Source organism: Novosphingobium sp. NFX11 (genome assembly GCF_057376415.1).
Genome location: NZ_CP080384.1, coordinates 1,929,640 through 2,044,982 on the forward strand (window position 1 = coordinate 1,929,640; position 115,343 = coordinate 2,044,982).

86 protein-coding genes and 19 pseudogenes (2 of these 105 only partly in view) are annotated in these 115,343 nt (G+C 66.8%); 45 read left to right on the forward strand and 60 right to left on the reverse strand.

Features of this window, described 5'->3' with window-relative positions; all coding sequences use genetic code 11:
* From KZO24_RS09860 to KZO24_RS09875, 4 genes and pseudogenes are all read right to left on the reverse strand, one after another.
* Nucleotides 1–401, reverse strand: a pseudogene (locus KZO24_RS09860) (thiamine pyrophosphate-dependent dehydrogenase E1 component subunit alpha) (it extends 590 nt beyond the left edge of the window).
* Between the two features lie 151 nt (nt 402–552).
* Nucleotides 553–1,761 carry an acyl-CoA dehydrogenase family protein gene (locus KZO24_RS09865; RefSeq protein WP_271181761.1) on the reverse strand — a complete coding sequence of 403 codons (1,209 nt, stop codon included), beginning with the start codon at nt 1,759–1,761 and terminating at the stop codon, nt 553–555.
* Nucleotides 1,761–2,924, reverse strand: a complete 1,164-nt coding sequence (locus KZO24_RS09870; protein ID WP_271181762.1) for a thiolase family protein — start codon at nt 2,922–2,924, stop codon at nt 1,761–1,763. The genes KZO24_RS09865 and KZO24_RS09870 overlap by 1 nt, the downstream gene beginning before the upstream one ends.
* On the reverse strand, nt 2,921–3,316 hold the full coding sequence (locus tag KZO24_RS09875; protein WP_271181763.1) for a Zn-ribbon domain-containing OB-fold protein: 396 nt from the start codon (nt 3,314–3,316) through the stop codon (nt 2,921–2,923). Before KZO24_RS09875 ends, KZO24_RS09870 begins: the two co-directional genes overlap by 4 nt.
* 172 nt (nt 3,317–3,488) lie before the next feature.
* On the opposite strand from KZO24_RS09875, the pseudogene KZO24_RS09880 reads away from it, so the two are divergent.
* Nucleotides 3,489–5,122, forward strand: a pseudogene (locus KZO24_RS09880) (GMC family oxidoreductase).
* Between the two features lie 307 nt (nt 5,123–5,429).
* Here the strand turns inward: KZO24_RS09880 and KZO24_RS09885 are convergent.
* A complete protein-coding gene (locus tag KZO24_RS09885; protein ID WP_486486116.1) occupies nt 5,430–6,203 on the reverse strand; it encodes a helix-turn-helix transcriptional regulator in 774 nt (257 codons plus the stop codon).
* 167 nt (nt 6,204–6,370) lie between these two features.
* On the opposite strand from KZO24_RS09885, the gene KZO24_RS09890 reads away from it, so the two are divergent.
* Nucleotides 6,371–6,715, forward strand: coding sequence for a hypothetical protein (locus tag KZO24_RS09890; RefSeq protein WP_486486117.1), 345 nt, complete (start codon nt 6,371–6,373; stop codon nt 6,713–6,715).
* A complete protein-coding gene (locus tag KZO24_RS09895) occupies nt 6,646–7,491 on the forward strand; it encodes an acyl-CoA dehydrogenase family protein (protein ID WP_379525395.1) in 846 nt (281 codons plus the stop codon). Before KZO24_RS09890 ends, KZO24_RS09895 begins: the two co-directional genes overlap by 70 nt.
* 67 nt (nt 7,492–7,558) lie before the next feature.
* Here the strand turns inward: KZO24_RS09895 and KZO24_RS09900 are convergent, their stop codons facing one another.
* Nucleotides 7,559–8,467: a GGDEF domain-containing protein gene (locus KZO24_RS09900; RefSeq protein WP_271181766.1), complete on the reverse strand. Its 909-nt coding sequence runs from the start codon at nt 8,465–8,467 to the stop codon at nt 7,559–7,561.
* A 319-nt stretch (nt 8,468–8,786) separates the two neighbouring features.
* A complete protein-coding gene (locus KZO24_RS09905) occupies nt 8,787–9,464 on the reverse strand; it encodes a helix-turn-helix domain-containing protein (RefSeq protein WP_271181767.1) in 678 nt (225 codons plus the stop codon).
* A 208-nt stretch (nt 9,465–9,672) separates the two neighbouring features.
* Between KZO24_RS09905 and cobA the strand changes: the two genes are divergently transcribed.
* From cobA to KZO24_RS09930, 5 genes are read left to right on the forward strand one after another with little or no spacing between them, the layout of a single operon-like run.
* On the forward strand, nt 9,673–10,461 hold the full coding sequence (gene cobA / locus KZO24_RS09910) for a uroporphyrinogen-III C-methyltransferase (protein WP_271181768.1): 789 nt from the start codon (nt 9,673–9,675) through the stop codon (nt 10,459–10,461).
* On the forward strand, nt 10,458–10,754 hold the full coding sequence (locus KZO24_RS09915) for a DUF2849 domain-containing protein (RefSeq protein WP_069707433.1): 297 nt from the start codon (nt 10,458–10,460) through the stop codon (nt 10,752–10,754). The genes cobA and KZO24_RS09915 overlap by 4 nt, the downstream gene beginning before the upstream one ends.
* A complete protein-coding gene (locus tag KZO24_RS09920; RefSeq protein ID WP_271181769.1) occupies nt 10,754–12,388 on the forward strand; it encodes a nitrite/sulfite reductase in 1,635 nt (544 codons plus the stop codon). Before KZO24_RS09915 ends, KZO24_RS09920 begins: the two co-directional genes overlap by 1 nt.
* Nucleotides 12,381–12,815: a DUF934 domain-containing protein gene (locus KZO24_RS09925; RefSeq protein ID WP_008829551.1), complete on the forward strand. Its 435-nt coding sequence runs from the start codon at nt 12,381–12,383 to the stop codon at nt 12,813–12,815. The genes KZO24_RS09920 and KZO24_RS09925 overlap by 8 nt, the downstream gene beginning before the upstream one ends.
* A gap of 28 nt (nt 12,816–12,843) precedes the next feature.
* Nucleotides 12,844–13,662, forward strand: coding sequence for a phosphoadenylyl-sulfate reductase (locus KZO24_RS09930; RefSeq protein WP_271181770.1), 819 nt, complete (start codon nt 12,844–12,846; stop codon nt 13,660–13,662).
* Between the two features lie 170 nt (nt 13,663–13,832).
* Here KZO24_RS09930 and KZO24_RS09935 read toward each other — a convergent pair whose 3' ends face one another.
* Entirely contained in the window at nt 13,833–14,174 is a 342-nt protein-coding gene (locus KZO24_RS09935) for a hypothetical protein (RefSeq protein WP_271181771.1), read from the reverse strand.
* Between the two features lie 177 nt (nt 14,175–14,351).
* On the opposite strand from KZO24_RS09935, the gene KZO24_RS09940 reads away from it, so the two are divergent.
* On the forward strand, nt 14,352–15,554 hold the full coding sequence (locus tag KZO24_RS09940; protein WP_271181772.1) for an MFS transporter: 1,203 nt from the start codon (nt 14,352–14,354) through the stop codon (nt 15,552–15,554).
* A gap of 3 nt (nt 15,555–15,557) precedes the next feature.
* On the opposite strand, the gene KZO24_RS09945 is transcribed toward KZO24_RS09940, so the two are convergent.
* Complete coding sequence (locus tag KZO24_RS09945) at nt 15,558–16,094, reverse strand: dihydrofolate reductase family protein (protein WP_271181773.1); 537 nt, start codon at nt 16,092–16,094, stop codon at nt 15,558–15,560.
* Nucleotides 16,095–16,272: 178 nt separating this feature from the next.
* Nucleotides 16,273–19,884 carry a trifunctional transcriptional regulator/proline dehydrogenase/L-glutamate gamma-semialdehyde dehydrogenase gene (gene putA, locus KZO24_RS09950; protein WP_486486118.1) on the reverse strand — a complete coding sequence of 1,204 codons (3,612 nt, stop codon included), beginning with the start codon at nt 19,882–19,884 and terminating at the stop codon, nt 16,273–16,275.
* A gap of 99 nt (nt 19,885–19,983) precedes the next feature.
* On the opposite strand from putA, the pseudogene KZO24_RS09955 reads away from it, so the two are divergent.
* Together KZO24_RS09955 and KZO24_RS09960 are read left to right on the forward strand one after the other, a co-directional pair.
* Nucleotides 19,984–20,453, forward strand: a pseudogene (locus KZO24_RS09955) (Lrp/AsnC family transcriptional regulator).
* Nucleotides 20,454–20,643: 190 nt separating this feature from the next.
* Complete coding sequence (locus KZO24_RS09960) at nt 20,644–21,537, forward strand: SDR family NAD(P)-dependent oxidoreductase (RefSeq protein WP_271181775.1); 894 nt, start codon at nt 20,644–20,646, stop codon at nt 21,535–21,537.
* 123 nt (nt 21,538–21,660) lie between these two features.
* Here the strand turns inward: KZO24_RS09960 and KZO24_RS09965 are convergent, their stop codons facing one another.
* The 5 genes from KZO24_RS09965 to KZO24_RS09985 all read right to left on the reverse strand — a co-directional run bounded on the left by KZO24_RS09965 (nt 21,661) and on the right by KZO24_RS09985 (nt 26,404).
* Complete coding sequence (locus tag KZO24_RS09965) at nt 21,661–24,372, reverse strand: xanthine dehydrogenase family protein molybdopterin-binding subunit (protein WP_271181776.1); 2,712 nt, start codon at nt 24,370–24,372, stop codon at nt 21,661–21,663.
* Complete coding sequence (locus tag KZO24_RS09970) at nt 24,369–24,845, reverse strand: (2Fe-2S)-binding protein (RefSeq protein ID WP_271181777.1); 477 nt, start codon at nt 24,843–24,845, stop codon at nt 24,369–24,371. Before KZO24_RS09970 ends, KZO24_RS09965 begins: the two co-directional genes overlap by 4 nt.
* Complete coding sequence (locus tag KZO24_RS09975) at nt 24,842–25,624, reverse strand: FAD binding domain-containing protein (RefSeq protein WP_486486119.1); 783 nt, start codon at nt 25,622–25,624, stop codon at nt 24,842–24,844. Before KZO24_RS09975 ends, KZO24_RS09970 begins: the two co-directional genes overlap by 4 nt.
* Nucleotides 25,625–25,706: 82 nt before the next feature.
* Complete coding sequence (locus KZO24_RS09980; RefSeq protein WP_486486120.1) at nt 25,707–26,111, reverse strand: hypothetical protein; 405 nt, start codon at nt 26,109–26,111, stop codon at nt 25,707–25,709.
* On the reverse strand, nt 26,090–26,404 hold the full coding sequence (locus tag KZO24_RS09985; RefSeq protein ID WP_486486121.1) for an SRPBCC family protein: 315 nt from the start codon (nt 26,402–26,404) through the stop codon (nt 26,090–26,092). The genes KZO24_RS09980 and KZO24_RS09985 overlap by 22 nt, the downstream gene beginning before the upstream one ends.
* A 231-nt stretch (nt 26,405–26,635) precedes the next feature.
* On the opposite strand from KZO24_RS09985, the gene KZO24_RS09990 reads away from it, so the two are divergent.
* The 3 genes from KZO24_RS09990 to KZO24_RS10000 all read left to right on the forward strand — a co-directional run bounded on the left by KZO24_RS09990 (nt 26,636) and on the right by KZO24_RS10000 (nt 29,071).
* Nucleotides 26,636–27,535: an SMP-30/gluconolactonase/LRE family protein gene (locus tag KZO24_RS09990; protein WP_271181780.1), complete on the forward strand. Its 900-nt coding sequence runs from the start codon at nt 26,636–26,638 to the stop codon at nt 27,533–27,535.
* 175 nt (nt 27,536–27,710) lie between these two features.
* Nucleotides 27,711–28,520 carry an SDR family NAD(P)-dependent oxidoreductase gene (locus tag KZO24_RS09995; RefSeq protein ID WP_271181781.1) on the forward strand — a complete coding sequence of 270 codons (810 nt, stop codon included), beginning with the start codon at nt 27,711–27,713 and terminating at the stop codon, nt 28,518–28,520.
* Nucleotides 28,517–29,071: a nuclear transport factor 2 family protein gene (locus KZO24_RS10000; RefSeq protein ID WP_271181782.1), complete on the forward strand. Its 555-nt coding sequence runs from the start codon at nt 28,517–28,519 to the stop codon at nt 29,069–29,071. Before KZO24_RS09995 ends, KZO24_RS10000 begins: the two co-directional genes overlap by 4 nt.
* A 36-nt stretch (nt 29,072–29,107) precedes the next feature.
* On the opposite strand, the gene KZO24_RS10005 is transcribed toward KZO24_RS10000, so the two are convergent.
* Genes KZO24_RS10005 through fdhD form a run of 4 tightly spaced genes read right to left on the reverse strand, consistent with a single transcriptional unit; the run spans nt 29,108 to nt 32,370 of the window.
* Complete coding sequence (locus KZO24_RS10005; protein WP_486486122.1) at nt 29,108–29,524, reverse strand: EthD domain-containing protein; 417 nt, start codon at nt 29,522–29,524, stop codon at nt 29,108–29,110.
* A 10-nt stretch (nt 29,525–29,534) separates the two neighbouring features.
* Nucleotides 29,535–30,245, reverse strand: coding sequence for a hypothetical protein (locus tag KZO24_RS10010; protein ID WP_271181784.1), 711 nt, complete (start codon nt 30,243–30,245; stop codon nt 29,535–29,537).
* Nucleotides 30,246–30,251: 6 nt separating this feature from the next.
* Nucleotides 30,252–31,460: a toxic anion resistance protein gene (locus KZO24_RS10015; RefSeq protein ID WP_271181785.1), complete on the reverse strand. Its 1,209-nt coding sequence runs from the start codon at nt 31,458–31,460 to the stop codon at nt 30,252–30,254.
* Between the two features lie 37 nt (nt 31,461–31,497).
* Nucleotides 31,498–32,370: a formate dehydrogenase accessory sulfurtransferase FdhD gene (gene fdhD, locus KZO24_RS10020; protein ID WP_271181786.1), complete on the reverse strand. Its 873-nt coding sequence runs from the start codon at nt 32,368–32,370 to the stop codon at nt 31,498–31,500.
* A gap of 448 nt (nt 32,371–32,818) precedes the next feature.
* On the opposite strand from fdhD, the gene accD reads away from it, so the two are divergent.
* The 9 genes and pseudogenes from accD (at nt 32,819) to KZO24_RS10065 (ending at nt 43,536) form a co-directional block, all read left to right on the forward strand.
* Nucleotides 32,819–33,667 (forward strand): acetyl-CoA carboxylase, carboxyltransferase subunit beta, encoded by an 849-nt coding sequence (gene accD / locus KZO24_RS10025; protein ID WP_271181787.1) that lies wholly within the window; start codon nt 32,819–32,821, stop codon nt 33,665–33,667.
* Nucleotides 33,664–34,125: an acetyl-CoA carboxylase biotin carboxyl carrier protein gene (accB, locus tag KZO24_RS10030; protein WP_008832223.1), complete on the forward strand. Its 462-nt coding sequence runs from the start codon at nt 33,664–33,666 to the stop codon at nt 34,123–34,125. Before accD ends, accB begins: the two co-directional genes overlap by 4 nt.
* Before the next feature lie 13 nt (nt 34,126–34,138).
* Nucleotides 34,139–35,490, forward strand: a pseudogene (gene accC / locus KZO24_RS10035) (acetyl-CoA carboxylase biotin carboxylase subunit).
* A gap of 148 nt (nt 35,491–35,638) precedes the next feature.
* A complete protein-coding gene (locus KZO24_RS10040; protein WP_211149935.1) occupies nt 35,639–36,586 on the forward strand; it encodes an acetyl-CoA carboxylase carboxyltransferase subunit alpha in 948 nt (315 codons plus the stop codon).
* 624 nt (nt 36,587–37,210) lie between these two features.
* Nucleotides 37,211–39,562, forward strand: a pseudogene (locus KZO24_RS10045) (DUF1592 domain-containing protein); the annotation flags it as partial.
* A gap of 164 nt (nt 39,563–39,726) precedes the next feature.
* Nucleotides 39,727–40,898: pseudogene (locus KZO24_RS10050) on the forward strand (DUF1552 domain-containing protein).
* A 40-nt stretch (nt 40,899–40,938) separates the two neighbouring features.
* On the forward strand, nt 40,939–42,333 hold the full coding sequence (locus KZO24_RS10055) for an ankyrin repeat domain-containing protein (protein WP_486486123.1): 1,395 nt from the start codon (nt 40,939–40,941) through the stop codon (nt 42,331–42,333).
* 31 nt (nt 42,334–42,364) lie between these two features.
* Nucleotides 42,365–42,841 carry a c-type cytochrome gene (locus KZO24_RS10060; RefSeq protein ID WP_271181792.1) on the forward strand — a complete coding sequence of 159 codons (477 nt, stop codon included), beginning with the start codon at nt 42,365–42,367 and terminating at the stop codon, nt 42,839–42,841.
* Nucleotides 42,842–42,849: 8 nt separating this feature from the next.
* On the forward strand, nt 42,850–43,536 hold the full coding sequence (locus tag KZO24_RS10065) for a cytochrome b/b6 domain-containing protein (protein ID WP_271181793.1): 687 nt from the start codon (nt 42,850–42,852) through the stop codon (nt 43,534–43,536).
* Between the two features lie 146 nt (nt 43,537–43,682).
* Here the strand turns inward: KZO24_RS10065 and KZO24_RS10070 are convergent, their stop codons facing one another.
* The 4 genes and pseudogenes from KZO24_RS10070 to KZO24_RS10085 form a co-directional block, all read right to left on the reverse strand.
* Nucleotides 43,683–44,801, reverse strand: coding sequence for a purine nucleoside permease (locus tag KZO24_RS10070; protein WP_486486124.1), 1,119 nt, complete (start codon nt 44,799–44,801; stop codon nt 43,683–43,685).
* Nucleotides 44,802–44,868: 67 nt separating this feature from the next.
* Nucleotides 44,869–47,352, reverse strand: a complete 2,484-nt coding sequence (locus KZO24_RS10075; protein ID WP_271181795.1) for a TonB-dependent siderophore receptor — start codon at nt 47,350–47,352, stop codon at nt 44,869–44,871.
* 146 nt (nt 47,353–47,498) lie between these two features.
* A complete protein-coding gene (locus KZO24_RS10080) occupies nt 47,499–49,034 on the reverse strand; it encodes an adenosine deaminase family protein (RefSeq protein ID WP_271181796.1) in 1,536 nt (511 codons plus the stop codon).
* Nucleotides 49,035–49,110: 76 nt separating this feature from the next.
* Nucleotides 49,111–50,034, reverse strand: a pseudogene (locus tag KZO24_RS10085) (purine nucleoside permease); the annotation flags it as partial.
* Here KZO24_RS10085 and KZO24_RS10090 point away from each other — a divergent pair.
* The 4 genes from KZO24_RS10090 (at nt 49,922) to KZO24_RS10105 (ending at nt 52,568) form a co-directional block, all read left to right on the forward strand.
* Entirely contained in the window at nt 49,922–50,170 is a 249-nt protein-coding gene (locus KZO24_RS10090) for a hypothetical protein (RefSeq protein WP_486486125.1), read from the forward strand. The pseudogene KZO24_RS10085 and the gene KZO24_RS10090 overlap by 113 nt on opposite strands.
* A gap of 259 nt (nt 50,171–50,429) precedes the next feature.
* Nucleotides 50,430–51,371, forward strand: a complete 942-nt coding sequence (locus KZO24_RS10095; RefSeq protein ID WP_008832235.1) for a LysR family transcriptional regulator — start codon at nt 50,430–50,432, stop codon at nt 51,369–51,371.
* 82 nt (nt 51,372–51,453) lie between these two features.
* A complete protein-coding gene (locus KZO24_RS10100) occupies nt 51,454–51,987 on the forward strand; it encodes a phosphoribosyltransferase (RefSeq protein WP_036522491.1) in 534 nt (177 codons plus the stop codon).
* 2 nt (nt 51,988–51,989) lie between these two features.
* Nucleotides 51,990–52,568, forward strand: a complete 579-nt coding sequence (locus tag KZO24_RS10105; RefSeq protein ID WP_008832237.1) for an LOG family protein — start codon at nt 51,990–51,992, stop codon at nt 52,566–52,568.
* Between the two features lie 99 nt (nt 52,569–52,667).
* Here KZO24_RS10105 and KZO24_RS10110 read toward each other — a convergent pair whose 3' ends face one another.
* From KZO24_RS10110 to fumC, 20 genes and pseudogenes are all read right to left on the reverse strand, one after another.
* Nucleotides 52,668–53,147 (reverse strand): DUF4269 domain-containing protein, encoded by a 480-nt coding sequence (locus tag KZO24_RS10110; RefSeq protein WP_271181798.1) that lies wholly within the window; start codon nt 53,145–53,147, stop codon nt 52,668–52,670.
* Nucleotides 53,144–54,153 (reverse strand): annotated as a pseudogene (locus KZO24_RS10115) (adenosine deaminase). The gene KZO24_RS10110 and the pseudogene KZO24_RS10115 overlap by 4 nt, the downstream one beginning before the upstream one ends.
* The gene (gene guaD, locus KZO24_RS10120) at nt 54,150–55,418 is read right to left on the reverse strand and encodes a guanine deaminase (protein ID WP_271181800.1); all 1,269 of its coding nucleotides are present in this window, start codon (nt 55,416–55,418) and stop codon (nt 54,150–54,152) included. Before guaD ends, KZO24_RS10115 begins: the two are co-directional and overlap by 4 nt.
* Before the next feature lie 157 nt (nt 55,419–55,575).
* Nucleotides 55,576–56,499: a xanthine dehydrogenase accessory protein XdhC gene (gene xdhC / locus KZO24_RS10125; protein WP_271181801.1), complete on the reverse strand. Its 924-nt coding sequence runs from the start codon at nt 56,497–56,499 to the stop codon at nt 55,576–55,578.
* Nucleotides 56,496–58,802, reverse strand: a complete 2,307-nt coding sequence (xdhB, locus tag KZO24_RS10130) for a xanthine dehydrogenase molybdopterin binding subunit (RefSeq protein ID WP_271181802.1) — start codon at nt 58,800–58,802, stop codon at nt 56,496–56,498. The genes xdhC and xdhB overlap by 4 nt, the downstream gene beginning before the upstream one ends.
* Nucleotides 58,795–59,148 (reverse strand): hypothetical protein, encoded by a 354-nt coding sequence (locus KZO24_RS10135; protein ID WP_486486126.1) that lies wholly within the window; start codon nt 59,146–59,148, stop codon nt 58,795–58,797. The genes xdhB and KZO24_RS10135 overlap by 8 nt, the downstream gene beginning before the upstream one ends.
* Nucleotides 59,149–59,242: 94 nt before the next feature.
* Nucleotides 59,243–59,440, reverse strand: a pseudogene (locus KZO24_RS10140) (FAD binding domain-containing protein); the annotation flags it as partial.
* Nucleotides 59,436–60,311, reverse strand: a pseudogene (locus KZO24_RS10145) (2Fe-2S iron-sulfur cluster-binding protein); the annotation flags it as partial. The pseudogenes KZO24_RS10140 and KZO24_RS10145, both read right to left, overlap by 5 nt.
* Nucleotides 60,214–60,546 (reverse strand): hydroxyisourate hydrolase, encoded by a 333-nt coding sequence (gene uraH, locus KZO24_RS10150; RefSeq protein WP_008832244.1) that lies wholly within the window; start codon nt 60,544–60,546, stop codon nt 60,214–60,216. The pseudogene KZO24_RS10145 and the gene uraH, both read right to left, overlap by 98 nt.
* A pseudogene (locus KZO24_RS10155) lies at nt 60,543–61,972 on the reverse strand (FAD-dependent oxidoreductase). Before KZO24_RS10155 ends, uraH begins: the two are co-directional and overlap by 4 nt.
* Entirely contained in the window at nt 61,969–62,409 is a 441-nt protein-coding gene (uraD, locus tag KZO24_RS10160) for a 2-oxo-4-hydroxy-4-carboxy-5-ureidoimidazoline decarboxylase (RefSeq protein ID WP_271181805.1), read from the reverse strand. Before uraD ends, KZO24_RS10155 begins: the two are co-directional and overlap by 4 nt.
* Nucleotides 62,406–62,786 (reverse strand): oxalurate catabolism protein HpxZ, encoded by a 381-nt coding sequence (hpxZ, locus tag KZO24_RS10165; RefSeq protein WP_271181806.1) that lies wholly within the window; start codon nt 62,784–62,786, stop codon nt 62,406–62,408. Before hpxZ ends, uraD begins: the two co-directional genes overlap by 4 nt.
* Nucleotides 62,776–63,663, reverse strand: coding sequence for an allantoinase PuuE (puuE, locus tag KZO24_RS10170; RefSeq protein WP_271181807.1), 888 nt, complete (start codon nt 63,661–63,663; stop codon nt 62,776–62,778). The genes hpxZ and puuE overlap by 11 nt, the downstream gene beginning before the upstream one ends.
* 145 nt (nt 63,664–63,808) lie before the next feature.
* Complete coding sequence (locus KZO24_RS10175; protein ID WP_271182142.1) at nt 63,809–65,002, reverse strand: pyridoxal-phosphate-dependent aminotransferase family protein; 1,194 nt, start codon at nt 65,000–65,002, stop codon at nt 63,809–63,811.
* A gap of 44 nt (nt 65,003–65,046) precedes the next feature.
* A complete protein-coding gene (locus tag KZO24_RS10180; protein ID WP_271181808.1) occupies nt 65,047–66,288 on the reverse strand; it encodes an allantoate amidohydrolase in 1,242 nt (413 codons plus the stop codon).
* Complete coding sequence (locus KZO24_RS10185; protein WP_271181809.1) at nt 66,282–67,859, reverse strand: gamma-glutamyltransferase family protein; 1,578 nt, start codon at nt 67,857–67,859, stop codon at nt 66,282–66,284. Before KZO24_RS10185 ends, KZO24_RS10180 begins: the two co-directional genes overlap by 7 nt.
* Before the next feature lie 8 nt (nt 67,860–67,867).
* Nucleotides 67,868–68,809, reverse strand: a complete 942-nt coding sequence (locus tag KZO24_RS10190) for a 5'-methylthioadenosine/S-adenosylhomocysteine nucleosidase (RefSeq protein WP_271181810.1) — start codon at nt 68,807–68,809, stop codon at nt 67,868–67,870.
* Nucleotides 68,809–70,176 (reverse strand): NCS2 family permease, encoded by a 1,368-nt coding sequence (locus KZO24_RS10195; RefSeq protein ID WP_271181811.1) that lies wholly within the window; start codon nt 70,174–70,176, stop codon nt 68,809–68,811. The genes KZO24_RS10190 and KZO24_RS10195 overlap by 1 nt, the downstream gene beginning before the upstream one ends.
* A gap of 43 nt (nt 70,177–70,219) precedes the next feature.
* Nucleotides 70,220–71,530: pseudogene (locus KZO24_RS10200) on the reverse strand (AtzE family amidohydrolase); the annotation flags it as partial.
* Nucleotides 71,531–71,970: 440 nt separating this feature from the next.
* Nucleotides 71,971–73,352, reverse strand: a pseudogene (gene fumC, locus KZO24_RS10205) (class II fumarate hydratase).
* A gap of 193 nt (nt 73,353–73,545) precedes the next feature.
* On the opposite strand from fumC, the gene KZO24_RS10210 reads away from it, so the two are divergent.
* A complete protein-coding gene (locus KZO24_RS10210; RefSeq protein WP_271181815.1) occupies nt 73,546–74,532 on the forward strand; it encodes an aldo/keto reductase in 987 nt (328 codons plus the stop codon).
* A 4-nt stretch (nt 74,533–74,536) separates the two neighbouring features.
* Here KZO24_RS10210 and KZO24_RS10215 read toward each other — a convergent pair whose 3' ends face one another.
* From KZO24_RS10215 to KZO24_RS10240, 6 genes and pseudogenes are all read right to left on the reverse strand, one after another.
* Nucleotides 74,537–75,442, reverse strand: a complete 906-nt coding sequence (locus tag KZO24_RS10215) for a LysR family transcriptional regulator (protein WP_271181816.1) — start codon at nt 75,440–75,442, stop codon at nt 74,537–74,539.
* Nucleotides 75,443–75,614: 172 nt separating this feature from the next.
* Nucleotides 75,615–77,808, reverse strand: a pseudogene (paoC, locus tag KZO24_RS10220) (aldehyde oxidoreductase molybdenum-binding subunit PaoC).
* Nucleotides 77,805–78,755, reverse strand: a complete 951-nt coding sequence (locus KZO24_RS10225; protein ID WP_271181818.1) for an FAD binding domain-containing protein — start codon at nt 78,753–78,755, stop codon at nt 77,805–77,807. The pseudogene paoC and the gene KZO24_RS10225 overlap by 4 nt, the downstream one beginning before the upstream one ends.
* Nucleotides 78,752–79,390 carry an aldehyde dehydrogenase iron-sulfur subunit PaoA gene (gene paoA, locus KZO24_RS10230; RefSeq protein ID WP_008832260.1) on the reverse strand — a complete coding sequence of 213 codons (639 nt, stop codon included), beginning with the start codon at nt 79,388–79,390 and terminating at the stop codon, nt 78,752–78,754. The genes KZO24_RS10225 and paoA overlap by 4 nt, the downstream gene beginning before the upstream one ends.
* A 321-nt stretch (nt 79,391–79,711) precedes the next feature.
* On the reverse strand, nt 79,712–81,034 hold the full coding sequence (locus KZO24_RS10235; RefSeq protein ID WP_271181819.1) for an MFS transporter: 1,323 nt from the start codon (nt 81,032–81,034) through the stop codon (nt 79,712–79,714).
* A gap of 32 nt (nt 81,035–81,066) precedes the next feature.
* Nucleotides 81,067–81,528: an Lrp/AsnC family transcriptional regulator gene (locus KZO24_RS10240; RefSeq protein ID WP_008832262.1), complete on the reverse strand. Its 462-nt coding sequence runs from the start codon at nt 81,526–81,528 to the stop codon at nt 81,067–81,069.
* A gap of 135 nt (nt 81,529–81,663) precedes the next feature.
* Between KZO24_RS10240 and KZO24_RS10245 the strand changes: the two genes are divergently transcribed.
* Nucleotides 81,664–82,713: a Leu/Phe/Val dehydrogenase gene (locus KZO24_RS10245; protein WP_271181820.1), complete on the forward strand. Its 1,050-nt coding sequence runs from the start codon at nt 81,664–81,666 to the stop codon at nt 82,711–82,713.
* Between the two features lie 190 nt (nt 82,714–82,903).
* Here the strand turns inward: KZO24_RS10245 and KZO24_RS10250 are convergent.
* The 3 genes and pseudogenes from KZO24_RS10250 to KZO24_RS10260 all read right to left on the reverse strand — a co-directional run bounded on the left by KZO24_RS10250 (nt 82,904) and on the right by KZO24_RS10260 (nt 88,341).
* Nucleotides 82,904–84,693 (reverse strand): annotated as a pseudogene (locus tag KZO24_RS10250) (acyl-CoA dehydrogenase C-terminal domain-containing protein).
* Nucleotides 84,694–84,883: 190 nt separating this feature from the next.
* On the reverse strand, nt 84,884–87,208 hold the full coding sequence (locus KZO24_RS10255; protein ID WP_271181822.1) for a 3-hydroxyacyl-CoA dehydrogenase/enoyl-CoA hydratase family protein: 2,325 nt from the start codon (nt 87,206–87,208) through the stop codon (nt 84,884–84,886).
* Nucleotides 87,205–88,341, reverse strand: a complete 1,137-nt coding sequence (locus KZO24_RS10260) for a thiolase family protein (RefSeq protein WP_271181823.1) — start codon at nt 88,339–88,341, stop codon at nt 87,205–87,207. The genes KZO24_RS10255 and KZO24_RS10260 overlap by 4 nt, the downstream gene beginning before the upstream one ends.
* 220 nt (nt 88,342–88,561) lie before the next feature.
* On the opposite strand from KZO24_RS10260, the gene KZO24_RS10265 reads away from it, so the two are divergent.
* The 5 genes and pseudogenes from KZO24_RS10265 to KZO24_RS10285 all read left to right on the forward strand — a co-directional run bounded on the left by KZO24_RS10265 (nt 88,562) and on the right by KZO24_RS10285 (nt 93,352).
* A complete protein-coding gene (locus KZO24_RS10265; RefSeq protein WP_271181824.1) occupies nt 88,562–89,002 on the forward strand; it encodes a DUF2147 domain-containing protein in 441 nt (146 codons plus the stop codon).
* Nucleotides 89,003–89,056: 54 nt separating this feature from the next.
* Complete coding sequence (locus KZO24_RS10270; protein ID WP_271181825.1) at nt 89,057–90,355, forward strand: OmpP1/FadL family transporter; 1,299 nt, start codon at nt 89,057–89,059, stop codon at nt 90,353–90,355.
* Nucleotides 90,355–92,071: pseudogene (locus tag KZO24_RS10275) on the forward strand (long-chain-fatty-acid--CoA ligase). The gene KZO24_RS10270 and the pseudogene KZO24_RS10275 overlap by 1 nt, the downstream one beginning before the upstream one ends.
* 71 nt (nt 92,072–92,142) lie before the next feature.
* Complete coding sequence (locus tag KZO24_RS10280; RefSeq protein WP_231958247.1) at nt 92,143–92,487, forward strand: MerR family transcriptional regulator; 345 nt, start codon at nt 92,143–92,145, stop codon at nt 92,485–92,487.
* Nucleotides 92,480–93,352, forward strand: a complete 873-nt coding sequence (locus KZO24_RS10285) for an acyl-CoA thioesterase (protein WP_271181827.1) — start codon at nt 92,480–92,482, stop codon at nt 93,350–93,352. Before KZO24_RS10280 ends, KZO24_RS10285 begins: the two co-directional genes overlap by 8 nt.
* Here KZO24_RS10285 and KZO24_RS10290 read toward each other — a convergent pair.
* Nucleotides 93,334–93,666, reverse strand: coding sequence for a TetR-type transcription factor C-terminal domain-containing protein (locus tag KZO24_RS10290; RefSeq protein WP_486486127.1), 333 nt, complete (start codon nt 93,664–93,666; stop codon nt 93,334–93,336). The genes KZO24_RS10285 and KZO24_RS10290 overlap by 19 nt on opposite strands.
* Nucleotides 93,591–93,908, reverse strand: a complete 318-nt coding sequence (locus KZO24_RS10295) for a helix-turn-helix domain-containing protein (protein WP_486486128.1) — start codon at nt 93,906–93,908, stop codon at nt 93,591–93,593. The genes KZO24_RS10290 and KZO24_RS10295 overlap by 76 nt, the downstream gene beginning before the upstream one ends.
* Nucleotides 93,909–94,079: 171 nt before the next feature.
* Between KZO24_RS10295 and KZO24_RS10300 the strand changes: the two are divergent.
* Nucleotides 94,080–95,801: pseudogene (locus KZO24_RS10300) on the forward strand (acyl-CoA dehydrogenase family protein).
* Nucleotides 95,802–95,976: 175 nt separating this feature from the next.
* A complete protein-coding gene (locus tag KZO24_RS10305) occupies nt 95,977–97,038 on the forward strand; it encodes an acyltransferase family protein (protein WP_271182144.1) in 1,062 nt (353 codons plus the stop codon).
* Nucleotides 97,039–97,041: 3 nt separating this feature from the next.
* Here the strand turns inward: KZO24_RS10305 and KZO24_RS10310 are convergent.
* Together KZO24_RS10310 and KZO24_RS10315 are read right to left on the reverse strand one after the other, a co-directional pair.
* Nucleotides 97,042–97,829 (reverse strand): annotated as a pseudogene (locus KZO24_RS10310) (sulfite exporter TauE/SafE family protein).
* On the reverse strand, nt 97,826–99,199 hold the full coding sequence (locus KZO24_RS10315; RefSeq protein ID WP_271181829.1) for an ATP-grasp domain-containing protein: 1,374 nt from the start codon (nt 99,197–99,199) through the stop codon (nt 97,826–97,828). The pseudogene KZO24_RS10310 and the gene KZO24_RS10315 overlap by 4 nt, the downstream one beginning before the upstream one ends.
* A 403-nt stretch (nt 99,200–99,602) precedes the next feature.
* On the opposite strand from KZO24_RS10315, the gene KZO24_RS10320 reads away from it, so the two are divergent.
* The 3 genes and pseudogenes from KZO24_RS10320 to KZO24_RS10330 all read left to right on the forward strand — a co-directional run bounded on the left by KZO24_RS10320 (nt 99,603) and on the right by KZO24_RS10330 (nt 104,979).
* Complete coding sequence (locus tag KZO24_RS10320) at nt 99,603–100,757, forward strand: GGDEF domain-containing protein (RefSeq protein WP_370424188.1); 1,155 nt, start codon at nt 99,603–99,605, stop codon at nt 100,755–100,757.
* 112 nt (nt 100,758–100,869) lie between these two features.
* Nucleotides 100,870–104,512, forward strand: a pseudogene (locus KZO24_RS10325) (PAS domain S-box protein).
* An 83-nt stretch (nt 104,513–104,595) separates the two neighbouring features.
* Nucleotides 104,596–104,979 (forward strand): response regulator, encoded by a 384-nt coding sequence (locus KZO24_RS10330; protein ID WP_271181832.1) that lies wholly within the window; start codon nt 104,596–104,598, stop codon nt 104,977–104,979.
* A gap of 44 nt (nt 104,980–105,023) precedes the next feature.
* On the opposite strand, the gene KZO24_RS10335 is transcribed toward KZO24_RS10330, so the two are convergent.
* Complete coding sequence (locus KZO24_RS10335; RefSeq protein ID WP_271181833.1) at nt 105,024–105,809, reverse strand: energy transducer TonB; 786 nt, start codon at nt 105,807–105,809, stop codon at nt 105,024–105,026.
* Nucleotides 105,810–105,979: 170 nt separating this feature from the next.
* Between KZO24_RS10335 and KZO24_RS10340 the strand changes: the two genes are divergently transcribed.
* From KZO24_RS10340 to KZO24_RS10365, 6 genes are all read left to right on the forward strand, one after another.
* Nucleotides 105,980–106,708, forward strand: a complete 729-nt coding sequence (locus KZO24_RS10340) for a PepSY-associated TM helix domain-containing protein (RefSeq protein WP_370424193.1) — start codon at nt 105,980–105,982, stop codon at nt 106,706–106,708.
* 14 nt (nt 106,709–106,722) lie between these two features.
* Nucleotides 106,723–107,223: a DUF2271 domain-containing protein gene (locus KZO24_RS10345; protein WP_051586661.1), complete on the forward strand. Its 501-nt coding sequence runs from the start codon at nt 106,723–106,725 to the stop codon at nt 107,221–107,223.
* 37 nt (nt 107,224–107,260) lie between these two features.
* Nucleotides 107,261–108,166, forward strand: coding sequence for a DUF4198 domain-containing protein (locus KZO24_RS10350; RefSeq protein ID WP_271181834.1), 906 nt, complete (start codon nt 107,261–107,263; stop codon nt 108,164–108,166).
* Between the two features lie 123 nt (nt 108,167–108,289).
* Complete coding sequence (locus KZO24_RS10355) at nt 108,290–109,174, forward strand: FAD:protein FMN transferase (protein ID WP_486486129.1); 885 nt, start codon at nt 108,290–108,292, stop codon at nt 109,172–109,174.
* A 45-nt stretch (nt 109,175–109,219) separates the two neighbouring features.
* On the forward strand, nt 109,220–109,900 hold the full coding sequence (locus KZO24_RS10360; RefSeq protein ID WP_271181836.1) for a Fe2+-dependent dioxygenase: 681 nt from the start codon (nt 109,220–109,222) through the stop codon (nt 109,898–109,900).
* A 181-nt stretch (nt 109,901–110,081) separates the two neighbouring features.
* Nucleotides 110,082–111,011, forward strand: coding sequence for an alpha-hydroxy acid oxidase (locus KZO24_RS10365; protein WP_486486130.1), 930 nt, complete (start codon nt 110,082–110,084; stop codon nt 111,009–111,011).
* A gap of 3 nt (nt 111,012–111,014) precedes the next feature.
* Here KZO24_RS10365 and KZO24_RS10370 read toward each other — a convergent pair whose 3' ends face one another.
* From KZO24_RS10370 to KZO24_RS10380, 3 genes are all read right to left on the reverse strand, one after another.
* Entirely contained in the window at nt 111,015–113,459 is a 2,445-nt protein-coding gene (locus KZO24_RS10370; RefSeq protein ID WP_285018259.1) for a hypothetical protein, read from the reverse strand.
* Nucleotides 113,460–113,578: 119 nt separating this feature from the next.
* The gene (locus KZO24_RS10375; RefSeq protein ID WP_271181839.1) at nt 113,579–114,733 is read right to left on the reverse strand and encodes a glycosyltransferase family 4 protein; all 1,155 of its coding nucleotides are present in this window, start codon (nt 114,731–114,733) and stop codon (nt 113,579–113,581) included.
* Nucleotides 114,726–115,343 carry the 3' portion of a glycosyl transferase gene (locus KZO24_RS10380; protein WP_486486131.1) on the reverse strand. Its footprint extends 378 nt past the window's final position, so only the last 618 of its 996 coding nucleotides appear in the window; its start codon lies off the right edge, out of view — the gene reads right to left on this strand; it ends in the stop codon at nt 114,726–114,728. Before KZO24_RS10380 ends, KZO24_RS10375 begins: the two co-directional genes overlap by 8 nt.

Below are 115,343 nucleotides of genomic sequence, written 5' to 3' on the forward strand. Positions count from 1 at the left end.
CCGTCGATCTTGTTGGAGATCGCCGCGCCCACCGCGATCGGAGCGCCCGCGCCGACGATGCCGTTGGCGCCCAGCATGCCCTTGTCGATGTCGGCGATGTGCATCGATCCGCCCTTGCCGTTGCAAAGGCCGTCCTGGCTGCCCCAGATTTCCTTCATCATGCCGTCAAGGTCGCAACCCTTGGCCAGACAGTGGCCATGGCCGCGGTGGGTCGAGACGATCTTGTCACGCTCGGTCAGGTGCTCGCACACACCGACGGCGACGGCTTCCTGGCCGCAGTAGAGGTGGGTGAAGCCCGCGATCTCGCCGGTCTGGATCTCCTCGTGGAGCCGTTCCTCGAATTCGCGGATCAGCTTCATCTGCCGATAGGCGCGGGTCAGCGCCTCGCGGTTCAGCTGCATCAGGGATTCCTCTCAGTTATGGTGTGGATTTCGGGACAACACCCGTTCGTCATTGCGAGCGCAGCGAAGCAATCCAGGGCGGAGCGATGCTGCTCTGGATTGCCGCGGCCCCGCGAGCCTCGCAATGACGAGAAAGGGTGAGGCAGAATGGTCAAAGGCCCAGCACCGACTTGGCGATGATGGTGCTCTGCACTTCGTTAGTGCCGCCGAAGATGGTCCACGCGCGGCTGTTGAGATAGCGGGCCGAGGCGACCTGCGCGGCCTTGGAATGGACGGCGGCGGGCGCGTTGTCGCCATAGAGCGGGCGCGCGGTTTCCAACTGGAGGCCGGCGGGGCCGTAGAGGTCCACCGCCAGCAGGTCGATCTCCTGCCGCAGATTGGACGCCAGCAGCTTGGTCAGCGAGGTCTGCGGGCCCGCCTTGCGGCCCTTGGCGATCTCCGAAATGATCTTGAGTTCGATCATCTCGAGCGCGTTGACCGAGAGACGGGCCTTCGCCACGCGACGGCGCCAGTCGGTCTGGTCGGCGAGGATACCGCCCTTCCCATCGCTCTCGTCCTTCGCGGCGGCTTCGATCTGGTCGAGATCGTAGCCGAGCTTGGGCGCGTGGCAAGAACCACCGCGTTCATTTTCAAGCAGAAACTTCGCGATCGTCCAGCCATCGCCCTCACCACCGACGAGGTTCTCGGCCGGGACCATGACGTCTTCGAGGAACACCTGATTGACCTCGTGGTCGCCCGCGTTGGTCAGGATCGGGCGCACCGAGACGCCGGGGGTGTCGAGGTCGATCAGCAGGAACGAGATGCCCGCCTGCTTCTTCACCTCGGTGTTGGTGCGCACCAGCGTGAACATGCGGTTGGCGTGGTGCGCGTGGGTGGTCCAGATCTTAGAGCCGTTGACGCGGTAGTGGTCGCCCTCACGAATGGCGCGGGTCTTGAGGCTGGCGAGGTCGGAACCCGCGCCCGGCTCGGAGAAGCCCTGGCACCAGTAGTCCTCGCCCGAGAGGATGCGCGGAAGAACCTGCGCCTTCTGGGCATCGGTACCGAAATTGTAGATCACCGGGGCGAGCAGCTTGAGGCCCAGCACCGTGAGATTGGGCGCGCCGGCGGCGGCACATTCCTTCTCGAACAGGTAGCGCTGCAGCGGGGTCCAGCCCGTGCCGCCATGCTCCGCGGGCCACTGGTAGCCCAGCCAGCCCTGCCTGTTCAGCACCGCGTTCCAGGCTTGGCCGATCTCCGGCTCGACGAAGACGGACGGGGTAGCCGCCGCGCCTGCCTTCACCTCGGCAGGCAGATTGTCGCGCAGAAAGGCGCGGACATCGTCGCGGAAGGCAGCATCTTGAGGGGAAAGTTCGATATCCATCAGCGTTCCAGAATGGTGACTGCAGAGACGCCCGGGGCGCCGTAGACATGGCTGTATGCCGTCTTGGGCGAATTCGGCACCTGACGGCCGCCGCCGTCTCCCCGCAGTTGCACGACGTTTTCGTAGACCTGGCGCAGACCCGATGCGCCGATCGGCTCGCCACAGGCGAGGCAGCCGCCGTCCGTGTTGACCGGCAGCGCGCCGTTGATTTCGGTGCGCCCCTCGGCCAGCCACTGCTCCTGCTCGCCATCGGCGCAGAAGCCGTTCTCGGCCATGTGCATCAGCTCGGCGCCCGCTTCGGTGTCCTGAAGCTGGGCGACGTCGATGTCGCCTGGGCCGATCCCGGCGAGGCGATAGGCGTCGGCGGAGGCGATGCGCGAGGCGGTGCCGCGCGGGCGGGTGTCATCGGCCACCACATCCACCGAAGGCGCGAAGACCTCGAAGCTGGCGGGCGGACGGGTGCGCATGGTCGCGGCCTTGAGCCGGATCAGCGGCTTGCCCAGTTCGCGCGCCTTCTTCTCGCTGGCGAGGATCAGCGCCACGCCGCCCTCTGCCGGAGAGCAGAACATGTACTTGGTATAGGGATCGCTCACCAGCGGCGCTTCGAGGATTTCCTCCAGCGACACCGGCTGGCGGCGCCAGGCATGCGGCGCGTGGACGGCGTTGCGGAAGGCCTTTTCCGACACCATGCCCAGCGTCTTCTGCGAGATGCCGAACAGGCTCATGTAGCGCATGATCTTAGCGGCGAAGAACTGCGTGGTGACCATCTGGCCGACTTCGCCGTACCAGTCCGGCAGGTTGTATTCGCTCGGCAGCGCGTTGAAGGCTCCGCGCGGATGCTTGTCGAAACCGACCGCGAGGCCGAGGTCGAACTCGCCCGACTTGATCGCCATCTGCGCCGAGAACAGCGCCGATCCACCCGCCGCGCAGCCGTTGCGCACGTTGATGAACTGAACCCCGGTCAGGCCGAGGCGATCGACCATCGAGTCCGGGTTTCCGGCCGCGTCCGAACTGCCATAGGCGAACTGGACCTGCGGCCACTCCACGCCCGCGTCGGCCAGCGCCTCGCGCACGGCGTAGACGCCCTGATCGACGCCGGACAAACCATCGGTGCGCCCGAAGCGGTGGATGCCGATGCCGACGATGCACACGTCGCCGCTCATGCTGCGCCTCCTGCGGGTACGTAGGCGGGGATATAGGGGCTGTCCGAGAGGTCCGGGTTCAGCGGCGACGGCGCGAAACGCACCGGCATGCCGACCTTCACGTCCTCGAACGCGACATCGTTCAGCCGCGCCTCGACGATCACCTGCCCGGGCAGTTCGACATAGGCGACCACCCACGGCGCGAACGCCTCCGGTCCGGCGTAAGGCGGCGACTTGGGGCGGAAGCGCTGGACGGTGTAGGACCACAAGGTGCCCTCGCTCGCCAGCGGCACCGGCTCGTAAGTCGATGCCGTCGGGCACGGGAAGACGATCCGGCCGGTTTCCCGGTCCTTGCCGCCGATCAGACGCGCAGGCGTCTCGTCGGTGAACAGGCCTTCGGCTATCGCTTTCATCTCGCTCCCGATCCTTGAAACCTTGGGCCGGTATCGAAAGTCCGGCCATGGATCTCGGTTTAAGCCGGTCCCCGCAGCATTTGTGACTCACCAAAACGATAGGATAGCCATTGCGCTAGTTCGTGCGACTTCGAGGGCAACTGGGACAACCCTGCGCCGGGAGAGACGAATTATGGCCAAGCAGTGGGACTACATCATCGTCGGCGCGGGCAGTGCGGGCTGCGTCATGGCGGAGCGGCTGAGCGCCGACGGCCGCTCGCAAGTGCTGGTGCTGGAGGCGGGCGGTGAGAACGACAGCTTCTGGGTCACGCTGCCCAAAGGCGTCGCCAAGCTGGTCAAGAAGCCCGAGCACATGTGGGCCTACCACGTCGCCCAGCCCCGCGACCCCGGCGCCAATGACAAGGGCGCGGGCGAAGTCTGGATCTGCGGCAAGGGCCTTGGCGGCTCGTCCTCCATCAACGGCATGATATGGAGTCGGGGCGAACCGGCCGACTACGATGCCTGGGAAACCGAGGCGGGCGCGACCGGCTGGAACGGCGCCAGCATGACCGAGGCTTTCAAGGAACTGGAGGATCACAAGGCCGGCGCCAGCCCCATGCGCGGCAGCGGCGGCCTCGTCCGGGTGGACCCGGCCTGCTACACGTATCCGTTGGCCGAAAGCATGATCGAGGCCGGCGAAGCGCAAGGCCTGCGCCGGGTGGATGACCTCAATGGCACCCCCGGCCCGCGCGTCGGCTACTACAGCCACAACATCCGCAAGGGTAAGCGCGATTCCTCTGCGCGTACATATCTGGCAGTGGCACGCAAGCGGCCCAACGTCACCGTCGTCACCGGCGCCATGGCCGATCGGATCGTCTTCGACGGCACCCGTGCGATTGCACTGGAAGCCTCCGTCAACGGCAAGCCCGAACGCTTTGCGCTGGCGGCAAAGGGCGAGGTCGTCGTAAGCGCCGGAGCCATGGAAAGCCCCTCCTCCTGCAGCGTTCAGGGATAGGCGATGCTGCGAGGCTTGCGGCAGCGGGCATCCCGCTGGTCGCGCATTCGCCGGACGTGGGCGAGAAAATGATCGAGCACCTCTCGCTCTCGATCCCCTTCCGGCTCGACCATGGCAAGGGCACCAACAAGAGCTTCTTCGGCATCGGCGCGGCCTTCGCCATGCTGCGTTACCTGCTGCGCGGCGACGGCGTGCTTGCGACCGGGCCTTTTGAGGTCGGCGCCTTCCGCAACGTCGCCCATCCGGACGGTCGCACCGATGCGCAGTTCTATCTCGGCGGCTACACCTTCAAGGTCGGCGACGACAAAGACCCGGTCCCGCTCGACAAGATCGACCCGAAACCCGGCGTCACCATCTACGGCCAGCTGCTGCGCCTGACCAGCGAGAGCAGCGTACGCGCGACCGGTCCCAAAGCCAGCGATGCCCCCGAGATCCTGCACAACTTCCTGACGACCGAGCATGATCGCAAATCCGCGATCGCCCTCGTCCGGTCCATGCGCGACTATGTCCGAGCGGGACCGCTGGCCAACATGGTCGGCGAGGAACTCGTGCCCGGTGCGCAAGTAGAGAGTGACGAGGATGTGCTCGCCATGTTCCGCCGCCTGTCGAGTTGCGGACTCCATGCCATCCGCTCATGCCGCATGGGCTCGGACCCGGAGGCCGTGGTCGATCCGCGCCTGCGGGTAAACGGGGTTCAGGGCGTGCGTGTGGCCGATTGCTCGGTGATGCCGTGGCATGTCACCGGCAATACGAACGCGCCGGCCATGGCCGTGGGCCTGCGCGGGGCGAAGCTGATGCTGGAAGAACGCTGATCCTTCAGAGGATCAAAGGTGGCGACCATCGCTCAGCGCGATGCGTCGCCCGCCCCTTTACGGCCTAAAACCCCACCGAATTCAGTATCCACGAACGTAGCGGAGCAAAAAGCGCCGCAAAGGCGGCAAAAATCACCAGAAGCTTGAATAGCAAGGCCGTATGCATCTTGCGTTCCACGGGCATCCTCTCTCGTTATGTTGTAAGCCGAGTGTAACAAGAAATTCGGCTTGGGAAAGAGGGTAACGCAAAGCGTGCCGGCGATGCCTCGCCGACATTCATAAATCATCGTTATTTCAAAACGCTACGTCAGTTCTGGAGAGAAATGTAGCCCAGCTGCGCCGCCTTGAAGACAGTCTGGCTACGGTTGACCGCGTTCAGCTTGGTCGCGGCATTGTGAATGTGGAAGCGCACCGTCGCGCGGCTACGCGACATGATCATGCTGATTTCCAGATCGGTCTTGCCGATCGCAGCCCAGCGCAGACACTCGACCTCGCGCTTGGAGAGGCGGGATCTGGGCGGCAGCGCCTGCGTCGAACCCATTACCTGCACATAGGTCGCGATGAACGTGCGCGCATAAAGTCCCAGCGCATCCGAATAACGCGCGAAGTCTTCCGAAAGATCGGTCTTGTCGCGATCGAGCGGGTTGAAGCTGACAGCCCCGATCTGACCGAACGGCAGGTGGACCGGCACGCCAATCGCCGCGCGGGTAAGCGAGCGCGTCTCGAAATTGGCGATGTCGATGGAGGACAGATAGGCGTTGCGCTCCAGCGTGCGGAAACCTTCCGCATTGGCCCAGAACGGCTGGCTTTCAAACCGGCACGCGGTGGTCAGCGGACTGTCGAGGGCAATGCGAGAATTGCGCCACCAGACGCGGTCGCCGTCTTCCCACCCGAAGACTTCCGTGGCGAGCAGGTTGCCATCGGCATCGACCGGCGTGCGCTTATCGGCAATGTCGTGCGCGGGCGCGGCCCGCATGCCGCATTCCATGGCGATGCGATGCAGGGCCTCGGCTGCGGGGCGGATGCCTTCCGGCGACGTCACGCGGACGGCGTCGATGTTTTCCTGTGACAGAAGTTGCATTGATGTCCTCTCGAGGCTCTTCCTTAGCCCCCTGACTCCGGGGGCACAATCGCTTGAAGCGCGGAATTACCGCGTTTTTATGACTAGCCTTTTGCCCAGCGGTAACAGGCGGCCTGCTGGTGATAGAACCGCCACTCAAAGGGGGAACATCCCTGCGGGAGTGGACTGTGAATTTCGACCTCAGCGAAGACGAGGAAATGCTCAAGGCCCTGACCGAGCGCTTCGTCACCGACCATTACGATCATGACAGCCGCCGCGCCTTTCTGGCGGAGCCCAACGGCTTTTCGAGCGCCAACTGGGAACTGCTCGGCGAACTCGGCCTGATCGCAGCCCCTTCCCCGAAGAAATGGGCGGATTGGGTCTCGATGCGACCGGAATTGCCACCGTTTTCGAGGCACTGGGTCGGGGGCTGGTGGTCGAACCGCTCGCGGAATCAGTGGTCATGGCCGGCCGCCTCTTCGCGGCCACGGCCCCGGCATCGCTTCAGGGCGATTGGCTGGATGATCTGCTGACCGGCAGCAAGCGCCTGGCACTCGCCCATGCCGAGGCCAGCGCACGCGGCGGGCTCGACTGGGTGGAAACCACGGCGACCACTACGGGAGACGGCTGGAAGCTGACCGGCTCCAAGCCCTATTGCGTCGCCGGGGGCGGTGCCGACGGCTACATCGTTTCGGCGCGCATATCCGGCGAGCCCGGCGATAATGCAGGTGTCGCCCTGTTCCTCGTGCCCGCGGCCAGCCCCGGCATCTCTGCCCATGACTGGCACATGGCGGACGGCAGCGTGGCCTGCTCGCTGGAACTCGGCGACGTGATCGTGCCCTCCGGCAACAAGCTCAGCGACGACGGACTTGCCGCCATTGCCGCAGCCAGCGATCTCGCCGCCCTTGCCCGCAGTGCCGAAGCGCTGGGGATCATGGAACGGATCTTCGCGGAAACCATCGATTACCTGCGTACGCGCGACCAGTTCGGCTCTGCACTGGGCTCCTTCCAGGCGATCCAGCACCGCATGGTCGCCCAGTATGCCGTGATCGAGCAGAGCCGCGCGCTGCTCAACCTTGCGCTCGTATCCTGGGGCAGCGACGAGTTCGCAAACGCCGTCCACGGCGCGCGAGCCTACATCGCCGAAGCCTCGGTGACGCTGGGGCACGAGATGATCCAGTTCCATGGCGGCATGGGCGTGACCGACGAGCTCGCCATCGGCGGCGGGCACAAGCGCCTGCTGGTGCTGTCGCGCTGGCCGGAAGGGCCGTTGGCCGCGCTTGATCGCTATGCCGGGCTGCTGAACTGACCGTAACCACAACCTGACGAAAGGGGCGGCACCGGCAACGATGCTGCCCCTCTTTTTCCGGTTATTCTCAGCCTACCGCAAGACGGACGGGCTTTTCCATTTCCAGCCGATTGCGACCTTTGGCCTTGGCGACGAACAGCGCCATCTCGGCTCGCTCTATCGTAGAATCGAGGCTGGTTCCGACACGAGCGACGCTGGCGCTGGCCGTCATCGCGAAACTGCCGTCACCGATCGTCTGCTTGAGTTCAGAAAGCGTCGTGACCACACGGCGGCAGATCCCTTCCGCCTCGACAGCGGTTACCCGCGGCAGGATCACGGCGAAGCGTTCCGAGCCGATACGCGAGATGATGTCCTCAGTTCGAAGCAGTTCACGCAGGAGATCGGCGAACACCGTCAGAACCTCGTCACCGACGCTCTGGCCGTGTTGCATGTTGATCGTGCGGAAAAAATCGATGCTGAAGAGCGCAAGGCACCCCTCCATGCGGGTATCGAGCATATGCTCCAGCATCGAGATGAACGCCGTGCGGTTGGTAAGCCCCGTCAGCGGATCTGTATAGGTCGCGGTGAACAGCCGTTCGCTGAGCGAGCGCATTTCATCGACGTTGCGCATGACGCCTAGCACGCCGTAAGGCGCTCCGTCATGCCGCAGCAGAGCGCGCAAGCGCAGCTCGAACCAGCGTTTGCGGTCGTCCCGGGTCAGAGCCGGAAACTCTATCCAGTCAATATCCTCACCTGCCATCGCACGGGCATGGGCCTTGGAAATCTGCTGCTTGGCCTCAGGCGCGACGAGGTCGAGGAGGTGCGGGCCGACCAGTGCTCCTCCATCGGAACGCGCCGGCTCGCGGTGGCCCAGTTCGACGATTCCCGGGGTGGCGTGGACGATGAAACCCTTGGGATCAGTCTTGAGGATCACGTCGGTCGAACTCTCGGCGAGCATCCCGTAAAGGACCGAGCTTTCCTGAAATGTGAAGTTCATGCCCATGCCGACTACGTCCCGGTGCCTGCCTCGACCTGACCTTCAGCGACCCTTTGGGCCACCTAGAATCTGCGCCTGAAGATTTGAGTAAAACACTCCGCAGATAAAATTAATATCATTAACCATAGATATTTTATTAACTATAAACGGATGTTAGTTTTATTAGTTAATATAACTTACGCCATGAAATTCATAAAATTCTATTTACCACTTAAGGGTATCATAGGAAATACGAAATTCTGCCGATGTAGGTTGGCTGTATTACCCGTCGAATTGGGCGGCCCAACAGCGGGCAGAAATGAAGCGGCAGAACGCCGCTTTACAGTTCGATCATGATGCGGACCTTGTCCGGCGTCGTTTCCACGGCCGCCGCGATCTGGTCCCGGCAGCGGGAGATAAGGTCGGTCAGGCCGGGCACCGTGCGACTCGGCCGCAATTCCGCGGGCTCGACCCCGAGCGCCTCGGCGATCGCGTCCAGACGCTCCTCGATCGGACGGGCACGCCCCTGCTCCCAGGCCCACACGGTCGGCTTGGACACGCCAAGGCGACTGGCCAGTTCGCCTTGTGTCAGCCCCCGCAGCTTGCGCAGGCGATGAAGCCGCTCACCCAGGCTCTCCCCGCCGATCGCACCCGGGCCCATCGGCGCAGGCGCAGCGCCCAGCCCGAGTTCGGTCTGCACAGCGCTGCGAAGCTGCGCCGCCCGCAAGGTCGCGCTGGGGATAGGCGCATCGAAGGCACAGCCGTAAAGCGAACCACTCGCCCAAATTACCCGCGCGCGCGCATGCGGCGCTTCCGGCAGGTCGAGGTCCAGCACTTCGCCGATCTCGAGTTCGACCTTGCTTTCAAGCAGCACACCGGTTTCGGAGAAATTGTGCAGCACAACCTTCATGTGCTCGCCCGATTCCAGCGCCCCTTGCGTCTCCAGCAACAGGCGTCGACGCTCCGCACGCGGGCGACCATTTGCTTCAGGCGCTTCAAAATGGGCCGCAATGGGCATCAGTCCACCTCCATGTGTGAGGCGAACGTCCACAAGTTAGGTTAAGATCTCGGTTAGAGCCGGGACTAATGAAGCACCGAAGCCATGCGTAATTTTCTGTGAATTCCCTTGGAAACGCGGCAATCCGGCCAGCGTAAAGCTCCCCTTAGCCCCCTCAAAGCCATTATGGCTGGCATCCGGCGACCATCGCGCCCATTTGCGCCACACCATGACCGCGAATCCCTCCAAGATGCCCCGCGTGGGCAAGGTGTACCTTGTGGGTGCAGGCCCCGGCGATCCGGACCTGCTGACCCTGCGCGCCGCGCGCCTGCTGATGAGCGCATCGCTGGTAGTCCACGACGGTCTCGTCGATCCCGCGATCCTGGCGATGGCCCGGCCTACGGCGAAGCTCGTCTCGGTCGCCAAGGCCCGCTCGCGCCACACCATGAAGCAGGAGGATATCAACGCCCTGCTGGTGCGCGAGGCGCTGGCCGGCAACGATGTCGTGCGCCTCAAGGGCGGCGATCCCTTCGTGTTCGGACGCGGCGGCGAAGAAGCCGAGGCCTGCCACGCGGCGGGCGTCCCGGTCGAGGTCGTGCCCGGCATCTCCTCGGCGCTGGGCGCTTCGGCGGCGGCGCAGATCCCCCTCACTCACCGCGACCATGCCTCGATCGTCAGCTTCGTGGCGGGCCAGTGCAAGGGCCTGTCCGAGCAGGACTGGTCCGGCCTTGCCGGCAAGGGCCGCACGCTGGTGATCTTCATGGGCATCGCCACGGCCGCGCAGATCTCCGAAAAGCTCATCGCCGATGGCCTCGCGCCCGACGTGCCCGTGGCAATTATCGAGAAGGCCACCCGCTCCGATATGCGTGTCCTGCACTCTCCGCTGGCCGGTCTTGCGCATCTTGTCGAAAGTCAGAAGGTGCAAAGCCCCGCGCTTATCGTTATCGGCTCGGTCGCCGCCGACCATGACTCGGCGGACAACACCATTCGCGCCCTGGCGCTGGAGGCAATGCAGTGAAAATCCTGACGGGCAACGACCTGAAGAGCGGGGCCGTGGTCTGGTGGACCGGCCATGGCTGGTCGCTCGACGTGAACGACAGCGCCGATGTCGGCGACAACGGGGCTGCGATCATCGCACGGGAAGAGGGCGTGCAGAACGTTTTCGCAGCCTATGTCGTCGATGGCGAGAAGACCGATGAAGGCGTGCGCCCCGCGCACATCAAGGAGCGCATCCGCGCCTTCGGGCCGACCGTACGCCTCGACCTGACGCTGAAGCCGTCCGACCCCGCCGCTCTGAACTGGGTGATCTGATGTACAAGTACGACGAATACGACCAGCAGATGGTCGATGTGCGGGTCGAGGAATTCCGCGACCAGGTGCGCCGCCGCGTCTCTGGGGAACTGACCGAGGACCAGTTCAAGCCGCTGCGCCTGCAGAACGGCCTGTACCTCCAGCTCCATGCCTATATGCTGCGCGTGGCGGTGCCTTACGGTACGCTGAGCGGCGCTCAGATGCACCTTCTGGGTGACATCGCGGACAAGTACGACCGCGGCTACGGCCATTTCACCACCCGCCAGAACATCCAGTACAACTGGATCAAGCTGGAAGAGACGCCCGACATCCTCGCCGAACTGGCGAAGGTGGAAATGCACGCGATCCAGACCAGCGGCAACTGCATCCGCAACATCAGCTCGGACCAGTTCGCCGGTGCCGCCGCCGACGAGATCATCGATCCGCGCCCTTATGCGGAACTGCTGCGCCAGTGGTCCAGCTTCCACCCGGAATTCCTGGTACTGCCGCGCAAGTTCAAGATCTGCGTGATCGCCTCCGAGACCGACCGCGCGGCGATGCGCCTGCATGACATCGGCATCAAGATGGTGCGTAACGACGCCGGAGAGATCGGCGCGCAGTTCTACGCCGGTGGCGGCATGGGCCGCACCCCGATGATCGCGCCGCTGATCCGCGAGTTCGTGCCGCTGGACCAGCTTATCACTTTCTCCGAAGCGTGCCTGCGCGTCTACAACCGCTACGGTCGCCGCGACAACAAGTACAAGGCGCGCATCAAGATCCTCGTCCACGAACTGGGCCGCGACGAATATGTCCGCCAGGTCGAGGAGGAGTTCGCGCACCTGCTGACCCAGCCGATCGAGCCGCCGCTCGCTGAGCTGGAGCGGATCAAGGCACACTTCGTCGACCCCGCCTTCGAGACCGGCCTGTCCAACGATCTGGACCTCACCGATCCCGACTTCCGCCTCTGGGTGGAGCGTAACACCACCGCACACAAGGTTCCGGGCTACGTCATCGCGACGATCAGCCTCAAGCCCGTGGGCGGTATCCCCGGCGACGCCTCGGCCGACCAGATCCGCCTGATGGCGAAGCTCGGCACCGAGTATTCGTTCGATGAACTGCGCGTCACCCACGCCCAGAACATCGTGCTTCCGCACGTGAAGAAGGCCGACCTCTACACCGTCTGGCAGGCGCTCGACGAAGCGGGCCTCGCCACTGCCAACCTCGACACCGTGGGCGACATCATCGCCTGCCCCGGCCTCGACTATTGCAGCCTTGCGAACGCCCGCTCGATCCCGGTCGCGCAGAAGATTTCCGAGCGCTTCGGTTCGGCGCAGAAGCAGGCCGAGATCGGGGAGCTGAAGCTCAAGATTTCGGGCTGCATCAACGCCTGCGGCCACCATCACGCGGGCCACATCGGCATCCTCGGCGTCGACAAGAAGGGCCTGGAAAACTACCAGCTCCTGTTCGGCGGCAGCGAGGGCGCGGACACCTCGCTCGCCAAGATCATCGGCCCCGGCTTCACCGAGGACGGCGTGGTCGACGCGATCGAAAAGGCTACGCAAGTCTATCTCGCCAACAAGCAGGGCGAGGAGCGCTTCCTCGACACCTATCGCCGTATCGGCATGGATCCGTTCAAGGAGGCCATCTATGGTTGACGTCCAGTTCCGCTTCCGTGACGACGAGGCCGTCAATGACCCCGCCGTCACCGTGGATGCGTTCTCCGAACAGTCAAACGCCACCGCCGTGCGCATCGAGCCGGGCGAGGACGCCCGCGCGCTGCTGCCCTACCTCGACCGGATCGCGCTGGTGGAAGTCAACTTCCCGGCGTGGACCGACGGGCGCGGCTACTCCGCCGCCCGCATCCTGCGTGAAGCCGGTTATGCCGGCGAGCTGCGCGGCGTGGGCGATCTGGTGATCGACATGCTGCATCACATGCGCCGCTGCGGCTTCGATGCCTTCGCGCCCGACAAGGCGCTCAATACCACCGATGCGAAGAACGCCTTCGAGCGGTGGGACAACGTATACCAGGCCACCGCGATCGACGGCAGGCAGGCCATCTGGGCCAAGCGCCACCCGGCGTAAGCCCCGAAGGGCCAGAAGGGATATCCCTATGTTCCGTACCGAAGCTGAAAACGAAGACCGTATCCGAGACCGCATCGACACTTCCGCCCGGTTCACCGAGGCGGATGCGGTGCGTCTCAACCGCCTGTTCCGCGGCACCGACACGAGCGAGATGCTCGAGACGCTGCTGAAGGAGCGAATGGCGGGCGATGTGGGAATCGTTTCCAGCTTCGGCGCGGAAAGCGCGGTACTGCTCCACCTCGTCGCGAGCGTGGACCCCAGCGTGCCGGTGCTGTTCCTCGAAACGGGCAAGCACTTCCCGGAAACGCTGGCCTATCGCGACACCCTGATCACGCGCCTCGGCCTGACCAACCTGATCAACCTCGTCCCCGATGAGGCGGAAATCGCCAAGAAGGACGAGAACGGGTTGCGCTGGTCGTGGGACCCCGACGGCTGCTGCGAGATCCGCAAGGTCAAGCCGCTAGCCAAGGCGCTGGCGCACTACGATGCGTCTTTCACCGGCCGCAAGTCGTTCCAGAACTCGACCCGCTCGCATTTGCCGCGCTTCGAGATCGACACGACGGACGCGCAGGGCCGCCTGAAGATCAACCCGCTGATCGACTGGTCGGCCGAGCGTCTCGCCGCCTACATCGCCGAGCACGAACTACCCGCGCATCCGCTGGTAGCGGAAGGCTATCCCTCGATCGGCTGCATGCCCTGCACCAGCAAGGTCGCGCCGGGCGAAGACCCGCGCTCGGGCCGCTGGAAGGGCTGGGACAAGACCGAATGCGGCATCCACGTCCCCGGCAGCGAGGACAAGGGCGGCCCGGCCAGCGAACTTCCCCCGGGCTTCGATCCGGTGTTCTGAGGCGGCCGGGGTTGCCGTCGAAGCCCACCCCGTCCGGCTAGTTCAAGCCTCCCAGCCCTCCCGCACACGGGAGGGCTGACGCGCCTTTCCCTCCCGCTTGCGGGAGGGACAGCGAGACTTGGGCCGAAGGCCTTAGTCGCAGCGGGGTGGGCAACGCCCCACCAGCCGTCTCACCGCTGCTTCTTCGTAATCGCCGCGTTGAAATCGGGATCTTTCTTGGCCACCCAATCCACGAACTTGCGGATATTCGGGTAAATCAACAGCGCGTCCACGTCCGTACCGAAACGCTGGAGTTCGGAGTTCGTGAAGTTCGCGATCACCGTTTGCTGGCAGATCGGATGCATCGGCACGACGTCGCGCCCGCCCCGGCTCTTGGGCACCGGGTGATGCCACACGATCGTCTCGCCCGTGGGGCGGCCGCAAAGCCAGCACGGCACGGCCTCGGCCGGAGCTTCCTCCTCCTCCCGATGCAGGTCTTCGTAGGGTCCGTGCTTGGAATATTTGCGGGCCATGGGTCTGCCTGAATTGCCTGAAATCGCGAAGGCCACTACAGTGCCGGAGCGGTCCCGGCAAACGTCCGAATGCGGCCCCTGCAACCTGCGATGCAGCTTATTCACCGCGATGTTGCGGAATTTGCACCGCCAGGTAGCTAGCCTGACCGCGCCTTTATTTCTATGTTGCAACGCAACATGACTCAGCCCCCTTCCGCCTCCACCCGCGCGACCCACCCCGCGCTCGTCATCCTTGCGCTTGCGATGGGTGCATTCGCCATCGGTACCACCGAGTTCGCGGCGATGAGCCTCGTGCCCTTCTTCGCCCGCGATCTCGGCCTGACCGAGCCGCAGGCGGGTCACGCGATCAGTGCCTATGCGCTGGGCGTGGTGGTCGGTGCGCCGGTCATCGCCGTGCTTGCCGCCAAGATCGAGCGCCGCCGCCTGCTCATCGGCCTGATGGCACTGTTCGCCATCGGCAACGGCATCTCCGCGCTGGCCAAGACGTATGACCTGCTGCTGCTGTGCCGCTTCGTCAGCGGCCTGCCGCACGGTGCGTACTTCGGCATCGCCGCCCTCGTCGCCGCATCGATGGTGCCCGCGAACAAGCGCGCACAGTCGGTCGCCATGGTCATGTCGGGCCTGACGGTCGCGACGATCATCGGCGTGCCCGCCGCCAACTGGCTGGGGCAGGCAATCGGCTGGCGCAGCGGCTTCGCAGTCGTTTCCGGCCTCGCGATCCTGACGATGGCGCTCGTCGCGCTCTACGCCCCGCACCAGCCCGCCGACGAGAGCGCGAGCCCCTTGCGCGAACTCGGCGCGCTTCGCCGCCCGCAAGTGTTGCTGACCCTGCTGACCGGTGCGATCGGCTTCGGCGGACTGTTCTGCGTCTACACTTACGTCGCCTCGACCATGATCGAGGTCACGCACGTTTCGGAAAAGCTCGTCCCCGCCGTACTGGCGATCTTCGGCGTCGGCATGACAGTGGGCAACCTGTTCTGGGCCTGGGTCGCCGACCGGGCGCAGACCAAGGCTGCCATCTGCGCCCTGCTGTTCAGCGCTGTGTCGCTTGCACTGTTCTCGCTGATGGCGGGCAATATCTGGACCCTGTGCATCGTAGTGCTGCTGATCGGCTTCAGCGGCGGGCTCGGCACGATCCTGCAGACGCGCCTGATGGACGTGGCCGGAGACGCGCAGGCGCTCGCCGCCGCCGCGCACCACAGTGCTTTCAATACGGCTAACGCCATCGGTCCGTGGCTGGGCGGCATGGCCATCTCGGCCGGTCTTGGGCTGACCTCGACCGGCTGGATCGGCGCCTGCCTGGCGCTGGGCGGTCTTGCGGTATTCCTGGTCACCATCTCGCTGCACAAGCGCGAGACGCTGCAGCCCTGCCCCGCTTAAAGGTCAGGCCTCCAGCTTGCGCTCAAGATGCATGTGGACGGCATCCGCCGTGGTATCGAGTTCGGACACGAAGTAGTTTTCGACCGGGATGTCGTCCTCGAACAGCGCGGCGCCGTTACCCAGCGTGCGCGACATCATCCGCAGCCAGATTTCATCTGCATGGCCGGAACGTAGAGCGGCATTGACCGCACCGGCCTCTCCAACGACAAGAACCGCGCTGTCCCCGGCTGCATCCTGCGCGGCGGCGAAAGCCTCGGCATAAGTGGGGACGAAGTGGAACTCCCCGAGCAGCGGAATTGCCAGAGGCGCATCGGTCACGACGAAGACTGGGGTTTTTCCTGAATAGGCATCCGCGATCCATCCGGTATCCTCGGACAGTTCGAAGGACCGGCGGCTCATGACCACCGCGCCGCAGACTTTGTCCAGTTTGCCGGACAGGCCCGAACCATGCAGTTCGGAGGTGCAAAACACGCTCCGTCCGCGAGCATCAGCCCAGAAGCCATCAAGGCTCGAGGCGGCATCGACGATCAGTCTGCCCATATGTCCTACTCCCGCCTGCATTGTAATCCAACGCGGTGTGGTCGCAACGAGACTAATCTCAGTCTTTGGTACAGGTTTCGCGGATTCCGGCGGATTGTTGCCCGTTTACGACAGCACGAGCCCCACCGCCGAAATGCGGCGGGGCATTACGTGTTTTCACAATAGTTTGCCGACCGAATCAGCCAATCATCATGAGGCTGGCGTTGCCTCCGGCAGCCGTGGTGTTGATGGAAGTGGATACTTCCTCCAGCAGCCACGCCCCGTTTGGTCCAGTGTCATGCCCGGTCCAGACGTGGACCGGCACGATCGGCCCCGGCAGTTTCGCCGCCGAGTCGCACGCCCCGCGCACCGCCTGAACGTCCCCTTCGACGAGGCACGCAGCGAAGAACTCGCCCGGATTGGCATGGAAGCGCGCGGCGATCTTCGCGGGCAGACCTTCAGGCAAGTCCATGCCTTCCACCGTCGCAGTGTTGCCTGTCGCCAGAACCGCCGCCATCTGGCCCAGCAGACCTTCACGGGTGGCCGGTCGCAGGAGAATGCGGCCGCGCGGGTGGAGGGCATAGAGGTTACGCTCGCCGACCGGGCCGGGAAGCACGGCCTCGAAACCCAGCGCCGAAGAGCGGCCGAGGTCACGCGCGCGACCGGCGGCAGCGGGCTCGCCATGCTTGTCCAGCCAGTCGGCAAAGACCGTCAGCAACATGGGCGCTTCTTCGGGTGGCGTCAGGACCTGCGGAGCCTGCTGGGTGAGCCTGCCGAGGTATAGCGGCCCGCCTGCCTTTGGTCCGGTCCCGGAAAGCCCACGCCCGCCGAAGGGCTGCACGCCGACGATGGCGCCGATGGTGTTGCGGTTGACGTAGAGGTTGCCCGCGCGGATCGCGCCGGTCACGCGCGCCACCGTCTCGTCGAGGCGGGTGTGGAGGCCGAACGTCAGGCCGTAGCCGGTCGCGTTGATGCTTTCGAGCAGCTTGCCGAGGTCGTCGCGGCGGAAGCGCACGACGTGCAGGACCGGGCCGAAGACCTCGCGTTCCAACTGATCGATGCCGGCGATCTCGATGATGGTGGGAGCGACGAAAGTGCCGTTTTCCGCGCCCTTACCCAATGCAACCTGTTCGACGCGGCAGCCCTTGGCGCGCATCTTTTCCACGTGATGCTCGATGTTGGCCTGGGCCTCGGCGGTGATGACCGGGCCGATGTCGATGGCGAGGCGGTCCGGGTTGCCCACCTTCAGTTCGGCCAGCGCGCCCCGCAGCATCGTCAGTGTCCGGTCGGCAACATCTTCCTGCAGACACAGCACCCGCAGTGCGGAGCAGCGCTGGCCCGCGCTGTCGAAGGCCGAGGCGATAACGTCGGCCACCACCTGCTCGGCCAGCGCGGAGCTGTCGACGATCATCGCGTTCTGGCCGCCGGTCTCGGCAATCAGCGGAATCGGGCGGTTTTCCGGCGAAAGTCGGCTCGCCAACTGGCGCTGGATCAGGCGCGCGACTTCGGTGGAGCCGGTGAACATCACCGCCGCCGTCCCGGGTGCGGCGACCAGCGCGGCGCCGAGATCTCCGCCGCCCGGCATGAACTGCAGCGCGTCGGCGGGAACGCCCGCTTCGTGGAGGATGCGTACGGATTCCGCGGCGATCAGCGGGGTTTCCTCGGCCGGCTTGGCGAGAACCGGGTTGCCCGCGACCAGTGCCGCCGCGATCTGGCCGGTGAAAATGGCCAGCGGAAAGTTCCACGGCGAGATGCACACGGCGGCACCCAAAGGTGCCTTAACGGCACCTAAAGTATCCCTGGCCGCTTTGGCGTAGTACCGCAGGAAGTCGATCGCCTCGCGCACTTCGGCAATCGCATTGGGTGCGGATTTTCCCGCCTCGCGCATGGCCAGCCCCATGAGCACGGGCATGCGATCCTGCATCGCATCTGCCGCGCGTTCGAGCATGGCGGCGCGCTGATCGACCGGGACCATGCTCCAGTTCGAGGCGGCAGCGCGGGCGACCGCAGCGGCCGCCTCGCTGGCCGCGAGTTCGATCACGGTGCCGACCACGTCGCGATGGTCGGCCGGGTTGCGGACCGGACGGCCCTCTCCCTTCGCGCCTTTCGGTGCCGCGGTCCATTGCGCCGTTGCCGAAGCTGCCAGCGCCGTCGCCAGAGCTTCGAGGGCGATCTCATCGGTCAGGTCGATGCCGTCGGAGTTGCGGCGGTCCGGATAGAGGCCGCAAGGCGCGGCAATCAGATCATGGCGCGCACCGGGGCGAGGCATGGCGCGCACCACTTCCACCGGATCCGCGACCATCGATTCCACCGGCACCGCCGGGTCAGCGATGCGGTTGACGAACGAGGAGTTCGCGCCGTTCTCCAGCAGGCGCCGCACAAGGTAGGCGAGCAGCGTCTCATGCGTGCCGACCGGCGCGTAGATGCGGCAGGGGCGGTTCAGCTTGTCGGCCCCGACAACCTGCGAATAGAGCGGCTCGCCCATGCCGTGGAGGCACTGGAATTCGTACTGGCCGGCAGCGAAGTCCGGGCCTGCGAGCCGATAAATCGTCGCCAGCGACTGCGCGTTGTGCGTGGCGAACTGCGGGAACACCGCGTCGGGCGCCGCGAGCAGCTTGCGGGCGCAGGCGACGTAGGAAACGTCGGTGTGGACCTTGCGGGTATAGACCGGGAAATCGGCAAGGCCGTCCACTTGCGCGCGCTTGATCTCGGCGTCCCAGTAGGCGCCCTTGACCAGCCGCACCATGATCCGCCGCCCGGCGCGGCGGGCAAGATCGACGATCCAGTCGATCACGAAGGGGCAGCGCTTGCCATAAGCCTGGATCACGAAGCCGAGGCCGTCCCAGCCCGCCAGCTCCGGATCGAGCGCAAGGCTTTCCAGCAGGTCGAGCGAGAGTTCGAGGCGGTCGGCTTCCTCGGCATCGATGTTGAAGCCGATGTCGTAGCTCTTGGCCATCAGCGCCAGCGCCTTCACGTCGGGCAGCAGTTCGCCCATCACGCGTGCCGCCTGCGCGCGGGCATAGCGCGGATGCAGCGCCGAGAGCTTGATCGAGATGCCGGGGCCCTCGTAGATGCCCTTGCCCGCAGACGCCTTGCCGATGGCATGGATCGCGTTCTCGTAGTCGGCATAGTAGCGACGTGCATCGGCGGCGGTCGTGGCCGCCTCGCCCAGCATGTCGTAGCTGTAGCGGAAGCCCTTCGCTTCCAGTTCCCTCGCGCGCTTGACCGCTTCGTCGATCGTTTCGCCGGTGACGAACTGCTCGCCCATCATGCGCATGGCGAGGTCCACGCCGCGCCGGATCACCGGCTCGCCCGCGCGCGCGACGAGGCGGGTCAGCGCCGCGCCGAGGCCCTTGTCGTCCACCGAGCCGACCAGCTTGCCGGTCACCACCAGTCCCCATGTGGCCGCGTTGACGAACAGCGACTTGCCGCCGCCGAGGTGCCCGCTCCAGTCGCCGTCGGCGATCTTGTCGCGGATGAGCGCGTCGCGGGTGGCGTGGTCGGGAATGCGCAGCAGCGCTTCGGCAAGGCACATCAGCGCCACGCCCTCCTGGCTGGAGAGCGCATATTCCTGCACCAGTCCCTCGACCCCGGTGCCCTTGTGATTGGCACGCAGCGTGGTGACGAGCGCGGTGGCCGTCTCGCGTACCTTGGCCTTCAGGTCCGCATCCAGCGTCGCCGCGCCCAGCAGCGGGGCAAGGCACTCGGCCTCATCCCGGCGGCGCGCATCGGCGATGGCGCGGCGCAGCGGGGTCATCGGGCGAACAGCAGGGGCGAACTGGCCAAAAGGCGAGAGGGCGGGCGTGGTCATGCAAGCGATGCTAGCCGATCTGCGCTTGTCGTTCTGCCTTTTAAACGGCACGGAAATATCCGGTTCGACTTTTTTGACTCCCCATTGAAGGCATATCGCATGGCAAAGAGCGCTCAACCGGTCGAACTGGACGAACTGGACCGCAAGATCATCGCGGTCCTGCGCTCCGATGGCCGGATCACCGTGACCGACCTTGCCAAGGCGGTCGGCATGTCGAAAACTCCCTGCCAGGTACGCTTGCGGCGGCTGACGGAAAGCGGCGTGATCCGGGGGTTTCGCGCGGTGGTCGATCCCGCCAGCCTCGGGCTCGATCACGTCGCCTTCGCCGAAGTGAAACTGTCCGACACCCGCGAAAGCGCGTTGACCGAGTTCAACCGCGCCGTGCGCCGCATTCCCGAAGTGGAGGAATGCCACATGATCGCCAGCAGCTTCGACTACCTGCTCAAGGTGCGCACGGCCGACATCCGCCGCTACCGGGTGGTGCTGGGGAAAAGATTTCCAGCCTGCCGCATGTCGCCAGCACGTCCACGTTCGTGGCGATGGAGACGGTGAAGGACGCCAGCAGTTGATCGCTGCGGCGGTGATGAACGGGGCCGCATTGACCGCTTTCCCCCGCCGCATAGGCTGCGCCGCATCCTCCCCATCTTCGTCATCCCCGCGAAGGCGGGGACCCATCTGACGCCGTTGCAACACGACGGCGCGGGAGATGGGTTCCCGCCTTCGCGGGAATGACGACACAAAAGGGGTTGGAGAGAAGCCGTGCCTGACCAACCACCCGCCGCTCCTCCCATCGCCCCCGTGACCGCCATCGTCACCGGCGCCAGTCGCGGCGCCGGGCGCGGCATTGCCGTGGCGCTCGGCTCGCACGGCTGCACGGTCTACGTCACCGGTCGCTCGCAGAAAGAGGGCGACGCCTCCATGCCCGGCACCATCCACGCCACCGCGCGCGAGGTGACCGAGGCGGGCGGCAGGGGCATCGCCGTCGCCTGCGACAGCGGAGACGATGCGCAAGTCGCGGCCCTGATCGAGCAGGTCATCGCCGAACAGGGGCGCATCGACATCCTCGTCAACAATGCCTGCGCGGTGCTCGACAGTCTCTCCGCCCCCGGCCAGTTCTGGGAGAAGCCGGTCGAGATCGGCAACATGATCACGATCGGCGTGCGCAGCGGCTTCGTCACCACATGGCATGCGGCGCGGCATATGGCCGCGCAGGACAAGGGGCTGGTGCTGTTCACGTCCTCGCCGGGGTCCATGCACTACTGCTTCGGCCCGGCCTACGGGGCGCACAAGGCGGGGCTGGACAAGATGGCCTTCGACATGGGCGTGGACTTCGCCGATGCCGGGGCGAACGTGGCGGCGGTGTCGGTGTGGATGGGCTCGCTCACCACCGAGCGGCTGATGCAGATGATGGAGCAGATGCCGGAGCGGTTCGCGCATCTGGAGGGCACGCTGGAGTCGGCGGGCTATACCGGGCACCTCGCCTGGGCGCTCTGGAATGACCCTGAGATGATGCGGCACAACGGGCGCACCGTGATCGGCGCGGAGCTTGGGCGGGAGTATGGGATCACGGATATCGCGGACCGGTTTCCGCCGTCTTCGCGTGACGGCACCGGCGCCGCACCTCCGGTCTACGCGGGGTACAAGGTGAAGTGAGGCAGGCCCACCCCGCTGCGACCAAGCGATAAATCGCTAGGTCTCGCGGCCCTCCCGCTTGCGGGAGGGCAATCACGTCCTGCTCCCCTCCCGCTTGCGGGAGGGGCCGGGGATGGGCCTTTCCTAGCCACGCTCCCCGGTCACTTTGGCGGAGCCGAACATGCCCATCTTGCACTTCCCCGAAACCGTCTGCCCATCGAACGTCAGGTCGTATTTCAGGGTGATCTTCATCGGCTTCTCGACTTTCATCTCGAACTTCAGCTGATTGCCCGACAGCACCCCGCCCGCAAAGGCCTGCCTGCCCTCCGGCGCTTCGAGCCAGCCGGAGACCGCGTCGCCATCGCAATCGAAGTGCGCCACCATCGCCTGCGGCCCCATCGGCGTCTTGAGCACCATGTTCCAGTCGCCGTCGATCCCGGAAACCTGAGCCACGGGCGCGGCCTCGACCGGCGCGGTCACCTCGGCTACGGGCACGACCTCCGACGCCCGCGTGCCCGAGACGTCGCGCTGCTCGATCACGTCGAGTATCCGCGCGGGCGTCAGCGGCAGCACGAGTTCGTCGATCTCACCGAACGGGCTGAGCGCATCGGCGATGGCGTTCACCAAAGTCGGCGGGCCGATGATGCAACCGCCCTCGCCCACCCCGCGCATGCCGCCGATGGTCTGCGACGGCGTGCTGGCGTGGAGGTACTCGAAGTCCGGCACGTCGAAGATCGTCGGCAGCATGTAGTCCTTGAACGTCGCCGCCAGCGGATTGCCGCGCGCGTCGTAGGGCATGTCCTCCAGCAGCACCTGCCCGATCGCCTGTGCCAGCCCGCCCGCGATCTGCCCCTCGACCACGCCGGGATTGATGACGGTGCCGCAGTCCTTCGAACTTATCCAGCGCAGTATCCTGACGAAGCCGGTCTCGGCATCGACCTCGACCATGCAGCAGTGCGCGGCGCTGGTCATGGTCATCGGTGGCGGCTGGTAGCGGTACTGCGCCTCCAGCCCGGTGGCGAGGCCGGGCGGCAGACGGCCGGGTTCGCCATAGGCGATCTCGGCGATTTCGCGCAGCGGGCGGGACATCTCGGGCGCCCCGGCGACGTGGACCATGCCCCCGTCGATGGTGATCGTCTCGACGCTGGCGTTGGACAAGTGCGCGGCGACGACCTTGATTTTCTCTGCCAGCAGTTGCGCCGCCTTCCACGTGGCGCCGCCCGCGATGACACCCTGTCGGCTCCCCGCCGCGCCCGGGGAGAAGGCACCAATGGCGCTGTCGCCTTCGTAGACCGCGACGTCCTCGTAAGGCACGCCCAGTTGTTCGGCGATGACCTGCGCCATCGTCGTCGCGGTGCCGTGGCCTTGCGAATGGGTGGAGAGCATGGCGACGACCTTGCCGGTCGGCTCGATCCGCAAGTGGACCGTCTCGCCCGTCATCGGCGCCATGGAACCGGCCGCGCCGGTGGGCTCGATATAGGTCGCGACGCCGATGCCGAGGTAGCGTCCCTCCTTGCGCGCCTCGGCCTGCTCGCGCCGGAACGCGGGGAAATCCACGTTGGCGACCAGCTTTTCGAGGCATTCGCCCGGCGTGATGTCCTCCACCGGAATGCCCAGCGTCGAGGTGTGCGGCTGGTCGGGAAGGTAGATCAGGTTGCGGCGGCGCAGCTCCACCGGATCGACGCCGATGCGCCGCGCCGCCTTGTCCAGCAGCGTCTCGCGCACCAGCGATTCCATCGCCCACGGCCCGCGATAGGCGCCCAGCCCCATGGTATTGGTGTACCACCCGCGCGTGACGAAGCCGTAGGCGGGCAGCTTGTAGCAAGGCCACATGAACATGTGGACGGCGATGTTGGCGTCCTCGCCCATGGGCCAGGCGCCGTTGTTGCAGGCATAGTCGCACCACGCGGCGGTCAGGCGGGCGTCAGCGTCGAAGCCGACGCTGAGCGTCACGTCCTGGTCGCGCGCATGGCTGGACGCGGTCAGCGCCTCGAAGCGGTCCTCGATCCATTTGAGAGGGCAGCGCATCAGCTTTGCCGCCGCGATGACCGCCATCTCCTCCTTCCACGGGATGTTCTTGAGGCCGAAGCCGCCGCCCACGTCCTTTGCGATGACGCGGATGGCCTCGGTCGGCATCCCCAGCACCAGCGCGATCCAGCGGGCCGCAAGGTGCGGGCTCTGGCAGCCGAGCCAGACCGTCATCTCGTTCGTACCCTCGGGAGAGGCGAGGCAGGCGCGCCCCTCCATCGGCGACTGAGCGATGCGCTGGTGACGCACGCGGGTCGTAACGACATGGGCCGAGGCATCGAGCAAGGGCTGGATCGCCAGCCGCGTGTCCTCGTCGCCCATCTCGGCGGCGATGTTGTCGTCGCGTTCGGGGTGAACCAGCGCACCGGTCCGCGCATCCGCAATGGTGACGACCGGCGCTTCCTCCTCGATCGTCACTTCGACCAGAGAGGCGGCGTCTTCCGCCAGCGCCCGGCTGTCGGCGACGACCATCGCGATCGGATCGCCGACGCAGGCGACGCGCCCGTCGGCGAGCAGGGTCACCGGCGCCTCGACGGGCGTGAAGAAGAAGGTCTGGAAGCTCACCGGCACGGCGGCGAGGTCCGCCTGCGTGTAGATCGCTTGGACGCCCGGCATCTCGCGCGCGGCGTCGAGGTCGATCGAGACGATCCGCCCCCGTGCCACCGCCGAGCGCACATAGGCGACGTGGAGCATCCCCGGCACCCGCACGTCGTCGGTGAACTGGCCGCGCCCGGTGAGCAGCCGCCCATCCTCCTTGCGCGGCTGGCGCGTGCCGACGTAGCGCGCGGCGCCGATGCCCCCCACATCCATTTTCGCCTCGATGTTCATGCCGATGCCCCCGCAAGCTGGCGGATCGCACGGCGAATGCCCTGATAGCCGGTGCAGCGACACAAGTGCCCGGACATGGCTTTGGTCAGCGCTTCCTCCAGTCCCGGCCCCTCATGATCGCGCGTGACGGCCGCCAGTGTCATCGCCACGCCCGGCGTGCAGAAGCCGCATTGCAGGCCGAAATTGTCCTTCAGCGCCTGTTGCACCGGATGCAGCGTGCCGTCCGGCGCGGCGAGGCCCTCGACGGTGGTAAGCTCCGCTCCGTCCGCCTGCACCGCCAGCATCAGGCACGATCGCATGGCCACGCCGTCCACCAGAACCGTGCAGGCCCCGCAGACCCCATGCTCGCAGGCGAGGTGCGTGCCGGTATAGCCGAGCGTATCGCGCAGGAATTCGCCAAGGCCGGTGCGCGCCTCGACGCGGGCGGAGTGGCGGTGGCCGTTGACGGTGAGGTCGATGCGATGCTCGCTCATGCGGCGCTCCTGAGGTCCAGCGTTTCGGCAAGTGCCCGCGCGAAGATGCGTGCACCGACCGTGCGGCGATATTCGGCGCTGGCGTGATGGTCGTCGAACGGCGCGGTATCGGCGATGGCGAGGCGCGCCATCGTTTGCGGGTCGATCCGGTCGAGCGCGGTCCCCACCAGCGCCGCTTCCACCTGCCTCGCCCGGATCGGCGTCGGCCCCATGCCGAACCAGCCGATCCCGGCGCGCGAGACCGTACCACCTTCCAGCACCAGCGCCCCGACGAGGCCGACGAGCGCGAAGTCCCCCGGCCGCTGCGCCACTTCGCGGAACAGCACCAGATGCCCGTCCGGCCAGTCGGGATAAACCACGCCGGTCACCAGTTCGTCCGGCTCCAGCACGGTCATGTAGGGGCCGAGGTAGAATTCGTCCGCCGGGACCGTGCGGGTGCCGCGCACCGAGGCGATCTCGACCCGGGCGCCCAGCGCCACCGCCGTCGCGGGCATTTCCGCCGCCGGCTCCCCAAGTGCAATCGAGCCCCCAACCGTCCCGCGATTGCGTGTCTGGTAATGCCCGACATGGCCGAGCGCGGTGACGAAGACCGGAAGATGCCGCGCCAGCGTCGCGTCACGCAAGGCGTCGGCCTGCCGCGTCGCCGGGCCGACCCGGATGCCGCCCTCCACCCGCGTCACGCCTTTCAGCGCGGCGATACCGTTGATGTCCACGAGCACGAACGGCTGGCTCATGCGCAGGGCCAGCAGCGGCATCAGCGTCTGCCCGCCCGCGATCACCGTAGCCCCCCGCCCGCCTCGGCGAGCACGCGGCAGGCTTCCTCTACGCTGGAAGGGCGGACGTAGTCGAACGGCGCGGGCTTCATGAGCCCCACCCCCGGCGCCCGGCTTCATAGGCCGCGGTGGCCGTCACTACCAGCAGGACCGCCACGACTACCATCGTTGCCGATCCCGTGGCCGCCAGCATGTACCCGGCGACCAGCGCCAGCACGATCGCGACCACCCAGCCCCACAATGCGCCCGATGCGTCGGTGCCGCGCTCATGCGAAACCGCCGGGATCGCCCCCACGGCGACCTCCGGCGGCGCAGCGGCATCTCGTGCCGCCGAAACCGGTGCCCCTGCGCCCACCACCTCACCGAACCGGCCGAAGAACTTGCCCGCGAGGCTCTTCGCCGTCGCATCGATGATCGGCCCGCCGAGCTGCGCCATGCGCCCGCCGACTTCGGCCTCCACGTCGTAAGCAATCAGCGTGCCGCCGCCCTCCATGTCGGAGAGCCGAACTTTGGCCCCTCCCTGGCCGAGCCCGCGATGCCGCCATTGCCCGATCCAGTGATCGAGTAGCCATTGGGCGCGTCGAGGTCGGACAGCGTCACGTTGCCCTTGAACCGCGCACCTATGGGGCCGATCTTCACTTCAGCCACGGCGAGGAAGCCGCTTTCGCCGTCCCGTTCAAGGCTCTGGCAGCCCGGAATACACTGGGCCAGCACGGCCGGATCGTTGAGCGCCTCCCACACCTGCCGCCGGGGTGCGGCGATCCGCTGCTCGCCCGTCATCTGCATCCCGGTCTCTCCCAGTCTGTCGTTGCAAGTCTCGTCGTTGCCCTGGATTGAACGCCCGGAGCGCATCGGATGCAAGAGGTTATGAGCGAGTGTGTATCTCATTTCCCACCTGCACGCAGGGTTCCGGCCTTCCGATACCGCCCCGGCGTTACCCTCCCGGCTCGTCGGCCAGCGCAAGGCTGGTAGCATCTCGTGGCGCACAAGAGATGCGCGGTCGGGGAGAGACAGCCGATGGCCCAGCTTTTGACGGGGGAATTCGCCGCGCTGGCGCAGGGTGTTTATCTCGAAGGCCTGGCCGTCGATCACGAGCGCGACGTGATCTGGTACAGCGACGTGGTGGGCGGCGGCATCCACGGCGTGACGCCCGATGGCGGCAAGGTCGCCGTGCTCGACCCGGATCGCCTGTGGACCGGTGGCATCCTCGTCAACGCGGACGGCGCAGTGCTGTCGAGCGGACAGGGCGGCGTGCGCTGGAACGATCCCGCCACAGGCCGTTCGGGCTGGCTGATCGACACGCTCGGCGGAGTTCCGGTCAACGGCATCAACGAGATGTGGCCCGATGGCGAGGGCGGCATGTTCTTCGGCACGCTCGACATCGAGAGCGTCATCGCCGCAAGGCCGGCGCGCACCACGCAACTCTGGCGGCTGACGCGCGAAGGCCACACGGAATTGCTCGCGGACGGACTACAGTTCACCAACGGCATCGCGCACAACCCCAAATTGGCGCAATTCTATTGCTCCGAGACTTTCGGGCAGGGATTGGCGTGGGACGTGACGCCAGACCTGCGCCTCGCCAACCGCCGCGTCCTGCTCGACCGCAACGACTGCGACGGATTGGCCCTCGACATCGAGGACACCGTCTGGATTCCCGGCGTCTATTCACCCGGCATCATCCGGCGCATATCTCCCTCGGGCGAGGAACGCGAGCCGGTACCCACCCCGCCCGGCGCGACGACGCAAGTGCGTTTCGGCGGCGCGGACGGCCGCGACGTCTACATCACCCTTGTCCCTGCCGACGCCGGCGAGTGCCTGAGGACCGGGCGACCGCTCTCAGGCACGTCCACCCTGCAGCGCGGGCGCTCTGCGGTGCCTGGCGTCAAAGTGGGAACGACGCGCTTCGACCTCATCTGACGCGGGGGCGATGACCTCGCCGCGGACTTGATCCGGGCGCGGCGGGTGTCTTTAGGTACGTGCGGTCGGGTGAGGGCTTCGAGACGCTCTGGCCGGGCGGATTTGATGGAGCACTTCCGATCCCGCTCAGGTTGAGCTTGCCGAACCCGCGCGCCGGGACACGAAGGGAGAGAGCATGACCACCGGAACCGTCGTCATTACCGGAGCCGCAGGCGGCATGGGCCGTCCCGCTGCGCAGCGCTTCGCCGCGCAGGGCCGCCCGCTCCTGCTGTGCGACCTCGACCCCGTGAGGCTGGAGGCGCTGGCCGAGGAACTGCGCCCCGCAGCCGGAAAAGTGGACATCCTCGCCGCCGACATCGCGGCCGAGGACTTTCCCGCGCGGATCGTCGCCACGCTGGAGGACGCTCCGATCTCGGCACTGCTCCACACCGCCGGGCTCTCGCCGACGATGAGTGACGGGTCACGCATCTTCTCGGTGAACTACGACGCCACCGAAAGGCTGGTGGCAGGCCTGCTGCCCCACTTCGCCGAAGGGGGATGCGCGGTCCTGATCTCCTCGGTCTCGGCATACATGCTGGGCGATCCAGCACTGCTTGCCGCGATCCGGGAATTCGTCACCACCGGCAAACGCGACGGCATCGCCGGCTACATGGATCATCCGGGCATGGCCTATGCGATTTCCAAACGCGCGGTGATCGGCATAGTCGAACGCGACGCCCCGGCCTTCGGTGCAAGGGGCCTGCGCATCGCCTCGATCGCACCCGGCTTCATCGCGACCCCCATGGGCAATGCGGAGGCAGAGGCCAACGAGCAGCTGCGCAAGATGATCGACATCGTGCCGCAGGGGCGAATGGGCCAGGGCGACGAGATCGCCTCGGTCGCGGAATTCCTGTGCTCTCCGGCGGCCTCCTACGTCAGCGGCGTCGATATTCGTGTCGATGGCGGGATCATCGGCCTGCTCAACACGAAGGGCAGCGGCCAATGAGTGAAATCGCGAGCGACCTTGCCGCGACCATCACGTATCTGAAGGACCGGCAGGACATCCTCGACTGCATCATCCGGGAATGCCGGGCCCGCGACCGGCAGGATGTCGAGCAGATCGCCTCCTGCTGGTGGGAGGACGGTGTCGATGAGCATGGGGCGGTGGTAACTTTCGCCCCTGATTACCCGGAACGGGCCAACGCAGGCCATCGCTGGGGCTTCCAGGCGACCAGTCACAACATCACCAACCACATATGCGACATCGACGGCGATACCGCCAATTGCGAGAGCTACGTAGTCGGAGGGCTGTTCTGGAAGGATTCGCAGAAGACCTCGATCGCTTTCGGGCGCTATCTCGACAGGCTGGAGAAACGCGGCGGTGAATGGCGCATCATGGTGCGCCGCTGTACCATCGAGATGACTGCCGATGCCGACCCAAGCTGGGTATTCTCGGACGCGGTGAAGGGCTTCCTGAAGCACCAGTGGAGCCGGGAAGATCCCTCCTACGAGCGGCCGATCACGTGGAAGCCGAAGGAACAAGGCGTGCGGTGGTAGCACCAGGCCGGCAGCGGTGCGGCCGGCCACGCGCCCTCACCCGAAATCCGTCTCCCGCTCCGTTACGGTCGCAATGCGGAAGGATGTCCGGTCGAACAGGTTGTTCTCGTCCTCGATGATGTCATCCGGCATCGAACTGGTAGTGATGTAGGCCAGCGTTGCGCGGTAGACCTTTTCGTCCGCGAACCACAGCTCCGTGATGACGTCGGGGCCATCGATGTACGTTCCGGTCTCCGGATGTGGCTGAGGATCGACGTAGCGGCGGATATATCGCGTCACTCCGCGAGAATACTTCGCGGCCAGCGGCGCATGGTGCGTCTCGTAATAGTCGCGGAAAGCCTCGACCGAAATGTCAGGACGCCGCCTCATGAACAGCAGGATCTTGTGCATCCGGCAGCGATAGCATGGCCATGCCCCGCCCATGGAGAGCAAGCGCGCCGCCGGGGCGATCACTCCGCCACGCTCACTCCCCGTCGAGGTACTTCACTTCGAGAAAACGCCCGCGCGTCGCCAGTGCATCGACGTCGCCCTGCGACAAATCCTCGCTCATCGCTTCGATCTGGTCGGCGATGACGCAAAGGCCGTCGACCAGCTGCTCGGAGGGAGACGTGCCGCCCGCGCCCGCACGGCCACGCAACTGCGCCGGAATGCGGGTGTAGCTGTTCACCATCTCGGGCAGATGCTCCGTCAACAGCTTGCGGACCTCACGCGCGGCGGGGCCGCGCTCGTCGAGAACCGCCAGTTGCGGCGCAAGCTGTTCGAGGCGCACCCCGATCATGTCCACCGCATCGACGGCAGCGTTGGGCAGGGCCTTTCGCTTGCCTTCCAGCCACAGTTCGGTCGATCCGGCGAGTTCGGGAAGGCTGGCGGCGTTCAGATCCTCGATGTGCGTGCGCGGGGTCGCAGGAAAGATCGAGAGCACCGTGAAGACCGCCAGCCCCAACAGGAAAGTGAGCAGGCTGGCGGTGAACGAAACCCCGCCCAACACCAGCGCTGCGACCAGACCCGCAATGTAGATGCCCGCCATCGCCAGGAATGCCCGGCGCAACCGGCGCATGCGAAAGCGCCACTGCTCCTTGCGCGCGTTGTAGATGCGTGCGGCCCGCTGTCGCCGGGCTGCCCGCACGATGTCCTGCGATACGCGCTGTGCGCTCTTGGCTGGAACCTGGGCCATCGTCGCTTAGTCCAGCGCCTCCAGCAGCGACTTCGCGCCGGTCCCGTCGCTTACTGCCAGCCCCTCGGACTGGCCCTGTGCGCGGGCGACGTAGGCCTTGGACTTGCCGATCTCCCCTTCGAGCGAGGTGATCGTCTGCTTCATCGAATCGAGCGCCTTGACCTTGAAGGTGTCGATCGAATCCATCGTGTCGTAGATGTTCTGGAACGCGCGGCTCAGCGTCTCCAGCGGGATCGTCGAGTTCGCAGCCTGCTCGTGGATGCGCGCGGTGTTGTCCTTGAGCATCTGGCCGGTGGCGTCGATGATGTTGGCGGTCGTCGTGTTGAGCGCGGTGATCTGTTCGAGCACCAGCTTCTGGTTCGCCATCGCCTGCGCCACCGTCACCGCCGTGCGCAGCGCGCCGACCGTGGTGGTCGAGGCGCGATCAACGCCCTTCACCAGCTCGACGTTGTTCTTCTTGACCAGATCGAGCGCGAGGTAGCCCTGCACCGACACCGCCATCTGCGTCAGCAAATCCTGCGTGCGCTGGCGCACGTAGAACAGCGCGCTCTCCCGCACTGCCTTGGCCTTGGCGGGATCGGTGTGGTCGAGGTCGTTGGCCTTGTCCTCCAGCGCCTGGTCGAGCGCGCGGGACATGTAGATCATCTGCTCCAGCTTGCCCATCGCGGCCCAGAGGTTCTGCCGCTCCACGTCGATGGCGGCATTGTCCATCAGCAGCTCGTCCTTGCCGCCCTGAAGCCGCGCGAGGATCGCGCTGATGTGCCCTTGCGCGCTGGTATAGCCGTCGAAATAGTTGCGCAGCTTGGAGCCGAACGGGATCACCCCGAACAGCTTGCGCGGCGCCATGAGGTTGCCCTTGCGGCTGGGGTCGAGGTCTTCCACCGTGCGGCGCAGTTCGGCAAGGTCCGCGCCCACGCCCGCATCCTTGTCCATCGCCCGCACCGGGCGGTCGAGGAAGCGGTTGGAATGGCCCGAAGCCTCGGCGATCTCCTTGCGGCCCATGCTGGTCAGCTGGTCCACCCGGCGGCCGAATTCGGGCGAGGCGGCATCCTGCGCGACGAGATCGTCGACGAACTCGGCGACGCGCACCTGCAGCTTGCTCTTCGCCTCGTCGCCCACGGGGACAAGGCCGGCGGCCCGCTCGGGCTGGACGACCGGCACGGGGTCGGGCGGGGTCAGCTTGAGTTCGCCAGCAGTTTCGGTGGCCGTGGCCATGCAGTAATCCTCGTGAAAAACCCGGTTGTCCGCGAACCTATGTTCGCTCCGCCCCGTCTGCAAGGATAACCGGCCCCTCGCCTTCGACGAACCGCTGACCGGGATCGACCATGAGCATGGAATCCCCGCGCGCCACCACCGCCAGCCTGAGCCCCGCCGCCAGTGCGCGGCGCACCGCGAGGTCGCTTGGCGCCGAGATCGTCACCAGTAGCGGGCACCCGGCGCGCACGGTCTTCTCGACCAGTTCGTAGGAACAGCGCGAGGTCATGACGATGAACCCCAGCGACAGATCGACGCCCTGTCCGCCATTGGCCCGCGCCAGCGCGCCGACCAGCTTGTCGAGCGCGTTATGCCGCCCGACGTCCTCGCGCAGGGCGACGAGCCGCCCTTCCTCGTCGCAGAACGCGGCGGCGTGGGTGGCACGGGTGTGGCGGCCGAGTTCCTGCCCTGCCGCCAGCGCGTCGAGCGCCCGGCGGATCGCCTGCGGACTCGCCTGCGATGCCCGAGGCACCGATGGCAGCGGGCGCAACGCCGCTTCCACGCCCTCGATCCCGCAGATTCCGCAGGAACTGTCGCCCACCCGCCGCCGGGCGCGCTCCAGGATCGGGCCAAGGCGCTCGACCGGCAGGTTGACACGCGCGACGTAGCCCGTGCCCCACTGCGCGTCCTCGGTTCGATGGACCGCAACTTCGCCGACTTCGTGCGCCTCTGCCAGCCCCTCGGCCATCAGGAAGCCGGTGACGAAGTCCTCCAGCGCCAGCGGAGTCGCCATCATCACGGCATAAGCCACGCCATTGGTCTCGATCGCGACGGGCGCCTCGATGGGGACGGAAAGCTCGAAAGGCTCGCCCGGCTCGTCGCCATAGGCATTGCGATGGGCAGCGACGGGAATGGAGCCGGGGGTGGTCAATCGCAGTTCCTCGTCATCCCGGCGTAGAGCGGCATTTATGCGCGGCTTTGCGCCAGAGCGCCGTCGATGGCCCCCATCTAAAGACCGCCCACGGTCCAGGATCAAGTCCGGGATGACGAAAACCGCTCCTTTCCGCTTAGGGAAAGCGTATGAATACGATTGCAGGGCGGGAGTGGCATCAACGCCGATAACGCCCGGTTTTCGTATCCAATCTGCGCTGTCATATCGCCACCCCGCTACGCCCCGGCGATGCCCGCGCCGCGCAGTTGCCCACAGGCCCGGGCGAATTGGCTTGCGACCATCACGCGGATTCCTCTAATGGGCGCGCCTCGTACGGCTCCGGCGCGTTTCCCGGGTCGCCGCCGTACGCGCACGAGACGCGCCGAAACACAGGGGGAAGAAGGCCAGTCTCGAAGGCCCTTTTTCCGCAGGATTGGTACGAAATCGAATGAGTTGGCTCGACAAAGTCCGAAATTCCATATCGAGCCTCGCCAAGCGCGATACGCCCGACGAACTCTGGATGAAGTGCGCCAGCTGCGGCGAGATGCTCTTCATCAAGGAATTCGAGGCCAATCTTTCGGTCTGCCCGAAGTGCGAGCACCATGGCCGCATCGGCGCCAAGGCCCGCTTCGACCTGCTGCTCGACACCGGCTACACCGTCCTGCCGACCCCCAAGGTTCCCGAGAACCCTCTGAATTTCCGCGATACCAAGAAGTATCCCGACCGCCTCAAGGCCGCCCGCGCCGCCAACCCCTACCCCGATGCGCTGACCAACGCCTTCGGCGCCATGAACGGCGCCAGGGCCGTGCTGGGTGTGCAGGACTTTAAGTTCATGGGCGGCTCGATGGGCATGGCCGTGGGCGAAGCCTTCGTCGCCGGTGCCGAGAAGGCAATCGCCGAGAACTGCGCCTACGTCATCGTCACCGCAGCGGGCGGCGCGCGCATGCAGGAGGGCATCCTGTCCCTCATGCAGATGCCCAAGACCACCGTGGCCACCCGCCGCCTTGCCGCAGCGGGCCTGCCCTATATCGTCGTCCTGACCGATCCCACCACCGGCGGCGTCACCGCCAGCTACGCCATGCTCGGCGATGTGCAGATCGCGGAACCCGGCGCGCTCATCGGCTTTGCCGGCCAGCGCGTGATCCAGGACACGATCCGAGAAAAACTCCCCGACGGCTTCCAGCGCGCCGAGTACCTCCATGCCCACGGCATGGTCGACATGGTGGTCCACCGCAAGGACCTGAAAGACACACTGGCAACGCTGCTCGGTTATCTTGCACGAAAGGAAGTCGCGTGAATATCGATAGCGCCCTGGTACGCGAGCTCGCAGAGCTGCTGGCCGACACCGGCCTGACCGAGATCGAGGTCGAGGACGGCGATCGCAAGATCCGCGTCTCGCGCCAGATGGTCCAGCAGATGGCCGCCAGCCTGCCGCCGATGGGCTATGCGCCCGCGCCCGTCGCTGCTGCTGCTCCGGTTGCCGCCGCCGCAGAGGCCGCGCCCGTCGCTGCCGCCGCGCCGGTCGATGCCGTGAAGTCGCCGATGGTCGGCACCGTCTACCTCGCCGCAGAGCCGGGCGCGCCCGACTTCATCTCGGTCGGCAAGACCGTGAAGCAGGGCGACGTGCTCCTCATCGTCGAGGCCATGAAGGTCATGAACCAGATCGTCGCGCCCAAGGCGGGCACCGTCACCGCGATCCTCGTCGACAACCAGCAGCCGGTCGAATACGACCAGCCGCTCGTCGTGATCGGCTGAGAGCGGGACTGACATGGCCATCAAGCGCCTCCTGATTGCCAACCGCGGCGAAATCGCGCTGCGCATCCATCGTGCCGCGCACGAGATGGGCATCGAGACCGTCGCGGTGCACTCCACCGCCGACGCCGACGCGATGCACGTGCGCCTGGCAGACCACGCGGTCTGCATCGGTCCGCCCGCCGCGAAGGACAGCTACCTCAACGTTGCCGCCATCATCTCGGCCGCCGAGATCACGCAGGCCGACGCGGTGCATCCCGGCTACGGCTTCCTCTCCGAGAACGCCCGCTTCGCCGAGATCGTCGAGGCGCACGGCCTGAAGTGGGTCGGCCCCAAGCCCGAGCACATCCGCACGATGGGCGACAAGGTCGAAGCCAAGCGCACCGCCGGTGCCCTCGGCCTTCCGCTGGTCCCGGGTTCGGACGGGGCGATCGAGGACTTCGACGAGGCGCGCGCACTGGCCGAGACGATCGGCTACCCGGTCATCATCAAGGCCGCTTCGGGCGGCGGTGGTCGCGGCATGAAGGTCGTGAACAGCCCTGAGGAACTGGAAAGCCAGATGGGCCAGGCCCGTTCGGAGGCCAAGGCGGCCTTCGGCGACGCCACGGTCTACATGGAAAAGTACCTCGGCAACCCGCGCCATATCGAATTCCAGGTATTCGGCGACGGCAACGGCGAAGCGGTGCACCTCGGCGAGCGCGACTGCTCCTTGCAGCGCCGCCACCAGAAGGTGCTGGAAGAGGCCCCCTCGCCCGTCATCACGCCGGAAGAGCGCGACCGCATGGGCGGCATCGTCTCGAAGGCGATGGCCGACATGGCCTATCGCGGCGCGGGCACGATCGAGTTCCTCTGGGAAAACGGCGAGTTCTACTTCATCGAGATGAACACCCGCCTGCAGGTGGAGCATCCGGTGACCGAGGCCATCACCGGCGTCGATCTGGTGCGCGAACAGATCCGCATCGCCGACGGCCAGCCGCTTTCGTTCAAGCAGGACGAGATCGAGTTCAAGGGCCACGCCATCGAATGCCGCATCAACGCGGAAGACCCGTGGAACTTCACCCCTCGCCGGGTCAGGTCACGGGCTACCACGCGGCCGGCGGCATGAACGTGCGCGTCGATAGCGGCCTCTACGCCGGGTATCGCATCCCGCCGTACTACGATTCGATGATCGGCAAGCTGATCGTCTCGGGCCGCAGCCGCAACGGCGCGATCATGCGCCTCAAGCGCGCGCTGGGCGAGATGGTGATCGACGGCGTGAAGACCTCGATTCCCTTGCATCAGGCATTGCTGGAAGACCCCGAGTTCAACTCGGGCGACTACACGATCAAGTGGCTGGAAGACTGGCTGGCGAAGCGCGCCGCCGACTGAACCCTTCGCTCGTCATTGCGAGCGAAGCGAAGCAATCCAGGGCGGCTTGGGCGGCTCTGGATTGCCGCGGGGCTATCGCTCCTCGCAATGACGAATGTAGGGTAATGGCCGGCTTCAAGACCAAGCCGAGCGTATTTGAGAGACTGACATGATTTCGTTCCTCGATTTTGAAAAGCCGATCGCCGAGCTGGAAGCGCGCATCGCCGAACTGCGCGCCACCGCCGACGGCAGCGACCTCGACATCGAGAGCGAGATCGACAAGCTCGCCAAGAAAAGCTCCGGCATGCTGGAGGCGACCTACGCCAAGCTGACCCCGTGGCAGAAGACGCAAGTGGCGCGCCACCCGCAGCGCCCGCACTTCGTCGATTACCTGCGCCTGATCTTCACCGATTTCGTCGCGCTGGGCGGTGACCGCCTCTACGGTGAGGACGCAGCGATCATCGGCGGCCTCGCAACGCTGGACGGCCGCAAGGTCATGGTCATCGGCCACGAAAAGGGCCACGACACGACCACCCGCATCAAGCACAACTTCGGCATGGCCAAGCCAGAAGGCTACCGCAAGGCGATCCGCCTGATGGAGATGGCCAGCAAGTTCGGCCTGCCGGTCGTCACGCTGGTCGACACCGCAGGTGCCTTCCCCGGCGTCGAGGCCGAGGAACGCGGCCAGGCCGAAGCCATCGCCCGCTCGACCGAGGCTTGCCTTGCCCTCGGCGTGCCGATGGTGGCGGTGATCGTGGGCGAAGGCGGCTCGGGCGGCGCGGTGGCGATCGCCGCCGCCAACACCGTGCTGATGCTGGAGCACTCGGTCTACTCGGTGATCTCGCCCGAGGGTGCGTCCTCGATCCTGTGGCGCACGCCCGACAAGGCCGCCGACGCGGCCACCGCGATGAAGGTGACGGCGCAGGACTTGCTGGGTCTCAAGGTCATCGACGGCATCGTCCCCGAACCCACCGGCGGCGCCCACCGCGACCCCGCCGCCACGGCACGCGCGCTGGCAGATGCCGTGGGCCGCGAACTCGATGCGCTGAGCCGCCGTTCGAGCGCTGAGCTGGTCCGCCAGCGCGAAGACCGCTTCCTGGCGATCGGCTCGCTCTGATCATCCGTCGTCCCGGACTTGATCCGGGACCGCTGGCCGTGAACCGATGATGATGACAGTTTCCATCGTCATTGCGAGCGAAGCGAAGCAATCTAGGGCGGCACTACACTGTCCTGGATTGCTTCGCTTCGCTCGCAATGACGATGGGTTGGTTGTATGCTATCCCGCCTGCGCGTAATGGCTCCGAACGCCCACCCCGCTCCAATTTCTCGCACGCCATGTCCGATTAATGCTGTTGGACCGCAACACCCCCAACCGATAACCCGTCCGCCCAACAGGACCCGTTTCGGCGGGACAGGGCGTGCCGGAAACCCGCGAAAACGCGGGCCCGGCCATGGGGTCGGAAACATCGATGAGCCTTCTCGGGCGACACAACCTCGGCAGGACGACGCTCGCGCTCAGCGCACTCGTCAGCGCCGCCACCGTCTACGCCGCAGTTCAGGATGCCGCGCCAGACCAGACGCCCGATTTCGCCGCGATGACCCCGCAGCAGGCCGCGAACTTCGTCGAGCCGATGCTGGGCGAATACTGCTCACGCTGCCACAACGACATCGACAACATCGCCGACCTCTCAGTGGAAGACCTGCGCGCCGACGACATCCGCACCGGCAAACACGCCGACGAATGGGAGAAAATCCTGCGCCGCGTCGCCGCCGGAGAAATGCCGCCCCACGGCAAGACCCAGCCCTCGGCGCAGATGCGCGCCGCCTTCGTGAACTGGCTCGACACCTCTCGCGCGGGCTACCTCGCCGCCAATCCCGACCCCGGCCGCCCGGCGCTGCGCCGCCTCAACCGCATGGAATACGCCAACGCGGTGCGCGACCTGCTTGCGCTCGATGTCGATTTCAGCCGCGAACTGCCTGCCGACAACTCCGGCTTCGGCTTCGACAACATCGCCGATGTGCTCTCCGTCTCGCCCACGCTGATGGAACGCTACGTCGCGGTGGCAGGCAAGGTCGGCCGCATGGCCACCGGCCTCACCTCAAGACGCGAGGTGGTGACGACATGGCAGGTGCCCAAGGACGGCTCGGTCCAGAACTCGGGCGTGCCGGCGTATAACGAGCGGGCGGGCGCGATGCTGCCGCTGGCCTCGCGCGGCGGCTATGCGCAGCGCTATTACGCGCGTTACGACGGCCAGTACGACGTTTCGGCCTGGCTCAACGCCAACACCAACAACGAAACCGACCGTCTGGCCGAGGACAAAGTCACCGCCCGCGTGCCGATGAAGGCGGGCTCGCACCTCGTGGCGCTGTCGTTCCGCCGCACCATCGCCCCGTCCGAGGCGGTGCAGGTGCTGCGCAACGATACGGACAAGGTACCGCTGCCCCTCGAAAAGCCGAAGATGCTCCCCCTCGATGTCTGGATCGACGGCAAGCTCGCGAAGACGCTGAGCGTCCCCAGCTACCGCATGCACCAGCGCTATTCGCAGCAGAACTTCCCGCGCGACGTGCTGCAGGTCGATGTCGCCGGGCCGTTCGATGCGGCAGGCGTGCCGGACACCGCAAGCCGCCGCGCCGTGTTCCTCTGCCGCCCGAAGAAGGCCAGCGAGGAAGATGCCTGCGCGACGAAGATCATCACCACCCTCGCCCGCCGCGCCTGGCGCCGCCCGGTCGGCGGCTTCGACGTCGCCCCGCTGCTGCGCATCTACGCCGAGGAACGCAAGGCATCCGACTTCGAGCATGGCATCGAGGCGGCGCTGGAGGCCGTGCTCGTCTCGCCTGAATTCCTCTTCGTGGTGGAGCGCGATCCGCAAGGCGCGATGCCGGGCAGCGTCAACCGTGTCTCCGATCTCGAACTGGCGACGCGCCTGTCGCTGTTCCTGTGGAGTTCGATCCCCGACGACCGCCTGCTGACCCTCGCCGAGCAGGGCAAACTGGGCCAGCCCACCGTACTGAACGCCGAGATCGCCCGCATGCTCGCCGATCCGCGCGCGAAGGCGTTGACGACGAACTTCGCCGGGCAATGGCTCTACTTGCGCAACCTCGACCAGCAGCGCCCCGACACCGAGGTGTTCCCGAAGTTCGACGCGCGCCTCAAGTCGGCGATGGCGACCGAGACGGAGATGTTCTTCGCCGACGTGCTGCGCGGCGACCGCCCGGTGCTGGACTTCATCAGTGCCGACTACACCTTCCTCAACCAGCGCCTTGCCGAGCACTACGGGATTCCCGGCGTCTCCGGCCCCGCCTTCCGCCGCGTGGCGCTGCGTCCCGAATGGCATCGCGGCGGGCTGCTGGGGCAGGCCAGCGTGCTGACGGTCACCTCCTATGGCAACCACACCAGCGTGGTGAAGCGCGGCAAATGGATCCTCGACAACATGCTCGCCGCCGCGCCGCCCCGCCGCCCCCGGACGTGCCCGCGCTCAAAACCAGCCACGACGGCCGCCTGCTCACCGCGCGCCAGCAACTCGAACTGCACCGCGCCAACCCGACGTGCGCAGCCTGCCACGTGAAGATGGACCCGATGGGCTTCTCCCTGGAAAACTTCGATGCCGTCGGCGCCTGGCGCACAGTGGATGCAGGCCAGCCGATCGACACCCTCGCGACGATGCCCGACGGCTTCAAGTTCGAGGGCCTCACCGGGCTCCAGCAAGTGCTAATGGACCGCAAGGACGAGTTCACCCGCGCCTTCACCGAGCGGCTGATGACCTATGCGGTGGCGCGCGGCCTTTCGGCCAACGACATGCCCACGGTGCGCGCGATCGCCTCTGCGGCGGCAGCGGACCAGTACCGCATCCAGACCATCGTACGCGGGATCGCGCAAAGTCCGGCCTTCACCCTGCGCCGCGTGCCGCAGCCGTTCAAGGCGGCCTATGGCCAGGCCCCGCGCCTGCCCCTTCGACAAGCTCAGGGTGAGCGGGGTTGGGGTTATGTCTCTGGCAAAAACGCTCTCAATTCCGCTCGGGCTGCGCTTGTCGAAGCCCCGTCGGCAACGCCCGCCGCCCTGTCTCTGATCGCCACTCCCCGGAAGGCCCTGAAATGAGAGTGATCCGCCCCGCCCTCTCGCGCCGCACCGTGCTGCGCGGTGCCGGTGCCGCCATGGCGCTGCCCTTCCTCGAAGCCATGATGCCAAGCGCCAAGGCCGCCGACCTGTCCTCGCGGCCCAAGCGGCTTCAGGTATTCTACTCACCCAACGGCATGACGATGCCGGACTTCCTGCCCACCGCGACCGGCGCGGATTATGTCCTGCCCTCCTCGCTCCAACCCCTCGCCCCTCACCGCGAGCAGATCGCCGTCATCAGCGGCCTCGGCCATCCGCAGGCCGCTGCCATGGGCGACCGACCGGCCGGCCACGGACGCTCGTGCCCCGCTTTCCTCACCGGGGCGCACGCCAAGCAGACCGAAGGGCCGGATATCCGCGCAGGGATATCGATGGATCAGGTCTTCGCGCAGCACCTGGGTGACGCCACCCCGCTCGCCTCGCTGGAACTGGGGATCGACACCGCCAGCCTGCTCGGATCGTGCGACATCAACTATTCGTGCGCCTATACCAACGGCATCTCGTGGCTCACCCCCACGGTGCCGCTGCCGGTGGAGGCGAACCCCGCGCCGTGTTCGAGCGGCTGTTCGGCGATGGCGACACCGACGAGGCAGGCCGCCTCGCCCAGTTGCGGCGCCAGTCCTCGATCCTCGACTTCGTGATGGACGACACCCGCCGCCTCTCGGGCCAGCTGGGCATGGAGGACAAGCGCAAGCTCGACGAATACCTCGACGCCACCCGCGCCATCGAGAAGCGCATCCAGCGCAGCGCCGCTTCGCCCGCCACCACGCAGGCGGCCAATCTGCAGCAACCCGCAGGTATCCCCGACGACTTCGCCGAGCACGTGAAGCTGATGATCGACCTGCAGGTGCTGGCCATGCAGGCCGACATCACCCGCGTCGGCACGTTCATGATCGGGCGCGAACTGTCGAACCGTACCTATCCGGAGATCGGCGTGCCGGATTCGCACCACATGCTCAGCCACCACGGCAACAACCCGGACAAGATGGCGCAGTTGGCGAAGATCAACCGCTATCACATGGAATTCTTCGCCTACTACCTCCAGAAGATGAAGGACACGCGCGACGGCGACGCCTCGCTGCTGGACCGGACGCTGGTGATCCGGGGCTCCGCGTTCGGCGATTCCAACGAGCACGACTACATGGACCTGCCGGTGATCGTCGCGGGCGGGCTGGTGAAGGGCGGGCGCCACAGCCGGGTCGAGAAGGGCACCACCATGTCCAACCTGATGCTGGCGGGCCTGCAGACGCTGGGCGTGCCCGCCGCGAGGTTCGGCGACAGTACGGCGCCCTTGCGGGAACTGACCGATGCGTGAGCCTCCTCGTCGTGCCGAACTTGCTCCGGGACCGCCGGCCGTGAACGGCCTACGCCCCGGCAAGGCGCATCACGCGACGCCGCGCCTAAAGATCGCCACCGGTCCCGGAGCAAGTCCGGGACGACGAGCATTGACCGCCCTGGCTTGCCTTATCGCCACGCCCGCGCCGGCCGATACCTTGGCCGATGCCCTCGCCACCGCCGATCCGATCACCGTCGAGGGCGCGCTGAAGGCGGGTGCGGATGCGAACGCGCCGTTGCTCTATGGCGAGAGCCCGCTTGCCCGCGCCATCGAGACGCAGGATCCCGCGCTCGTCGCCGTCCTGCTGAAGCATGGCGCGAAGCCGAATGTCATCGATGCCGAAGGCCTCACTCCCCTCTCCCTCGCCTGTGAGCGCGGCAGCACGGCCATTGTCGTGCAACTGCTCGACGCTCGCGCCGATGTACGCAAGCCCGGGCCTGACGGCGTCACCCCGCTCGCGGTCTGCGCGCGCTACTCGGGCGCAGAGACCGTCACGCAGATGCTGGCGAAGGGCGCGAAGGCCGACAGCCTCGATGCGCGCGGACAGACGCCGCTGATGTGGGCCGCCTCCGCCGGGAACCTTGGCGCGATCGCCGCGCTTCTCAAGGCGGGAGCGAAGGTGAACCGGGCCACCGGGGAAGGCTTCACTCCGTTGTTCTTCGCCATCACCAGCGGCTCGGGCGAGGCGACCCGCGCCCTGCTCGATGCCGGAGCCGATACAACCCATCGCGGGCCGGAGAACACCAGCGCCCTGCAACTGGCGCTCTACCAGAAGAACTGGCGGGCCGCCGAAATGCTGGCGCCGCTGGACTTCGACCTCGCCGAGCGCGACCGCAACGGCGAACAGCCGCTCCACGTCGCGGCGAAGGGCGGCGACACGGCGCTGATCGACCTGCTGCTGGCGAAAGGCGCGGATGTGAACGGCCTCACCGGCCCTTCGCGGATCACGTGGGTGACGGAGGCGAACTTCGGCATGCCGCCCGCCCCCGTACCGCCCACACCGCCCCTGCTGCTGGCCGCGCAGGCCGGGCGGGTCAAAGCGATGAAGCGTCTTGTCGCAGGCGGAGCGAACCGCACTTTCGTCGCCGAGAACGGCGTCAACGTCGTCCTCGCCGCCGCTTCGGGCCACAGTGCGGCAGCGCTGGAGGAGGCGCTGGCATTGGCCCCCAATGCCAATGTCGCCGACGCGAAAGGCACCACGCCGCTGCACCTGGTGATCGGCGGCGGCATGCACGACCAACTCGGCGCGATGCTCAAGGTGCTGGCCGCGCACGGCGCGAAACCTACCCTCGCCAATGCGCGCGGCACAACGCCCGCGCAGATGGCCGAAGGCGGACTTGCGACGGTAAAAGCGGTCTACGATCAAGTCTTTGGCCAAACGGCCGCGCCTGTGTTAGCCACCAATCGTCCTTGAATCCCAACAAACCGATCAGGATCGAAAAACCATGACGCTTTCCAACAAGCTCTCGCTTGCCGTACTCGGCGTGTCCGCCGCCGTTCTGACGGTGAGCGCGACCGTCGCCATCGCCGCCTCGCCCGCCGAAACCGCCATCGCCACCCGCCACGCCAACTTCAAGAAGATGGGCGGCGCCATGAAGGTCCTCAAGGACCAGCTCGCCAGCGGCTCGATCGACAAGGCCCAGGCCGTCGCCGCCGCCAAGACGCTGGCTGCCACCGGCCGCGCGCAGGTTGGCCTGTTCCCTAACGGCTCGGGTCCGTCTTCCGGGGTGAAGACCGAAGCCCTGCCCGCGATCTGGACCAACCGCGCCGCCTTCGACGGCGCCATGAAGACCTATATCGCCCAGGCCGACAAGCTGGTCGCCGTCGCGGGGACCGGCAATGCCGCGGCCATCGGCGCGCAGTTCAAGGCCGTCGGCGGCGCCTGCGGCTCGTGCCACAAGCAGTTCCGCGCCGACGACTGAGGATACGCATGACTCGCTCCACTACACCCGTCTGGGACCCGACCATCCGCCTGTTCCACTGGCTGCTGGTCGCGCTCATCGCCTTTTCGTGGTGGAGCGGGGAACAGCATGATCTCGAACGCCATCGCCTGTCGGGCTATGGTATCCTCGCGCTGCTGGTGTTCCGCGTCTACTGGGGCTTCTTCGGCCCCCGTACCGCGCGGTTCTCCAGCTTCGTACGCGGGCCGGGTGCGGTCGCGGCCTATTTCAAGGGCCTTGGCCACCGGACCGCGAGCCATGCCGACGGGCACAATCCGCTTGGCGGGTGGAGCGTGGTCGCCATGCTGCTGGCCGTCGGCGCGATGGTGACGGCGGGGCTGTTCGCCAGCGACATCGACATGCTCTACGACGGGCCGCTGGCGACTTACGTGTCGTTCGACCAGTCCTCGGCCGCTTCGGACCTGCATTCGACGATCTTCAACGTGATCCTTGCGCTGGTGGTGCTTCACGTGGTGGCGGTGGTGTTCTACCTTGCGTGGAAGCGCCAGAACCTCGTGCGGCCGATGGTGACCGGCAAGCGCCCGGTTGCTGCGGGAGAAGACGTGGCGGACCTGCGCTGGTCGCCGGTCAAGGCGCTGATCGGCATCGTCATCGCCGTGGCCTTCGCATGGGTAGTCTCGACCGGCTTCCAGTTCGGCAACGCGCCCGCTTATTGAGAACTCCCACCCCAATGAATTACATCGTCGTCATCCCCGCGAAGGCGGGGACCCATCTGATGTCCTGGCAACGGGCACCGTCAGGAGATGGGTTCCCGCCTTCGCGGGAATGACGACGAAAGTTTCAATACAGGATTGATCGCGCCTCAGGGCGTCGCGTCCTTGTAGCGGTCCCAGTTGCCGAGCAGTTCGTCGACCACCTTCGAGCCCACGGTGTAGAGGTTCTCCACCGCCGCCTCGAGCCCAGCATAGCCTTCGTTTTCGCGCAGCAGGTAGGTCGCCGCATCGACGCCCGGCGGCGGCATCGTGAAGTTGGAACCGGCGCGCACCACCAGCACGCGGTCACGGTCGGCGCGGCCCACGGCGTCGAGGTAAGTCATCGCCTGCATGACGCCGGTGTCCTCCATCGCCGAAGTCACGAACTCGCCCTGCCCGCCGCTCCAGTAGCGAACCCAGTCGTTGGCCCAGTCGGTCAGCTTCTCACCGTGCCAGAAGGTCATGGCGGAGAGCGTATCGCCCTCAAGGACGAAGGGCGCTTCCTGCGCGTGCGGGTAATCGACGAACTTCGCGCGCTCCACGGCGATCGCCGGAGAGTCGGGAAGCTCGATGTTCTTCGTCAGCTCATAAGCCCACTTCTCGAGGCTGGGATTGACCTGGAACATCTCGCCGCCCGAGGGATCGGGCTTCGTGGTCTTGTCGTTCGGCCCCTTGGTGTGACGGGCAAAGTAGCCGGTCTTCCAGTCGGCCGGGATTTCGCGCGCGTCGATCTCGTGCGCGAGGTCGCCATCGACGACGTAGCGCGCCCAGGCGACCGAGCCGATCGAAGCATCCTCGGGGTCGATGCCCGCGATGCCCGCGACGAGCCAGTAGGCCTGGCTCAGATCGAAGCGCGGGTCGAGGCCGAGAGCCATCGTCGCCGCCGTCGAGCGCGCGGTGCCGATCCCGGTCACCATGCCGAGCACCTGCGTCTCGGGATTGTAGTAGAGGTCGTGGAACGACTGCGGGAAGGGAATACGCTGGGTCAGGCCGCGGCGCGCCTTCCACAGCTGGAACTCGCCCGCGACGTCGCCCTCGTCTTTGCCGATCTCGAAGAGCGAGACGATCACCACCTTGACCGGCAGCGGATGGTCGCAAGGCGCGCCGGGATCGCAGTCGGCGACGGCGGAAGTCGTGGGGGGCGATGCCGTGGCATCGGCGGCGAACGCCGGGGTGGCCGCAGCGAGCATGGCGCCCGCCATGAGAGTCGCGAGCGTCTGGGAGCGCATGGGTAACCTTTCTATTCAAACCGCAAGAAGGGAGCGCCGGCGATCGCCGACGCTCCCTCTCGGGGCATCAGAACTTGTACGTCAACGAGGCCTGGAAGCTGCGCGGCAGCTCCGGCAGGACGATCGTGGAACCGAACAGTTCGGTAAAGTTGGCACGGAAGTACTTCTTGTCGGTGACGTTCTTCACGACCAGACGGGCGAGCCACGGGCCGGTCTCGTACGAGATGGCCGCGTCGATCTTGGTGTAAGCGGGCAGCTTCACCGCCTGCGACTGGCCCGAGTAGACCGAGTCCACCTTCACTCCGCTGGCGCTCAGCGCGAGGCCGTTGTCGAAGGCATACGTCGCTGTCAGCGAGTAGAGGTTGGTCGGGATACCGGCACGGCGCGAGTCGCTCTTGCTGGTGATCGGCACGAGGCCGATCGGCTGGCCGCCGAGGTAGAGCGACGGATCGCTGACGTTGACCAGATCCTCGATGCCGAAGAAGCTGAACAGCGTGCCATTGGTCAGCGCGGTCAGGTTGTAGACCTTGGTGCGCGTGTAGCCACCGGTGATCAGCAGGTGCTTGTCCACCGACCAGCGGAACTCGGCTTCCAGGCCCTTGGTCTCGACCGACTGGTTCACCGTGACCGACTGGATGTTGTAGTCGGTGCGCTTCTGCTTGTAGATCGACACCGCCGCATAGAGGCGATCATCGAGCCAGCTTCCCTTCAGGCCGCCTTCGTAGAGCTTGGAGGCCGAGACAAAGGTCTGTCCGGCGATGTCGCCCGGATAGAGTTCAGCACCCTGCCCGGCGATCACGGTCGATTGGCGCGCGATCGTGGCATAGGGGATCAGGCCGTAGGGCAGCTTGTAGTTGGCGCTGGCCGACCACGACCATGCGCCCTTGTTACCGCTGGCGCTGTCGGGAATGCCGTCCGCCCGATTGGATGCGACCTGCGCCGCTTCCATCTTGCCGATGTTGTAGGCCGACTTCGCCTTGAGGTAGTCGTAACGGGCACCCACCGTCACATCGAGACCGAAACTGAAGTCGAAGTCCGCCAGCGCGGCGATTGAGTAATCGGTGTAGTGGCCGGTGACATAGTTGGTGTAATCGCAGTCGCACTCGGTCGAGAGCAGGCGATCCGACGCCGGGGTGTAGCCGACGGTCAGGTCGACGCGATGGAAGTATTCGTAGTTGAAATCGTCACCGTGCTTGAAATTGGTGTAGCGGATCGACGGCGATACCTGGAATGCGAACTTGCCGATATCGTTCTCGAACTTGTCCGAGATGACGACCTTGTTCTCGATCGCATAGGAATCGTGGAACTGCGAGAAGCCGTAGGAATTCTCGTTGATGTTGTCGTACGAGTCGAAGAAGAACTGGTTCTTGATCTCGAGATCGCCGGCACCTTTCCAGATCAGGTCAGCGTAAAGCGTACTGCCCTTGTTATCGAGGCGATCGTTCTTCCCGGTCAGCGTCTTGCGGCGGCTGAGCTTGGCGGTGCCCACGTTGGTCAGGTTGAGCGCGGTATTGGGGTTGGGCGTACCGTCGGGGCTGTTGGTAAAGCATGCGTCCGTGATCGACGATGCAAACACCCCGCCACCGCAGGCGAAGCCGCCGAAGATCGACATGCCGCCGGGAACCGCCGCGTTGATCTCGCCCTGCGAAATCTGGCCGTCGCCATTGGTGTCGAGCGGCTTTGCCGAGCCGGTAATGTACGTGCCGTTGTCGACGAGGTCCTGCGTCAGGCGGTTCCAGCCGCCGTTCTGCTGGCCCTTGTAGTTCTGGTACATGCCGCCGAATTCGAGGCGCAGGTTGGGCGTCAGGTCGGTGTCGAACGAACCCTGCAGGATCGTCTGACGGGTCGACATGTTGTCGTAGTAGCTGCCCGAATCCTCGACTTCCGCGAACAGGCTGTAGCCGAATTCCTGCGTGCCGATCTTGCCGGGGCCGCGCATTTCGGCCTTGATATCGGCCTTGCGCCAGCTGCCGCCGGTCATGGTGACCTCACCCTCGGGGCTGGCGAGGTAGGAGCCGCCCTGAACGCGCGCCGACTTCGGCACGAAGTTCATGTAGCCGCCGGTCTTCGACGGACCGTAGATCGGCGAGGCCGGGCCGCGCACGATGTCGATGCGCTCGGAGGCGCCGATCGGGGTCGGGTAGTTGCCGGGGTTGTCGAGGCGGCGCATGCCGCGGAAGTAGATTTCGCCCGGAGTACCGCGAATGTCGAGCGCGCCGCCGACGCCGAAGAACGAGTTGGTGAACGTGCCCGGCGACTGCGCGACGAGGTCGTAGATGTCGGTAATGCCGAAGCGTTCCATCTGCTCGGCGCTGATGGTGGAGACCGAACGCGGCGTCTCGGTCACGGTCTTGTCGAAGCCGAAGACGGTGCCGACACCCTCGATCGGCAGAGCGCCGAGCGAACCGGTGACGACGATGTCCTTGCCGTCCTCGGTCGTTTCATCGGCGGCCGCCTGCGCGAAAGCCGGTGTCGTCAGTGCAGTGCAACAAAGCAGCGCGCCCGCGGCCAATACCGTCTTGCGCGCAGTGAAACGGATCATATCCCTCATGGTATGCCCCCTTGATACGGCGGGAACGGTCCTTGCCGCCCGCCGCGTGCTGTTGTGTCCCTCCTCTCCCGCACTTCCCTGTGCAGTCCCTGTTTACGGTGTGCCGTTGCTTTGACGGCAAGCATCCGCGATCGCGGCAAGGAAACTCAGTCCCCCGCCGCTCCCTGTCTGGCCTTGAACCGGTCGAGCGAGCGCTCGAACCGGTCGAAGTTCATCTCCAGCCGTGCCTGCAGCGTGGCCTTCTCGTTCTTTGCGAGAAATGTCTTGCAGGACCCGGCCGCGAAATCCGTCGCGCACGGCGCCACCACTGCCCCATAGCGGCGGTCCGCCCACAGGCTCGCGCCCGGCGCGAAGGAATATTCCAGGCTGTTGCGCGCCAGTTCCTTGAGGTCGGCGTAGTGCAGCCCCTGTTGCTGCACCGCGCGGACATGCTCGTTGGTCATGTCGGAACGCAGCACGCCCTCGTCGTCGGTGGAGAGCATCACCGGCACGCCCATCGAGCGGTAGAGGTGCAGCGGATGGACGCCGCCCTCCACGCCCAGGATCACGGCGTTGCTGGTGAGATTGATCTCCACCCCGATCCCGTCCCGCGCCATGCGGGCGAGGGTTTCCGGGGCGTTGACTTCATAGGCAATGTCGACGCCGTGGCCGATGCGCTTGGCACCCGAGGCGATGGCCTTGCCGATATGGTCCTCGAGATCCTTGGGCGGCACCAGCCCGAGCGCGAGTTCGCCTGCATGCATGGTGACGTTGACCTTGGGATACTTCGCTCCGAGGAAGCGGAACATCGCCATGTGCAGGTCGTAGTCGCGCAAGGCGACCGGATCGTCCTCGGGCATGACGATGTTGACGCCGACGAAGCGCGGGTCCTTGTCCGCCAGCACGAAGCCCGCGAGCATCGAGCGCCACACGACCTGCCGCGGCAATCCGCGCATGGCCGAGTAGATGTAGTGCATCGCGACGCCGCAGCCCGGATCGGCCGCCTTCGTGCTGCAGCCGAGGCGCTTCTTCGCGAAGGCTTCCTCCTCGTCCACTTCCGCGATAGCCGGCGCGACCAACGCCTGAGCCGCCGGAAGGTCGCGCTTGTAGGCGGCGGCGATGCCGTCGACGTCGAGCGGTGCATTCGGGGCGGACAGCATGAACGGCGTCGTGCTGTCCGGATTGTGCATCAGTTCGACGTAGACGAGGTTGTTGCGGCCCGCGCTGGCGAAGGCGTCGGCCAGCCAGCGCGCGTCTTCGCCGTCCGCCGCAGGACCGAACTTGCGGAAGCTGGAGAAGAACTGGTTGTGGCCGGAGACCAGAGCCGGGCCGATGCCCTTCTGGAAGCCCCGCGTAGAGATCGCGTCGATCAGCTTCGCGTAAGTGAACGGGTCCTTCTCGGCCATCGGACCGATCTGGAGTTCGGCGGGACACGGCCCCGGCACGATGCGGGTAATCCCCTCGTCCGCGCACATGCCCTTGGCGGCGGCGACCTTGAGGAAGTCCTCCGCATAGACCGAACCGCCGAGGTGGTTGTGCAGATCGCCGCCCTTGGGCATCGCCTGCAGGAACACGCGCAGCCGCCCGGCATTGCCCGCCATTTCGTCGAGCATGGCAGACGCCGCCGCCTCGTCCGCATGCGCGGCCGGAGCCGCGAGAGGCAAGGCCAGCGTCGTCAGCAAGGTGGAAACGAGGCGCCTCACGGTACGGGGCCTCCGGCACCGCGTTCTCGTACTTGTCCCAGTGCTTGAGCAGTTCGTGCACGACCGGCGCGCCGACGAGATAGTTCGCCTCGAACGCGGCCTTCTGGCCCGCGCCTTCGTTGGCGACGCTCTCGACCGCCGAGACGCCCGGAGGCGGCATCGAAGGGTTGGAGCCCGTGCGCAGCACCATGACACGGTTCGCATCGACCAGACCGTTCTTGGCCGCGATCAGGATCGAGCCCTGCTGGATCTGGCTTTCCATGTTGGTCATGGCGAAGCGACCCTTGCCGCCGGTCCACAGCTTGACCCAGTCGCGCGCCCACTGCGTGCGGCTCGGACCATGCCAGTAGCGCAGGCCGCCCAAGGTCTCGCCCATCAGCACGAACGGCGGCTTCTGCGCATTGGGCCAGCCCTTCCAGCGCGCGCGGTCGGCCTGAAGCTCCGGCGAGTCCGGGATCTTCATGTCCTTGCTGAGACCATAGGCCCAGTAAGCGAGCCCCTGATTCAGCTCGGCCGACATCGACAGCTTGCGGGTGTCCGTGAAGCCGGCGAAGTCCTGAGTGGCTCCGGGCAGAGTGTTCGGCTTGTCGGCGCCGATCGCGAACAAGCCATAAGGCCAGTCCTTCGGCACTTCGCGGTCGTCGAACTCGCGCAGCTTGTCGCCGTCGACCACCCAGCGCGACCACGCCGCGCTGCCGACCGAGGCCAACTGCGGATCGACGCCGGAGATGCCGGTGAACAGCCAGTACGTCTTCGTGAAATCGAAGCGCGGGTCCATCAGCAGCGCGGTCAGCTGGTCGGACACGCTGCCGATCATCGTGTCCGGGCTGCCCCAGACCATGCCGTAGAGCCCGTCCGCATTGCGGCGCAGCGGGTGGAGCGTGCCCTTGACCGGGATCACCTCGTCGAGATGCTCGCGCTCGGCCCAGGCCTGGAATTCGCCGGGGGCATCGCCCTTGTCCTCACCCGGTTCGAACGTGGCGACGACGATGACCTTCACCGGAATCGGCGTGACCTTGGGAATTTCCGGCAGCGCAGGCTCGGCCGCTGCCGCAGCGACGGGCGCAAGCAGGCCCGCTGCTGCAGCAAGCGCCAGCGCACGCAAGGAAGCCCTCAAGGGGCGGCCGGATCGATAAGCAATCATTGTAACTAGAACCCCGAGAACGGGGCGCACCCGCGCAGGTTCGGTGGATTCACCCGGCACCGGCGCGCCCCCTTACCAAAAGTGCGGCTCCGGCGACCGACGATCCCCCTGTAGGGAGAGGATCGGGAAATCGCGTTCGTCGGATCGCACCTTCCGGTATTGCTAGCGGTGGTACGGCACAGGAGATAGTGCTAGCAAACGCAATGAATCCCACGGTCCGTTGCAAAAATTAGAGCAGGTCTAAAGTCGCCATGCCCGCCTTTTCCCGTTTTCTGCGCTATTTCATGGTCGTCGGCCGCCACGGTTCGATCCGCAAGGCCGCCGACGAGCTCAATGTCTCGGCCTCGGCCATCGCCCGCCAGATCCTCAACGTCGAGGCGGAGATCGGCACACCTCTGTTCGAGCGCCTGCCCACCGGCCTGCGCCTGACGGCGGCGGGAGAGATCATGATGGCGGCGGGCAACCGCTGGCAGAAGAACATGCAGGACATCCGCGCGCAGATAGAGGACTTGCGCGGGCTCAAACGCGGTCACGTGGACTTCGCCATCATCGACGCGCTGGCCAAGGGCTACATTCCCTCGGTCGTCCGCTCGGTGCAGGAACGGTATCCGGGCATTACCGTCGGCGTGAAGGTCCAGGCCAACGACGAAGTCCGCAAAGCCGTCGCCAGCGGCGAAGTCGATTTCGGCATCCTGTTCGAACCGCACAGCTACCGCGACCTGACGGTACGCGCCTTCGTGGAAGTGGTTCTCGGCTTCATCACGCCGCCGGGGCACCCGCTGGGCGAACTGTCCGAGGCCCGCTTCTCCGCCGCCATCGGCGAGCCGCTGATCGTCCCGGCCGAAGTTCTGGCGATCAGCCAGCAGATCGCCGTCCTCGAAGGCACGACAGGCATGGACATGAGCCGGATCGCGACCTCCGACAACATCCAGATGATCGCCTCGCTGGTGCAGGCCGGAGCGGGCGTGGGTATCCTGTCCTCACTCGACGTGATCACCGAAGTGCAAGCGGGCCAGGTATCCTTCACCCGCATCTCCGACGCGCTGCTGCGGCCGATGACGCTGGCGCTCTGTACCAACTCCGCACGCACCCCTTCCTATGCGGCCAGTCTCGTTCTGTCGGAGATCGAGAACGGGTTCGCGGGCCTCAGCTATGTGGAATCGATGCTCTCGACGGAAGAGAACGACGCATGATGCTGCTCACCCGGTTGCCCTTGCGCCATAGTGTCCCTATCGGCACACCTTTCCCGACATCGCCGGACAGGATTCGCTCCGCATGAGCCAGACCGAAGAACCGCAACTGCATTACCTCGAATACTACGAGGACTTCCTCGCCAAAGTCCGCGTGCTCTCGCGCAAGATCCGCGAAGGCGAATGGCAGCCCGAATTCATCATAGGCGTCGGCCGCGGCGGCCTCGTGCCGGCGGTCTACATCTCGCACCAGCTCGAAGTGCCGATGCTGTCGATCGACCACTCGGCCAAGGTTCCCGGCTTTGCCGACGAACTGCTCGGCAAGGTCGCAGGGATGACCGCCGAGGGCAAGCGCCTGCTCTTCGTCGACGACATCAACGACAGCGGCGGCACCATCGAGTACATCCGCAATCTGCTGGGCGACAACGGCTGCGACGCCGAAAACCTGCGCTTCGCGGTGCTGATCAATAACACCCGTTCCAAGGCGGTCGCCGAACTCTACGTCGACGCCATCGACCGTGACGAGGACAAGCGCTGGTTCGTGTTCCCGTGGGAATCGGTCGGCACCAAGGACGCCATCGTCGAGGAAGCGCGCTCGGTCCCCGAGAGGCTTGGCTGATCATGCGGATCTGCGTCTATCTCGGCTCCTCTGCGGGCGTTAATCCCCTGTATCGCGAAGCTGCGCACCAGTTCGGCACGCTGCTGGCCAAGCGCGGCATCGGCCTCGTCTACGGCGGCGGCATGGTCGGCCTGATGGGCGTGGTCGCGGACGCGGCCTGCGCGGCGGGCGGCGAAGTCATCGGCGTCATCCCCGAGGCCCTGCGCGCGCGCGAGCACGACCACCAGGGCATCACCGAGCTTCACGTCGTCAAGACCATGCACGAGCGCAAGGCGATGATGGCCAATCTCTCGGACGGTTTCGTCACCCTGCCCGGCGGCATCGGCACGTTCGAGGAAATGTTCGAGGCGTGGTGCTGGACGCAGCTCGGCTATCACAACAAGCCGGTGGGCCTGCTTGACGTGAACGGGTTCTACTCGGGGCTGGGCCAGTTCATCGACAACGTGGTGGAGGAAGGCTTCCTCCAGCCGCGCCACCGCGCGATGCTGATCGTCGAGAAGGACCCCGAGGCGATGATCGATCGGATCGTCAACTTCGTCCCGCCCGAAAACGAGCACTGGCTCGGCGCGCAGGACGTTTGAACGAAACGCTACTTCGTCATTGCGAGCGAAGCGAAGCAATCCAGGGCGGAGTAGCACTGCCCTGGATTGCTTCGCTTCGCTCGCAATGACGACAAGGGCTCAGGTTTCGGTAATATTCAACACCGCCGCGTAAGGATCACCCGCCAGCCCAAGCACGTGCGCGAAGGCGGGCTCGGTCTTCATCCCGGCCGCCCGCGCCGCCATTACGGAAGCGCGAAACTCCGGCCCGCGCTCATCGAGAAGCCGGCGCTCGATCTCGAAATGCCGCCACCCGACTTGCGCATCGACCGGCACCGGCGAGCCGAACAGCTCGAACGGCACCCCGTCGATCGTGAAGACCGCGACCACCGCCCGCTCGTCACGCAGCCACTGATGCATCGCGAAGTCCGCAGCGCCCGCGAAAGCACCCCATACCACGCGGGAAAACTCCCCGGCGTCAGGCGCATGGCAGAGGACATCGACGTCACTGCCGGGCACGGCGATGCCGAGCGGAAACGTCCCCGCGACCCGCGCATCGAAGGCGACAAGAACCGACAGTATTCCACTGTGCTCGACCGCCTCGCGCCATTTCGCGCTCACCCTGCGGCGTAAGCCTCCAGCCGCTCGACATGCCGTGCGACCATCTCCTGCGGCAGGAAAGAGCCGGTGAAGCTGTTGCGCGCCAGCGTCACTAGGTCATCGCGCGAAAGCCCCTCGCCTCAGCCACAGCGCGGTAGTTGTCCGCCACGTATCCGCCGAAATAGGCCGGATCGTCGGAATTCACCGTAGCTTTCAAGCCCTCCGCCAGCATCCGGTCTAGCGGATGATCAGCAAGGTCCTTCACCACGCAGAGCTTGAGGTTGGACAGCGGGCAGACCGTCAGCGTGATCCCCTCGGCCGCGAGGCGCGCAACCAGCGCCTCGTCTTCCAGCGCGCGGTTGCCGTGGTCGATGCGGTCGACGCCGAGCAGGTCCAGCGCCTCGTGGACGTAGGCGGGCGGGCCTTCCTCTCCGGCATGGGCGGTGATCTTGAGGCCCTTCTCGCGCGCCGCCGCGAAGACGCGGGCAAACTTGGCGGGCGGGTGGCCGACTTCCGAACTGTCGAGCCCCACCGCCGCGATCCTGCCCAGCCAGGGCTCGGCCATCTCCAGCGTGGCGAAGGCGGCCTCTTCCGGCAAATGGCGCAGGAACGAGAGAATAAGCTGCGACGTCAGGCCGAATTCGGTCTCGGCCGCCGCCATTGCCGACAACAGGCCCTCGATCACTTCGGCAAAGGGAATGCCGCGATCGGTGTGGGTCTGCGGATCGAACATGATCTCCGCATGGACAACGCCGTCCGCCGCGGCGCGCGTGAAGTACGCCATCGCGAGGTCATGGAAATCCGCGCGGGTGCGCAACACGTCGGCGCCCGCGTAATAGATGTCGAGGAAATCCTGCAGGTTCGAGAAGTCGTAGGCGGCGCGCACCTCCTCCACCGAGGCGTAAGGAATGGCGACGTTGTTGCGCTGCGCCAGCGCGAACATCAGTTCGGGCTCGAGGCTGCCTTCGATGTGGAGGTGCAATTCGGCCTTGGGGAGGCCGGCGATAAACTGGGCAAGATCGGTCATGGTGTCCTTTTGTACGCGCATTCGCCCAGCAGGTAAGTACGGGAAATGGCGCGCTCGTCGCCGAGGATCTGGAGTGCGAAGAGCCGCGTGGCAAGGTCCGCGTCTTCTGTCCGTCGCTCCATCAGCGGCGTGGCGGCGCTGTCGAGCACGACGAAGTCGGCCTCCTGCCCCACTTCCAGCGCGCCCACGCGGTCGGCGATGTGCAGCAGCGAGGCGCTTCCCGCCGTGGCGAGATAGAGCGCGCGGAACGGATCGAGCCGGTCCTCGCGGGCCAGCGCGGCCTGGTAGGCGAGGCCCGCTGTGCGCAGCATCGAGAACGACGTGCCCGCCCCGACGTCGGTGCCCAGGCCCAGCCGCAGCGCGTGCCGGTCCGCCTGTCCGAAGTTGAAGTGTCCGGACCCAAGGAACAGGTTGGACGAAGGACAGACCGCCACGCCCGCGCCGCTCTCGTGCAGGCGCGAGCAGGCCCGGTCGGACAAGTGGATGCCGTGCGCGAAGACCGAGCGCGGCGTTACCAGTCCGAAGCGGTCGTAAGCATCGAGGTAGTCGGCGCTGTCCGGGAACCGCGCGGCGACAGCGGCGACTTCGTGGACGTTCTCCGACAAGTGCGTGTGCATCAGCACGTCGGGATGCTTGGCCAGAAGCGCGCCTGCGTCGGCCAGCTGCGCATCGCTGGAGGCGAGCGCGAAACGCGGGGTCACCGCGTAGCCCAGTCTGCCCCGCCCGCGCCAGCGCCGGATCAGCGCCTCGGTTTCGGCCCGTCCCGAAGCGACGGTATCCTGCAGGCCTTCGGGGCCGAGGTCCATCAGCACCTTGCCGGAAACGATGCGCATTCGCCGCTCCAGCGCGGCCTCGAACAGGGCATCGACCGACTGTTCGTGGACGGTGGGATAGACCAGCGCGCTGGTGGTTCCGTTGCGCAGCAGTTCGTCGAGGAAGAACGCCGCCACGGCATCGGCGTGGGCCTTGTCCGCGAACGCCTTTTCCGCCGGGAAGATGTGCTTGTCGAGCCAGTCGAGAAGCTGTTCCCCGTAGGAGGCGATGCGGTCGGTCTGGGGGTAATGGACGTGCGCGTCGATGAAGCCGGGCACGACGAGGCCGGGCAGCATTTCGACATCGGGATACTTGTCCGCGAGGTCCGGGTAAGCGCCGCGCGCGATGACCACGCCATCCTCGACGACGAGCAGGCCGTCGGGTTCATGGCGCACGGCATCGGGCGCGTCATGCGGGACCGAGAGCAGTTCGGCGCGATAGGCGCGGATCATCGTTCCTCCCCGGTACGGGGAGGGGACCACCCGCAGGGTGGTGGAGGGGCACCGGCGGGGTCGCACTGACCTTCAAGGACAGCCGGTCTGGCGCGTGCTCCTCCACCATGCTTCGCATGGTCCCCTCCCCCATTGGGGAGGAACTTGGCGGTACTCATCATTTTCCTCTCAATTGCAGCAGCTGCGCGCAGACCGCGATGGCGATCACGTCCGGCTCCTTGCCGGAGACGCCGGGCACGCCGATCGGCGCGGTGAGGCGCTCCAGCGCCTCCGGTGAAATTCCGTCCGCCGCCAGTCGCGACCGGAAACGGGCGATCTTGGTGGATGAGCCTATGAGGCCGACGAAAGCCGGCAACTCGGCACGCCTCAGCGCCGCCAGCGTCAGATGATAGTCCAGCGGATGATCGTGCGTCAGGATCAGCACGGCGGCATCGGCCGGAGCCTCGGCGACGCAGTGCGCGATGTCCTCCTCGGCGACCAAGGTCACACCGTCGATATGCGCCTGCTCGGGCCGGGTGTCGAACCATGCGAGTTGCAGCGGCAACCCGATCATGTGCCGCGCGATGGCCTGCCCGACATGGCCCGCACCGAACAGGTAGACCGGGCGCGGCCGCTCGCCCACTGGCTCGACGATGCGGGCGCCAACTTCGGGCCTGTCGCCGCGCGCGGACTGGCGGGTGACCGTTTCACGCTCGAACACGCGGCGTTCCACGGCGTCTTCGGCAAAGCTGGTCACCAGCATCCGGCCGGGCTCGGCGTCATGCAGCCAGTCGAGCGCCCCGGTGTCGAGATGCTCCACCAGCACCCGCACCCGGCCGCCGCAGCATTGCCCCAGCAGCGGGCCAAGCGGATAGTCCTGCACCCTCCACGTGCCCGGCGCATGACCCAGGATTGCGCGCGCCTGCTCGACCGCGCGGTATTCCAACTGGCCGCCGCCGATGGTCCCTTCCTGTCCCTGCGCAGTAACGAGCATCCGCGTGCCCGCCCCGCGCGGGGCCGAGCCCTCGCTGGCGAGCACGGACACCATCGCGGTCGGGACCGTCCGGTCCAGCCGCCGCAGCCAACCGATCCACTGCGTCATGCCGAAAACGCCGCGATCGCCTTGAGGATGCGCTCAGGCGTACAGGGCGCGTCGAGCTGCGGCAACGCGCGCTTGCCGGGCACGGTCGCGGCAACGGCGCGGTTCAGCGCCGAGAAAACCGAGATCGCCAGCATGAACGGCGGCTCGCCCACCGCCTTGGAACGGTTGATGGTCGGCTCGACGTTCTCGCCGTCCCACAAGGTCACGGTGAAATGCCTGGGCCGGTCGGAGGCGGTGGGGATCTTGTACGTCGCGGGGCTGTGCGTCAGCAAGCGCCCCTTGGCGTCCCAGACCAGTTCCTCGGTCGTCAGCCAGCCCTGCCCCTGGATGAACCCGCCCTCGATCTGGCCCTTGTCGATCACCGCGTTCAGCGATCGGCCGACGTCGTGAATGATGTCGACGGCCAGGACTTTATGCTCGCCGGTCAGGGTATCGATCACGACCTCGCTCACCGCCGCGCCATAAGCGAAATAGTAGAACGGACGGCCCTTGAAGACCGAGCGATCGTATTCGATCCCCGGCGTCGCATAATAGCCGGTCGAGGACAGCGACACGCGCCCGATATGCGCCTTGCGCGCGACTTGCGCGAAATCCAGCGTCTCCGCGCCGACGATCACGCCGCCGGGGGTGAAGTGCACCTCGCCTTCCTCCAAGCTGTAAGTGCGGGCGAGGAAATCCGTCAGCCGGTCGCGGATCGTCATCGCCGCATTGTGCGCCGCCATGCCGTTGAGGTCCGCGCCGGAACTGGCCGCCGTAGCGGAGGTATTGGGCACCTTGTCAGTGCGCGTCGCGGTGATGCGGATGGTCTCCATCGGCACCGCGAAGACGTCGGCCACCACGCGCGCTACCTTGGTGTAGAGGCCCTGCCCCATCTCGGTGCCGCCGTGGTTCACCTGGATCGAACCGTCGGCGTAAACGTGGACGAGCGCGCCCGCCTGGTTGAGATGGGTGGTGGTGAAGCTGATCCCAAACTTCACCGGCGTCAGCGCGATGCCCTTCTTGAGAACGGGATTGGCGGCGTTAAACGCTTTCACGGCCTTCACCCGCTCATCGTAGCGCGACGTCTGCCGCAGCCGGGCAATGAGTTGCGGGGCGACGTTGTCGGCGACGGTCATCGCGTATGGCGTCGTCTCGCGCCCCGGACCGTAGAGGTTCAGCACCCGCACATCGAGCGGGTCGCGGCCCAGCGCCATCGCCACGTCGTCGATCACGCGCTCGATAGCCAGCATGCCCTGCGGCCCACCGAAGCCGCGGAAGGCGGTGGCCGAGACGGTGTTGGTCTTCAAACGCTCGGACACGACTTCGACGTCGGGCAGGAAGTAGCAGTTGTCCGAATGGAACATCGCGCGGTCGTTAATCGCCGGGGACAAGTCCACCGTCGCCCCGCACGCCGAGGCAAGGTGCAGCGACAGCGCCAGCAGACGGCCCGCGTCGTCGAAGCCGACCTCGTAGGCGACATCGAAGGGATGGCGCTTGCCGGTCATGACCATGTCGTCGTCGCGATCGACGCGGAACTTGGCGGGGCGACCGGTCTTGCTGGCAACGAGCGCGGCGGCGGCGGCGAACAGCGCGGCCTGCGTCTCCTTGCCGCCGAACGCGCCGCCCATGCGCCGCACCTCCACCGTCACGTCGGCGGACGATACGTGCAACATGTGCGCGACGAGGTGCTGGACCTCGCTCGGGTGCTGGGTGGAGCACAGGACGTGGACCTGCCCGTCCTCGCCCGGTGTCGCGACGGAGACTTGGCCCTCAAGGTAGAAATGGTCCTGTCCGCCCATGGCGAAGCGGCCCGAGAGGCGGTGAGGCGCGGCGTCCAGCGCGGCAGGAGCATCGCCCCGGGCCATGCGCTGCGCGGGCTCGATGTGCGATCCGGCAGCCTGCGCCTCGGCGACCGTGAGCGCGGCTGGGAGCGGTTCGTACGCGATGCGGCCGAGACGCGCGGCGATGCGGGCCGCGCGCTGGCTGGTCGCGGCGACGAGGAACACCGCCTGCCCGTGGGTGATGACTTCCCCATCGGCGAGCAGCCGGTCGTCGCCCGCTACCGGACTGACGTCGTTCGCGCCGGGAATGTCGGCGGCAGTATAGACTGCGACGACGCCGGGAGACGCACGCACCTCGGACAAGTCCATCGAGACGATCCGCGCGCGCGCCTCGCTCGACTGGCCGAAGGCGAGGTGCAGCATGTCCGCAGGTTCGGTCAGGTCGTCCGCATAGCGCGCCTCGCCCGCGACATGGAGCCGCGCGCTGTCGTGCGGATGCGAGGGCTTGGGCAGCACCTTCCAGGCGGGATCGCGCTCAGCCATCGACAGCCTCCAGCACGGAAGTCGCGACGCCCTGCGAGCGCAGCCAGAGACGACGTAGGAGATTCGCAGCGGCCTCGACGCGGTAGGCGGAGGAGCCGCGCACGTCGGTCAGGGGTTCGAAGTCCGCTTTCAGCGCTTCGGCAGCGGCGGTGAACGTGGCTTCGGCAAAAGGCTGGCCGATCAGCGCGGCCTCGCACGTGCCGGCCCGCTTTGGAGTCGCCGCCATGCCGCCGAACGCGGCGCGCGCCTCTTCGATCACGCCGTCCTCTACACGCAGCGCGAAGGCGCCGCAGACCGCCGAGATGTCGCTGTCGAACCGGCGCGAGAGCTTGGAAATCAGGATCACCGTATCCGCCGGAGGGCGCGGGATACGCACGGATCTCGACGAACTCGCCAGGCTGCCGATCCTGCTTGCCGTAAGCGAGGAAGTAGTCCTCCAGCGCCATCGTCCGCCGCCCCGCCATGCTGCGCAGCGTAAGTTCGGCACCGAGTGCAATGAGCGCCGGAGGGCCATCGCCGATCGGCGAACCGTTGGCGATATTGCCCCCACGGTCCCGGCGTTGCGTACCTGAAGCCCCCGATGCGGCGCACGAGTTCGCCGAGGTCCGGATGCAATCGAGCCATCGCCGCATGTGCATCGGCGTAACGCACGCCCGCACCGAGGGTCAGCGCATCGGCGCTTTCCTCGATCGCCGCGAGTTCGGCGATGCCGCCCAGGAAGATCACGGTGCCCAGATCGCGCAGGCCCTTGGTGACCCACAGGCCCACGTCGGTAGCTCCGGCCACCAAACGCGCGTTGGGATGTTCGGCCAGCAATGCAGCGAGTTCATCGCAGGTGCGCGGCGCGAACCAGCGGCGGCCCCGCCACTCGCCCGAAGCGCTGCCCTCCAGCGCCTTGAGCGCGGCGATCACCCTCGTATCGTCCTGCTCGCAAGATCCGGCACCTTCCCCGGCCTCGATGATCGGACCATAGCCGGTGCAGCGGCACAAGTTGCCCGCGATCACATCCTCTACCGGCAGATCGCAGCCGCGCGCGCCGATGGTGCGGCCGTGCAGCGACATGACGAATCCCGGCGTGCAGAAGCCGCACTGCGAACTCCCGTTGCAGGCCATCGTCTCCTGCAAGGCATTGAGCGTGCCGGTATCGTCCTTGAGGCTTTCGACGGTCATAACCGCCTTGCCGTCCAGCATCGGCAGGAACTGGATGCAGGAATTGACCGCGCGCCATGCCACGCCCTCGCCTTCCAGCGCGCCGACCAGCACCGTGCAGGCACCGCAGTCTCCCTCGGCGCAACCTTCCTTGGTTCCGGTGCGCCGCATCGTGTAGCGCAGATGATCGAGCACCGTCGCGGTCGGATCGACCGTGTCCAGTTCGACCACTTCGCCATCAAGAAGGAAGCGCACCGGCACGTCAGCTGCCCCGGTAGGTCGAGTAGCCGAAAGGCGAGACCAGCAGCGGTACGTGGTAATGCGCATCGGGGTCGGCAATGCCAAAATCGATCGAGACATGATCGAGGAACGGCGGCTCGGGCAGCTTGATCCCCTTGCCCCGGAAATAGGCGGCCACCGCGAAAGTCAGGCGATACGTGCCGGTCGGCAGCGCCGGGAGACCCGGGCAGCGGCCGTCGGCATTGGTCTCGCCGGTGAACAGGATCGTGCCCGACCCGGTTTCGAGACACAGGGAAATCCCCGTCGCGGGAGCGCCGTGAGTCGTATCGAGGACGTGCGTGGACAGACTGCTCATGCGACCGTCTCCTCCTCGCGCGGCCACTGGCCGAGAAATTCATGCTCGTCATAGTCGAGAAAGTCGGCCACCAGAGCCTCCCGGTCGTCGAGGAAGAGTTGGTCGGCCACGCCCTTGACCAGCCGGGGCAGCGCATTGTGCAGGCCCGACAGTGCCGAGGCCGAGAGCCCCAGGCTCACCAGCGCCGAATAGTTGAACGCGAACAATCCGTGCAGCGGCGCGCCGTCCACTCCATCGCGCGGCAGGAACTCGAAAGCGTTGCCGAGATAAGGGTGAGCATCGATGAGCGCATTGGGCTTGCCCGGAGGCGTCACGCGATCGGACCAGCGGGCGATGAGGTCGGCCACGTCCGCCAGTTCGGGACGCAGGCCGGGATCGCTGAGGAGACCGGTGGAGACGACGACGAAGTCGAAGTCGTGATGCCCGTGCGGCGTCGTGACACGGACCAACCCGTCATGTTCCTTCACGTCCAGCCAAGGCGCGCCGAGGTGCAGGGCAAAGCCGGGCCATGCCGCCGCGCGCTCGAAGGTGTCGTTCGTCGGCGGCTGGTTGTGACCGAGGAAAGCGTCCATTGCCGCGTATTTGGTCTGATCGTCCAGCGCCGGGTAGCGAGCGGTGAAGCCGACGCGCTCCATGAAGCGGATCGGGTTGATGCGGGGCAGTTCCTTGCGGCGCATGAACACTTCCGCCGCCGCCACGCCCTGCGTCAGGGCGAAGTTGGCGTTGTCGAAGGCCGAGGCGCCGCCGCCCAGCACGCCGATGCGTTTGCCGTGCAGTGCCGCGAAGTCGATCGGCTCGCTGGTGTGCGCCCACAAGTGCCGGGGCAGGTTGTCGCGCACCATCGCCGGGGTGTGCCATTCGCCGCCGCCCTGGATGCCGGTGGCCAGCACCACCTTGCGCGCCAGCGCCACGCTGCCGTCAGCGAAGTGCAGGCAATGCACGCCATGCGCCGTGACCGGCTCGATCCGCTGCAGCTTCGCGCCGTTCTCCACCGGCAGGTCAAGCACGCGGCGATACCAGCGCAGATATTCCATCCAGTCGCCGCGCGCGATCTTGTCGACCGCCTGCCAGCCGGCGAGCCCGTGCTGCGCTTCCCACCAGGCGCGGTAGGTCAGCGAGGGCACGCCGAAATCGATCGGGTTGAGATGCTTGGGCGTACGCAGCGTGACCATGCGCGCATACGTTTCCCAGGGCCCTTCGAACCCGGCCTCGTTCTCGTCGAACACGCGCACGTTGGTCACGCCCTCGCGCCTCAGGCCCAGCGCGGCGGAGAGGCCGCATTGCCCCCACCGATGACCGCGACATCGAGCACCGGCGCGCCCTCTACCGCGCGCGGTCGCACCCATTCGGGGCGAGCGAAGCCGATCAGCTCCAGCTCGCGGGCAAGCTGCGCCTCGAGGGCGGGAAGGCCGATTGCATCGTTCATGTCATGTCTTTCAGGCGCAGGCGGACGATCTCGCCGATCTGCTCCAGCGCGGTGGCCACTTCGGTCTCGCGGTCGTTGGCGAGGCGGCGGTCCATCGCGGCGAGGATACCCGCCTTGTCGGTCAGGCGCACGCAGATGATGAAGGGAAAGTCGAACGCTGCGCGGTAAGCGGCGTTCAGGCGGTGGAACTCGGCGTATTCCTCAGGGGTCAGGCGGTCGAGCCCGGCGCTGGCCTGCTCGGCGGTGCTGGCCTCGGTGAGGGTGCGGTCGATCGCGGCCTTGCCCGCGAGTTCGGGGTGCGCGCGGATCAGGGCAAGCTGCTCGTCAGGGCTGGCGGCGTGCAGCACCGCCATCAGATCGGCATGACGATCGCCGGAAGACGGCCGCGCGTCGGCGCGCTCCTCCACCCAAGGGCTATGTTCGAACAAGGCGGTCACGATGTGCTCCCCTCAAGGCTGACGTGAGCGGAAACGACCTTCCAGCCGTCTGCGAAGCGCACCCATGATTGAGTCTGGCGCCCTCGGTGATCGGAGCCTTCGCGGAAGAATTCGGCATCGGCGGTGGCGAAGGTATCGCCGTAGACGGTGATCGCCACGCGGCCCAGCTTGCGCTGCGGAGACCCGCCGCGTCCCTTTCGGAACGCGCGGATTTCCTCGATGCCATAGAGCACTTCGCCCACGCCGTAGCGGTTGGTGGTGGGGGCATCGTGGAACAGCGCGTCCATCGCCGGGATATCGTCCGCCATCAGCGCCGTCTCGTAGGCGTGGAAGGCGTGGGTGACTTCGGCGAGGAGGACAGGGTCATTAATCCGCATAAGGATGCACCTCCATCCAGTGCCGCGCGATGTCGATGCGCCGCGCCACCCAGGCGTCGCCGCTGGCGGTGACATGATCGAGGAACCGCGCCAGCCACCGCGCGCGGCCGGGCTTGCCGGCGATGCGGGCGTGGAGGCCGATCGACATCATCCGCCCGCCCTCCTCGCGCAGCTGGTCGAAGGTGTCGCGCATGTGGCGGAAGAACTGCTCGCCCTCGGTGAAGCCGTTGAGCGCGACAATCTTCATGTCGTTGACGTCGAGGGTATAGGGCACGATCAGCTGAGCTTTGTCGTACCGGGTGTCCCAGTAAGGCAGGTCGTCGGCGTAGCTGTCCGCGTCGTAGGTGAAGCCGCCCTCCTCGGCCACCAGCCGCGCGGTATTGGGCGAGGTGCGGCCCTGATACCAGCCGAGCGGGCGCTGGCCGGTGAGCTTTTCGTGGAGCGCGATGGCCTCGGCGATGTGCGCGCGTTCGACTTCCTCGGGCTGGTACTGGTAATCGATCCAGCGCAGGCCATGGCTGGCGATCTCCCAGTCCGCCGCGAGCATCGCCGCGACCGCCTCGGGGTTCATCTCCATGGCCTTGGCCACGCCGAAGACGGTGATGGGCAGGCCGCGCTCGGTGAACAGGCGATGCAGGCGCCAGAACCCGGCGCGGCTGCCGTATTCGTAGAGGCTCTCCATCGCCATCGCCCGGTCCGGGTGACTGCCCGCGCCGACCATTTCGGACAGGAACGCCTCGGAGCCCTTGTCGCCGTTCAGCACCGAGTTCTCGGCGCCTTCCTCGTAGTTGACGACGAACTGCACCGCCACGCGGGCACCGTTCGGCCACTGCGGGTCGGGCGGGGTCTGGCCGTAGCCGATGAGGTCGCGGGTCATACCGTCGTCATCCCGGACTTGATCCGGGACCGCTGGCCGTGAACAGCCCAGCGCGCTGCGGACGCCTGCGGCCCCGCCGAAAGAGCGTGCCTAAAGACCGCCACCGGTCCCGGCCTGCGCCGGGACGACGCCAGATGACGCATCCTCATGCGCCTTCGCCTTCGGGCCACGCCGCGATGGCCGCCGGAACCGCCTCGCCCATCGGCAACGCGAATCCCTGCATCACCAGACATGATTCCAGCGCTGCCAGCGTCAGCAGCACCTTGTGCTTCATCGCGTTGTAACCCATCGCGCCGATGCGCCAGATCTTGCCTTGAAGCGGGCCGAAAGCGGTGCCGATCTCGATCTCGAACAGCTCGCGCATGGCCCCGCGCACGGCCTCGCCATCGACGCTCTCGGGGATGTACACGCCGGTCACGTTGGTCATGCGATAGCGGTCGTCGCCGAACACCGTCAGCCCCATCGCGCGCAGGCCCGCCGTCATTGCCCGGCCCGCCGAGGCATGGCGGGCATAGCGCGCCTCAAGCCCCTCGCCCAGCACGATGCGCGCGCATTCTCGGGCGGCATAGAGCATCGAGGTCGCCTCGGTGTGGTGGTTCAGGCGCTTTTCGGACCAGTAATCCATGATCATCGCGAGGTCGAAGTAGTTGGAGCCGATGCGCGGGCCGGCACCATCGACCGTTCCGGCGACGCGGATGCCCTGCTCCACATGACGGCGCTTGCCGATGTGCTCGGCGGCGCGGTCCGAAATCGTGATCGGGGCCGAGCCGGAGGGGCCGCCGAGGCACTTCTGCAGGCCGCCGGTGACCACATCGACATCCCAGCGATCCGCCGCCAGTTCCATGCCGCCGATCGTCGCGGTGGCATCGACGTAGGATAGCGCGCCCGCCCGGCGGCACAGTTCGCCGAAGCCTTCGAGCGGCTGCGCCATCGTCGTCGAGGTGTCGCCGTGGATGGTCGCCACGATCTTGGGGTGACAGCGGGCGATGGCCTCGGCGATGCGATCCATCGGCACGACTTCGCCCCAGGGCGCCTCGACCGTCTCGATCACCGCGCCGATGCGCTGGAGGATTTCCGTCAGCAGCAGGCCGAAACGGCCGAAGTTGACCACCAGCACCACGTCGCCCGGCGCGACGAGGCTGACCAGCGCCGCCTCGATCCCGGCGCGGGCGGTGCCGTCGACCAGCATCGTCCACTGGTTCTGCGTCCCGAAGATCGGGCGGTAGAGCGCCATGACCTGGTTCATGAAACCGGTCATCTCGGGATCGAACTGGCCGAGCAGGTCGGCGCTCATCGCCCGCAGCACGCGCGGGTGGGCATTGATCGGCCCCGGACCCATCAGCAGGCGCTGGGGCGGGTCGATCTCTCCAAAGAGCTGCGAGATCAAGCGACAAAGGATTCTCCAAGACGATCGATGAAGCCGAGCATTACCCGCAACGCGATCTCCGCGTCCGCAGGCTCGACATGCTCGGCCGGATTGTGGCTGATGCCTTCGCGGCACCGGATGAACAGCATGACAGTGGGGCACAGCGCGGCCATGTTCATGGCATCGTGCCCGGCGCCCGACACCAGACGACGCACCGGCTGCCCGGTGGCTGCGAGCGCATCGTCCATCATGTCCATCAGCGCAGGGTCGCTGGGGCTGGCGGCAAGGTCGTGGATCAGGCTGACGGCCAATTCCAGCGCGCGCGCCTCGGCGATTTCCTCGATCCGCGCGAGGATCGCCTCAGCCACCGCGTCGCGCCGTTCTTCCGCGCCCGAGCGGACGTCGATAGTGAAGCGGACCTCGCCGGGGATGACGTTGGGGGCGCCAGGCAGCGCCTCCAGCACGCCGACGGTGGCGACGACGTCGGAGTTGTCCGCGCGGGCGATCTGCTCCACCGCCAGCACCATCGCCGCCGCACCCGCCAGCGCATCGCGGCGCAGGCGCATCGTCGCGGTGCCCGCGTGCCCGGCCATGCCCTTGACGGTGACGCGGTAGCGCAGCTGCGCGGCGATGCCGGTGACGGTGCCCACCGCGAGGTCGTCCGCCTCCAGCACCGGCCCCTGCTCGATATGCGCCTCGAGGTAGGCCAGCGTGGTATCGGCCGCGCGGGCGGCAGTGAGATAGTCTGGCGTGGTGGCGAGCGCTTCGGCCAGCGTCACGCCCGCCGTATCCGTGATATCGAGCGCGGCGGCATCGAGCGTCCCGGCCACCGCCCGGCTCGTCAGCATCGCGGCGGGAAAGCGCGATCCTTCCTCGTCCCCGAAGGCATAGACCTCGATCGGGAACGGCAGTCTACGCCCTTCGGCATGGAGCGCGGCGACCGCCTCGATACCGAGCATGATGCCCAGCGGCCCGTCGTAAGGCCCTGCGTCACGCACGGAATCGAGGTGGCTGCCGATCACCAGCGCCGGGGCATGGCCGAGGTGGCCGTCATAGCGACCCACCAGATTGGCGGCGGCGTCGATATGGACGCGCATGCCTGCGGCCTCCATCCACCCGGCCACTTGCTCCTGCGCGGCGGCATAAGCCGGGGTAAGGTAGGCGCGGAACAGGCCGCCCTCCATGTCGCTGTAGGGCGCGACGCGCAGTTCGTCGCACCGCGCGACGGCACGAGCGCCGCTAGGGATGTCGCTCACCATCCCGCCGCCTCGCCATCGCTACGCGGATCGCTCGCGCCTTCGAACGCCCCTTCAGCAAGCCGCACCACAGCGCCCGCATGCCCCATCGTCGCAGTCAGGCCACCGACGCGCTCGACGTCGTGGCCAGCATCGGTGAGCTGCGCGTAAAGCCCCTCGTCGAAACCGTCCTCCAGCTTGAGCGAGGTCGTGACGTCCCCCCAGGTCCGGCCCAGCAGCCAGCGCGGGGCGCTGATGGCGTCCTGCAGGTCCATGCCGAAGCGGGCATAGCGCGTGAACAGCGCCGCCTGCGTCTGCGGCTGGCCCTCGCCGCCCATCGTGCCATAGGCCATGACGCGCCCGTCCTCGAACACCGCCAGTGCCGGGTTGAGCGTATGGAACGGCTTGCGTCCGGGCTTCAGGGCATTCCAGCCGGACTCGGCCAAACGGAACGAGCTGCCCCGGTTCTGCCAGGTGATGCCGGTCTGCGGCAGCACGAGGCCCGAGCCGAACTCGAAATAGGTGGACTGGATGCACGACACCACCCGCCCCTCGGCATCGGCGGCGCCGAACCAGCAGGTATCGCCCCACTGCGGCGGCTGCGGCCATTCCAGCGCCTTGGCCGGATCGATCCGCGCCGCGAGTTCGTGCAGCGCGGCGGGGTCGGAGAGCAGCGCCTGAAAGTCGAAGTCCGTGTGCGCCGGATCGCCGACATGCACGTCGCGCAGCAGGAACGCCTGCTTGGTCGCCTCGACAAGGCCGTGGACGTGGTCGAAGCCTTCGGGGGCATCGGCCTTGAGCCGGTCGAACAGCGCCAGGATCAGCAGCGAGGCGAAGCCCTGCGTCGGCGGCGTCGCGTTGTAGAGCGTCGCACCACCGACGCGCGTATGCAGCGGGTCCGGCCGGGTCGCCGTGTGCGCGGCGAGGTCCGCGGCGGAGACGGGACTGCCGAGCGCTTCCAGATCGGCCGCGATCAAAGCGGCCAGTTCGCCGGTGTAGAAATCCTGTAGCCCGTTCGCGGCCAGTTTACGCAGGGTCTGCGCCAGCGCGGGCAGGCGCAGCGTATCGCCCTCGTCCAGCGGGCGGCCTTCCGGCTCGAAGGTCGCGGCGTAGGCGCCGGGCTGGCCGCGCAGTTCGTCGCCCTTCCCTGCCGCGATGGCCGCGCCGCCCTTGGTCACGGCCACGCCGTTCTCGGCATGGGCAATCGCATCGCGCAGCAGGCGCTCCAGCGGCAGCGTGCAGTACTCCGCCTCCAGCGCCGCCGCCCAGCCGGAGATCGTGCCCGCCACCGTATTCGCCGCCAGAGGCCCGCGCGTCGGCACCGCCTCCAGCCCGGCATAGAGCGACAGGTCGGCCGTCGCCGCCGCGCCGCCGCAGCCGTGGATCGAGTGCACGGTGCCGTCCGGCTCGCGGATGACCCAGAAGCCGTCGCCGCCGATCGCGGTCATGTGCGGATAGACGACGGCCAGCGTCGCGGCGATGGCGACGCACGCCTCCACCGCATTGCCGCCGTCGGCAAGCACGTCGCGGCCCGCCTGCGCGGCAAGGAAGTGCGGCGCAGTGGCGATGCCGTTTTGGGCAGTTACGGTCTGCATGGAACCTCTCAGTCCGGAAGCGCCGCCACGAAGGCGCGCACCACGTGGGCGGAGTTCACCGAGGCAAGGCGCTCGTACGTGTCCTCCATGTTCTTATGTTTGTCGCCGCCGGCAAGGTCCGACAAGGATCGGAACACGATCGTCGGCACCTGGTTGGCATAGGCGACCTGCGCCACCGCGCCGCTCTCCATGTCGAGCACGCGGGCGTGCCAGGCCTTGTAGAGATACTCTCGGAACTCGGCATTGTCGGCATAGACCCCGGCGCTGACCCCGGTGCCGCCGACGACGACCTTGGGCGGCTTGGCGAGGCACAGTTCGCTGCCGGGAAGCTGGTGCTCCGAAGGCGGGACGCAGCGTTCCATCGCGATCGTCGGCGCTACCTTGCGCGCGAGGTCGAGCAGCGCCGGGTCCATCGCGAAGGTGAAGAACCGCCTGGGCGGGGTCGCCGCGTTGGGAACCGTCACCCCGCGCGGGAAGATGAAGTTCCAGTTGCCGGGCGCTTCGGGCAGGACGGCCTCCGGCGATTTCCAGCCCTTGCGCCCGTTCTTGCGCGCGAAGTTGACTTCCAGATACTGGCCCCAGTCCTCCGCCACGATGACGTCGCCGATCGTCAGCGAGGGATCGACGCCGCCCGCGATGCCGGAAAAGACGATGCGCTTCACGGAGAAGCGGTCGATCACCAGCTGCGTGTTCATCGCCGCGTTCACCATCGACACGCCGCTCTGCATCAGCAGCACCGGTTTGCCCTCCAGCGTACCGGTCAGGTAAGTCGAGCCGTTGAGGCTATATTCCTTCCGCTCGCTCACGGCATGGACCAGCGCGTTCCATTCGGGCTGATAGGCCGTCATTACCAGGGTACGGGGGATGAGGTCCAGCCGCTCGTCCGCCTGCGCAGGCCCAGCGAGGCACGGGGCGACGAGTGCAAGAGCCGAGGCGATGACGGCGCGCATCAGGCGCCGCCCATCCACACGAAACGGGCGACGAACAGCAGCGCCAGGACCAGCAGGAAGCCGTCCTTCTTCGTGATGGTCCCGCGCACGATCTTGAGCACGGCGTGGGCGGTGATGCCGAAGGCAAGGCCGTTGGCGATCGAAAACGTCAGCGGGATCATCGCTACCGTCAGGAACGCGGGGATCGCCGCGAGCGGGTCTTCCCATTCCACTTCGGTCAGCGGCAGCAGCATCAGGCCGCCGACGATGATGAGCGCGGGCGCGGTCGCGGCCAGCGGGATCACCTGCGCGTAAGGCGCGACGAACATCATTGCCAGGAACAAGACGCCGGTCACCACCGAGGTCAGGCCGGTGCGCCCGCCCACTTGCACGCCCGCGGCGCTCTCGACATAGCTGGTGACGGTGCTGGTGCCCGCCATCGAGCCGACCATCGTGGCGACAGCGTCGGTCACCAGGATGCGGTTGAGACCCGGAATGCGGCCTGCCGCGTCCATCAGCCCGGCGCGCTTGGTGACGGCGACGAGGGTGCCGATATTGTCGAACAGGTCGACGAAGAGGAAGACGAACAGGATTTCCAGCAGGCCGAGGCCATGCTTGCCCGAAAGCCCGAAGACGCCCGCAAGATCGAGCTGGAACGCGGTGCCGGTCAGCGCCGAGAGCGAGTACGGTTCGGGGCTGATCGAGACCATACCCGCGATCCAACCAACCACGGTGGTGGCGAGGATGCCCACCAGCATCGCTCCGCGCACGTTCCACACCGACAGCGCGCCGATGACCAGCAGGCCGAACAGCGCCAGCGCCGCTCCGGGCGCCTTCAGGTCGCCAAGCGCCACGAACGTCGCCGGGTTGGCGACCACGATGCCGGAATCCTTGAGGCCGATGAAGCCGATGAACAGACCGATGCCGCCCGCCACCGCCGCGAAGAGGTACTGCGGGATCGAGGTGACGATCAGCTGGCGGATGCCCGTCAGCGTCAGCAGCAGGAAAGCGACGCCCGAAATGAATACGCAGCCCAGCGCCACCGGCCAGGGCACGCCCATCTGCTGCACGACGGTGAAGCTGAAGTAGGCATTCAGCCCCATGCCCGGCGCCAGCGCCAGCGGGGTGTTGGCCACGAAGCCCATCAGGATCGAGGCGAAGGCCGCCGCAAAGCACGTCGCCGCCGCCACCGAGGCGACCGGCATGCCCGCGCTGCCCAGGATCGCCGGGTTGACCAGCACGATGTAGGCCATCGTCAGGAACGTGGTCATGCCCGCCAGCACTTCCGTGCGCGCGGTGGTGCCACGCGCGGTCAGCGCAAAGTAGCGGTCCAGTTTGCCCGAAGGCACGACCTCCGATGCATCGATGGTGGTTGCGGTCTGCGTCACGCCTGTTACCCCTCGCCGCCACAGGCGGCGCAATAATACGCGCCGCCCCCAGCGGCATGGAAAATCCGATCGTCCCGTTCGCTTCGAGCATGGCGGCGAAGGCGAACAGGTCGGGCTCTCGCCCTGGTCCGCCGATCAGTTGCAGGCCGATCGGCAGCATGCCCGGCCGGTAGAGCGGAACCGCCAGCGACGGCAATGCCGTGAAGGTGATCGGCTGGGTATGAATGCCCAGATCCGCTCGCGCCGGAGACAGCGCGCCATCGATCAGGATGCGCGGATCGGCGATCGGCGGCGCGAAAGTCGGCGTCGCCGGGGCGAGCAGCACGTCGTAGTCAGCCACCAGCGCCTCGATCCGGGCGCGATATTCGGCTCGGAAAGCCTGCGCCTCCTCGTAAAGCGCATCGGGCAGCAGGGCACCGGCGAGCAGGCGGTCGCGGACCTGCGGGTCGAAGCCCATTGCGTTCGCCGCCAGCGCCTCGCGGTGGAGCATGCCGCCCTCGTGCGCGGTGATGATGAAGGCGGCGGAGCGCGCGCGCGCGATCTCGGGCAGTTCGATCAGCGGCGCATCGGGCGCGATGGCATCGATGGCGGCAAGCTGCTCGCCTTGCGCGTTCTCGCGGAAACGGCCGCCGAGGCGGGCGATGCGAAACTCGCTGCGGCTTGCGGGCTCGCGCCCTGCGAGTACCTGCCAGACCAGCGCCATATCCTCCACCGAGCGGGTGAAGGGGCCGATGTCGTCGAAGCTCTCGGCGAAGGGAAACACGCCGCCCAGCGGCAGGCCCTCGTGCGTGGGTTTCAGGCCATAGAGCCCGCACAAGCTGGCGGGCACGCGGATCGAACCGTTGGTGTCCGATCCCAGCGCGAAAGCGAGCAGCCCGGCCGCGACGACCGCAGCCGAGCCGCCCGAGGAACCGCCTGCGAGGCGGGAGGGATCGTGAGGATTGCGGGTCGTGCCGTAAGCCGCGTTGATCGTCGCGAAGCCGTAGGCGAACTCGTCCATGTTGAGGGTGGCGAGGCAGATCGCGCCCGCCGCCTTGAGCCTGGCCACTGCCTCGGCGTCGGACGTGGCGGGGGCGGCATCGACGTAGATCGTGGAGCCTGCCGTGGTCGGCAGCCCTGCGAGGTCGAACAGGTCCTTCACACCATAGAGCACGCCCGCCAACGGCCCCGGATCGCGCCCGGCAGCCACCATCGCATCGATCGCGTCGGCCTCGGCACGGGCACGGTCGTGCAGGACGCGGGTGACGGCTACATGCTCGTCGGCGACCAGGGCGATCAGCGCATCTTCCACCATGGCGCGGGCGCTAAGCGTCCCGGCGCGCACGGCAGCGGCGGTTTGCGCGATCGACCTCATGCCGGTTCGTCGCGCATCGTGCGGGCATGGCGCGCCAGCAGCGCAAGATTGGCGGCGACACCCGGGGCGCACTCGGGCAGTATCGGCAAGGCGCGCGCGGCAGCCGCGGCGGCGATCTCCGCTTCGCCCTGCGGGACTTCAGGACGGGGGAATTAGCGGGGTGTTCGGCCATGGTCTCGCGCGGTCGGAAGGGTCAGGAAGGTGCGCCGCGCGACCGTCAAAGTCCACGCCCCGCACCCGGGTCCTAACTGCCTTGCCAGACCTGCGCGATCAAACGCAATGATCGGAACAGATCGTTGCAAAAATGAGAGCACCAACCCCATTCCAGTCTCGTCATTGCGAGCGAAGCGAAGCAATCCAGGGCAGTACTAAGCCACGCTGGATTGCTTCGCTTCGCTCGCAATGACGAAAAAGGGGGAAGCGCCCTCCCCCTTCGCCACTCACACCATCGTTTCGGGCCGCACCACGCGGTCGAAGGTCGCTTCGTCCACCAGCCCCAGTTCCAGCGCCGCCTGCTTGAGCGTCTGGCCCTCGGCATGCGCGTGCTTGGCGATCTTGGCGGCGTTGTCGTAGCCGATTTCGGGCGCCAGCGCGGTCACCAGCATCAGCGAGCGGTCGAGCAGTTCGGCAATCCGCGCGCGGTTGGGCTCGATGCCATCGACGCAGCGCTCGGCGAAGCTGACCATGCCGACCGAAAGCAGGTCGATCGAGCGGATCACCGCCGCGCCGATCAGCGGCTTGAACACGTTCAGCTCGAACGCGCCCTGCAGGCCACCGATGGTCGCGGCCTGATGGTTGCCGATCACCTGCGCGGACACCATCGTCAGCATCTCGCACTGGGTCGGGTTGACCTTGCCCGGCATGATCGAGCTGCCCGGCTCGTTCGCGGGCAGGTCCAGTTCGCCAAGGCCCGAACGCGGGCCGGAGCCCAGCCAGCGCACGTCGTTGGCGATCTTGGTCAGCGCTACCGCCAGCGTCGCCAGCGTGGAGGAGAGGTGCACCAGCGGATCGTTGGAGGCGAGCGCCTCGAACTTGTTCTCGGCAGTGCGGAACGGAAGGCCGGTGAGGCTGGCCAGTTCGGCCGCGACATCGACGTCGAAGCCCGGCACCGCGTTCAGCCCGGTGCCGACCGCCGTGCCGCCCTGCGCCAGCGCGCTCACTTCGCCCGAGACGGCCGGTTCGATCCGCCCACGCGCGAGGTGCAACTGCTGGACGTAGCCGGAGAATTCCTGCCCCAGCGTCACCGGCGTCGCGTCCTGCAGGTGCGTGCGGCCGATCTTGACGATGTCCTTCCACGCCTCGGACTTGGCCTGAAGCGAGGCATGGAGCTGCGCCAGCGCGGGGTAGAGCTTGTCGTTCGCCGCGCGCGCCGCCGCCACATGCAGCGCGGTGGGGAAGCTGTCGTTCGAGGACTGGCCCATGTTCACATGGTCGTTGGGATGGACCGGCGACTTGCCGCCGCGCGTGCCGGTCAGGATCTCGTTGGCGCGGCCCGCGATGACCTCGTTGACGTTCATGTTGGACTGCGTGCCCGATCCGGTCTGCCAGATCACCAGCGGGAACTGGTCGTCGAGCTTGCCCGAGACGACTTCCTGCGCCGCCGTCTCGATGGCGTCGGCCACTTTCGCGTCGAGCCCGTGCTTGCGATTCACCCGCGCCGCCGCCTGCTTCACCAGCGCCAGGGCATGGACGATGGCGATCGGCATGCGTTCGGTCTCGCCGAAGGGGAAGTTCTCGATCGAGCGCTGGGTCTGCGCCCCCAGTAGGCACTGGCGGGTACGTCGATTTCACCGATGCTGTCGGATTCGCGGCGGGTTTCCATGGCTTCGAGACCTCCTTCGCTCATGCAATGTCGTCAGCGGGTTAGATAAGGCACAAGTTCATCATGTCCATCGCTATTGCGACTTAGTTGCATATATTTACATGCAATCTCTGCAAGCTTGCTGCGTCCCACGCGCTTGACTGGCCAGGTGATTTGGCCGACCTCTGCGGTTCCCCGGAATACAGGATACCCCATGACCAAACGCCTTCTCGCCGGCCGCGAAGTCGCCGCCATCGGCCTCGGCTGCATGAACATCGCCTGGGCCTACGGTGAGGCCCCCAGCCGCGCGGATGCTGTTTCGCTGTTCCGCCACGCGCTCGACGCCGGGTGCGACCATTTCGATACCGCCAACATCTACGGCATGGGCGTCAGCGAGGAGACTCTGCGCGAGGCGATCATGGACCGGCGCGACGAATTCTTCCTCGCCACCAAGACCGGCATTGTGCTGGAAGGCGAGCGTCGCGGCACCGACTGCCGCCCGGAGAGCATCGCCGCGTCGATCGACGCCAGCCTCAAGCGGCTGGGCACCGACCATGTCGACCTGTTCTACATGCACCGGCTCGACCGCGACACGCCGATCGCGGATTCGGTCGGCGCGATGGCCCGGCTGATCGAGGCAGGCAAGATCGGGTCCTACGGCGTCTCCGAATGGTCGAGCGCGCATATCCGCGAGGCCCATGCAGTGCACCCGATGGCGGCGGTGCAGACCGAATATTCGCTCTGGACCCGCAACGTCGAGCTGGGCGTGCTCGACACCACGCGCGAACTCGGCATCGCGCTGGTCGCGTTCTCCCCGGTCGGACGCGGCGCGCTGTGCGGCGAGATCACCGCGCCCGAGCAGCTGGGCGGCAAGGACATCCGCCTGAGCATGCCGCGCTTCTCGGCAGAGCACTGGCCGGCCAACCTCGCGCTGATCGAGCAGCTTGCCGCCCTCGCCGCAGAAGCCGGGGCGACGCCCGCGCAGCTGTCGCTGGCCTGGGTACTGGCGCAGGGCGAGCACCTGCATGCGATCCCCGGCACCCGCTCGATCGCGCACTTCGACCAGAACCACGGGACGATGACGCTGGACATCGCACCGGAGGTGATCGCGCGCGCCGGAGAGATCATCAACCAGCAGACGGTCAGCGGTCACCGCTACTCGCCGATGATGCAGGCCACGATCGACACCGAGGATTATTGAGGCGTCAGCCGAGGGGCTTCATCTCGCGGATCAGGTCGATCAGCAGGCGAAGGCCCCTCGGCACCTGGCGGCGGCTGGAATAATAGATGAAGTAGCCCGGCCCCGGCGAGGCCCACTCCTGCAGCACCGCGCGCAATGAGCCGTCGGCCAGCAGCGGGGCGATGGCCGGTTCCGCCGCGTACATCAGGCCCATGCCGCTCAGCGCCAATGCGCGGCTGACGCTGCCGTTGTCGACGATGATGCCGCCGGGCACCGCCAGCGCGAGGGACTCCTCGCCCCGGTCGAAATCCCAGTTGTACATCCGCCCGTTGCCGAGCCGCAGGCGGATGCACTGGTGCTGCATGAGGTCGTCGGGATGCTGCGGCTCGCCGTGCTTTGCGAAGTAGGCGGGCGCGCCGGCCACCACCCAGCGGAAATCCGGTGACAGGCGCTGGGCGATCATGTCCTCGGGCACGGTGCCGCCGAAGCGTATCCCTGCGTCGAAGCCCGCCTCGATCACGTCCACCATCGTGTTGTCCACGCTGATATCGAGTTCCACGTCGGGGTAGCGCGTGACGAATTCGGGCAGCACCGGCGCCAGCATCCGCATCGCCGCCTCGTCCGGGACGTTGAGGCGCACGCGGCCGGTGGGAGCGTCGCGGTGGAGGTTGAGCAGGTCCTCGGCTTCGTGGATCGCGGCGAAGGGGTCGCGGATCGCGGCCTGCAGGTCTTCGCCCGCGGCCGTCAGCGTGACCGAGCGGTTGGTGCGGTTGACGAGCCGGACCTTGAGCCGCTCCTCCAGCCCGCGCAGCGAGTGGCTGAGCGCCGAGGCGCTGACGCCCAGTTCGGTCGCTGCCTTGCGGAAGTTGCGGTGCCGCGCGATGGCAAGGAAATACGAAAGGTCGGCAAGATCGGAACGCCGGAAGGGCATTTATGCGGTAATCCCGAATACGAGGAGGGTGGCATTCTAGGACCGGAAGTCGCCCGCTGCCAAATTTTCTCATCTTTCCCGTCATTGCGAGCGAAGCGAAGCAACCCAGGGCAGCACTACGCCGCCCTGGGTTGCTTCGCTTCGCTCGCAATGACGAAGAGTGGCTAAAGGCTCAGACCACTTCGCCCAGCTTGTCGAGGTGCTTGTCCAGCGTGATCGGATAGTCGCGTACGCGCACGCCGGTGGCGTTGTAGATCGCGTTCGCCACCGCCGCGCCGACGCCGCACAGGCCCAGTTCGCCCACGCCCTTGGCCTTCATGGGAGAGACCTTGTCGTCCGCCTCGTCGAGGAACACGACCTCCTGATGCGGAATGTCGGCATGGACCGGCACTTCGTAACCCGCAAGGTCGTGGTTGACGAAGAAGCCGAAGCGCTTGTCGACCGCCAGTTCCTCCATCAGCGCGCCGCCCACGCCCATGGTCATCGCGCCGATCACCTGGCTGCGCGCCGCCGTGGGGTTGAGGATGCGGCCCGCCGCGCAGACCGCCAGCATGCGCCGCACGCGCGTCTCGCCGGTGTAGCGGTCCACCGCCACCTCGACGAAGTGCGCGCCGAAGGTGGACTGCTGGAACTTCTTGCCGAGATCGCCGAACTCGATCGAGTCCTCGACCACGATCTCGCCGCCCTTGGCCGCAGCGGCAATGTCCGCGACGCGGTTGCCGACATGGACCTGTCCGTTCTCGAACACCGCCTCGCCCGGCCCGAGGCCCAGCTTGCTGACGATCGCCTCGCGCAGCTTGACGCAGGCGGCATAGAGCCCCGCCGTCGAGGAGTTCGCCCCCACTGCCCGCCCGATCCGGCCGAGACCGGGAACGAGGAATCGCCCAGCTTCACCGTCACCTTGGCGAGCGGCACGCCCATCATCTCGGCCGCGGTCTGCGCCATGATGGTGTAGGTGCCGGTGCCGATGTCGGTCATGTCGGTCTCGACCGTGACCTGTCCCGAGGGGCTGAGGCGGACGCGCGCGCCGGACTTCATGTTGAGGTTGTTGCGGAACGCCGCCGCCACGCCCATGCCGATCAGCCAGCGGCCGTCCTGCACCTGGCCCGGAGCCTTGCGGCGCGCCCAGCCGAAGCGCTCGGCGCCCTCCTCCAGACAGCGCACGAGGTTGCGCTGCGAGAACGGGCGTTCGGGCTTCTCCGGATCGACCTGGGTATCGTTGATGACGCGCAGTTTAACCGGGTCCATGCCCAGCTTCTCGGCCAGTTCGTCGACGGCGATTTCCAGCGCCATCAGGCCGGGCGCCTCGCCCGGCGCGCGCATGGCGTTGCCTTCGGGCAGGTCGAGCACGGCGAGACGCAGCGCGGTCATGCGGTTGGCGCCCGCGTAGAGCAGCTTGGTCTGCTGCGTGGCGCTTTCCGGGCCGCCGCCTTCGAGATCGCCCGACCAGCTTTCGTGACCGATGGCGGTCAGCTTGCCGTCCTTCGTCGCGCCGAGGCGGATGCGCTGGATCGTCGCGGGCCGGTGCGTGGTGTTGTTGCCCATGAACGGACGCGTCAGCGCGACCTTGACCGGACGCTTTGCCGCCTTCGCGCCGAGCGAGGCCATGAGCACGTCCGAGCGCAGGAACAGCTTACCGCCGAAGCCGCCGCCGATGTAGGGCGCGATCAGGCGCACGTTCTCAGGGGAATCTGGAGCGTGCGGGCAAGGTCGCCCGCACCCCACGCGACCATTTGGTTGGCGCTCCAGACCGTGAGCTTGTCGCCCTCCCACGCGGCAATGGTGGCATGCGGCTCCATCATCGCGTGGCTCTGGTCGGGCGTGGTGTACATCTGGTCGAGCTGCACCGGCGCGGCGGCGAAGGCTCCCGCGAAGTCGCCCACGGCGGTCGGCGCGTCGGAGCCGGTGGCGTCCGGCGCATCCACCTTGGCGGCGGCGAGGTCGAAGGCGCCCCCGTCGCGCGCATAATCGACGTCGATCAGCGCGGCGGCGGAGCGGGCCTGCTCGAAGGTTTCGGCGACGACCACGGCGATGGCCTGGTGGTAGTGCTGGATCTTCGGGCCGCCGAGCAGCATCGCGGTGTTGAAGTTGCCCTTGGCGATCTTGCCCGCGTTGCGGTGCGTGACTACGGCGACCACGCCCGGCGCGCGTTCGGCGCGGGAGGTGTCCATCGAGCGGATCGTGCCCTTCGCCACCGCCGAGCCGACGACGTAGCCGTAAGCCGGTTTCCCCGGCAGTTCCTGATGCTCGTAGGCGTAAGGCGCGTGGCCGGTGACCTTGAGCGGGCCGTCGATGCGCGTGGTGGGCTTGCCGACGACCTTCATGCGGTCGATCGGGTTGGTCCCTGCGGGTTGGTCGAACTTCATGCTTTTGCCTCCGCAAGAACCGCCGCGATGGTGCGCTGGGCGAGGGTCAGCTTGAATGCATTGTCCTCGCGCGGGGTGGCCCCGGCGAAGAGGCAGTCGGCGACGACCTTCGAGCCCTTGGGCAGCAGCGCGTCGGCTTCCTCGACACGCCACGGCTTCGGCGCGACGCCGCCGAGGGCGACGGCGCCCTTCCCGTCCTTGCCGATCACCGCCGCGACGGAGACGAGCGCGAAGGCGTAAGAGGCTCGGTCGCGGACCTTGCGATAGATATGCGTGCCGCCCTTGGGCTTGGGAACGGCGACGGAGATGATCATCTCGCCCTTCTCCAGCGCGGTTTCGACGTGCGGGGTCTGGCCCGGCAGCGTGTGGAAGTCGGCGATGGGGATGGCGCGGGTGGTGCCGTCGGGGCGGATCGTCTCGACCGAGGCATCGAGCACGCGCATCGCCACCGCCATGTCGCTGGGATGCGTGGCGATACAGGCGTCGCTGGTGCCGATCACGCCGAGCGGACGGCTGAAACCGCCGATCGCCGCGCAGCCCGAGCCGGGCTTGCGCTTGTTGCAGGGCATGTTGACGTCGTAGAAATACGGGCAGCGGGTGCGCTGGAGCAGGTTGCCCGCCGTCGTCGCCTTGTTGCGCAGCTGGCCCGACGCCCCCGCGACGAGCGCGCGGGTGAGCACGCCGTAATCCTTGCGCACGCGCGCATCGGCGGCGAGGTCGGTGTTGCGCACCAGCGCACCGATGCGCAGGCCGCCGCCGTCTATGGCTTCGATTTTATCCATACCGAGGCCGTTGACGTCGATCAGGTGCGTCGGCGTCTCGATCTCCAGCTTCATCAGGTCGAGCAGGTTGGTGCCACCCGCGATGAAGCGCGCGCCCGGCGTCGCGGCGACTTTCGCAGCCGCATCCTGCGCGCTCGTGGCGCGCTCATAGGTGAACGGCCTCATGCCTTTACTCCTGCGACCTGAGCCATGGCCTCGGCGATATTGGAGTAGGCGCCGCAGCGGCAGATGTTGCCGCTCATTCGTTCGCGCATCTCGGTTGTCGTCATCGGCGAGGGCTTGGAGACGTCGGCCGTGACGTGGCTGGGCACGCCGGCGCGGATTTCCTCCAGCACCGCAACGGCCGAGCAGATCTGACCCGGCGTGCAGTAGCCGCACTGGTAGCCGTCATGCTCGACGAAGGCGGCCTGCATCGGGTGCAGGTTGTCCGGGCTGCCGAGGCCCTCGATCGTCGTCACCTCGTCGCCTTCGTGCATCACCGCCAGGGTCAGGCACGAGTTGATGCGGCGGCCGTTGACGATGACCGTGCACGCGCCGCACTGGCCGTGGTCGCAGCCCTTCTTGGTGCCGGTCAGCTTCACATGCTCGCGCAGGGCGTCGAGCAGCGTGGTGCGGGTGTCCAGCTCCAGCCGGGTCGCCTTGCCGTTGATCTTGAGGCTGACGGCGGCATGCGGCGGCGCGGCGGTCTGGGCCTGCGCCATCGCCACGTTGCCCGGGCCGAGCGAACCGGCGATCGCCGCGCCCGTCGCACTGGTCTTGAGAACGTCGCGCCGAGAGATCGCTCCGTATCCTTCCGTCATGGGTGATGCTTTCTTTTAAGGGACGACCACGGCAAAACCGCAGCCGGTTCACGCCTTCCTTGCCCAAGGCGCGCCCTATGTGACCATCAACCCACTCTGCCCGGATAAGTTGCCCTGCGCTACGGCGTCACGATTGCATGCGATGTTGAGTAATGTTCATCACTGTGCACAGCATAACTATACACGGCAGAATATAGTACCGCCCCGCATGTCGATATTGGATTGCACTTCTTCTCGTCGTTGCGAGCGAAGCGAAGCAATCCAGAGTGGCGCAAGACTGCCCTGGATTGCTTCGCTGCGCTCGCAATGACGATGCAGGCTCTAGGCCGCAGCCACGCGGTCCAGCGGATTTTCGCGGCGGGTATCCGGCAGCATAAGCGCCGCCACGAGCGACACCACGCAGAACGCAGTGACGTACCAGTAGAAGCCGTGTTCCATGCCGATCTGCTTGAAGGCGAAGGCCACGTTCTCCGCCGTGCCGCCGAACAGCGCGTTGGCGACGCCGTAGGCGAGGCCCACGCCCAGCGCGCGGACATGGACGGGGAACAGCTCCGCCTTGAACAGCCCGCTGACGGAGGTGTAGAAACTGCAGATCGTCAGCCCCGCCGCGATCAGCAGGAACGCGGTGACCGGGCTTTTCGTCACCGCCAGCGCGCTGAACAGCGGCACCGTGAACACCACGCCCAGCGCGGCGAAGGCGACGATGTTGTTACGCCGCCCGATCCGGTCGGAGAGCAGGCCCATCAGCGGCTGCTGGATCATGAACACGATCAGCACCGCCGTCATCATCAGCGTCGCCGTCTCCTTGGCCATGCCGACGGTGAGGACGAGGAACTTCTGCATATAGGTGGTGAACGAATAGAACATCAGGCTGCCGCCTGCCGTGAGCGCCGCGACGATCAGGAAGGCGCGGGTCGAGTGGCGGAACAGTTCCGCAAGGCTTCCAGCCTCGGCGCCTTCACGGTCCTTGGCGTCTGCGGTCTCGTGCATGTGATCGCGCAACAGCACGATGCACCCGGCGGCGACGGCGCCGATCAGGAAGCCGATGCGCCAGCCCCACGCCTTCATCCCGGCATCGCCCAGCAGCTGCTGCAGCACCAGGATCACCAAAGTCGCGGTCAGCTGCCCGCCGATCAGGGTGACGTACTGGAACGAGGACCAGAACCCCCGCCGTTTCGGCCCGGCGATCTCGGAGAGGTACGTCGCCGCCGTGCCGTACTGCCCGCCGGTCGAGAAGCCCTGCAACATGCGTCCGACCAGCAGCAGCGCCGGAGCCGCGACGCCGATCGTCGCGTATGTCGGCAGCGCGGCGATCAGCAGCGCCCCCGCACCCATCATCAGCACCGAGACGACCATCGCCTTCTGCCGCCCGTGCCGGTCGGCATAGCGCCCGAAGAACCACCCGCCGATCGGCCGCATCAGGAAGCCCACCGCGAAGATGCCGCTGGTCGCCATGACCTGCACCAGCGCGTCGCTCTTGGGGAAGAACTCGGAGGAGAAATAGAGCGCGGTGAAGGCGTAGACGTAGAAGTCGTACCACTCGATCAGATTGCCCGCAGAGCCCGCGACGATGGCCTTGAGGCGCATCCTGTCCGTCAGTTGCGGGGCCTCGGGGGTGGGCTCGATCGTGAGGGGGTGCGACATCCAATACCTTTCGTTCGTTCAAATCGGCCCCATCAGATCGGCAACGCGGTCGTCGCCTTGATCTCCGACAGCGCGACCGTCGAGGTGATTTCCTGAACGCCGGGAAGCTGGGACAGCTTCTCGAAGAAGAAGCGCTCATAGGCGCTGATGTCCTCGGCGACCACCCGGATCATGAAATCGACTGAGCCCAGCAGCACGTAGCAGTCCAGAACCTCGGGATATTCGCGGATCTTGGCGGCGAATTCATCGAGGTTCGCGCGGCCGTGGGCGTTCAGCTTCACCTGCACGAAGACATGCGCGTTGAGGCCCACCTTGTGCCGATCGACGATCGCCACGCGGCGCTGGATGAAGCCCTCGCGCTCCAGCCGGTCGATGCGCCGCCAGCAGGGCGAGGGGGACAGCCCCACCCGCTCGGCGATCTGCGCCGTTGTCTGATTCGCGTCGCGCTGCAGTTCGCGGAGAATTTTTCGCTCATAAGGATCAAGTCCGGTCATTTTCACCGCATATCACAAGCGGAACACCTTCGTCGCGTCGGATTTTCCCCGCCAGCGTCGAAATGAGGTCAGAACGCCCTCGCCTCTCCCGGCATAATGCGGGTGCTAACACCACTCCCGCATGGAGCCTTGACGATGGTTGCCCAGACCCGGCGCATGATGCCGCCGATCGAATATGTCCGCCTGTCCGACGAAGCCGCCGGTCTTGACGGCATCATCGCCATCCACTCGACCGCGCGCGGGCCTGCGGCGGGCGGCTGCCGCCTGTGGACTTACGACGACCCCGAAGCCGCCATGCGCGACGCCTTCCGGCTGGCCGAAGGCATGAGCTACAAGAACGCCATGGCCCACCTGCCGCTCGGCGGCGGCAAGGCCGTGCTGCGCCGCCCGGCGGGTGACTTCGACCGCCGCGCGCTGTTCGAAGCGTTCGGCGAGGCGGTCGAGAAGCTCGATGGCCGCTACGTCACCGCCGAGGACGTCGGCACCGGCGTCTCCGACATGGAGTGCGTGGCGCGCCATACCCGCCATGTCGCGGGCCGCACCGCGCTGCCGGGCCTTGCCGGCGGCGATCCCTCGCCCTGGACCGCGCTCGGCGTGTTCGAGGCGATGAAGGCGGCGGTCGAGTTCCGCTACGGAAGCGGCCTTGCGGGCGTGACGGTGGCGATCTCCGGCGTCGGCAATGTCGGCGCGGGGCTGGCGCGGCTGCTCCACGGCGCGGGCGCGAAGCTGGTGGTTGCCGACATCGACCCGCTGCGCTGCGCGCGTCTCGCCGAGGAAACCGGCGCGCGGATCATGGGGATCGCGGGCATCGCCGCCGTGGAGGCCGAAGTCTTCGCGCCCTGCGCGCTGGGCGGTGCGCTCGATGACGCGACGGTCGAGGCATTGCACGCAAAGGTCGTGTGCGGTGCGGCCAACAACCAGCTTGCCGCGCCGCATGTCGCGGACCTGCTGATGGAGCGCGGCATCGCGTATGCGCCGGACTATGTCGCCAACGCGGGCGGCATCATCAACGTCGCGGCCGAATACCTCGGCGAGAGCGAAAGCGAAGTGCGCGGCCGGGTCATGGCGATTGGTCCGCGCATGCGCGAACTGCTGGACACCGCCGCCAGCGACGGTCTGCCGCCGCCGGTCGTGGCCGATCGCATGGCCGAGGAACTGATGCGGCCGGAGACGGTAGCGGCTTAATAGAGGCCCACCCTGCCCCTCCCCCAAGCGGGAGGGGAATGAGAGGTCACTCTCGTTTACACGTCGTCATTCCCGCGAAGGCGGGAACCCAACTGATGACAGAGCCTGTTGCACCGGCATCAGATGGGTCCCTGCCTTCGCGGGGATGACGGATTTTAGAACGAGGGGTGGGCAACCCCACCCCTCCCCATCAGAACGCCGCGTCTTCCAGCGCCATCATCGAGGCCTTGCCCGCCTTGATCGCCAGGAACGCTGCCGTCGCCTGCGGCAGGATGCGGTCGAAGTAGAACTGCGCCGTCGCCAGCTTCGCCTTGTAGAAGCCCGCGTCCTCGCTGCCTTCGCCCAGCCTGTCCCACGCGATCAGCGCCGACTTCGCGAAGCAGTAGGCCATCGCCACCAGCCCCATCAGCCGCAGGTAATCAGTCGCCGCAGCGCCTGCTTCCTCGGGATCCTTCATGCCCTTCTGCGCGATGGTGCCGGTGGAAAGCTGCAGCGCACCGAACGCCTTCTCCAGCGCGGCGATCATCGGACCGAACTGCGCGTCCGCCTTGTTCGCCTCGACGAAGGCCGACACCGGATGGAAGAAGCTGCGCAAGTAGCGCCCCATGTGCGCGGGCATCTTGCGCCCGACCAGATCGAGCGCCTGGATGCCGTTGGTGCCCTCGTAGATCATCGCGATGCGCGCATCGCGGGCGTACTGCTCCACGCCGCTCTCGGCGATGTAGCCGTGGCCGCCGTAGACCTGCACCGCCAGATTGGCGCTTTCGTGGCCGAGGTCGGTGAACAGCGCCTTCACCACCGGGGTCATCAGCGCGATGAAATCCTCGGCGTTCTGCTTCACCGCCGGGTCGGTGGCGTGCTTCTCGGCATCGAGCGCGCGGCTGACCCAGCCGCCCAGCGCGCGGCAGCCTTCGTTGTAGGCGCGCATCGTCATCAGCATGCGGCGCACATCGGGGTGGACGATGATCGGGTCGGCCGGGCCGTTCGGGTTCTTGACGCCCGACAGCGAGCGGCCCTGCAGGCGGTCCTTCGCGTAGTAGACGGCCGACTGATAGGCCGCCTCGCCCACGCCAAGCCCCTGCACGCCCACCGAGACACGCTCGGTGTTCATCATCTTGAACATGGCCTCCATGCCCTTGCCCGGCTTGCCGACGATCCAGCCGGTGGAATCGTCGAAGTTGAGCTGGCAGGTGGCCGAGGCCTTGAGCCCCATCTTGTGCTCGATCGCCGCCACTGAAACGCCGTTCGACGGTCCCGGCGTGCCGTCGTCCTTGGGCAGGTACTTGGGCACGAGGAACAGGCTGATCCCCTTCACACCCTCGGGCGCATCGGGAAGCCGCGCGAGAACGAGGTGGACGATGTTGGGCGTCAGGTCATGCTCGCCCGCCGAGATGAAGATCTTGGCGCCGGTCAGCTTGTAGGAGCCATCCTCCTGCGGCACAGCCTTGGTGCGCAGCATGCCCAGGTCGGTGCCGCAGTGCGGCTCGGTGAGGCACATCGTGCCCGACCATTCGCCCGAGACCATCTTGGGCAGGTAGAACTGCTTCAGATCGTCGCTGGCGTAAGCCTCGATCGCGGTGGTGCCGCCGTGCGTCAGGCCGGGGTAGAGGCTGAACGAGAGGTTGGCCGAGCAGATCATCTCCTCGGTCATCTTGTTCACCGCCTCGGGCAGGCCCTGCCCGCCCCATTCGGGATCGGACGCCAGCGCGCACCAGCCGCCGTCGCGGAACATCTCGTAGGCTTCCTTGAAGCCCTTGGGGTGCGGACCACGCCGTTTTCCAGCACGCAGCCCTCGATGTCGCCGGAGCGGTTGAGCGGCAGCAGGACTTCCTGCGCCACCTTCGCCGCCTCTTCGAGCACGGCGTCGACGAGGTCGGGGCTGAATTCCTCCAGCGCCTCCAGATTGCCGAAGCCGTCGTCCTGATGGAGTTCGTGGATCACGAACCGCATGTCGCGCAGGGGCGCCTCATAGACTTGCATGTGTCACTCTCCTCGCGGGTTACGCTGCGTCTTCACACCCCACTCTTCGTCATTGCGAGCGGCCCAAAAGCACTTGGGGCCGCGCGGCAATCCAGGGCGGCGCAAACCGCCCTGGATTGCTTCGGCCTTCGGCCTCGCAATGACGAGTGTGGGGTAATCAGTCACCAATGCGTCCCGTTGTTCTCTTGTTTCAATTGCGCAGCGGCTTGCCGGTTTCGAGCATGTGCTCCACCCGGGCGATCGAGCGCGGACTGCGGACCAGCCGCATGAAAGCCTCGCGCTCCAGCTTGAGCAGTTCCTGTTCGCTCACCACATCGACCAGATCGGCCTCGCCGCCGGTCAGCACCGTCGCCAGCGCGTCGGAGACGACCATGTCGTAGTCAGTGGCCTTGCCCTGCTTGCGAAAGCCCTCGGCCGCCATCGACAGCGCGGTGCGGCCACTCTCGCCGGGCAGGCGGAAGTGCGGGGCCTCGCGCGGCTTGTAGCCATCGACCAGCGACAACGCCTTCTGCTTTGCATCGTAGAGCAGGCGATCGCGGTTCATGGTGATCGCATCGTCGGCGCGTAGGAACAGCATCTCCTTCGCCTGCGCGGCCGACTTCGATACCGAGGCGGTGGACACCGTCTCGAACACCTTGGCCACCGCAGGCATCGGCCCCCTGGGCATCATCGGATTGCTCTGCCAGCGGTCGAGCAATTCGCCATTGCCGCCCCAGCCCGGGACAAGGCCGACGCCGCACTCGACGAGGCCCATGTACAGCTCGGCATGGGCCTGGATCGCGTCGCAGTGGAGCAGGATCTCGCACCCGCCGCCCAGCGCCATGCCCGCCGGCGCGCCGACCACCGGGAACGGCGCGTACTTGAGGCCCTTGTACGCCATCTGTCCACCGGCGACGAGCTTCTCGATCTCGCTCCACGCGGCGATGTTCACCGCGAAGATCGCGAGGCCGAGGTTGGCCCCGGCCGAGAAGTTGTCGGCGTCGGTGTAGACGACCAGAGCCTTGTACTTCGCTGCCACCAGCGGGATCGCCTCGACGATCAGCTTCATCACCTCGCCGTCGAGCGCGTTCATCTTGCCGGTGAATTCGAGCGCGGTGACGCCGTCGCCGATGTCCCACAACGCGGCGGAGGCGTTACGGAGCAGTGGTTTGCCTGCCAGCTTCACGTCGGCGAGGCTGAGGACGCCTTGTGGGCGCTTAATGTCACTGTAGGTGCCGTTGAGTGCCAGTGCCTGCCGCACGCCGTTTTCGACGCGATAGAACGGCCTGTCGCCCGCGACCTTCAAGATTTCAGGGACGGGTTTTCCTTCGGATTCAAGGCGCTGCGCCAGCCAGGCGGCGCCCAGCTTGTCGATCATCTCGAACGGCCCGGCCTTCCAGTTGTAGCCGAGCTTCATCGCATCGTCGATCGCCACCACATCGTCCGCCGCCGACGGAATCAGCGAAGCCGCATAAGCCAGCGTCCCGCCCAGAACCGCCCAGGCATAGTCGCCGATCGGCCCCTTGGTCTCGACGAGCGCACGCAGGTCGCCGCGCGATGCCTTGCCCGAGGGACCGGCAGCGCGGATGGTCTCGCGGTACTCGCCGGTAGCAAGGTCGATGGTCTCCTTACGGCGGCCCATCTCCTTGTTAAGTCGGTAGAATCCACCCTTGCCCTTGCGTCCGGTATAGCCGTCGGCGATCATCTTTTCGATAAGCGGATGGCTGCGCGCGATGGCGTGGTAGGGGTCGTCCTTGGGCAGCGTCGAAGTAAGGCTGGCCTGCAGATGCGGCATCAGATCGATGCCGACGAGATCGACGAGACCGAAAATTCCGGTCTTGGGCACGCCCATGGGCTTGCCCGCGACGGCATCGGCCAGTTCGACGCTCAAGCCTTGGTCGAAGGCCGCGTTGAGGCCCAGCTGGATCCAGTAAGTGCCTATGCGATTGGCAATAAATCCCGGCGTGTCCTTGGCTTTCACCACCGTCTTGCCCATCGCCACGTCGGCGAACTGCTCGACCTTGGCGGCGACACCGGCGTCGGTATCCGGCCCGGTCACGATCTCCAGCAGCCGCATGTAGCGCGGCGGGTTGAAGAAGTGGGTGATGAGGAAGTCGCGCTTGAAGGCGTCAGACCGGCCATCGACCAGCTGCGCCAGCGGGATCGTCGAGGTGTTGGACGACACCGCCGTCCCCTCGCGCTTCACCGCCTCAAGCCTGGCGTAAAGGCCCTGCTTGATGTCGAGGCGTTCGATGACGGCCTCGATCACCCAGTCGCATTCGGTAATCTTTTCAAGGTGATCCTCGATGTTTCCGGTCTCGACGAGCTTGGCGGCGGCCTTGCTCATGAACGGCGCGGGCTCGGTCTTGAGCATCTTCGCCACCGCGCCTTCGGCCACGGCATTGCGGTTCGCGCCGTCCTTCGGGACGATGTCGAGCAGCAGCACCGGCACGCCCGCATTGGCGACTTGTGCGGCGATCCCGGCACCCATGGTGCCCGCGCCGATGACGCAGACTTTCTTGATGGAGCCGCTCATTCCACGGCCTCCAGAACGGTGGCGATACCCTGACCGCCGCCGATGCACTGGCTGGCGAGCGCGTACTTGCCGCCCTCGCGCTTGAGCAGCGAGGCCGCCTTGCCGACGATGCGCGCGCCGGTCGCGCCGAGCGGGTGGCCGATGGCGATCGCGCCGCCGTCGATGTTCACCTTGGCGGTGTCGAGGCCCAGATCCTTGATGCAGGCAAGTGCCTGAGATGCAAAGGCTTCGTTGAGTTCCACGACGTCGAGGTCACCGGCGGAAATCCCCGCGCGCTCCAGCGCCTTCTGGCTGGAGAGGATCGGGCCAAGGCCCATCGTCTCGGGCGCGCAGCCGGAAATCGCCACCGACTTGATGCGGGCGAGGATCGGCAAGCCGTGGGCGCGCGCGTATTCCTCGGTGGTCACCAGCACCGCGCTGGCGCCGTCGGTCAGCGGCGAAGACGTGCCCGCCGTCACCGAACCGTTGGCATCGAACGCGGGCTTGAGGCCAGCAAGGGCTTCAGCGGTGGTTTCGGGACGGATCGTACCATCTTCGCTGACGGTGCCGCCCTTGGTTTCGATGGGCACGATCTCGTCGGCCAGCTTGCCTGCTTCGCGCGCGGCGGCGGCCTTCTTCTGGCTCTCGACGGCGAGCGCTTCCTGTTCGCCGCGCGAAATCTGATACTGGGTGGCGACGTTTTCGGCCGTCTCGCCCATGCCGATGTAAGCGGCGGTCGACCTGGCCAGCGCCGGGTTCGGCAGCGGATTGAAGCCGCTCATCGGCACCCGGCTCATCGATTCGATACCGGCGCAGATGAACACCTCGCCAGCCCCTACGGCGATCTGACCCATGGCGATGTGAATCGCGCTCATCGAGGAGCCGCAGAAACGGTTCACCGTCATCCCGCCGACCGACTGCGGCAGTCCCGCAATCTGGCCGATCAGGCGCGCGACATTAAGCCCCTGCTCTCCCTCGGGAAAAGCGCAGCCCACGATGATGTCCTCGATATCGGCGGGCTCCACGCCGGTCTTGGAAATCAGCCCCCGGATCACCTGCGCGGCGAGGTCGTCGGGGCGGACGCGGGCCAGTGCGCCCTTGTTGGCCAAGTGAAACGGCGAACGGGCGTAGCCCGCGATCACGACGCTTTGCATGCATTCCTCTCCATGGGCGGACCCGGCCGGCTTGAGTGCCGAATCCATAGCGATCCTCGTTCTCCCGAACGTCTTCCCTTAAGGTGCGAGATCTTTCCCTATACGTCAAGCAAATTTTGGGATATGCTGAGTCCATCCGGTCGGGATCGGTCGTCACCTGCGAAGTCAGGGGCACGGTTCCAGCTTAGAAATCCGGGCGAGAGAGATGGAGAGGTCGCAAATGCACTTCCTTAAACTTACAACGCTGGCGTTGGGTTCCAGCGCTGCGATCGTCGCCGCATCGCCGGTGCTGGCGGCGGATGCGGGCGCGCTGGCAGGCTCGTGGCGCACGCCTGCCAAGCACGGCGTGGTCGAGATCGAACGCTGCGGCGGCTCGATCTGCGGCAAGCTGGTGTCTTCCGAGAACATCCTGAAGAACCCGGAACTCAAGGACATCAACAACAAGGACGCATCCAAGCGCGACCGCCGCCTCAAGGGACTTCAGATCCTCGGCGGCTTCAAGCAGGACGGCAACGCCTGGTCGGGCGGGACGATCTACAACCCGGAAGACGGCGGCACCTACAAGGCCACGATCACCCCGGCGGGCGCGGACACCCTCAAGCTCAAGGGCTGCATCGTCTGGCCGCTATGCAAAACCCAGACATGGACGCGGATCAAGTAGGCCGCGCGGCAGTTAAGTAGCTGCCAAAAAGCAATTACCTAGGGAGAGTACCGAATGCATACCAAGTACAACCGCATCTTCCTTGCGAGCGCGGCCAGCGTCGTCGCCTTCGCGTGGAGCGGATCGGCGAGCGCGCAGGCGTTCTACCTTCAGGAGCAGTCCGTCCGCGGACAGGGCCGCGCCTTCTCGGGCGAGGCGGCTGATACCGGCGTCGATTCTCTCTGGTGGAACCCGGCTTCGATCGCGGGCATGCAGGGCGGCGAGGCATCCGTGCGCGCCAGCGCCATCCTGCCGCGCGGCAAGGTCGTGGACAACGGGACCGTGATCGTGCGCCCGCTGCAGGCCCCGGCCTCGGTCGGCGGCAATCCGGTGGCGAAGAACCCGATCGATAACGGCTACCTGCCTTCGGGAGCGATCGCCTATGGGTTCGGCCGCGTGGCGGTGGGCCTGTCGCTGACGGCACCCTATTCGTTCACCACCGACTACGACGCCGACAGCTGGGCGCGCTACAGCGCCGACAAGACCAAGCTGCGCACGTACGACATCCAGCCCTCGATCGCGGTGGAACTGGCCAAGGGCCTATACATCGGCGGCGCGGCGAACATCGAATATGTCGATGCGACGCTGGGCAACTACCTTCCCAACCTGTCGCCGCTGCTGGCGGATGGGCACCAGACGCTCAAGGGCAATGGCTGGGATGTGGGCTGGTCGGCAGGCGTGCAGTACCATGACGGCCCGGTCTCGCTGGGCTTCGCGTACAAGTCCTCGATCAAGCACAAGCTGGACGGCACGGTGACGCTCGAAGGTCTGGCCGGTCCTCTCGCCACGCAGAACGGCACGATCGACGCCAAGGCTTCGTTCAGCACGCCGTGGATGATCATCGGCAGCGCCCGCGCGCAGATGAGCAAGAGCCTGACCCTCAACGCGCAGGTCGTGCGCATGGGCTGGAGCGAGTTCGACACCATCGACATCGGCGCGCCGATCAACCAGTCGATCCCCGAGAACTACCGCAACAGCTGGACCTGGGCGATCGGCGCCGATTATCAGGTCAATCCGCAGTGGGTCCTGCGCACCGGCTTCCAGCGCGGCATCACCCCAACTCAGGACGGCAATCGCGACGCGCGCGTGCCTGACAGCAACCGCTGGAACTTCTCGGCAGGCACCAGCTATTCGCCGAGCCCGGCCTTCACCATCGACGCGGCGGCTTCGTACATCACCTTCAAGGACGCGCCGATCGACCGCATCACCGCTGCCTATGCGGGCACGGCGGTGCAGACGCCGGTGATCACCAACGGCGAGCTGAAGGACGCTTCCGCTCTTGTCTTCTCCCTCGGCGCAAGGATGCACTTCTAATGATCGACGCGGCGACGATCGGCGGGGTCGCTCCCGCCACTGCCTCCTCAACGACGGACGAGATGCCGCCGATCGCGCCGCGTCTTCTGACCGACCTGCTCGACCATGCAGTAGAAGCGCATGGAGCATGGTCGGCGGTCGACTTCATGGGCCGCAAGTGGACATATTCGGAAATCGGCGCGCTTGCGAAGCGTGCCGCCCGCGGCCTGCAGGACCTTGGTGTCACCAAGGGCACCCGTGTCGGCCTGTGCCTGCCCAATACGCCCTACTACGTGGTCGCCTATTTCGCGGTTCTGCGGATTGGCGCTGTCGTGGTGAACTTCAACCCGCTCTACACCGAGCGCGAGATGGCGCATCAGGTCACCGACTCCGGCTGCGAGGTGATGATCGCCACCGATCTCGCGCTCTGCCTGCCCAAGCTGGAGCCGCTGGTCGGCAAGACCTGTCTCAAGCGCGTGGTCGTCTGCCCCTTCGCCGACGCCCTGCCCGCGATCAAGCGCCGCGCCTTCCTGCTCTTCAAGCGCCACGACATCGCGCATGAGCCGCACGACTTGCGCTATGCGCGCTGGGCCAACCTGATCGCCCGCGATGCAGAGCCGGACCCGGTCGAACGCCATCCCAACGACCTCGCGGTGCTGCAGTACACTGGCGGCACCACCGGCGTGCCCAAGGGCGCGATGCTCAGCCACGCGAACCTGGCCGCCAACTCGGCGCAGATGATCGCGCATGTCGGCCACATGCCCGAGCATCAGGAGCGCACGCTGGGTGTGCTCCCGCTGTTCCACGTCTTCGCGCTGACGACGGTGCTGAACTACTCGGTCGACACGGCGGCGGAGATGATCCTGCTCCCGCGCTTCGAGATGAAGTCCTTCCTCGCCACCGCCAAGCGCACGAAGCCGACGCAGTTCTTCGGGGTGCCGACGCTCTACACCGCGCTCAACCACCAGCAGCTTCACGGCGAGTTCGACAATGTGCGCGTCTGCATCTCCGGCGGCGCGCCCCTGCCGCTCGAAATACGCCGCGAGTTCGAGGAGAAGACCGGGGTGAACGTCGTCGAGGGCTATGGCCTCTCCGAAGCCAGCCCAATCATCGCCTGCAACCCGCTCGAAGGACTGGTCAAGGACAACGCCTGCGGCCCCGCCTTCCCCGGCACCGCGCTGGAAATCCGCGATCCCTCCGACCCCACCCGCCTCTGCGCGCCCGGCGAAAAGGGCGAAGTCTGCGCGCGCGGCCCGCAGATCATGCAGGGCTACTGGGGCCGTCCCGAGGACACCGAGAAGACCTTCATCTACGGTGCCCTGCGCACCGGCGACATCGGCTATCTGGATGAGGACGGCTATCTGTTCCTCGTCGACCGGATCAAGGACGTGATCCTCTGCGGGGGCTATAATGTCTATCCGCGCATCATCGAGGAAGCGCTCTACGAGCATCCGATGGTCGCCGAGGCGGTCGTGATCGGCATCCCCGATGCCTATCGCGGGCAGGCTCCCAAGGCCTTCGTGGTGCTGCACGGGGGGACATCCTGGATCAGGAGACATTGCTGGACTTCCTGCGCGAACGGCTGAACAAGATCGAGATGCCCGCCTCGATCGAGTTCCGGGATTCGCTCCCCAAGACCATGGTAGGCAAGCTGTCCAAAAAGACCTCGTCGCGGAAGAAGCTGCCAAGCGTGAGGGCCAAAACTCTGGCCAAGGCTCGGGCGGAACCGCAGCTTGAGCGCCGCGCCCGCTCCCGAACCGCCGCAACTTCTGGGCATCCAGGAGGCCGCAACCCTGCTCGGCGTGACGATGCGCACCTTGCGCTTCTATGAGGACAAGGGCCTGATCGCGCCGCAGAGGGTCGGCACCACCCGCATCTATTCGCGGCGCGAGGTCGGGCGAATGCAGTTGATCCTGCGCGGCAAGCGGCTCGGCTTCTCGATCCGCGAGATCAAGGAGTTCCTCGATCTCTACGACGTCGATCCCGAGCATCACGAACAGGTCCGCGCCCTCAAATCCAAGGTCGGCGAGCGTATCGCCGACTTGCGCAAGCAGAAGCGGGCGATCGACCAGACACTGGAGGAACTGCTCTCGATCGAGCGGCAGGCCCTTGCGTGGCTCGAAGGCTCCCCGCTAAGGCCCGTCGATGACTGACCCTGCTGCTGCCGTCGCCGAACTGCGCGCCCTCCTCGAAGTCGAGGAGATCGACACCGACCTGTTCCGCGGCGGCGCCTCGGAGGAACGGCCCGGCCGCGTGTTCGGCGGCCTCGTGGTGGCGCAGGCGCTGGCGGCCGCCGCACGCGATCTGGCGGGCAGCGATCGGCAGGCCCATTCGCTCCACGCCTATTTCCTGCGTGCCGGGGACACGACGCGGCCGATCATCTACCGCGTGCTGCGCGACTTCGACGGCGGCAGCTTCGCCAACCGGCGCGTCGTGGCGATGCAGGGCGGCAAGCCGATCCTCAACCTGGCGGCCTCGTTCCATCGGCGCGAGGACGGCTTCGCCCACGCCGCCGCCATGACGCAAGTGCCCTCGCCCGAGCAGTGCCCGGACCTCGTCACGGCACTCGCGGCGACGGGCCAGAAATTCCCGCAGGCCATGCTCGACCGCCTCGCCGCGTTCGAGATCCGGCCCGGCCCGCCTGCCGTGCAGGGCTCGGATACCCCTCACCAGTTCCTGTGGTTCAGGCTGGCCGCGCCGATCGACAGCGACGAAGTGCTCAGGCGCGTCGTGCTAACTTATGCGAGCGACTTCGCACTCGTTTCCACGGCGATCCTGCCCCATTCGAAGGCCATTTTCTCGCCCGGCATGCAGGTCGCCAGCCTCGACCATGCGGTGTGGTTCCATTCCACTCCGCCGGTGGACGACTGGCTGCTCTATGCGATGGACAGCCCCTGGGCCGGCCACGCGAGGGGCTTTGCGCGCGGCGCGCTTTACGACCGGGCGGGAACGCTGGTCGCCAGCGTAGCGCAGGAAGGACTCTGCCGCGCCGTCCCTACTCAGGAACCGACCGCGTAGACCCCGAGGATCTGGTCGGCGACTTCATCGAGGGTGAGGCGCCCCGGCCGATACCACTCGCTCGCCGAATTGAGCGTGGCGAGCAGCAGGATGCGATAGATCACAGGATCGCGGCCCGGCTGCGATGGCAGCGCATCAATCAGGTCCGCGAACAGCCGCTCGAACGCATCGCGCCGTGCGACCAGTTGCACGCGCACGGCTTCGGGCACCGCGCGAAAGTCGTTCATCAGCGGCATCGTCAGCGAGGCCGGGTCGAGCTGGATCGCCAGCAGTACCCGGCACGCCGTGGCCAGCCGGGCGGCGGGCTCCTCCACCCCTCGATCGCCACGCGGATGCGGTCTTCCGCCGCCTGCAGCGCCGCATCGTGGATGCGCACGAAAAGCGCGTCCTTGCTCTTGATGTAGTGGTAGAGCGAGCCGCCCAGCAGGCCCACCCGCTCGCCGATGTCGCGAATGCTGGTCGCGGCATAGCCCCGCTCGGCGAAGAGGGCGGCGGCGGCAGCCACGACCTCGTCCTCGCGCGACGGGTTCGACTTGTCGGGATGGCGTACGTTCATCGGCCCTGCGTTGGCGCGCGGACGGCCGATCGGCAAGGGAATTCACGGTCTCTAACGTCACCACCTTGATTGTAACGATCGTTTGGTACATTGACACCCAAAGCCGCGCAAGCGCGCAAGGACCACCGTGGAGACGATCATGCCCTCGACCTACCAGCCCCCGTCGCGACGATGCGCTTCCTGTTGGAGCACGTGCTCGATTTCGACGTGCAGATGGCCGCGCTGCCGGGGCTGGAGGAAGTGACGAGCGAACTGGCAGGCGAAGTGCTGACGATGGCAGGCCGCATGTGCGCCGAACGCCTCGCCCCGCTGAACCTGCCGGGCGACGCCGCAGGCACGAAGCTGGTCGACGGCAATGTCGTGACCGCACCGGGCTTCGCGGAGGCTTATGCGGAATTCGTCGAGGCGGGCTGGCCCGGCCTCGCAGGCGATCCCGAGTTCGGCGGACAGGGCCTGCCGCGCACCGTGCAGATCATGCTCGACGAGATGGTGTCCGCCGCCAACCTGTCGTTCGGCCTGTTCCCCGGCCTTACCCGGGGCGCGGCGGAAGCGCTTGCCGCACACGGCTCGGAAGAACTCAAGGCGACGTACCTCGGCAAGCTCGTCACCGGCGAGTGGTGCGGCGCGATGGCGCTGACCGAGGCTTCGGCGGGCACCGACCTCGGCCTGCTGCGCACCCGCGCCGAGCCGCGCGGCGACGGCAGCTACGCGGTGACCGGAACCAAGATCTTCATATCCTCGGGCGACCAGGATTTCGGCAACAACATCGTCCACCTCGTCCTCGCCCGCCTGCCCGATGCTCCGGCCGGGGTGAAGGGCATCAGCCTGCTGCTCGTCCCCAAGTTCCTGCCCGGAGCCAGCGGCGCCTTCGACGAGCGCAACGCCATGTCGGTCGGTGCGCTCGAGCACAAGATGGGCATCCATGCCCAGCCCACTTGCGTCATGAACTACGACGGCGCCACCGGCTGGCTGGTAGGCGAGGCCGGGCGCGGGCTCAACGCGATGTTCACGATGATGAATGCCGAGCGCCTGTTCGTCGGCATCCAGGGGCTCGGCCTTGCCGATGCGGCGACGCAGAACGCGGTGGCCTATGCCCGCGAACGCCTGCAAGGCCGCGCCTCGGACGGACGCCCCGGCCCCGTGCCGATCATCGCCCATGCCGACGTGCGAAAGATGCTGCTCGCCTGCCGCGCCTTCGTGGAGCCCGCGCGTGCCCTCGCCGCATGGACCGCGATCTCGCATGGACATCGCCGACCGCCACCCGGACGCCGCGACGCGCGATGCGGCCTCCGCCGACGTCGCCCTGCTGACGCCGGTGGTGAAGGCGGCCTTCACCGACTTCGGCTTCGAGACGACGGTGCTGGCGCAGCAGGTGTTCGGCGGCCACGGCTACATCCACGAAGCCGGGATGGAGCAGTTCGTCCGCGACGCACGCATCACCCAGATCTACGAGGGCACCAACGGCGTACAGGCCATGGACCTCGTCTCGCGCAAGGTCACGCTGAACGGCGGCGCCCCTTGCGCGCCTACCTCGACGGAATCGCGGCCGACATCGACAAAAGCGACGCGAGCGACCTCGCCGTGCAGATGCGCGCCGCCCTCGCCATGCTGGAGGAAGCCAGCGCCACCATCGCGGCCGCATCGGGTGATGCCGATGCCCTCGGCGCGGCGGCCACGGAGTACCTCAACCTCTTCGCGCTGGTGTCGCTGGGCTGGATGTGGGTCCGCATCCTCGCCGCCGCCCCGGCGCTGGAGGATGCGCGCAGCCGCGACACCTACGCCGCCATCGCCGCCTACTACGCGAGCTACGTGCTGCCCCGCGCAGGTCTGCACGCGGCCCGCATCGCAGCCGGTCCCGCCACGGTCATGGCGCTCGACGAAGCGCTGTTCTGAAAGCCTTTTCCCCGCCCCTCTCCGCTCGTCCCGCCGCCCGCGCGGCGTGACGCATAGGCTTGGCATCGTCTGCGCGAGGCAACCACTGCGCCTCGCAGGCTTTATGATGACAAAAGCACATACGGAGCATGGATGATAATGGGCGGGACACGGCTTGGCTGAACCGAAGAGCGACATGCAAAGCTGGCGCTCCGATGCGATCCGCATCGCGCGCGTCATCTGCATCGCGGGCATCGTCTACGTCCACGCCTGGACGGGACTCTCCGGCTACGAACTCGATCTGGCGCGCGGGACGCCGCAGGAGACCTTGCGCTGGGTCCTGATGGAAGGGTTCGGCCGCAGCGCGGTGCCGCTGCTGGGACTGATCTCCGGCTGGCTGGTCGCGGGCTCCTCGCGCACCCGTCACTGGGGACCGCACGTCGCCCGCAAGGCGCGCACGATCCTGCTGCCGATGGTGCTGTGGAACGCGCTGGCGGTACTGCTGGTATCGGGCGCGGCATGGCAGTTCGGGCTCGCCGCGCCCATGCCGCAATCGGTGCGCTGGCTGGTCGAGGAACTGTTCATCGTCACCCGCCCGCCCGACATCAACGTGCAGATGCCATTCCTGCGCGACCTGTTCCTGTGCATGGTGCTGGCCCCGCTGCTGGTGCGGTTGCCGTCGAAGGCGCTGGCTCTGCTCGCGCTGGCGGCGGGAACCTGCCACGTACTGGGCATCGGCCCGCCGGTGATCCTGCGCGCCTCGATCCTGATGTTCTTCACCATCGGCATCATCGCCCGCCGTGCCAACCTCGCCGAGCGCGTGGCCGCATGGCCCGCCATCGTCGCGCTAGCACCCTTCGTGGTGCTGATGCCGCTGCATCTCTACGTCTCGATCGGCGATGCCCGGCCGTTCGACGATGCCTCGACGGCGGCGGTGGACCTAGCCGCGCGCGTTGCCGCATCGCTGGCGGTGTGGTGGCTGGCATGGCGCCTCGTCGCCACTCGCGCCGCGCCGCTGCTACGCCGGATCGAGCCTTACATGTTCTTCTATTTCTGCGCGCACCTGATCCTGATCTGGCTGCTGGGGCCGGTCGTCGGCAAGCTGACCGGAAAGCTCGGCTCGCCGCTCTATCCGGTCTATCTTATCGGCCAGCCGTTCCTGATCCTCGGCGCGGTGGTGGCCATCGCCAAGGGGTTGCTCATAGTGGCGCCGGGTCTGGCGGAGACGCTCAGCGGGGGACGACTGAAAAGCGCCTGACCCTCACATCCGCGAGAACAGCGGGATCGGCGCGAAGACGAGCGAGATCAGACCCCACAGGCTGAGCGCGATCATCACCCCGCCGATCCACTGCGTCAGATCGCGCGATGAGGCACGCCGCGTCACCAGCGCCCCGATCGGCGCGGCGACGATCCCGCCGATCAGCAGGCCCGACGCCGCGATCGAGAACGACTGCAGGCCAAGCGTGCCGATGAAGGCCGACAGCACCGTCACCGTCACGAAGAACTCGGCGGCGTTGACGGTGCCCACCGCCACGCGCGGGGTCATCCCCTGCGCGATCAGGCTGCCCGTCGTGACCGGCCCCCAGGCACCGCCGAAGGAATCGAGGAACCCGGCGACGAAGCCCAGCGGCCCCACCGCGCGCATCCGGCGATAAGCCTGCGCCCGCCGCGCTCCGCGCCAGATCAGGTAAATGCCGACCGCCGCCAGATAGACGAGCAGGACCGGCCGCAGGATCGAGAGGCTGAGGTGCGAGAGCGCCCACACGCCTGTCAGCCCCCAGCGATGCCCGGAATGACGAGGCGCGCAAAGAGCATCCAGTCGACGTTGCGCTGCAGGGCATGGGCCGCGCCGGACACGCCGCTGGTGAAGCTCTCGACCGCATGCGTCACCGAGGACGCCGCGGCGGGCGGCAGGCCGAGCAGGATCAGCAGCGAGTTGCCGATCACCCCGAAGCCCATGCCGACCGCGCTGTCCACCAGCTGCGCCAGGAACCCGGCGACGATGAACGGCGCCAGCGCCGCCCAGGGAATCGCGGAAAAGTCGATCATCCGTTGCTCCTGCGTCGGCGCGCGGAACCGGCTCCGAACCGTCCGGCCGGGGAAGTCAGCAGGAACAGCACCGGGAAGATGAGCGCGAGGACGGAGAGCACCCCGCTCACCACCGCCTCGGCCCCGGCGAGCCACGGCATGACCGCCGCCCAGATCGCGACGGCCAGAACCACCATCAGCGTGCGCTCGTGCGCCCGGTCGTTGAGCCCCGTCAGGTCCACCTTGGCGCGCCCTTCGAAGAGGGAGCGAAGGCCGATCCCGGTGGGACTGCGGCGATCCACCAGCGGTTGCGGGAACGAGCCCTGCACGAGACAGCCGATCCCCGCCGCCACCATGCGCAGGCCCACCGCATTGGCGAAAGGCCGGAATTCGGCATTGCGGTCGCTGAGCGCGCGCAGGCCGGTGCGGCCGCCGAAGACCATGTCGGCCAGCGCAGTGCTCTCGGCCGGGGCTGGCTTGCTTTCCTGCACGGCGGCCTGCGTGGAGATCACCCATTCGAGGATCGCCGTCGGCACGTCGAGCCCGGTCGCCCGCTCCAGCCCCTGGAAGCCGGGGGCGGAATTGGCCTCGCAGATGCGGTAGCCGTCCTCGTCGAACAGGATGTCGATGCCGGTGATGTCGAGTTCCAGAACGTCGGCCGCCTGCACCGCCAGTTCCGCCATCTCCTGCGGCGGGTTGTAGGCGACACCGACGCCGCCGAGCGAGACGTTGGACTTGAACCCGCCGGTCAGCGAGCGCCGCTCCATCGCCGCGATCACTCGCCCGCCGACCACCAGCACGCGCACGTCACGGCCATGGCTGGCGCGTACGTAGTGCTGGAGGATGAAATCCGCCTTGGCCTCGGCGCTTTCGAGCAGGCCCGCCAGATCCTCGAACTGGCTGCGGTCCTCGCACTTGAGGACGCCTGCGCCGCGCGTGCCCTTGAGCGTCTTGACGATGACTGGAAAGCCCAGTTCCCGCTCGACCAGATCGACATCGATGGGGAACGTGCCCAGCATCGTGCGCGGGATCGGCAACCCCGCGCGGTTCAGCGTCTGCAGGGTGTGCAGCTTGTCGGACACCGTCTCGATCGTTGCCGGGCCGTTGACCAGCCGCACCCCGCGCCGCTCGAAGTGGCGCAGCAGGGCCAACGTGAAGTAGTCCGTTTCCGCGCCCGTCCGGCAGATGACGAAGTCGGGCTTCTCGATCTCGCGCCCCTGATACTTGATCGCCCAGTCGCCGACGGTGCCGACCACCAGTTCGAAGCTGTGGGGCTGGAGGACGTGCAGTTCGATGCCGAGCGCGCCTGCAGCCTCCTGGAAACGGAAGACTTCGGGCACCTCGGGAATCGACGGATCGAGTTGATGCTGAAAGAGAATCCAGCCGCGCAATGCGATATGCTCCCCGGTTTTGGCGGTAATGCGAAAGTTGCAGATGGCCTTCGCGCGTGCGTTCGGCCGGGTGTCAGGTCACAGAATGGCATTGGGCCGTCTTGGTTGCAAATCCATGGCAGCGCCGCGCACGGAACGCGAGGACATTGGGGTGCATCACCCTTCGTCATTGCGAGCGCAGCGAAGCAATCCAGGGCAGTCTTGAGCCCGCCCTGGATTGCTTCGCTCCGCTCGCAATGACGATTCAGGGACAAGTCGTCACGCTCCAACCCGCTTCCGGCATGACCGAAAAACAGCAACCGTACGAATGGTTTACGGCCCATCCACCTTTTGTTTAGGAGATTGGCGTAACTTCCTCGCGCAAGGGGGTTCCGGGTTCTTCATGTCGGTCGATGCGCAAACCATGTTGCTGCTTTCGAACGCAATTGCGTTCGTGGCCGCGACGTTTCTTCTTATCGAATGGCGGTCCCTGCGCGAGCGGTTCCTCCTGAGCTTCGCGCTCGGGTTCCTCTGCATCGTCGTGGGTTGCACCCTTGCGCCCCTGCGCCAGAGCGGGGATTTCCTCCTCGGCGTCTGGCTGTCGAACTCGATGGTCCCTCTCGCGCACTTCATGTTCCTCCACGGTGCCGCATCCTTCGCGCAGCGCAGGCTGAGCCGCGTCTGGTTCCTCGCGCCGCTGGCATGCTCTGCCCTCATGGCGGCCCCTGGCCTCGGCGACCGTGATCAGGTCATGTCGCTGTTCAATGCCGGGTTCGTGGCGGTGTTCTGCCTCAGGGCTGCAGGCGTGCTGCTGGAAGCGCGCCGCACCACCGGTTCGGAAACCCGCACCCTCGTCGCGACGTTCGTGGTCCATGGCTCGTTCTATGCCGTAAAGGCCGGCTGCGCCTTCGTGCCGGGCGCCTTCGTCGACTTGTCTTCCTATTCCGGCGTGTTGATCCCCATCTCCCTGTTCGAAGGCATTCTCGTAGAAGTCGCACTCGCCATGTCGGTAGCAGGGGCATTGCGACGCCGCCGCGAGGAACGCGCCACCCGCCTCGCCGAAAGCGATCCGCTGACCGGCCTGCTCAACCGTCGCGGCTTCGAAGCCCGTACGCGCGACGTGCAGCAGTCGGGCGGATCGCTGCTCCTCATCGACATCGACAACTTCAAGACGATCAACGACTGCTTCGGCCATCAGGGCGGCGACCGCCTGCTCGTCGATCTCGCCGCATTCCTGAGGCTGCGCCTGCCGGGTTCGGCGATCAGCGCCCGCCTCGGCGGCGACGAGTTCGTGGTGCTGCTGCCCGGAATGGACGAAGGCCGCAGCCTCGGCCTTGCCGAAGACCTCTGTTCGGGCTTTGCTATGCGGCAGGGAGGAGGCAACTGCGGCACGCTCAGCATCGGCTGCGCGCCCGTGACTCCGGGTATACAGGACCTTTCGCCCGCCATGCTGCAGGCCGACCGGGGCCTCTACGATGCGAAGAGCAAAGGCCGCAATCGCGCGTCGTCGGCGCCCCGTCTCTCCGCCACGGGGACACAGGCGGAAATCCTGCCCTATCCCATCGCCGCCGCAGGATAATCACTTACCGATCATTGACGGGGAACCGTTGCACGCGCGATGTGTTGTCGCGTGCACAGACGGGGTGAATCGACGGGAAAATCGGCCCGGCGCGAAGGGATCGGTTAGGGGCATGACGCGCAGCGTAGGGAACGGCCACGGGTTCATGGGACTCGAAGGCGAACTCGCGCGCCGTATCGCCACGCACGACTGGGCCTCCACCCCGATCGGTCCCATCGAAGGCTGGCCGGTCAGCTTGCGCCACACCGTCGCGATGATGCTTCCCTCCCGCGTGCCGCTGGTGCTGTTGTGGGGGCCGATGGGCGTCATGCTCTACAACGACGCCTATGCCGAGTTTGCCGGTGGGCGCGACAGCCGGCTACTTGGCTCGAACGTGCTCGACGGTTGGCAGGAAGTCGCGGAATTCAATGCCAACGTCATGAAGGTCGGTCTTGCGGGAGGCACACTGAGCTATCGCGACCACATGCTCACGCTGCACCGCCACGGAAAGCCCGAGCAGATCTGGCTGAACCTCGACTATTCGCCGGTCCCCGGTGACGACGGCAGGCCTGCGGGCGTCATCGCCGTAGTCTTCGAGATCACCGAGGCGCACCACGCCCGTGAAGCCCTCGAAGAGAGCGAAACGAAGCTGCGGTTCCTCGACGACATTGCGCAGGCGATCACGGATTGCCGCGGGGCCGAGGAAATCCTCGCGATCACCACGCGCATGACCGCGCAACACCTCGGCCTCTCCAACTGCGCTTATGCGGACATGGACGGCGACGAGGACGGCTTCACGATCCGGGGCAACTGGCACGCCGACGGCTCCCCTCGATCGTCGGACACTATCGCCTCGCCGACTTCGGGCAACTTGCAGTGAAGGAACTCCGTGCCGGGCGCCCGCTGATCATCAACGACAATGCGACGGAGATCGCGCCGAAAGAGGCCCGGACCTTCCAGGACATCGGCATCGCGGCAACGATCTGCATGCCGCTCGTCAAGGAAGGCCGCCTCATCGCACTGATGGCGATCCATGACAGCAGACCCCGTCGCTGGACACCCTATGAACTCGATATAATCCGCGAAGTGACCGAGCGGTCCTGGGCGCATGTCCAGCGCGTTGGCGCCGAAGGGCTGCTGCACGAGCGCGAAGCCTACAACCGCCAGATCCTCGACGGTGCGGTCGACTACGGCATCGTCGCCACCGATCTCGACGGTCGGATCACCTTGTGGAATGCCGGAGCCGCCGCGATGCTCGGCTGGAGCGAGCCGGAAATGCTCGGCCGTCCGATAGACGTGTTCTTCACGCCCGAGGACCGGGCGACCGGCCGGCCCGCCGCCAAGCGCCGCGAAGCGCTCGACAGCGGCCGCGCCCATGACGCACGCTGGCATTTGCGCAAGACCGGCGAGCGCTTCTGGGGCCTCAGCGAGATGACCCCGCTGCGCGATGCCGAGGGCCGCCCGACCGGCTTCGTCAAGCTGATGCGCGATCGCACCTTCGAGCATGACGCGCAGGAAGCCCTGCGCCTGAGCGCCGAACAGCTGAGCCGCGCCCAGGTCGCGGGCGGCGTGGGCCTGTTCTCCGTCGACATCGTCGCCAATACCATTACCGGGACCGACGAATTCTGCCGCCTTTTCGGAGTGCCGCAGCGCGGGGAGACAAACGTGCGTGTCTTCGAGGAAATCATCATTCCCGAAGACCGGCATCTTTCATCCAACCATGCCCGGCGCCATTCGGCGAACGCGGCACTCGACGTCGAATATCACATCCGTCGCCCCGATACCGGCGAGGAGCGCGTGATCGCGCGCAAGTCCGAATTCGAATTCGATGCCGCTGGCAACGCGGTACGGATGATCGGCGCGGTGCGCGACGTGACCGACCGCACGCGCACCCAGTTGGCCCTCGAAAAGAGCGAGGCGCAGTTCAGCGCCCTCGCCCAGAACATGCCCACGCAAGTCTGGACCGCGCGGGCCGACGGCGCGATGGACTGGTTCAACGAGCGCACTTACGCCTATTCGGGCGAGCCGCATGGCAGCCTCGACGGCGATGGCTGGGCTCGCCTCGTCCATCCGGAAGACCGGCAAACCGCCGTCGAGCGCTGGGCGCAGGCCGTCGCGAGCGGAGAGGTCTACGACACCGAACTCCGCCTGCGTGACTGCGAGGGGCTCTATCGCTGGCATCTCTCGCGGGCCATGCCGCTCAAGGACGCCCATGGTGCCATCTCTGCCTGGATCGGCACAAATACCGAGATCGAAGCGCAGAAGCAGGCAGAGGCCGCTTACGCGCAGGACCGCGACCGGCTCTGGACGATCAGCCGCGACCTCATGCTGGTCTGCGATTTCCAGGGCGCGATCACGGCGGTGAACCCCTCTGGCGAGCGGTTGCTGGGCTGGCATGAGGGTGAAATGCTCGGACAGCGCATCGCCTCCTTCGTCCACCCCGACGACGTCGAGGCGACCGCCGCCGAAGTCGCCAAGCTCGCGAGCGGGCGCCGCACGATCGCGTTCGAGAACCGCTACCGCACCAAGGACGGCGACTTCCGCCTGATCGCCTGGACCGCTGTGCCTGACGACCGCCGCATCCACGCGATCGGCCGCGACATCACCGAGCAGCGCGCCATCGAGGAGGCCCTTCGCCAGAGCCAGAAGATGGAGGCCGTGGGCCAGCTGACCGGCGGCATCGCGCACGACTTCAACAACCTGCTGCAAGGCATCACCGGCAGCCTCGACATGATGCACGCCCGGTTGACGCAGGGCCGCACGCAGGACCTCGAGCGCTGGCTCGGCGGCGCGCGCACTTCGGCCGAGCGGGCGGCGGCGCTGACCCATCGCCTGCTCGCCTTCTCCCGCCGCCAGCCGCTCGACCCGCGACCGGTGCGCAGCAATCCGCTGATCGCCTCGATGGAGGACATGCTGCGCCGCACGCTCGGCGAACACATCGAGCTGGGCTTCGTTCTGGCGGGCGGGCTGTGGCCAACGCGCTGCGATCCCAACCAGCTGGAAAGCGCCATCCTCAACCTCGTCATCAACGCGCGCGACGCCATGCCGCAGGGCGGCAAGCTGACCATCGAGACCTGCAACGCCCACCTCGACGACCGCTACGCCGCGCGCGAGCGGGACGTGAAGCCGGGCGAATACGTGTGCATCGCGATCAGTGACACCGGCGTCGGCATGAGCCGCGACACCGCTGTGCGCGCCTTCGAGCCGTTCTTCACCACGAAGCCGATGGGCCAGGGCACCGGCCTCGGCCTGTCCATGATCTACGGCTTCGCGCGCCAGTCCGAAGGCTACGCGCGAATCTATTCCGAGGAAGGCGTCGGAACCACGATCAAGCTGTTCCTCCCCGGCATCTCGGCACCGACACCGCGACCGAGGACGCGCACGAACCGCTGCTGCTGCCCACCGCACGCGAGGGTGAAGTGGTGCTGGTGGTCGAGGACGAGCCGGTCGTACGCGCGCTCATCCTCGAAGTGCTCGACGGCCTCGGCTACCGGGCGATCGAAGCTACGGACGGCCCCTCCGGCCTCGCCATCCTGCAGTCGGACGAGCGCATCGACCTGCTCGTCACCGACATCGGCCTGCCCGGGCTCAACGGCCGACAGGTCGCCGACGGCGGGCGCGCCTGCCGCCCCGGCCTGAAAGTGCTGTTCATGACCGGCTATGCGGAAAACGCGGCGCTCGCCTCCGGCTTCCTCGAACCGGGCATGCAAATGATCACCAAGCCCTTCGCCATGGACCTCCTCGCCGGACGAATCCGAGAGATCATCGAGGGCTGAATCCCCCTTGCTCGCGCCGCGAACCGCTGCCAATAACTTTGCCGCGCAAGGCGTTGTCGCGAACGCAATTTCAGGGTGGCACGATGCCTGAGGAAACCCCTCGATTCGATGGATTGCGGGTGCTGGTGGCGGAGGACGAGTTCCTCGTCTCCATGCTGCTCGAAGAGATGCTGACCGATCTTGGCTGCGAGGTCGTCGGACCTTTCGCGACGCTCTCGACCGCGCTCGCGACAGCCTGCGCGGGCGAATACGACGTCGCCGTGATCGACCTCAACCTTGCGGGCGAGAAGGCCGACCCGATCATCGCCGAACTCGCCGCCCGCGACGTACCTCTGGCGATCGCCAGCGGCGGCTTCGAGCCCGACCTCGAACATCGCCCGACGGTGCGGCTCGACAAGCCCTACAGCGCGACTCAACTGGAGCAGGCGATGACGACCCTGCACGCTGCACTGCAGGACCGCGACTGAACCAACCCGTCATTGCGAACGTAGCGAAGCAATGACGACGGGGTTTACGCCGCCTTGAGCACGAACGGGATCGTGACGTAGCCGCGCACCGCAGTCGCCACGCCGTTGCTCATCAGCGGCGACCAGCGCCAGTGCTTCACCGCCCGCAGCGCCGCGCCGTCAAGGCGTGAACTGCCGCTGCTCGATGCCACCTGGATGTCCTTGACGGTCCCGTCGCTACCGACCAGCAGAAGCAGCTTCACCGTGCCCTGCTCGTGCGCGCGGCGGGCATCCACCGGATATGTCGGCGGCTTGGCGAACAGCACCTTGCTCGAAAGATCGCCGCCTTCCAGCGTAGTCGCGGCGGGCGGTGCGACGGAGGGCGGCGCGCTGACCTTGACCCCTTCGCTGGTCATGCTGGGCGGAGCAGGCGGCGGCGGTGCATCCACCATGACCTGCTGCGGGCCAGGGCTGGGCAGCTCGATCATCGGCTTGGGCACGACCGTCTGCGTAATCGCAGCCTGCGGCGTCTCCAGCTTCGTAGGCTCGGGCGGCGGCGGAGGCGGTGTGACGTCCAGTTCCTGCACGTCGACCGTGGTAAGGTGCGCCCGCTCCTTGTGCGCCGCGACGATATTAAGCGTGGCGAGGCAGGCCGCCATGCCCAGGATCATCCCGGCCGAGGCCAGCAGTGCAACCGGGTTCGCCTTGGCGGGACTGTAGACCGAACGCCCCGGGCCTTGCCCTGAAGGCGATTCGTCGACCGGATACGGCAGGACGAGCGGCTCGTGCACGACGGCCGAAGCCGGTGCGAACGCGAGTTCGTCCGGCGCGAGCGCGGCAACTGTCGCCAATTGTAATCTCCTGCCAACCACTATTGCGAGTGATTTTCATATACACTAAGCAGCTCGTCGTCCAGAGGGCACCCGACATCGCAACGACGTGTGGCGGCACGTTTCCGTCTAAGGGGGCCGTCCCGGTGATCACGCCGGATTTTTGAAGCCCGAGTTAAGGATGCGACATCTTGGAAGTTGCCGACGCCCCAGACCGCCACGCCGACACCGCGCGTGACGCCGCGTCAGCCGCTCCGAGCCGCATCACGCCGCCCGCCAGGCCAAAGGCCGCAGCGAAAAAGAAGAAGAACAAGAAGGCCCGCGCCTTCTGGCTCAAGCAACTGCACACCTGGCATTGGGTAAGCGCGGCGATTTCGCTGGTCGGCATGCTGCTGTTCGCGGCGACCGGCATCACGCTCAACCACGCCGCCTCGATCGGCGCGGAGCCTTCGGTGACGCAGAGCCAGGGCAAGCTGCCGGTGGCACTGCTGGCGAAACTGCCTGCCCCCGGAGACCGCACCGATCCCCTGCCCGCAGAAGTGGCGAAGGCGATCGCGGCGGCGGTTCCGCTCGATCCTTCGGGCCGCGCGGCGGACTGGACCGCCGAGGACGAAGTCTACGTCGCCATGCCCGGCCCCGGCCGCGACGCCTGGGTCAGCATCGATCGCGCGTCCGGCGAAGTGCAGGCCGAAGTCACCGACCGGGGCTGGATCTCCTACCTCAACGACCTGCACAAGGGTCGCAACAGCGGTGCCGCGTGGTCCCTGTTCATCGACCTCTTCGCCGTGGCCTGTCTCGTGTTCACGATCACCGGCCTGTTCCTGCTCCAGCTTCATGCGAAGCACCGGCCGATGACCTGGCCGATGGTCGGCCTGAGCCTGCTGATCCCGCTGCTGCTGGCCCTCCTTTTCATCCACTGACGAGAAAGCCCGTGATGACCCGATCCAAGATCCTGCCCGCGCTGCCGCTGCTGGCCGCCGGCACCGCAACCGCTCTTGCCGCCACGCCCGCGCTCGCCGCGTCGGTCACCGTCACCGTCCCGCAGATCAAGGTGGCCGAATACCACCGCCCCTACGTCGCAGGCTGGGTCGAGCCCGTCGCCGGCGGCGATGCCCGCACCCTCTTCGTGTGGTTCGACGGCAAGAAGCGCGGCGCGGAACCGGGCACCAAGTGGCTGGCGGACTTACGCACCTGGTGGCGCAAGGGCGGCCGCTCGCTGAAGCTGCCCGCCGACGGCATCAGCGGCGCGACCCGCGCGCCCGGCAGCTACACCGTCGCCATTCCCGCGAACCTGCCCAAGGGCGACTACGTCCTGAAGGTCGAGGCCGCGCGCGAAACCGGCGGGCGCGAACTGGTTTCCGTGCCGTTCACCGTCGGCGGCAAGGGTGGTTCCGTCTCGGGCAAGACCGAGCTGGGCACCGTCACCGTCCGCTGATCCAATCACTTTCGCTTTACATAACAGGGGAATACGAATGCGCTTCCGCTCCATCCTGATCGCCGCTGCGGCATCCTCCATGCTGGCGACGCCTGCGCTTGCCCACCGCATGTGGCTGCTGCCCTCGACCAGCACGCTCGCCAGCACCAACGAATACGTCACCGTCGATGCCGCCGTGTCGAACGACCTGTTCTACCCCGACCATGTCGCCATGGACCCGGCGCAAGTCTCGGTCTGGGCGCCCGACGGCACCGACGGCAAAGTCGAGAACGCGTCCAAGGGCCGCCATCGCGGCACTTTCGACGTCGCGCTGAACAAGGCGGGCACCTGGAAGATCGGCATGGAGCGCGCCTCGGTGATGGGCACCTTCAAGGTCGGTACCGAGGAATGGCGCGTGGGCGGTCGTGGCCGTCCGCAGGGCGCACCGGGCGGTCCGGGTGCTCCGGGCGCTGGCGCACCGGCCGGTGGTCCCGGCGGCCCCGGAGGTCCGGGTGGCCAGCCGCCGCGCATGGTGCCGACCGTAGCCGACATCCCCGCCAACGCCACCGACATCAAGCTGACCGAAGTGACCTCGCGCAACTTCGTCTACGTCACTGCGGGCGAGCCGAGCAAGGTCGCCCTCACCGGCAAGGGACTAGAATTCGATCCGGTCACGCACCCTGACGAACTCGTCTCGGACGAGGAAGGCAGCTTCCGCTTCCTGATCGACGGCAAGCCCGCCGCCGGCATCAAGGTCGAAGTCGTCCCCGGCGGCAAGAAGTACCGCGCGGCCGAAGATGCGCAGGAACTGACCACCGGCCCCGACGGCGTCGTCAAGGTCAAGTGGTCGGTCGCTGGCTGGTACTGGCTGAACGCCAGCGTAGAAGACACCAAGCCCGCCGACAAGAAGGCCAGCGCCCGCCGCATGTCCTTCACCACCACGCTCGAAGTCGTCGCACCCTGACGACGTCCTGAGCCTGCCACCCATGCGCCTCGCCGTTCCGCTTGAAATCGACGCAGCCTCGCTCGCCACATGGCGGCAGGGCGTGCCGGTGATCGCGCTGGGCGGCGAGGCCATGGGCACGACATGGCGCATCCGGCTCGCCCCGCCCCCGGCTTCGACCGGGACGCGGCGAGCCGCGCGATCGAGGCTCGGCTCGAGGACATCCTCGCGCAGATGAGCCACTGGCGTGCGGATTCGGTGCTGGGCCGGTTCAACCGGGCAGGTGCGGGCGAATGGTGCGCCCTACCTGCGGATTTCGCCACGGTGATCGAAACCGCCCTTACCGTCGCCGAGCAGTCAGCCGGTGCCTTCGATCCCGCGATCGGCGCGCTCGTCGATGCGTGGGGTCATGGTCCGGTAACGATCGACCGCGCGCCCACCACCGAAGAGATCGAGCGGGCCCGCGCGGTCTCCGGCTTCATGCGCCTCGCCTACGAACCGGATACGCGGCGGCTTCGCCAGCCCGGCGGGCTCAGGCTCGACTTGTCGGGCATCGCCAAGGGCTACGCCGTCGATGCGCTGACCGCGTTGCTCGCCGGGATGGACTGTCACCATGCGCTCGTCGAGATCGGCGGCGAACTGGTCGGACGCGGCCTGCGTCCCGATGGCGATCCGTGGTGGGTGGACCTCGAAACGCCGACACAGGGCGTAGCTCCGCTGCGGGTTGCGCTGCACCAGTTGGCGGTGGCGACCTCGGGCGATTACGTACGCGGTTTCCACAGTATCGACCCGCGCAGCGGGATGCCCGTCGAGCATGCCATGGCGGTCAGCGTGATCCACTCCTCGGCCATGCTCGCAGATGCCTGGGCAACCGCGTTCAGCGTGCTTTCGCCTGCCGCTGTGAGCGCTTTGGGTGCCCGTGAGTACCTTTGTGTGCGCGTTGTGTACCGTTGTGGCACCGCTCTGACCGAGTGGATCAGTCCCGCCCTTGCCGCCATGATCGAGGCCGAGGACGAAGTTCCAGCTTGATGCAGGTCATTGTCAGCATCACCGGACTGCGCGAATAGAGGCACCATGGTCATCGAAATACCCGATCTGTTCGACGCTGCCGAGGTGCGCGAAATCCGCAGTGCGCTGGAAGCCGCCGACTGGGCGGACGGCCGCGCCACCGCCGGTCACCGCGCTGCAAGAGTCAAGGAAAACGAGCAGTTACCGCTCGACCACCCCTTGGCCAAGCAGCTAGCCGACCGCGTCCTCGCCCGCCTGGCACAGACCCCGCTGTTCATCGCCGCCGCCCTGCCCGCCCGCGTCCTGCAGCCCCGTTTCAGCCGCTACGACGGGCGCGGCCACTACGGCAATCACGTCGACAACGCGATCTTCCCGATCCCCGGAACCGGCGAGCACCTGCGCTCCGACGTTTCGAGCACCCTGTTCCTCTCCGACCCCGAAGAATACGACGGCGGCGAACTCGTCATCGAGGACATGTTCGGTACGCACACGGCCAAATTGCCCGCCGGAAGCCTGATCGTATATCCCGGTTCCAGCCTCCACCGGGTCATGCCGGTGACGCGCGGCGTGCGCTTCGTCTCGTTTTTCTGGACCCAGAGCTTCGTCGCCTCGCCCGAGAAGCGGCGGCTGATGTTCGAACTGGACGGCGCGATCCAGTCTGTCGCGACGGACCATCCCGAGCATGCCTCGATCGATACCCTCACCCAAGTCTACCACAACCTGCTGCGCCAGTGGTCGGCAACGTGAGCCCGCAGCCGCCGTTTTCCGCCATTCCCGCGGACTTGCGCACCCTTGCCGATTACGAGCGACGCGCCGAAGCCCACCTGATGCCCGAGGTCTGGCGGCACATCCAGGAAGGCGCGGGCCGCGAGATTACGCTGTCCGAGAACCGCGCCGCCTTCGACCGCATCGGCTTGCTCCCCGCGCCATGGCGAGGCTCGACGGCAGCACGGAAATCGAGCTGTTCGGCCGCCGCCATGCCTCCCCGATCCTGCTGGCCCCGCTGGCCTACCAACGCCTTGCCCACCCCGAGGGCGAACTCGCCTGCGTCCGCGCCTCCACCGCGCTCGACACCGGCATGGTCGTGAGCACGCTGTCGAGCATGCCTCTGGAGGACATCGCCGCCGCCGCCCATGCCCTCGCGCATGATCTGGGCAAGATTGCCCCGCCATTGTGGTTCCAGCTCTACCTCCAGCCGGAACGCGAGCACAGCCTGCAACTCGTCCGCCGCGCGGAAACGGCGGGCTACGAAGCCATCGTGCTGACCGTCGATGCGGCGCTCAAACCAGCCGGAATCACGCTTCCGCAAGGCGTCGGTGCGGTCAATCTGGCCGGAATGCCGCGTCCGACACAGACTTCCGTGCCCGGCGGCCGGATCCTGCTCGGCACTCCGCTCGCGAACGCTGCTCCGGGGTGGGACGACCTCGTGTGGCTGCGCAAGACGACGAGCCTGCCGATCCTCGTCAAGGGCCTCTTGCTGGGCGACGATGCCGCGCGCGCAGTCGACGAAGGGGCCGACGCACTCATCGTCTCCAACCATGGCGGGCGCGTCCTCGATGGGCTGCCGAGCCCGGTCGACCTGATCCAGAGCGTGGCCGAAGCGACGCAAGGCCGTGTGCCGCTGTTGCTCGACGGTGGGGTGCGGATGGGGACGGACGTGGTCAAGGCGCTCGCGCTGGGTGCCCGCGCCGTGCTCGTCGGTCGCCCGCAGATGCATGCACTGGCCGTAGCGGGAATGCCCGGCGTAGCGCATGCCATTCACCTGCTGCGCACCGAACTGGAAGCGGCGATGGCACAACTCGGATGCCCGAATTGCGCGATGCTCAGCCCTGACCGACTGGTCGCGCTCGGCCGCTGAGCGCTATTTGTCGAGCGGCAGCTTCACCACGCCGGTCGGGGCGTCCCGCAGCCGTATGCGCAACATTCCATCGGTCGGCCGGCCGCTGACCTGCAAGGTCCGGCCAGTATAGCCCGGCTGTACGGCGGAAGGTCTGGCGAACCCGTCCTCGACCGCAGCCGCATCGATCAGGAACAAGTTCCGTCCCGTGATCGTGCAAGGTCCGTCCTGCCCTTCGCAAGTAGCGCCCTCTATCCGCGGCAGGCGGACGACCGTGGTGAGCGGCATCCAGTCCCCGCGGTCCTCGCGTCCACCCTGCCCCTTGCTCACGAGGCGCAGGCGGATGGCCCCGAAGGTGCCGGGAGGCAGGTCGTCGGCCTTCAGGGTCGCGACAAGCACCTCGAGGCTTTCGAGATTGAGCCCCTTGCCGATCGTGAGCCGGGTGACGGGCTCGCCAGATGGGGGTGCGATTTCGATCGCGGAACCGGCACCGAACCGCGTTTCGCCCGAAGCCTTGAGAGAGAACACCATTTCGCCATTGTCAGGCAGGAGATCGCCCGAACCCATGTCCAGCGTCTTCGCGCCCTGCGCCGCCGGAGCGGGATAAACCGTGCGCTGCAACAGCGCCGCCTGAGGACGCGGGCCACCGATTCGCACCGGAAGCGTCAGGTTGCGGCCGTCCTCCAGCCGCACAGTCGCCTTGTCGGGCGCTTTAGCGGTATCGACGGGGACCTTGCCCGCTCCCTGCGCGAGCAGGCGCAGCCGGTCCGTCCCGCCTTCGCGCGTCAGCCCGTCGGGACGGAATTCGGCATCGCCGAGCACGACCGAGCGAACCTGGTCCAGCCGCTGTCCGGTCAGGAAACCCTGCGTGTCGCCGGCATGGAGTTCTAGCGCTTCCAGACGGCTCGCCTGCACCCGCGCGCGCAATGCGACGGTCTGCGTTGCAGCAGCACCGCGCTGCCGGATTTCCAGCCGCACTTCGCCCGCCGCCGCATCGGTCAACGGCACCGTGACGCTCAGGCGCCGCCCTTCCAGCGCCTTGAACACGAGCGGCCGGGCGGCACCATTGCCCTGCCGCAACGTCACGTCCTCGACGCAGCCGGGAGCGGCGCCTTCCAGCGCCACCTCGTTGTCGCGCCCCACGATCAGGCCATCGGCATCGCCAGTGGCCTTCCACGGTTCGCCGCCCGGGCGCTGGAGCAGGAAATCCGGACCATCGAAAGGCGCGAACCCCCATAGACCATGAAGGTGGCCACGGACGTCTCCCGCAAAGGCGACAGGCAGCGTATCGGCCGCCAGCACGTACCCGCCTTTGTCCGCGCGGGCCTTAACCGGCACTTCCAGCGTCTGTCCGGATGCGGAAGTGAGGCGCACCTTCATGTCGTGGGCGAAGTCGGTCGAGAATACCAGCGGCGCCCCTTCGACCGGCAGCACGGTGCCGGGCGCCATGCAGATCGGCCCCTTTGCGGAGCTGCGCAGTTGCGGGGGAATGTCCGCTTCAACCGCAGGCATGGCCGCGATCATCACCGACTTGGGCTTCTGGAACGAGGGGGCCGCGTTGAGCAGCAGCGACATGCGATCCGCATCGCGGACGGTCAGGGTCGGCAGATAATTGAACGTCGGATTGTTGAACGCGCCGAAGATCTTCGCCACGTCCCGCGCCACCGCGATATAAGCGCTGTAATACCCTGCCCCGGCTTCGCGCGTGTTGCTGAGCTGCAGCGCCAGATCGGTCGGCGTACCGGTGATCGTCTCCGCCAGCGAACTGGTGTGAACATCGTTCAGCACCAGCGATTCGCGGTTCTCCACGAGGCACGATGCCTGCGACTGGATCACCTTGTTGAGGCAGTCCTCCTGCAGCTTGATCGAGAGGCTGCGGGCGAGCACCGGTGCGACCGTGCGCAGGTATTCCGGCCCGTTGTCATCCTGCGCGCGGATCGCGGCCATGAAGGCATTGAGGCGCGAATGATCGAGCGAGGCCTGGTTGAGGTCCTGGCTGGCGCGCACGAATTCGCCCGGCTTCCCGCGCACCGCATCCATCAGCACACCTTCCGCGCCGCCGGTCTCGGGCACCATGAGCAGCACCATCTGCCGGGCATCGCGCGGCACGGTGACGGTCAGGGCGCTGTCCTTTTCCTTCTCCTTCCAGGTTCGGGCGAGATCGACCCAGTCCTTGGGCGGAGGATTGGTCGCCCCGCGCAGGAAGGCGGACATGAGCACGAACCGGGCGCTCTGGTTCTCCGGCAAGGCGCCATGGACGACGACCTTGTCGCCGGGCGCGAGGCTCGGCACGCGGCCGATCGGCAGGGTCTGCCCCTCGCGCGTGACTTCGATGCGCAAGTCCGGTCCAGCCAGCTCGAAAGGAGCGGGATCGCCCAGCGCCGGAGCAGCGATCAGCAGCGGCAAGACCAGCAGTCCGGTGAAGCGAGAAATGCGCGAAAGGCAGCGCTCTGAAGGTCTCTTGCGCAAAAAGCCGAAATCCTGTCGTTGTTTCAGACCAAGGGCGCCCCGGGCAAGCCTTAGCCGCTCCACATACCGGCATTCAAGCCTGCACGGTCCGAAACGAGCCGCAATCGCGCCCGTCGATGCTAATTCAACGAGATCGCGAGTTGTTCCTGTCCATGGCCGTCGACGTGGGCCACTTCGGCCACCAGACCTTCGAGGGCAAGTCGACAGTGACGGTCCCAGCAGAAGTTCTCACGCGCGAACCGCCGCCCGTTCTCGGCGAGACGGCGCCGATAGGCCGGATCGCGCGCCAGCAACGCCAGGGCAGCGCGAATGGCTGCCGGATCGCGGCCATCTACGACCAGGCCGGTCACCCCGTCGCGCACCAGTTCGCCCGGGCCTCCGTCCTGCCCGACGATGCAGGCGATGCCATGCGCCATCGCATCGGCGACACTGATGCCGAAGCCCTCCATCTCCGCGCCATCTTCGAGCGCGATCTGAGGATGGAGGAAGATGTCGGCAGTCCGGTGGCGCTCCGCCAGTTCCGCATCATCGACGTAGCCGGTCATTACGGTGGAGCCCAGTCCACCTGCGGTCGGCTCCAGAGCCGCGCGGATGGCCTCTTCGTCGGGACCACGGCCGATGACTGCGTAGTCGAGCGCAATGCTCTCGCCCCGGCAGGCAGCAACCGCACGCAATGCTGCGGGCACGTTCTTGCGCGGGACGAGGCGGCAAACCGTAATCACGCGCAGCAGGGCGTTTGCGGGCTCGCACCGTTCATCGGCGGGCAGGACGACGCCATTCCAGACCGTGACGCAGCGACCGGCGAGATCAGGCGCGCGATCGAGCAGCAGGCGGCGCGTGGCATCGCTCACCGCAAGTATCCGAGTGGTCCGGGACAGCACCGCGTTCATGAGCCTGAACGCGCCCCTCGACGGACGACCCACCTCGCGCCCATGTACGGTTACGAGCAAGGAACGCGGGAACAGCAGCGCCGGGATCGCCGCGCGCCATGTGCAGGCGTGGATGGCGGATGGCCGCGCGCCGCCCAGCCATGCCCGCAGCATTGCCATCGCTAGCCGGGCATAGACCACCAAGTGCGCCGCTGGCCCCACGTCGATCAGGGTGATGCCGTCTTCACAAAGGCGACGCGGCCCGGCTGATGACTTGGCAAAGACGGTAACCGTCCGGCCGCTACGCGCATAGGCACGCGCGACCTGGCTCACGTAAGTCTGTACACCACCCTCGTCCGGCGCATGGACGCGCGCGACCACCCATATGCTCGCGGCCTCATTCATGGATGAGAGCGCTCCTGCGGCCGAAACCGTACGATGTTACCGCCCGTGCCTTGGTGGCCCACCTTGCGCGCGAGGTCAGGAAATCTGCAACGGCCCGCCCGGCACGCTCGGATGCACGAGGTCCATCTGTGTCGAAAGTGTCCTGAAGGCCCTGCAACTGGACCGGAGCGTAAATGCCATGCGAGGCGATCGCATGGGCAACCTTGTCGGCAATGTCTTCGCAGTCCTCGTGAACCGGGCCGTATTGCCAGTGTCGGTAGCTCGGATTGCCCTGCCAGTTGGCTCCATGCGCATTGAGGAAAAGGCAGGGACGCGGGCGTACGACGAACTCGTAGATCTGGCTGCTGACATCGCCGAGATAGACCGAGGCCATGCGCGTATAGCTCATATCCACGCTCGACGCGCTGCCGAGATCGACGTGAACGTGCGGGAGGCGGGCAAATTCCTCGAGTTGGCGTTCCATGCGTTCGCGGCGACGGCAACCGTCGTACATGCGGATGTGCGGCGCCACGATGAGGTTGAAGCGGTCATCCTCGGCGAACTGGCGAACCACGTCGAGGCCCATCTGCGGCCACGAGGACAGCTTGCGCGAGAAATGAGGGTTGTACAG

Coding starts and splice junctions, on each gene's coding strand:
- KZO24_RS10100 (WP_036522491.1), top strand. CDS start 51,454: ATGAGCCAGACCGAAGAACCGCAACTGCATTACCTCGAATACTACGAG.
- KZO24_RS10075 (WP_271181795.1), bottom strand. CDS start 47,352: ATGAGGGATATGATCCGTTTCACTGCGCGCAAGACGGTATTGGCCGCG.
- KZO24_RS09920 (WP_271181769.1), top strand. CDS start 10,754: ATGTACAAGTACGACGAATACGACCAGCAGATGGTCGATGTGCGGGTC.
- KZO24_RS10345 (WP_051586661.1), top strand. CDS start 106,723: ATGACCCGATCCAAGATCCTGCCCGCGCTGCCGCTGCTGGCCGCCGGC.
- KZO24_RS09885 (WP_486486116.1), bottom strand. CDS start 6,203: ATGCAACTTCTGTCACAGGAAAACATCGACGCCGTCCGCGTGACGTCG.
- KZO24_RS10350 (WP_271181834.1), top strand. CDS start 107,261: ATGCGCTTCCGCTCCATCCTGATCGCCGCTGCGGCATCCTCCATGCTG.
- KZO24_RS09870 (WP_271181762.1), bottom strand. CDS start 2,924: ATGAGCGGCGACGTGTGCATCGTCGGCATCGGCATCCACCGCTTCGGG.
- KZO24_RS09930 (WP_271181770.1), top strand. CDS start 12,844: ATGTTCCGTACCGAAGCTGAAAACGAAGACCGTATCCGAGACCGCATC.
- KZO24_RS09945 (WP_271181773.1), bottom strand. CDS start 16,094: ATGGGCAGACTGATCGTCGATGCCGCCTCGAGCCTTGATGGCTTCTGG.
- KZO24_RS09900 (WP_271181766.1), bottom strand. CDS start 8,467: ATGAACTTCACATTTCAGGAAAGCTCGGTCCTTTACGGGATGCTCGCC.
- KZO24_RS10095 (WP_008832235.1), top strand. CDS start 50,430: ATGCCCGCCTTTTCCCGTTTTCTGCGCTATTTCATGGTCGTCGGCCGC.
- KZO24_RS10215 (WP_271181816.1), bottom strand. CDS start 75,442: ATGCCCTTCCGGCGTTCCGATCTTGCCGACCTTTCGTATTTCCTTGCC.
- KZO24_RS10375 (WP_271181839.1), bottom strand. CDS start 114,733: ATGAATGAGGCCGCGAGCATATGGGTGGTCGCGCGCGTCCATGCGCCG.
- puuE (WP_271181807.1), bottom strand. CDS start 63,663: ATGACCCGCGACCTCATCGGCTACGGCCAGACCCCGCCCGACCCGCAG.
- KZO24_RS09980 (WP_486486120.1), bottom strand. CDS start 26,111: ATGGAGGGCGGCGGCACGCTGATTGCTTACGACGTGGAGGCCGAAGTC.
- KZO24_RS09875 (WP_271181763.1), bottom strand. CDS start 3,316: ATGAAAGCGATAGCCGAAGGCCTGTTCACCGACGAGACGCCTGCGCGT.
- KZO24_RS09865 (WP_271181761.1), bottom strand. CDS start 1,761: ATGGATATCGAACTTTCCCCTCAAGATGCTGCCTTCCGCGACGATGTC.
- xdhB (WP_271181802.1), bottom strand. CDS start 58,802: ATGGCTGAGCGCGATCCCGCCTGGAAGGTGCTGCCCAAGCCCTCGCAT.
- KZO24_RS10285 (WP_271181827.1), top strand. CDS start 92,480: ATGACTGACCCTGCTGCTGCCGTCGCCGAACTGCGCGCCCTCCTCGAA.
- putA (WP_486486118.1), bottom strand. CDS start 19,884: ATGACCACGCCCGCCCTCTCGCCTTTTGGCCAGTTCGCCCCTGCTGTT.
- hpxZ (WP_271181806.1), bottom strand. CDS start 62,786: ATGCGGATTAATGACCCTGTCCTCCTCGCCGAAGTCACCCACGCCTTC.
- KZO24_RS10320 (WP_370424188.1), top strand. CDS start 99,603: ATGTTGCTGCTTTCGAACGCAATTGCGTTCGTGGCCGCGACGTTTCTT.
- KZO24_RS10000 (WP_271181782.1), top strand. CDS start 28,517: ATGAGTGAAATCGCGAGCGACCTTGCCGCGACCATCACGTATCTGAAG.
- KZO24_RS10015 (WP_271181785.1), bottom strand. CDS start 31,460: ATGGCCACGGCCACCGAAACTGCTGGCGAACTCAAGCTGACCCCGCCC.
- KZO24_RS09990 (WP_271181780.1), top strand. CDS start 26,636: ATGGCCCAGCTTTTGACGGGGGAATTCGCCGCGCTGGCGCAGGGTGTT.
- KZO24_RS09965 (WP_271181776.1), bottom strand. CDS start 24,372: ATGAACATCGAGGCGAAAATGGATGTGGGGGGCATCGGCGCCGCGCGC.
- KZO24_RS10305 (WP_271182144.1), top strand. CDS start 95,977: ATGCAAAGCTGGCGCTCCGATGCGATCCGCATCGCGCGCGTCATCTGC.
- KZO24_RS10265 (WP_271181824.1), top strand. CDS start 88,562: ATGCACTTCCTTAAACTTACAACGCTGGCGTTGGGTTCCAGCGCTGCG.
- KZO24_RS10295 (WP_486486128.1), bottom strand. CDS start 93,908: ATGAACGTACGCCATCCCGACAAGTCGAACCCGTCGCGCGAGGACGAG.
- guaD (WP_271181800.1), bottom strand. CDS start 55,418: ATGATCCGCGCCTATCGCGCCGAACTGCTCTCGGTCCCGCATGACGCG.
- KZO24_RS09895 (WP_379525395.1), top strand. CDS start 6,646: ATGGCCGGCCGCCTCTTCGCGGCCACGGCCCCGGCATCGCTTCAGGGC.
- KZO24_RS09995 (WP_271181781.1), top strand. CDS start 27,711: ATGACCACCGGAACCGTCGTCATTACCGGAGCCGCAGGCGGCATGGGC.
- KZO24_RS10245 (WP_271181820.1), top strand. CDS start 81,664: ATGGTTGCCCAGACCCGGCGCATGATGCCGCCGATCGAATATGTCCGC.
- KZO24_RS10355 (WP_486486129.1), top strand. CDS start 108,290: ATGGCGCATCCGGCTCGCCCCGCCCCCGGCTTCGACCGGGACGCGGCG.
- KZO24_RS10240 (WP_008832262.1), bottom strand. CDS start 81,528: ATGACCGGACTTGATCCTTATGAGCGAAAAATTCTCCGCGAACTGCAG.
- KZO24_RS10365 (WP_486486130.1), top strand. CDS start 110,082: ATGGCGAGGCTCGACGGCAGCACGGAAATCGAGCTGTTCGGCCGCCGC.
- KZO24_RS10185 (WP_271181809.1), bottom strand. CDS start 67,859: ATGCAGACCGTAACTGCCCAAAACGGCATCGCCACTGCGCCGCACTTC.
- cobA (WP_271181768.1), top strand. CDS start 9,673: ATGACCGCGAATCCCTCCAAGATGCCCCGCGTGGGCAAGGTGTACCTT.
- KZO24_RS10070 (WP_486486124.1), bottom strand. CDS start 44,801: ATGCGCTCCCAGACGCTCGCGACTCTCATGGCGGGCGCCATGCTCGCT.
- KZO24_RS09935 (WP_271181771.1), bottom strand. CDS start 14,174: ATGGCCCGCAAATATTCCAAGCACGGACCCTACGAAGACCTGCATCGG.
- KZO24_RS10065 (WP_271181793.1), top strand. CDS start 42,850: ATGACTCGCTCCACTACACCCGTCTGGGACCCGACCATCCGCCTGTTC.
- KZO24_RS09940 (WP_271181772.1), top strand. CDS start 14,352: ATGACTCAGCCCCCTTCCGCCTCCACCCGCGCGACCCACCCCGCGCTC.
- KZO24_RS10330 (WP_271181832.1), top strand. CDS start 104,596: ATGCCTGAGGAAACCCCTCGATTCGATGGATTGCGGGTGCTGGTGGCG.
- KZO24_RS10180 (WP_271181808.1), bottom strand. CDS start 66,288: ATGGTGAGCGACATCCCTAGCGGCGCTCGTGCCGTCGCGCGGTGCGAC.
- KZO24_RS10225 (WP_271181818.1), bottom strand. CDS start 78,755: ATGAGGCCGTTCACCTATGAGCGCGCCACGAGCGCGCAGGATGCGGCT.
- KZO24_RS10175 (WP_271182142.1), bottom strand. CDS start 65,002: ATGGGTCCGGGGCCGATCAATGCCCACCCGCGCGTGCTGCGGGCGATG.
- xdhC (WP_271181801.1), bottom strand. CDS start 56,499: ATGACGCAGTGGATCGGTTGGCTGCGGCGGCTGGACCGGACGGTCCCG.
- KZO24_RS09925 (WP_008829551.1), top strand. CDS start 12,381: ATGGTTGACGTCCAGTTCCGCTTCCGTGACGACGAGGCCGTCAATGAC.
- uraH (WP_008832244.1), bottom strand. CDS start 60,546: ATGAGCAGTCTGTCCACGCACGTCCTCGATACGACTCACGGCGCTCCC.
- KZO24_RS09905 (WP_271181767.1), bottom strand. CDS start 9,464: ATGCCCATTGCGGCCCATTTTGAAGCGCCTGAAGCAAATGGTCGCCCG.
- KZO24_RS10010 (WP_271181784.1), bottom strand. CDS start 30,245: ATGGCCCAGGTTCCAGCCAAGAGCGCACAGCGCGTATCGCAGGACATC.
- KZO24_RS10360 (WP_271181836.1), top strand. CDS start 109,220: ATGGTCATCGAAATACCCGATCTGTTCGACGCTGCCGAGGTGCGCGAA.
- KZO24_RS10190 (WP_271181810.1), bottom strand. CDS start 68,809: ATGCGCGCCGTCATCGCCTCGGCTCTTGCACTCGTCGCCCCGTGCCTC.
- KZO24_RS09970 (WP_271181777.1), bottom strand. CDS start 24,845: ATGAGCGAGCATCGCATCGACCTCACCGTCAACGGCCACCGCCACTCC.
- KZO24_RS10235 (WP_271181819.1), bottom strand. CDS start 81,034: ATGTCGCACCCCCTCACGATCGAGCCCACCCCCGAGGCCCCGCAACTG.
- KZO24_RS10270 (WP_271181825.1), top strand. CDS start 89,057: ATGCATACCAAGTACAACCGCATCTTCCTTGCGAGCGCGGCCAGCGTC.
- KZO24_RS10280 (WP_231958247.1), top strand. CDS start 92,143: ATGCGCACCTTGCGCTTCTATGAGGACAAGGGCCTGATCGCGCCGCAG.
- KZO24_RS10060 (WP_271181792.1), top strand. CDS start 42,365: ATGACGCTTTCCAACAAGCTCTCGCTTGCCGTACTCGGCGTGTCCGCC.
- KZO24_RS09985 (WP_486486121.1), bottom strand. CDS start 26,404: ATGCAGATGACGGGCGAGCAGCGGATCGCCGCACCCCGGCGGCAGGTG.
- KZO24_RS10210 (WP_271181815.1), top strand. CDS start 73,546: ATGACCAAACGCCTTCTCGCCGGCCGCGAAGTCGCCGCCATCGGCCTC.
- paoA (WP_008832260.1), bottom strand. CDS start 79,390: ATGACGGAAGGATACGGAGCGATCTCTCGGCGCGACGTTCTCAAGACC.
- KZO24_RS10105 (WP_008832237.1), top strand. CDS start 51,990: ATGCGGATCTGCGTCTATCTCGGCTCCTCTGCGGGCGTTAATCCCCTG.
- KZO24_RS10040 (WP_211149935.1), top strand. CDS start 35,639: ATGATTTCGTTCCTCGATTTTGAAAAGCCGATCGCCGAGCTGGAAGCG.
- accD (WP_271181787.1), top strand. CDS start 32,819: ATGAGTTGGCTCGACAAAGTCCGAAATTCCATATCGAGCCTCGCCAAG.
- KZO24_RS10260 (WP_271181823.1), bottom strand. CDS start 88,341: ATGCAAAGCGTCGTGATCGCGGGCTACGCCCGTTCGCCGTTTCACTTG.
- KZO24_RS10255 (WP_271181822.1), bottom strand. CDS start 87,208: ATGAGCGGCTCCATCAAGAAAGTCTGCGTCATCGGCGCGGGCACCATG.